Here is a 114238-nt window from a genome sequence, read left to right as displayed (position 1 = left end):
CACCGCGGCGTCCAGGATCGCCCAGTCGCTCATGCCGGACGAGCAGAGGATCGGCTTGCCGGTGTCCGCCATCGCCTTCAGCAGCGGCAGATCCGTGAGCGTCGCGGAGGCGACCTTGTAGGTGAGCGCATCGAACTCGCTCTCCAGGAACTCGACGGAGTCGATGTCCCAAGGGGAGGCGAACCACTGGAGACCCAGCTGCTGCGCGTACGCGTCGATCTCCCGGTACTGCTCCCGCTCGAACTCGACCCGGTACTTGTACTCGAGGTACGTCATGGTGCCCCACGGCGTCTCGCGCATCTTCGACTTCTGGGCCTCGGGCACCGCGACGTCCGGGTTGCGCTTCTGGAACTTCACGGCCTGGGCCCCGGCCTCCACCGCGACGTCCATGAGTCGCTTGGCGATCTCGACGTCGCCGTTGTGGTTGATCCCGATCTCGCCGATCATGTAGACCGGCAGGCCGGGGCCGACGGAGTGAGCACCGAAGGCGACGGGGGCGATCGTCGGGGCGTTGGTGGTGACGTCACTCATGGGATTCCTCTTCTGCTGATGTGACCGGTGATGCGGGAGTGGTGGTGCGGGCGGAACGGGCGAGGGCGGAGTCGGGGATGAGATCGCAGACCTCGCGGACGGCGCCCTGGCCTCCGCCGCGCGTGAGGACGAACCGGGCGGCGGCCAGCACCCGGGGGTGCGCGTCCGCGACCGCGATGGGCCAGCCCACGACGCTGAACGCGGCGAGGTCGTTGACGTCGTTGCCCACGTAGGCGACGCGGTCCGGGTCCAGTCCGCGGTCCGCGATCCAGGCCGTGAGCGCGGCGGCCTTCTCGTCGATGCCCTGGAGGACGTCGACGCGCAGCTTCTCCGCCCGGCGGGTGACGACGGGGTTGCGCTCCTTCGACAGGATGAGGAAGGGGAAGCCCGCGTCCGCGAGCCTGCCCACGCCCATCCCGTCGCTGCGGTGGACGCGGACGAACTCGCGGCCGTCCTGGTCGACGAAGGCGGAGTCGTCCGTGTGGACGCCGTCGAAGTCCGTCACGAGCGCGTCGACGTCGAGGACGTGCGTGTCCTCCTGGCCGGCCGCGATCGCGCGGACCAGCGTGAGGTCGGACATCGAGTCGATCTCGCGCGCCTGCTCGAGCGGCACCTCCTCGATCTCGACCCGGCCGAAGAAGCGGTGGCCGGCGGCGCGGAAGCCGTCCGTGCGCATGACGTAGAAGGCGCCGGTCTCGTTGTACTGGGGTGCGCGGTCCTGCCGGCGGGGGCGGTGGGCCGCGTCGTGCCCCACCGCCTCTGCGTGGGCGGACTCGTCCAGTCGCCAGAGGAACGAGTGGTCCTCGACGGCGGAGAACACGACGTCCGCGCGGTCGTCCCGGACGCGGGCGATCGCGCTGTCCAGTGCCGTGGAGTCGATGAAGGGGGAGGTGCACTGGAGGAAGACGGTGATGCCGTCCTCCGCACCGATCTGCTGGAGCGCGTGCAGCAGGGCGGATTCGCTGCTGGCCGTGTCGCCGGAGATGTCGCCCGGACGGCGCACGACCTGCGCGCCGGCGCGCAGCGCCTCCTGGGCGATGCCGTCGTGGTCCGTCGAGACGACGACGGTGTCGATGTGCTGCGCGTCCAGCGCGGCGTCGATCGCGCGTGCCAGCAGGCTGCGGCCGGCCACCTTCTGGAGGTTCTTCAGGGGGATGCCCTTCGAGCCTCCCCGGGCGGGGATAATGGCGACGACGGGCGGTCGGGTACTGGTCATAGGGGACGACTATGGCAGTGCTGGGTGTCCGGAAGGTGAACGGTCCGGTCACCGGACCTGCGGGTTGGCCCCGTTGTTCCCGTGAGGGACCTGAGTGTCTCGGAACGCGTCTGCGAACCGTTCGCGGATGGATGCGACCCGCTCGCGGATAGGACTGATCGGCGTCTGCGACGGACGGGCATCAGATCCACGGGCATCAGATCCAGGTGGGGTTCCACATCCGCAGCTGCCACGCGTCGCGCGGGATGTAGGTGGCCGTCCAGACCGGCCAGAAGAAGGCGAACGCGAGGACGGCGAGCGCCAGCACGACACCCACACCCACGCGCCGGGCGCGCAGGGCGGGGCCCTGTCCCGCCCGTCCCCACACGAGGCCCAGCCCGTAGGTGAGCGCCAGGACGACGAAGGGGACCATGACGATCGTGTAGAAGGTGAAGATCGTCCGCTCCTGGTACGTGAACCACGGACCCCACGTCGCGATCAGCGCGGCCAGCAGGGCGCCCGCCCGCCAGTCGCGGCGCAGCAGCCACGCGAACACGAGCAGCAGGACGGCGACTGGCGCCAGGCCCCAGATGACGGGGTTGCCCACGGACGTGATCGCGGCGGAGCACTGCTCGACCGCGCAGCCGTGCTGGCCCTGCTCCGCGGTCTGGTAGTAGAAGCTGGTGGGTCGCCACTGGACGATCCAGCCCCACGGGTTCGACATGTACGTGTGCTCGGAGGCCAGTCCCACGTGGAAGTCGTAGGCCGCCCGGTGGTACTTCGCCAGGCTGGGGATCCAGTCCGGCAGGAAGTCCCACCAGCCGGAGTTCGTCTCCGCCCAGTCGCGGTAGTAGCCGCCGCGGGTGACGATCCAGCCGGTCCACGAGGCCACGTAGACGACGAGCGCGACGGGGACCAGGGACACGAATGCGGGTGGGGCGTCCTTGAGCAGGGCGGCCAGCCACGGCTTCCGGACGCCCATGCGGCGCCGGTGGCCCCAGTCCCACGCGACCGTCAGCAGACCGAACACGGCCAGCGCGTAGAGGCCGGACCACTTGACGCCCATCGCGCAGCCCAGCGCCAGGCCGGCGGCCAGGCGGTAGGGACGCGTCCCCAGGGACGGTCCCCACGCGGCCGGGAGGAACCAGGCGGGGCGTGCGCCCATGACAGCACCCAGCCGCCCGGGCGGGGCGCCGAGTCCCGCGGCGTCCAGGCCCGCTTCGATGCGGCTGCGGGTGCGCACCCGGTCCTCGATGAGCAGCCAGAACGCCAGGAGCACGAAGAACATGAGGAAGACGTCCAGCAGCGACGTGCGCGAGTGGACGAGGTGCTCGCCGTCGACGGCCAGCAGCAGCGAGGCGATCGCCGCGAGCCACGCGGAGCGGAACATCCGCCACGCGATGAGGCCCACGATGAGGATCGAGAGGGTGCCCACGACGGCGGCGGCGAAGCGCCAGCCCATGCTGCTGTCCTGGCCGAACAGCTGGATGCCCGCGCCGATCATCCACTTGCCCAGCGGCGGGTGGACGATGAAGTCGCCGGTCTCCAGCACGCCCCAGGGGTCGCCGGCCTCGAACGCGGGGTTGGGCTCCTCCGGCCATTCGCGCTCGTAGCCGAACTGCGTGAGCGACCAGCCCTCCTTGACGTAGTACGTCTCGTCGAAGATGAGGGTGCCGGGCTCGCCCAGGCGGATGAAGCGCAGGATGCCGCCCACCGCGGCGATGAGGGCCGGCAGCAGCCAGCCCAGGACCGAGGGCGGGAACCGGACGGCCAGCGCCTGCAGAGCGGGCTGCTGCGCGGAGGCGGAGGGCTCGCGGCGGTCGGTGGGCGTGGCTGTCACAGGCGCCAGTGTAACGGGACCGATACACCGGCTCGTTGTCCGGCGCGCAGCCCGCGGAGTAGCGTGGTGATGCGCGACAGGCGGGCCCGCCACGGCTCGTGCGGCAGGCAGGCGGAGAGCGGGCGGAGGAGGCACCGATGAGCGACAGCGGCCACGACCAGTGGGGACCTGGCACCGGGTCGTCCGCGGATTACGGCTACGGCGAGCCGACCGCACCCCGGTACTCCAGCAGCCCCTTCACCTCCGCCCCGCACACCACGAGCCCGTTCGGCGAGGTCGCCCCCGGTGCCGCCGGAGCCCCCGCTCCCTACGCTGCGACCCCGCCGCCCTACGGAGCCGTCACCGCCCCCTACGGTGCCGCCCCGGTGCCCCATGATCCGTATGCGGGCGGCTACCCGGACCCCCGGTACGTCCGCCGCACCAACGGACTCGCGACCGTCTCGCTCATCCTGTCCCTGGCCGGACTCGTGACGTATGGGTTGACCTCGGTCGTGGGCGTCATCCTGGGGCACATCGCCCGCTCCCAGATCAAGCACTCCGGCGAGGCCGGCGCCGGTCTGGCGCTGGGTGGCCTCATCTCCGGCTACTGCATCATCGGACTCATGGGGGTCCTGATGGTCGTCTCCGTCCTCATTTCCTTCGCGACGGGGAGCTCCTGACCCCATGGACCAGACTCCCGCCGGCCGGCTCATCCTCGTGGGCACGCCCATCGGCAACCTGTCGGATGCGAGCCCCCGCATGCGCGAGGCGATCGCCTCCGCGGACCTCGTCGCCGCGGAGGACACACGCCGCTTCCGCGCCCTCTGCGACCGCCTCGACCTCACGCCGCCCGCGCAGGTGCTGAGCGTCCACGACCACAACGAGGAGGCGCGCGCCGGCGACCTGGCCGACGCGGTGGCCGCCGGCCGCACCGTCGTCCTCGTCTCCGATGCCGGGATGCCGGCCGTCTCCGACCCGGGCTACCGGGTCGTGAAGGAGGTGGCAGGCAGGGGGCTGGAGGTCACCTCGGTGCCCGGGGCCTCGGCGGCGGTGACGGCACTGGCCGTGTCCGGCCTGCCCAGCGACCGGTGGGCCTTCGAGGGGTTCCTGCCGCGCAAGCCCGGCGAGCGCCGCCGCCTGCTGGAGTCGCTGGCGGGCGAGCGCCGCACCCTCGTCTTCTACGAGAGCCCGCACCGGGTGGGCGACGCGCTGGTGGACATGGCGGCGGCCTGCGGCTCGGACCGCCGGGCGGTCGTCTGCCGCGAACTCACGAAGCTGCATGAGGAGGTCCTGCAGGGCACCCTGGGCGAGCTGGCCGCGGCAGCCGCGGACGGGCTGCGCGGCGAGATCTGCATCGTCCTGGCACCCGGTGAGGCACCGGAGGCCCCCGCGCCCGAGGCCGTGGTCCCGGAGGTCGCCCGCCTCACCGAGTCCGGGGTGCGGGCGAAGGAGGCGGCCGCCCGCGTCGCCGCCGCCCACGGCCTGCGCACCCGCGAGGTGTACGAGGCGTATCTCCACGCGGAGTGAGGCGATCGGCGTCGCGTGCGTGCCTAGTAAGCTGGCGCCACTATGACCTTCTACATCACCACCGCGATCGCGTACCCCAACGGAACCCCGCACATCGGCCACGCGTACGAGTACATCGCGGCGGACGTCCTCGCCCGCTTCCATCGTCTGGACGGCCGGGACGTCTTCTACATGACCGGCACGGACGAGCACGGTCTCAAGATGCAGCAGACGGCGGAGAAGGAGGGCATCACGGCCCGCGAACTGGCGGACCGCAACGCCGCCGCCTTCCAGCGCCTGCACGACTTCCTGGGCTCCTCCTACGACCGCTTCATCCGCACGACGGACGAGGACCACAGGGCGGCCTCGCAGGCGATCTGGCAGCGGATGGTCGACGCCGGCGACATCTACCTGGACACGTACAGCGGCTGGTACTCCGTGCGCGACGAGGCGTACTACCAGGAGGACGAGACGGAGGTGGTCGACGGCGAGCGTCGCTCGATCACGACCGGCACCCCCGTCACGTGGACGGAGGAGGAGTCCTACTTCTTCCGCCTGTCCGCGTACCAGGAGAGGCTCCTGGCGCTCTACCGCGAGCACCCGGAGTTCGTGGGCCCGGACGTGCGCCGCAACGAGGTCGCGTCCTTCGTGGGCGGCGGACTCAACGACCTGTCCGTCTCGCGCACCACCTTCGACTGGGGCATCCCGGTCCCCGGCGACGAGCGCCACGTCATGTACGTGTGGGTCGACGCGCTCACGAACTACCTGACGGGCGCGGGCTTCCCGGACGTGGACTCGCAGGTCTTCCGCGACCGCTGGCCGGCGGACGTCCACATCATCGGCAAGGACATCTCCCGCTTCCACGCCGTCTATTGGCCGGCGTTCCTCATGAGCGCCGGCATCGAGGTGCCGAAGCGGGTGCACGCGCACGGCTTCCTCTTCAACAAGGGCGAGAAGATGTCGAAGTCCGTGGGCAACGTCGTCGACCCGTACGACCTGGTCCAGTCGTTCGGCCTCGACACCCTGCGCTTCTTCGTGCTGCGCGAGATCTCCTACGGCCAGGACGGCTCCTACTCCGCGGACGGCATCATCACCCGCAAGAACACGGACCTGGCCAACGAGTACGGCAACCTGGCGCAGCGGTCCCTGTCGATGGTCGCGAAGAACCTGGACGGGCGGATGCCGGCGCTCACGGACCTGACGGCGGACGACGAGGAGCTGCTGGCCTCCGCTCGCGCCCTGCTGCCCACCGCACGTGAGCAGGTGCTGCAGCAGAACCTCCACCTGTACGTGGGGGACGCGTGGAAGGTGCTGGCCGCCGCGAACCGCTACATCAGCGCGCAGGAGCCGTGGAAGCTCAAGAAGACGGACGCGGAGCGCATGTCCGTGGTGCTGGCGGTCGTGCTGGAGGTCGTCCGGATCGTGACCCTGCTGGTGCAGCCGGTCATGCCGGAGTCCACGTCCCGCATCCTCGACCTGCTGGGCGTGGACGCGGGCTCCCGCACGTTCGCGGACCTCGACACCCCGGTCGCCGCGGGCACGCAGCTGCCTGCGCCGGCGCCCGTCTTCCCCAAGCACGTCGAGCCCGCGGAGGAGTCGGCCTGATGGCGGGCTCCCGCGCGGCCGGCGAGTACCCGCCCGTCCCGGAGCCGCTGCCGCACCCCGTCGTCGACACCCACACCCACCTCGACATCTGCACGGGCGCCCGCGGTCCGCTGCGCGACGGAGAGCCGCGGCCGGAGGTGGAGCCCGGCGAGGACGAGTCGTTCCCGCCGCTGTCCTTCTTCCACGAGAACGCGCAGGCGGCCGGTGTCACCCGGATCGTGCAGATCGGCTGCGACATGGCCTCGGCCCGCTGGACGGCCCAGGTCGTCGACGCCGAGGCCGCGGCCGGCCGGGACTGGATGCTGGGCGGGGCTGCGATCCACCCCAACGAGGCACCCCGCCTGGGTGCCGCGGGACTCCTGGACGAGTCGCTCACGGAGATCGAGCGGCTGTGCCGCGGCGACCGCATGCGCGTCGTGGGGGAGACGGGGCTCGACTGGTTCCGCCTCGACGAGGCGAGTGTGAACGGGGTCGCCGTGCCGGTGGACCGGGCCCGGCGGTTCCAGGAGGAGTCCTTCCGCGCGCACATCGAGATCGCGAAGCGGCTGGACCTGGCGCTCGAGATCCACGATCGCGAGGCCCACGCGGACGTCCTGCGGGTGCTGCGCGAGGCGGGTGCGCCGGAGCGCACCGTGTTCCACTGCTTCAGCGGCGATGCGGCCCTGGCCCGGGAGTGCGCCGACCGCGGGTACTACATGTCCTTCGCGGGGAACGTGACCTTCAAGAACGCGCGCGATCTGCGCGAGGCCGCGGCCCTGGTGCCGCGTCAGCTGCTGCTGACGGAGACGGACGCCCCGTTCCTCACCCCGCACCCACACCGCGGCAGACCCGGCGGTCCCTACCTCACGGCCGTGACGGCCCGGGCGCTCGCCCAGGTGCGCGGGGAGGACCTGGCGCAGCTGTGCGCGGACGTCGTGTCGAACGCGCAGGACGTCTTCGGAGACTGGGAGCTGTGAGACGGGAGGCTCCGGGCGTGAGCCTGCGTCTGCAGGTCAGCACGCGTGTCGAGAATGGGACCTGTGATCGCGCTGTGACCGACGCTCCGTGACCTCGCGCACGGGAACATCACGATCGTTGCCGCCCAGATAACGAATCGGTTACACTCGATCCGTTGTACTCCTCGACCCGATTGGATCCTCCGTGCTCACTGCTCTGCGCAACCGCAAGGTGCAGATCGCCGGCCAGGCTGTCGTCATCACGGCGCTGGTGGGCGGCACCGCCGCCTTCGTCGGCCTCAACAAGCAGGTCGATCTGACCGTGGACGGTGAGACGCAGCAGGTCCGCACCTTCGCGGACTCCGTCTCCGACGTCCTCGACGCCAACGAGGTCCAGGTCGCGGACGGCGACCAGGTCCAGCCCGGCGCGGACGCGGACGTGACCCGCGGGATGGACATCATCGTCAACACCGCCAAGGACGTCGACCTGACCCTGGACGGCGTCACGTCGGAGGAGACGACGACCGGCAACACGGTCGCAGAGGCACTCGCGGATCTGGGCATCGACCCGGAGGGCGCTGAGGTCTCCGCGGACCTGGACGCGTCGCTGGCCGACGGGCAGAACTCCCAGCTCACCGTCGTGACCCCCAAGACCGTCACGGTCGTGGCGGACGGGGAGCGCACCGCCGTCGATGTGACCGCGGCGTCCGCCGGCGAGGCCGTCGACGAGGCGGGCATCGAGCTGGGCGAGGACGACACGCTCTCCCTGCCGCTGGCCGCTCCGATCGCCGACGGCGGCGTCGTCGAGGTCCTCCGCACCAAGACGGAGGAGAAGACGGAGACGGAGACCATCGAGAAGAAGGTCACCACCAAGAACGACGACTCCCTGCCGCGCGGCGAGCGCAAGGTGCAGACGGAGGGCAAGGACGGCGAGCGCGAGATCGTCTACGACGTCACCACCGTCAACGGCAAGCAGGTCGCGAAGAAGAAGAAGTCGGAGGAGGTCGTCGCAGAGGCGAAGGACGAGGTCGTGCTGCTGGGCACGAAGGAGCCCGAGCCCGCACCTGCTCCCGAGGACAACGGCGGCGACGATTCCGGTGACTCCGGTGATTCGGGCGAATCCGGCGGTTCCGGTGACTCCGGTCAGGAGGACAACGGCGATCGCAGCCCCATGACGACGGCGGAGATCAAGGAGATGCTGGGCGGACCCGGCTCCCGCTGGTACAACCTCGTCAAGTGCGAGTCGAACTTCGACCCCAAGGCCGTCAACCAGCAGAACCGCGCGCACTTCGGCCTCTTCCAGTTCAAGATCGCCACCTGGCAGTCCGTGGGCGGTTCCGGCAACCCGGCCGATGCCCACCCGCGTGAGCAGTTCAAGCGGGCGAAGATCCTGCAGCAGCAGGCCGGTTGGGGCCAGTGGGCCTGCGCATGAGGCAGGGGGAGTCCGCACCCGATGCGGTCCTGCCCACCCACGGGATCGTGACCGCGACTCCCGTGGAGGCGCCCCCGCTCACCCGCCGCGAGGCGCTGGCCCGGGAGCGTGCCGCGCAGGCCGCTTCCACGGCCATCCCCGATCCCGAGGCCCCGGTCGGGTCCGTCGACGAGCCGACCACTGCCTCGGAGGACCAGGCTGACCCGATCCAGCCGGACGGGCAGACCCAGCCAGTTGCGGCCTCGATGGCACAGACCCAGCCGACCACGGCCTCGGCGACGGCTCCCGTCACCTCGCTGGCGCCAGCGGTCGCAGCACGGGGGCGCAAGCGCCGGTCCCGGGTGCGCACGGCGCAGATCGTGGGCCAGGCCGTCGTCATCACGGCGCTGGTCGCGGGCACGGGCGCGTTCGTGGGCCTCAGCACGCCGGTCGACCTGACGGTCGACGGTGAGGGCAGCTCGACACGGACCTTCGGCAGCACCGTCGCGGACGTGCTGGCGGCCGAGGGCATCGAGGTCGAGCGCGGGGACGAGGTGAGCCCCGCGCTGGACGCGGACCTGACCCGCGGCATGGACATCAGCGTCAGCACGTCGAAGGACGTGGAGCTGCGCGTCGACGGCATCGCGTCCCAGGAGACGACGACCGCGCACACCGTGGGCCAGGCGCTCGCGGACATGGGCATCGACGCGCGCGGCGCACAGGTGTCGATGGACCTCGAGGCGCCGCTGGCCGACGGTGCGTCCACGCCGCTGTCCGTCGTCACCCCCAAGACCGTCACCGTCCGCGCGGACGGGGAGACGATCCCGGTGGAGGCGACGGCGGCCTCGGTGTCGGACGTCCTGGCGCACGCCGGCGTCGAGGTCGCGGACACGGACTTCGTGACCGCACCGCTGGGTGCACCGGTCGTCTCCGGCCAGAACATCGACGTCATGCGCACGGAGACCACGACCGAAGAGGTCGAGGAGACGATCGAGCATGAGGTCGAGAAGAAGGAGACCGACGGGCTCGTCGAGGGCGAGACGAAGGTCGAGAAGAAGGGCGAGGACGGCAAGCGGACCGTCGTCTACGAAGTGGGCACCCTGGACGGTGAGGAGCTCACCCGTGTCGAGAAGTCCGAGGAGATCCTCGAGGAGCCCGTGACCGAGGTCGTCCTCGTGGGCACCGGCGACCCGAACGATCCGGACAGCTACGAGGTCCCGGCCGACGGCGGCTCGACGATGACGACGGAGCAGATTAAGGAGATGCTGGGCGGCCCCGGCAGCCCTTGGTACAAGATCGTGCAGTGCGAGTCGGAGTTCAATCCCAAGGCCGTCAACCGTCAGAACAACAAGTACTTCGGTCTCTTCCAGTTCGGCATCCTCACCTGGCAGGGCGTGGGCGGCAGCGGTAACCCCGCGGACGCCAGCCCGCAGGAGCAGTTCCAGCGCGCCAAGGTGCTGCAGGAGCGCTACGGCTGGAGCCAGTGGGAGTGCGCCGGCATGGTGGGCGTGGGCTGAGCGGACCGCGCCGTGCGCTGAAGCCGCAGAGGTGCGGAGGCGCAGCGATGCGAGGTCGCGCAGGCGTGACCACCGTGAGATCGCTGAGAGCGGACAGGAGGGGCTGGCACTCGGGTTGACCGAGTGCCAGCCCCTCACTAGAGTCGGAGTTAGCACACGCACACCGTGAGTGCTAAGAGTGCGCCAGCGGCATCGCAGCCCGGCACCCGCGACGACGGGCCGCGATCAGGACCCCTTCCAGGGTCAGCCGGTGCACGCGTTCACGCCATTTCTACTAAGGAGAGTGTCCGCATGTCGGTCTCCATCAAGCCGCTCGAGGATCGCATCGTCGTCCGTCAGGTCGAAGCAGAGCAGACCACCGCTTCCGGTCTGGTCATCCCTGACACCGCCAAGGAGAAGCCGCAGGAGGGCGAGGTCGTGGCCGTGGGCCCCGGCCGCGTCGCAGACAACGGGACCCGCATCCCGCTGGACGTCCAGGTGGGCGACAAGGTCGTCTACTCGAAGTACGGCGGCACGGAGCTCAAGTACAGCGGCGAGGAGTACCTCGTCCTGTCGGCTCGCGACGTCCTCGCAGTCATCTCCTGACTCCCTCGCGCGCATCTGATGCGCGCGTCGCAGCACAACAGCTGACTTTCAGACTTCAGAGGGAAGAAGAGACACACCATGGCAAAGACCCTTCAGTTCGACGACGATGCGCGCAAGGCGCTGGAGCGCGGCGTGAATGTCCTGGCCGACACGGTCAAGGTCACGCTGGGCCCGCGCGGCCGCAACGTCGTCCTCGACAAAGCGTGGGGCGCACCGACCATCACGAACGACGGCGTGACCATCGCCCGTGAGGTCGAGCTCGACGACCCGTACGAGAACCTGGGCGCACAGCTCGCCAAGGAAGTCGCCACGAAGACGAACGACGTCGCGGGCGACGGCACCACGACCGCCACCGTCCTGGCGCAGGCGCTGGTCCACGAGGGCCTGCGCAACGTGGCTGCGGGGGCTGCCCCCAGCCAGCTCAAGGCCGGCATCGAGGCCGCTGTCGAGGCCGTCGAGGCCCGCCTGCGCGAGAACGCTCGCGAGGTCGACGGCTCCTCGGACATCGCGCACGTCGCCGCCCTGTCCGCCCAGTCGAAGGAGATCGGCGAGATGATCGCCGAGGCCTTCGACAAGGTCGGCAAGGACGGCGTCATCACGATCGACGAGTCGCAGGCCTCCTCGGTCGAGCTCGAGTTCACCGAGGGCATGCAGTTCGACAAGGGCTACCTGTCCCCGTACTTCGTGACCGATGCGGACCGCCAGGAAGCAGTCCTGTCGGACGCCTACATCCTCATCAACCAGGGCAAGATCTCGAACATCCAGGATCTGCTCCCGGTGCTGGAGAAGGTGCAGCAGGCCGGCAAGCCGCTGTTCATCGTCGCCGAGGACATCGAGGGCGAGGCCCTGTCGACGCTGGTCGTCAACAAGATCCGCGGCATCCTGAATGTCGCCGCGGTCAAGGCGCCCGGCTTCGGCGACCGCCGCAAGGCGATCCTCGAGGACCTGGCCGTCCTCACCGGCGGCGAGGTCATCACCGCGGACATGGGCATGAAGCTGGACCAGGTCAACCTGGAGCAGCTGGGCTCCGCCCGCACCGTCACCATCACGAAGGACGCCACGACCATCGTCGAGGGCGCCGGCGCTGAGGACGCGGTCGCAGGCCGGGTCGCGCAGATCCGCGCCGAGGTCGAGAACACGGACTCCGACTGGGATCGCGAGAAGCTCCAGGAGCGCCTCGCGAAGCTGGCCGGCGGCGTGGCCGTCATCAAGGTGGGTGCGGCGACGGAGGTCGAGCTCAAGGAGCGCAAGCACCGTGTCGAGGACGCCGTGTCCGCGACCCGTGCGGCCATCGAGGAGGGCATCGTCCCCGGCGGCGGCTCCGCGCTCATCCACGCGGCGAAGGCCATCGAGGGCACGGACCTGGGCCTGACCGGCGACGCGGCGACGGGCGTGAACATCGTCCGCCGCGGCATCGTCCAGCCGCTGCGCTGGATCGCGGAGAACGCGGGCCAGGACGGCTTCGTCGTCGCCTCCAAGGTCGCAGAGCTGTCGCCCGGCCAGGGCTACAACGCGGCGACCGGCGAGTACGGCGACCTCATCGGCGCCGGCATCATCGACCCGGTCAAGGTGACGCGCTCCGCTTTGCGGAACGCCGCCTCGATCGCGGCGCTGGTCCTCACGACGGAGACCCTCGTCGTGGAGAAGAAGGAGGAGGACGAGGACGCCTGATCCTCTGAACCCTCCCCAGCGCTCACCCCGGTGAGAGCGAAGCTGCGGATGCGGGCCCGGGACCTCTGTTCCGGGCCCGCATCCCATTCACGGGAATATCCGCGGCGCTCATGCGTTGAGTTGAGCGTACGTCACTCAATCTTCTAGGAGCAGACATGGCAACCTTCTTCGGCTCGGCCGGTGCGGGCGGCGACTCCTTCGAGGACTTCCTCGCCCGTCTCCTGCAGAACCAGGGTCCTGCCCGCAGGCCCATCGACATCACGCGCCTGCTCACGCGCCGCACGCACGAGCTGCTGGGCGCGGCCGGGACCTTCGCAGCCGAACACGGCCATGCGGAGGTCGACATCCTCCACCTGCTGCGCGTCATGATGGACCACCAGCAGATCCGCGCCCAGGTCGCGGCGACCGGGGCGGACCCGGACGCGATCGCGAAGGACGCGGAATCGCGTCTGCCGGAGCGCGCGGAGTCCCGCGTGCCGGGCCAGGTGGCGCTCACCCAGTCGACCCAGAAGTCGATGCTGGACGCCTACCAGGTGGCGCGCGGCTTCGGGTCGACCTACATCGACCCGGAGCACGTCTTCATCGCGTTCGTCCTCAACCAGGATTCGTACGCGGGACAGCTCCTGGCGCGCGCGGGTGTCACCCCGCAGTCGCTCCAACAGGCGGCTGCCGAGGCCGCGGAGTCCGGTGAGACGCTGGGCGAGTCCCAGGCGGAGGCCGGCGAGGAGTCGGCGACCCCCATGCTCGACCAGTACGGCCACGACCTCACGGCCGAGGCCGCCGAGGGCCGACTGGACCCGGTCATCGGCCGGGATCAGGAGATCGCGGAGACGATCGAGATCCTGGCTCGCCGCACGAAGAACAATCCCGTGCTCATCGGTGAGGCCGGTGTGGGCAAGACCGCGGTCGCGGAGGGCCTGGCGCAGGCCATCGCCGACGACGACGTGCCCGCGCAGCTGCACGGTCGCCGCGTCATCTCCCTGGACCTGCCGGCCATGGTCGCGGGCACGAAGTACCGGGGCGACTTCGAGGAGCGCTTCACGACCCTCCTGACGGAGATCAGCGACGGCGAGGGCGAGTTCATCGTCTTCATCGACGAGGTGCACATGGTGCTGGGCGCCGGCGGCGGAGGGGACTCCGGCGGCATGGACGCCGGCAACATCCTCAAGCCGCGGCTGGCCCGCGGTGAGCTGCGCCTCATCGGCGCGACGACGCTGGACGAGTTCCGCCGGGTGGAGAAGGATCCCGCGTTCGCGCGCCGGTTCCAGCCGGTCACGGTGAACGAGCCCTCGCGGGACGACGCGATCACGATCCTCACGGGCCTCAAGGGCCGCTACGAGGAGCACCACCACGTCGAGTACACGGAGGACGCGGTCCGGGCGGCGGTCGACATGTCCAGCCGCTACATCACGGACCGGTTCCTGCCGGACAAGGCGATCGACCTGGTCGACCAGGCGGGTGCGCGCGTGAGCCTCACGCGCGGCCCGCGTATCGATGTGGCCGCCCTGCGGGAGCAGGAGACCGCGCTCGAAGAGGAGAAGAAGAACGCGATCACCCAGGAGGACTACGAGGAGGCCGCACGCGTGCGCGACCGGATCGTGTCCCTCCAGGAGGAGATCGCGGCGGCGGAGCAGAAGGTGACGGCGGCCTCGGCGGGGGGTGTCCTCACCGTCGGTGAGGACCAGATCGCAGACGTCGTCTCCCGGGCGACCGGTGTGCCCGTCGCCCGCCTCACGCAGGACGACCGGCAGCGGCTGGCAGGCCTGGAGGAGGAGCTGCACCGGCAGGTCATCGGGCAGGACGACGCGGTGAAGGCCGTCGCGCAGGCGGTCCGCCGCAGCCGCGCGGGCATGAGCGACGCTGGGCGACCGGTGGGCTCGTTCCTGTTCCTGGGACCCACGGGCGTGGGCAAGACGGAGCTGGCCCGGGCGCTGGCGACGTCGCTGTTCGGCGACGAGGACGCGATGATCCGCTTCGACATGAGCGAGTTCGGGGAGCGGCACACCGCCAGCCGGCTGGTGGGCGCACCTCCCGGATACGTGGGCTACGACGAGGCCGGGCAGCTGACCGAGCGGGTGCGCCGTCGGCCGTACTCCGTCGTCCTGCTGGACGAGGTGGAGAAGGCCCACCCGGACATCTTCAACCTGCTGCTGCAGGTGCTGGACGACGGTCGGCTCACCGACGGTCAGGGGCGGACGGTCGACTTCCGGAACACCGTCATCATCATGACGTCCAACTTGGGGTCCGAGTTCCTCACCAGCTCGATCGGGACGATCGGGTTCAGCGCGGAGGAGGGGACGGCCTCGGCGACGTCGCCCGAAGTGCGCAGCCGCGTCATGAGCCGTCTCAAGGAGACGATGCGGCCGGAGTTCCTCAACCGGATCGACGACATCGTGCTCTTCGGGAAGCTGGAGAAGGAGCAGCTGCGTGAGATCGTGCAGCTCCAGCTGCGGGATTCCGCGGAGAGGCTGGCGCTGCAGGACATCGGCCTGTCCGTCACCGCGGAGGCGATCGAGCTCATCGCGGACCTGGGCTACGAGCCCGAGTACGGTGCGCGTCCGCTGCGCCGGGTCATCCAGCGGCAGCTGGACGACAAGATCGCGGATCTGCTGGTGGCCGGGGGCATGCAGGCGGGCGACCGCATCCGCGCGACCGCGGTGGGCGGCAGGCTCCAGGTCGCGAAAGCAGTGCCGGAGCTGGCGGCGGCTGCCGTGCGGCCCCGCGGCCTGGGCGACGCCGGCGACGACGGGCTCATCGTGATCTGAGGGGTGGGTGGCCGGGCTAAGCCCCTGTTGGATTTGAGGTTGCGTTCTGCAGACCTGCGAGGTCTGCAGAACGCAACCTCAAATCCTTGCGAGCGACTCAGGAGCGGGCCCTGTGCGGGACGCGCACGGCTGAGATCGGGATCTGACGATTGAGTAGCGGATCCACACCACTCCGACCGGTGTGGATCCGCCGCTCAATCTGAAAAGCCGCCACTCGATCGGACGATGGGTCGCCGGCTCCGCAGTGCCGGATGGCTGGCCCACCCGATCCACTTCGAGGTGGCACGCAGTGACGCACGGAGGGCGCGCCCGATCCACTTCGAGGTGGCTTCGCGATGACGAACGGATGGGCCACCACCCCACTAAGATCGGGGACCATGGCACTGGTCTCCCCGCTCCCTCCCCGCGAGGGCATCTCCGCCACCCGCCTGCGCGCGCCCGGCGGCCCCGGTCAGCACGCGCGGATGCACCAGCCGGTCCCGCCGAACGTGGGCGCGTGGTTGCGTGGTGACTTCCCGGAGGCCACCGAGGACGAGATCCTCGCCCTCACCACGGAGCAGGACTTCACCGACGAACACGGCAGCCGCGTCACCCTCGACGACCCGGTCATCCCCGGCGGCTTCTACTGGTTCCACCGCGTCGTCCCGCACGAGGACCGCGTGCCCGTCGAGATGGGCGTCGTCCACGAGGACGAGGACCTGCTCGTCATCGACAAGCCCCACTTCCTGGCGAGCACCCCCAACGGCCGCTTCGTCCGCGAGTGCGTCGTCACCCGCCTGCGCGTCGAGCGCGACGACCCCCACCTCGTCGCGATCCACCGCCTGGATCGCGTGACCGCAGGCCTCCTGCTGGTCTCCAAGCGCCCGCAGACGCGCGGCGCCTACCAGTCCCTGTTCCAGGCCCGCCGGATCCGCAAGACGTACCGCGCCCTGGCCGCCCTCACCCCCGCCACCGAGGTCCCGGCCGGCTGGGCCGCCTGCCGCACCACCCTGCTCCACAAGGAGTCCGGTGAACGGCAGGTGCGGGAGGTCGCCGGGCCGCCCAACTCGCGCACGGAGGCGAGGTGGGTGCGGGATCTGGGTGACGACGACCTCGGCGGCGTGCTGGCGCAGGGGACGGTGCCTGACGGCTGGGAGGCGCCCCGGATCGGGGAGTTCGAGCTCAAGCCGCACACCGGGCGGACGCACCAGCTGCGCGTGCACATGCACGGGTGGGGGATGCCGATCCTGGGCGACCCGGTCTATCCGGTGGACATCGGATTCCATCCGTACGACCTGTCGTCGCCGCTGCAGCTGCTGGCGAGCAGGCTGGAGTTCAGGGATCCGCTCTTGGGGGTGGGGAGGGTGTTCGACAGTCAGCTGACGCTCACGCCCACACCGGCGCAGCTGGGGCTGGACCCGCGGGACTGAGGGGGCGCGTCCGCGAGGGCGCCGCGTCGGCCCGTGTTTACGTCAGTCGTAATTACGACTAGCATAAAGCGCGGGCCGTTCGTCGGTCCTCCCCACTCCTCCGACGCAAGGTGTGCCCTCATGACCGCGAACTCCGACCTGGTCGACGAGCCGACTCACGCGGACGTGCCGCGCCCGCCCCGGTTCCTGCGGATCGCGATCCTGGTCTTCGAGGTGGGGTGCTGGGTGACGGCCGGGCTGCTGGCGATCATCGCCGTCTTCGGCATGGCGCTCATGGCCCTCTGGCGTGAGGTCCCCGTCACCGCGCGTCTCATCGACGGGGCCTCGCTCATCGAGAACGGCGGTGGCGCGGTGGACGGCGGTGCCATAGACGTCACCCTGCAGGACGTGCCGCTCGCGGTGTCGTGGCCGTACCTGCTGGTGCTGGCGACCGGCTCCCGCATGTGGTCCGAGCATCGGACGCTCGTGTGAGTCGCGTGGCCGATGCGAAGGGTGCTGCCGGCGGGAAGGGTGCGGGCGGCTCGAAAGAGGCGGGCCGGAGGAAGGCGTCGCGCGCGAAGGGCGCACAGCTCGAGCCCACACGCATCCGCAGCGACCTGACCCGACTGCTGGAGGAGCGTCAGATGACCCTGACCCGACTGAGCGAGGAGGTGGGCGTGTCCGTCACGAACCTGTCCCTGCTGAAGAACAACCACGTCCGAGCGATCCGCTACAGCACCCTCGAGGCCATCTGCGAGGCGCTCGACTGCCAGCCCGGCGATCTCCTGCGCTTCGAGGCGGACCTGTGATGGCGGAGCGTCCGGCTGTGCCCCCGCATGACCCGCCGGCCCCGCGCCTGCGCCACGCGGCACTCGCGGGTGGACTCGTCGTGGTCTGCGGGGCCGTGACGATCGGTCTCGTCCTCCTGGCGCACAAGCTCTTCGGGTGGAGGCCGGACACCGGCGCTCTCATCCTCATCGTGCTGGGGACGCTGACGCTCGCGTCCGCCGCCGCGGTCGGCCTGGTCGTGCGGCGCACCCCGGAGCTGACCCCGCAGGTGCTGGGGTTCCGCCGGCCCACGCTCCGGACCCTCCATCTCCTGTGGCAGATCCCGGTCACCTTCATCGTCGCGGTCGCGGTCAGCGGGCTGGTCCTCACGACGCTGTTCGACGGGAGCGGGACCGGTGACGGTTCCAGCACGGCCCAGGACATCGGCGCCATGGGCGGCGGGCTGCTTCCCATCCTCGTCCTCTGGCTGCTCGCCGCGGTCCTCACCCCGCTGTGGGAGGAGGTCCTGTTCCGCGGCCTCATCTTCCAGGCGCTCGCCCACCGCATGCCGTGGTTCCTCGCGGCCCTGCTGGCTGCGGCGATCTTCGCGGCGATCCACATCGCCCCGCCGGCGCTCGCCTACGTGTTCGTCCTCGGACTGTCGGCCTGCCTGCTGCTGCGGTTCCACGGGAATCTGTGGGCGCCGATCATCCTCCACGCCGTCAACAACACGATCGTCGTGCTGGTGGGTGCCGCGGCGGTCCTGTGAGCTGACGGATCGACAGTGAGGGCGCACGCGGAGTGGACGGCCCGCGCCGGGGCCTGCGGTCCCCGACCAGCGGTGCAGGTCACGTGCGTCCTCGCAGCTCCCGCTCCGGTTCGGGCGGTAGCGTGGACCCGGCGCTTCCGAGCCCTGCTCCGGTTTGTGCCTCCGGTCTGAACCGCTCCTGCCCGCTGACCAGGTTCCGACCGTCCCCGCTGTTCCCCCGCCTCTGGAGGTGTGCCCGCCCATGCGACCCGCCCGCGTGTTCGCCACCGTCATCGCCAGCCTCCTGGTCGTGGCGATGGGGGTGGGACTGTGGGCGCTCATGTCCTACCTGTCACTGGCACCGTCGCCGATGAAGACCCCCTCCATCGCCGAGGCCGACCACGGTTCCGCCGCCGGCGCACCCGACCGTCCCACCCCTCCCCTGGTCGCCGGCGGTGCCCGCCCGGCGGACCGGATCGTGGGAGACGACGGCCTCGAAGAGGTGCGGCCGGCAGCGGAGGGTTCCCCGGCCTCGGCGTATGCGGTCGACCCGGACTGGGCGGGCGAGACGGCGGAGCGCACCGGCATTCCCCAGCGCGTCATGGAGTCGTATGCGGCCGCGGCGCTGTGGGCGCAGGACGAGCACCCGCGCTGCGGCGTCGAGTGGAACACCCTCGCCGGTGTCGGCTGGGTGGAGAGCCACCACGGGTGGTTGCACGGGGCCTCGGTCCGGGCGGACGGGGACGTGCGGCCGAAGATCATCGGCGTGCCGCTGGACGGGACCGGCGGGACCGCGCTGGTGCGCGACACGGACGGCGGCCGGCTGGACGGCGACACGGAGTTCGACCGGGCCGTGGGCCCCATGCAGTTCATCCCGGAGACCTGGGAGATGTTCGCCGTCGACGCGCGGGGGACCGGGGAGGCGGACCCGCACCACATCGACGACGCCGTCTTCAGTGCCGCGAACTACTTCTGCAGCATGGGGGTCGACTTCGCCTCGGACGAGGGATGGAACCGCGGCATCCTCCGGTACAACGCGTCGCAGGAGTACGCGGACGACGTGTACGCGGCGGCCCAGTACTACGCGGAGGCGTGAGGAAGGCGCGAGCCTGCACGGTGACGCGGGCGCTCATCTGTCCCGCAGGCGCTGCTCCAGGCCGAAGCGGACAGTGGGCCATTCTGCTGCGATGATCGAGTAGACGACGGTGTCGCGCAGCACTCCGCGATGGAGCATGTGATTGCGCAGGATGCCGTCCTGCTTGGCTCCCAGCTTCTCGATCGCGCGCCGGGAGTGGTGGTTGTGGAAGTGCGTGCGGAACTCGACGGCGATGCAGTCCAGCTCGTCGAACGCGCGGGTGAGCATCATGAGCTTCATCTCCGGGTTCGTCCGCCCACCGTGCACCCGCGGGCTCAGCCACGTCGACCCGATCTCCACGCGTCGATTGGGCGCATCGATGTTCATGAAGGTCGTCATGCCCACCGGGTCGCCCGATTGCAGGTCGACGACGGTGAACGGCGCCATCGACCCGGCCTCCTGGAGTCCCAGGCGGCGGTCGATCTCCGCCTCCATCCCGTCCGACGACGGGATTGCCGTGACCCACAGGTCGCCCAGATCCTCCGCGGCCTGCGCCAGACCGGGTGAGTGTGCGTGGTCCAGCTGCTCGAGGCGGACGGTGGGACCGATGAGTGTGGGTGCGGCCGCGAAGTCCTGCGGCGCGGGGCCGTCGGTGGAGTGCGCTCCGCGGCGACGCCGGCGCAACCCCGCAGTGGGCGCGGACGAGGACTGCGCAGTCGGGTCTCCCGGCGATCCGGACATGGAGGTCATGCGTGCACGATATTCCAGCCCGCGGCGAGAATCACCTGGAGAATCGAAGGATCGCGCGCTTCCCGGCCGCCGTGAGCAACCTCATGCGCGGCGCGCACGCGCGCGGAGTAGCATTGCCCCCAGGCTCCAGACGCGTCCCGGACGGCCTGATCGCGCAGTGCGACCGCCGTCCGGGAATGCACCTGGATGGCAATCGCACGACGGTGACGGGGGACTCATGGCGGACGAGCAGACAGACTTCACAGTGGCAGGGGATCCCTTCGGGCTGACGGGACTCACGTACGACGACGTGCTCCTGCTGCCGGGCGACACGGACGTCATCCCGTCCGAGGCCACGACGCAGACGAAGCTCACGCGCGAGCTCGACATCAACATCCCGCTCATCTCCGCCGCGATGGACACCGTGACGGAGTCGCGCATGGCGATCGCGATGGCCCGGATCGGCGGCATCGGCATCATCCACCGGAACCTCTCGAAGGAGGACCAGGCGGAGCAGGTCGACTACGTCAAGCGGTCGGAGTCCGGGATGATCGACAATCCCGTGACGATCACGCCGGATCGCACACTCGCGGAGCTGGACGAGATCTGCGGCCAGTACCGGATCTCCGGTCTGCCGGTCGTCGACGAGGCGGGCGTCCTCGTGGGCATCATCACCAACCGCGACCTGCGCTTCATCCCGCACCAGAAGTTCGCCTCCGCGACGGTGGGCGAGTTCATGACGAAGGCGCCGCTGCACACCGCGAAGGTGGGCGTCGACAAGGACGAGGCGTACGCGATCCTCCGCGAGCACAAGATCGAGAAGCTGCCCCTGGTCGATGACGACTACGTCCTGCAGGGCCTCATCACCGTCAAGGACTTCGTCAAGCGCGAGGAGTACCCGCTCGCCGCGAAGGATGGCTCCGGCCGGCTCCTCGTGGGTGCCGCGGTGGGCTTCTACGGCGATGCGCTGGAGCGCGCGGGCCTTCTGGCGGAGGCCGGTGCGGACGTGCTCGTCGTCGACACCGCCAACGGCCACGCCCGCGGTGTCACGGAGATGATCGCCCACCTCAAGAAGGACCCCGCGTTCCGCGACGTCCAGGTGATCGGCGGCAACGTCGCGACGACGGAGGGCGCGCAGGCGCTCATCGACGCCGGCGCGGACGCGATCAAGGTGGGCGTGGGCCCGGGCTCCATCTGCACGACCCGCGTCGTCGCCGGTGTGGGCGTGCCGCAGGTGACCGCGATCCACCTCGCCGCGCAGGCGGCCAGGAAGGCGGGCGTCCCGCTGATCGGCGATGGCGGCCTCCAGTACTCCGGCGACATCGGCAAGGCGCTGGTCGCCGGTGCGGACTCCGTCATGCTGGGCTCCCTCTTCGCCGGCACCGCGGAGAGCCCCGGCGACCTGCTCCTCATCAACGGCAAGCAGTACAAGGGCTACCGCGGCATGGGCTCGCTGGGCGCGATGGCTCCCCGCAAGGGCCAGTCCTACTCGAAGGACCGCTACTTCCAGGCGGACGTCGCCACGGACACGGACCTCATCCCGGAGGGCATCGAGGGCCGCGTCGCCTACCGCGGCCCCCTGCGCCAGGTCGCCAACCAGCTGACCGGCGGCCTGCGCCAGACGATGTTCTACGTGGGCGCGCGCACGATCCCGGAGCTCAAGCATCGCGGCCGCTTCGTCCGCCTCACGACGGCGGGCCTCAAAGAGAGCCACCCGCACGACATCCAGATGACCGTCGAAGCACCCAACTACCACTCGAAGTGACGCGCCGTCGGCGCACACACTGATCGACACCGCGTGACCGGTGCGGCCCTGCTTGGGGGTCGCACCGGTCACGCGTTCTCCGGAGAGGACCACCTCATGACAGCAGCGCCAGCAGGACGCGATGGAGCCCTGCGCGGCGTGCCGGTGCTGCTGGCCTTCATCGCGGTCTTCATCGCGGCGGTCAACCTGCGCGCGGGCATCGCCTCCCTGGGGCCGGTCCTCTCCGACGTGCTCGCGGCCTTCGGCGCCGGTGGGGAGATGGCCGGGGCCGTCACCGCGCTGCCCGGACTCTTCTTCGCTGTCATGGGTCTCCTGGCCGTGCCGCTGGCCTCCCGCTTCGGGCTCAGCACGATGCTGACCGCGGGCATGGTCCTCACGCTCATCGGCCTGGCTGTGCGCCCGTGGATGGGCGACATCTGGATCTTCCTCGTCCTGACCGCGTCCGTCGTCGCCGGCATCGCCCTGGCGAACGTGCTGCTGCCGGCGTGGATCAAGAGCCACGGCGGCCGCCACATCGTCGCGCTCATGACGATCTACACCTCCGTTCTGGGTCTGTCCGGCGCGGTCGGTCCCCTGAGCGCGCTGCTCTTCGAGTGGCGCGGCGCGCTCTTCGTGTGGTCCTTCCTCGCCGCCGCCCAGGTCGTCGTCTGGCTCGTCGTCGCCGCCCGGACCGGCTACGACTTCCCGTCGGGAGCCCGGACGACGGTCGTGCCGGACGAGGCCGCCCCTGTCGACACCGCTCCCGAGGCCGGGGTCACTCCGACCGCCCCCGCCGGCTGGCGGCGCGAGTCCCTCTGGCGGGCTCCCACCGCCGTGTTCCTCATGCTGTTCTTCGGTCTGCAGTCGACGAACGCGTACATCCAGATGGGGTGGCTGCCGCAGATCTACCGGGACGCGGGCGTGAGCCCGGCCGTCGGCTCGGTGGGACTCGCGCTCGTGGGTGCGCTCAACGTGATCGGCGGCCTCGTCATGCCCACCGTCCTCGCGCGGGTCCGCAGTGCGGTGCTGCTCCCCGTCCTCTTCTCCATCCTCACGGCAGTGGGTTACGCGGGGCTCCTCGTCGTGCCGGACGTCCTGCCGCTGCTGTGGGCGATCATCCTGGGCGTGGGCGGCTTCTGCTTCCCCACGGCGCTCGCACTCATCCCGGCCAGCAGCCGCGATCCGCTCGTGACCGCCCGCCTGTCCGGCTTCGTGCAGCCCTTCGGTTACTGCCTGGCCGCAGTGGGGCCGTTCCTCGTGGGCGTCGCCTACGGGCGCAGCGGGGACTGGACGCTCATCCTCGCCGTCCTCATCCTCGCGACCGTGCTCATGGCGGTCTTCGGCAGCCGCGCCGCACGGCGCGGCTTCATCGACGACGAACTCATCGAGGCCGCCCGCCGCCGGCCGGTCTGACGGCCCGCCGACCGCGCACTCATGCGCCCGGTCGGGTGCTCCCGGTGATCCGCCGCAGATCGTCCTCCGTGTCGAAGTCCTCGAGACTGGCGGTGCTCACCGCGACCTGCACCGGGTCGACGCCCTCCCACAGCAGCCGGACCGGCAGATCGGTGGGATCGCCGACGTCCTCGAGCCGGGCCCTCAGCAGCGCATCCGGCCACGCCGCGCACAGGTGCTGACGCCTGCCGGTCGCGTCCGCGGACGCGACCGCTCGTCCTGTCTGCGCGCATGTGTGTGCCAGATGCGTCAGATCCGCGGGATCCGTGTACGGCACGTCGCCGGCCAGCACCAGCACGACCGCGTCCGGCGCCGGGGGCATGTCCGCGACCGCGGCGGCGATCCCTGCCAGCGGGCCGCCGAAGCGGGGCTCCTCCTGCACCTCGTGGACGCCGGCCCGCAGGTCGTCCGGGATCCCGTCCGCGGGCCCCGCGACCCAGATCCCGTCGACCGGCACCGCCGTGAGCGCAGCATGGACGCGAGCCAGGACGGGCACTCCGCCCACCCGCACCCCCGGCTTGTGGACTCCGCCGAACCGCGAGGACCGTCCCCCCGTCAGGACCAGACCGCGCACGCGGCCACAGGCTGTCATGAGTGTGTCACCCCTGCGCGGTGGGACGGAACAGCGTCTCCTGCGCGATCGTCGCGACGTGGACGCCGTCCTGGGTGCCCAGACGGCCTCGGTACAGGCCGCGGCCGTGGGAGACGGCCTCGGGATGGAGGTCCATGAGCGTCCACGCGTTGAGGTCGACGTCCTGGTGGAACCAGACCGCGTGGTCCAGGCTCGAATCCGACTTGTAGTCCGCAGAGTTGTACGCCCCCACCCCGGAGGAGATGTCCGACAGGTACGTGAGTGCGCACTGGTGCAGCAGCTGGTCGTCGCCCAGGTCCTCGACGCAGCGGGCCCAGAAGCGCAGCGGGTAGTCGGGTGCGTCGTAGACCTGCTCGGTGGTCCGGGACTCGAAGCTGAACATCCGCGGCAGCGTCGTGGGTGTGCCCAGCGGAGCCTCGGCGACCGGCAGCGGCTCGCCGTGCTCAGGGCTCTCGACGGCGCGGGCGAACGAGGCGGACATGTTGAAGATGACCTTGCCCTCCTGCAGGGCGACGACGCGCCGGGCGGAGAACGAGCGGCCGTCGCGGTCGCGGAACACCTGGAACACGGTGGGCTTCGCCGCATTGCCCGGACGCAGGAAGTACCCGTGCAGCGAATGGGGATGCCGGTCGTCCTCGACCGTCAGCCCCGCGGCCCGCAGCGACTGCGCCGCGACCTGACCGCCGTAGAGCGCGTAGGGCTCCTCGAAGACGTAGCCGCCGCGGTAGATGTTCGTATCGATCTCCTCGAGCGCCATCATCTGGGTGAAGGAGCCCTCGATCTCCGCGGGATGCGAGAACTGGACTTCGGGCATGAGGCCTCCGATCGACGGATGAGGGAGAGGGCCTGGCGCGTGCAGGCGGGTGAGGGACGTCACCCGATCCTATGCGGTCGCTGTCCGGTCCCGCAGTCGCCCCGGCGCGCTCCTGCGTCCGTGACCTCCGATACACTGCCGGGCAGTGACAGGGGGTGCTCCGCACGGCGGGGCTGAGATCACACCCATCGAACCTGATCTAGTCAGCACTAGCGAAGGGATCGTCATGACGACGCTCGACCTCTCCGCACCGCATCGCCGCCTGCGCGAGCGGGTGCCGCTCGTCCAGTGCATCACCAACACGGTGGTCCAGCAGTTCAGCGCGAACGTGCTCCTGGCCGCGGGCGCCTCGCCCGCGATGCTCGACCACGAGGCGGATGCCGCGCAGTTCGCCCGTCTAGCAGACGGGATCCTCGTGAACCTGGGCACCGCGACCAACCATCAGCTGCTCGCGGCGGAAGCGGCCACCACCGCCGCGTCAGGCGCGCGCACGCCGTGGGTGCTGGATCCCGTCTCCTACGGCGGCGTCGACTTCCGGTCGCAGCACATCGCCCGGCTGGCCCGGTCCGGCCCCGCTTGCATCCGCGGCAACGCATCGGAGATCGCCGCACTCGCGGGTCAGGGTGCGGGCGGTCGCGGCATCGAGTCGAGGGACGAGGTCGATGCGGTCCTGGACGCCGCCGGTGTCCTGGCCCGCCGGTCCGGCTCCGTCGTCGCCGTCTCCGGGCCCACCGATGCCATCGTCGCGGTCGATCCGGACGATGCGCAGAGCCTGCGGGTCGCGCGCGTGGGAGGCGGATCCCCGCTCATGCCGCTGGTCGTGGGCACCGGATGCTCGCTGGGAGCGCTGACCGCGGCCTATCTGGGGGCCTCGGCGGACGACCCGTTCGCGGCCGTCGTCGCCGCGCACGCCCACTTCGCGGCGGCGGGCGAGGACGCCGGCCGCGACAGCGCGGGGCCGGGCTCCTTCGCCGTCGCGTTCGTCGATGCCCTGCACGCCGTCACCGCGGACCGGATCGCGGCTGTGGACGTGACGGTGCCAGCCGGTGCGGGCGGTGACCGATGAACGCTCTGCCGGCACGTCTCGCGCCCTACGACTGGAGCCTCTACCTCGTGACGGACACCGCGATGTGCGCCGCCGCCGGCCGCACGGTGGCGGACACCGTCGCCCAGGCCGTGGCCGGGGGAGCGGGCATCGTCCAGATCCGTGACAAGGACGCCTCGGACGCGGAGGTCGCGCGGATGACGCGGGAGACCGTCGCCGCGCTCCGGCAGGCGGGACGGTCGATCACGCCCGCCGGTCCGGGGACCGGGGAGGCCCGCGTCGACGGACCCGCCGGGGACCACGCCGTCAGCCCGGACCCCGACCAGCGGCCGGTCGCCGTCTTCATCGACGATCGGCTGGAGGTTGTCCGCGCACTGCGTGCGGAGGGTCTCGACATCCACCTCCACGTGGGCCAGACGGACACCCCGGTCCCACAGGTGCGCGAGGTGCTGGGTCCGGACCCGCTCGTGGGACTCTCCGCGCAGACGCCGGACGAGTTCTCCGCGGCCGCGGTGCTGCGCGACGGGACGACGGGTGCGGCGCTCGTCGACCTCGTGGGTGTGGGGCCCGTCCACGACACCCTCACGAAGGCGGGCGCCCCCGCGGGCATCGGACCCCAACGGCTCGCCTCGCTGGCGGAGATCGCGGCGCAGATGGGCCTGGCCTCCGTTGCGATCGGGGGCATCACCGCAGAGCGCGCACCCGCCCTGCGGGACGCGCCGGTGCTGGGCGTCTGCGTCGTGTCCGCGATCTGCGCCAGCCCCGACCCCCGCGCGGCAGCCGCCGCGATCCGCGCCTCCTACCGGGGCGACTGACACCGCACCGGCGGACCCGCGCGATCCGACCGTCCCACACACTCCAGCGACGACCGCGCTCAGACCGACCCCGCGCCAGAGACGACCGCGCTCCCACCGCAGACGACCGGGGCGGCCCCGCCGCCCCTCGAAAGGCAGTTCGTCCCCATGCCCCTTCACACCGCACATCGCCCACCGGTCGCCCTCTCGATCGCGGGCACCGACCCGTCCGGCGGCGCCGGCATCCATGCTGACCTCAAGACCTTCACGGCCCGCGGTACCTACGGCACGACCGTCATCACCGGACTCGTCGCGCAGAACACGCACGGCGTCAGCCGCGTCCTCCCTATCGACACGGATTTCGTGGCGGGCCAGTTCGACTCGGTGCTCGACGACATCCCGGTCGACGCGACGAAGACGGGGATGCTGGGCACCCGCGCCCTCGTACGGATGACCGTCGACCGCGCCGCCGGCGGCCTGCTGGGCTTCCTCACCGTCGACCCCGTCATGGTCGCGACCTCCGGCCACCGCCTGCTGGAGGCGGACGCGGTCAGCGCGGTCCGCGACCTGCTGGCACCGGTCGCGGATGTCCTCACCCCCAATCTGCCGGAGGGTGCCCTGCTCCTGGGCGACGACGTGCCCCCGGCCGCTGATCTCGCCCAGCAGCGTGACCAGGCCCGCGAACTGGTCCACCGCGGCAGCCGAGCAGTCCTCCTCAAAGGCGGCCACGGCCTCGGCGACGTCGTCGTCGATGTCCTGGCCGTGCGCGCGGGCGACGACATCGAGGTGCGCGAGTTCGCGCACCCGCGCATCGACACACCGCACACGCACGGGACCGGCTGCACGCTGTCCGCGGCGATCACCGCGGAGGCTGCGAAGGCCGTCCGCGCCGGCCGCGACCCGCGGCACGGGGACACCCTCGCCGAGGCCGTCGTCACCTCCCTCGACTACCTCGCCCGGGCCATCGCCTCGGGTGCCGGCTGGGAGCTGTCGCGCGATCCGGCCGGAGCCCACGGGCCCGTCGACCATCTGGTCGACCTGACGGGAGACGCACGCTGACGCGCGCATGACTCCCCGTCGCAGCACTGCGCGATGCGGGAACAGGACCGCCCACCCGACTGTTGGGGGAGGTGAGGGTCGCACCGCGGCCCGTTCGAAGCGTCTACCGATGAGGAGTTCCGATGGCCGTCGACCAGTTCCTGCCGAGCGCCGGCGAGGTGACCATGTTCACGACGTCGTGGTGCGGCTACTGCAAGCGCCTCAAGCCGCAGCTGGATCAGGCGGGGATCGCCTACGCGGAGGTCAACATCGAGGAGATCGAGAACGGCGCGGCCGTCGTCGAGGAGGCGAACGGCGGGAACCAGACGGTCCCCACCCTGCTCTTCGCGGACGGCACGACGCAGACGAACCCCTCGCGCGCGCAGGTCGCCCAGAAGCTCGAGGAGCTCGCGGCCGCGCAGTGACGGATCAGGGCGACGATCCCGCATCCCGGATCGCGGCGTCTCTCGCTGACCGACTCCTCGGAGTCCGCGTCCGGGCCGAACGGTAGGCTGGGGGCGTGAGCCAAGAGATTGAGATCGGCAGGGGGAAGCGGGGTCGTCGCGCCTACGGGCTGGACGACATCGCCGTGGTCCCCGCACGCCGCACACGGGACCCCCGGGACGTCGACCTGTCCTGGCAGATCGACGCCTACCGCTTCGACCTGCCGTTCATCGCCGCCCCCATGGATTCGGTCATGTCGCCGGACACGGCGATCGCCCTGGGCCGGCTGGGCGGGCTGGGAGTCCTCGATCTCGAGGGCCTGTGGACGCGCTACGACGATCCGCAGCCGCTGCTGGACGAGATCGCTGGCCTGGAGCAGGACGCGGCGACCGCCCGCATGCAGGAGATCTACGCGGAGCCCATCAAGCCGGAACTCATCACCGCGCGCATCGAGCAGATCCGCGACGCGGGCGTGACCGTCGCCGCCGCGCTGTCGCCGGCGCGCACACTCGAGCACTGGAGCACGGTCGTCGAGGCCGGCGTGGAGCTGTTCGTCATCCGCGGCACCACCGTGTCCGCAGAGCACGTCTCCAGCGCAGAGGAGACCCTCAACCTCAAGCAGTTCATCTACGAGCTGGACGTCCCTGTCATCGTGGGCGGCGCCGCGACCTACACGACCGCGCTGCACCTCATGCGCACCGGCGCCGCCGGCGTGCTCGTGGGCTTCGGCGGCGGCGCGTCCTCGACGACGCACCGCGCGCTGGGCATCCGCGTCCCCATGGCGACCGCGCTGGCGGACATCCATGCCGCACGCCGCGACTACATGGACGAGTCCGGCGGACGCTACGTCCACGTCATCGCGGACGGCGGTCTGGGCCGCTCCGGCGACATCGTCAAGGCCTTCGCGATGGGTGCGGACGCCGTCATGCTGGGCACCGCCCTGGCCCGCTCGGACGAGGCGCCCGGCCGCGGCTCCCACTGGGGTGCGGAGGCGCACCACCAGCAGATGCCGCGCGGCCACAAGGTCGAACTGGGCACTGTGGGCCCGCTCGAGCAGGTACTGCTGGGCCCCGGCCACACCGCCACCGGCGAACTCAACATCGCCGGTGCGCTGCGCCGCGCGATGGCGACCTCCGGATACCTGGACCTCAAGGAGTTCCAGCGCGTCGACGTGGTCGTCTCACCGGAATCGGACCAGCGGAAGCGCGCCTGAGTGCTCCGTCTCGCCCTCACCCCCCGCTGGCTGGGATTCCTGGCCCTCGTGCTGGTGCTCGCCTCGATCTTCGTGGGCTTGTCCATGTGGCAGGTCGACCGCGCGCAGCACAAGAACGATGCGATCGAAGCGCAGGACATCGACCAGGTGAAACCCCTCAACGATGTGCTGGACGCGCAGGTCACCATGCCCGGCATCCTCTCCGACCAGCGGGTCAGCCTCTCCGGCCGCTACCTGCCTGACATGCAGGTGCTCGTCACCGAACGCCTGCATGAGGGGGAGTCCGGCTACTGGGTCGTCACGATGTTCGAGGTCGACGGCGCAGAGGTGGGCGAGGAAGCGCGGCTGGCCGGTGCGGACACGGCCGGTGCGGAGCCCATCGCGATCCCGGTCGTGCGGGGCTGGGTGCTGGACACGGCCTCGGCGACGGCGGACCCGGCACCCACGGGAGACGTGCAGCTCACGGCCCGTCTGGGGCCCGTCGAGGGACCGCTGCCGGCGTCGGACCTGCCGGACGGCCAGGTGCGCAGCGTCTCCACCTCGCAGCTGGTCAACTTCTTCGAGGTCTACTCGTACTCCGGGATCCTCTTCCCGGAGGACGGGGAGATGACCGGGGCGGGCGCCCAGATGGCGCACGTCGACCTGCAGAAGCAGGAGGACGGCGGATTCGACTGGCAGTCGGCCGTCTACGCCGTCGAATGGATCTTCTTCGCCGGCTTCGCGTTCTACATCTGGTTCACCCTGCTGCGCGACTCTTACGCGCGCCAGCAGGAGCTGGAGTCGGACGCTCCCGTCGAATACGTCGTCGTCAAGCAGGCCGGGGAGACGGACCTGCACGCAGGAGGAGTGCGCTCATGACTCAGAACCCGGACGCCGCCCCGTCGTTCGACCCGGACGAGGTCTGGACCGTCAAGCAGTTCACGTCCGCCCGGAACGCCCTGCGGTTCTACCGCGTGATGGCACTCATCACGGGCACGATGCTCATGATCCTGACCGTGGAGATGCTCTACAAGTACCTCTACGTGCCGCTGGTGCTGGGCGGATCGCCCAGTGAGGCGCTCAACTTCGGCGGCTTCGACCTGGCCGCGGCGATCGCGATCAGCCACGGCTGGTGCTACGTCGTCTACCTCATCGCCTGCTTCTGGCTCAACCAGGCGATGCGGTGGAAGCTGGGTCGCCTGCTCATCCTCGCGCTGGCCGGCGTCGTGCCCGTCATGTCGTTCATCCTCGAGCGCCGGATCCACCGCCAGGTGGAGGCCGAGCTCGAGGCGGCCGTCGTCGTCGCACCCAAGGAGTGAGCCGCTCGCTCGCAGAGGACCGGGCGGACCCGTACGAGCGGCAGAGCGTCCGGCGGACGCTCACCCGCTTCGGCTGGCTGCGGACGGAGGTCCTCGCCGGGCTGGTCGTCGCCCTCGCCCTCATCCCGGAGGCCATCGCCTTCTCGATCATCGCGGGCGTCGACCCCCGCGTGGGGCTGTTCGCCTCCTTCACGATGGCCGTCACGACGGCAGTCCTGGGCGGCCGACCCGCGATGATCTCCGCGGCGACCGGCGCGGTGGCCCTCGTCATCGCGCCCCTGTCCGCCTCGCACGGCGTCGACCACCTCATCGCCGCCGTCATCCTCGCCGGCGTCTTCCAAGTGGTCCTCGCCGTCGTGGGGGCGGCCCGCCTCATGCGCTTCATCCCCCGCCAGGTGATGGTGGGATTCGTCAACGCGCTGGCGATCCTCGTGTTCCTGGCCCAGCTGCCGGAACTCATCGGGGTGCCGTGGCTCGTCTACGTCGTGTGCGCGGCGGGACTGCTCATCGTCTTCGTGCTGCCCCGCTTCACGACCGCGGTGCCCGCCCCGCTCGTCGCGATCCTGGTCCTCACCCCGCTCGTCGTCCTCCTGGGCTGGGACATCCCCACGGTGGGGGATCGGGGCGAGCTGCCGGAGTCCGTCCCGTTCCTCTTCGTCCCAGACGTGCCGCTCACGTGGGAGACATTCACGACGATCGCGCCCTTCTCGCTGGCGATGGCGGTCGTGGGACTGCTGGAGTCGCTGCTGACGGCGAAGCTGGTCGACGACATCACGGACACCCGGTCGAACAAGACGCGGGAGTCGTGGGCACAGGGTGCCGCGAACATCACCTCCGGCTTCCTGGGCGGGATGGGCGGCTGCGCCGTCGTGGGCCAGACCATGATGAACGTGCGGGCCTCCGGGGCCCGGACGCGGATCTCCACCTTCTGCGCGGGCGTCCTGCTGCTGGTCCTCGTCGTCCTCCTGGGCGACGTCGTCGCGGTCGTGCCCATGGCGGTGCTGGTCGCGATCATGGTGTTCGTGTCGTGGGCGACGTTCGACTGGCACTCGATCCGCCCGTCGACGCTCACCCGCATGCCCCTGTCGGAGACGATCGTCATGCTCGTGACCGTCGTCGCGACCGTGTGGACGCACAACCTGGCGATCGGGGTCGGGCTGGGCGTGCTCGTCGCGATGGTCGCGTTCGCCCGCCGCGTCGCGCACTTCGTGACCGTCACCCGCGAGGTGATCGAGGAGGCCGGCGACGGCGAGGCGGCGCCTGCCGGGCCATGTGCGCGCTACACCGTCGTGGGCGAACTGTTCTTCGCCTCCTCGAACGACCTCTTCACGCAGTTCCGCTACGCGGAGGACCCCGCCCGCGTCATCATCGACATGCACCGCTCGCACGTGTGGGACGCCTCGACGGTCGCGGCGCTGGACTCGGTCACGGAGAAGTACGCCGCGCGCGGCACCGTCGTCGAGGTCCGCGGCCTCAACGAGGCCAGCCGCAGGATGCGCGAACGGCTCTCCGGCACGCTGGGCGGCTGACCCGCTACGCTGGCCGGACATCCCCGCCGTCGGTACTGGAGGGCCCGCATGACCACGATCGAGCTCGACCCCGCAGACGACGCACCGCCGTACGAGCAGGTGAAGCGGGGCATCATCGCCCGCATCGCCGCCGGTTCCCTGCTGCCGGACGACCGGCTGCCGGCGATCCGCGCACTGGCGGATGAGCTGGGACTCGCCGCCAACACGGTCGCGCGCGCCTACAAGGAGCTCGAGGCAGCGGGACTCGTGGTGACCAGGGGCAGGGCCGGCACCCGCATCGCAGAGGGGATCGATCCCGCGGACCTGCCCACGGCCTCGGGCCTCGCTTCCGCCGTCGTCGCGTTCGCGACGGACACGGTGGCGCGCGCTGCGCGTGCGGGGCTGCCCCTCGACCAGCTGGCCGCAGCCGTCCGCGATGAGGTCGCCCGCGTGACCGACGCGGGCTGAACCCCCGGCCGGCGGATCCGGTCCCGGTCGCCCGTCGCGGTCCGCCGCAACGGATCGTCGCGCCGGACCGTAAGATGGCGCCATGAGTGAGTCCCCCTCCGCACGCGGTGTCCCGCACCCGCAGTCCCATCCCGTCCTCGTCGTCGACTTCGGCGCGCAGTACGCCCAGCTGATCGCGCGTCGCGTGCGCGAGGCGGGTGTCTACTCCGAAGTCGTGCCTCACACCGCCAGTGCCCAGGAGATCGCGGCCCGCGAGCCCCGCGCGATCGTCCTGTCCGGCGGACCGTCGTCCGTGAATGAGGCCGGCGCCCCCGCGCTGCCGGAGGGCCTCCTGGACCTGGGCGCGCCCGTGTTCGGCATCTGCTACGGCTTCCAGACGATCGCCCACGCCCTGGGCGGCACCGTCGCGAAGACCGGCCGGCGCGAGTACGGGTCGACCGCCGCGACGGTCGCACAGCCCGGCCTGCTGCTGGACGGCGTCACCGGCGAGCAGACCGTGTGGATGTCGCACGGCGACTCCGTGACCGAGGCCCCGGCCGGCTTCACCGTGCTGGCCGCCACCGCGTCCACCCCCATCGCCGCGTTCGAGGACGCCGACCGCCGCATCGCCGGCGTGCAGTGGCACCCGGAGGTGCTCCACTCCGTCAACGGCCAGCGGGTGCTGGAGAACTTCCTCTTCCGCGTCGCCGGTCTCACGGCTGACTGGACGAACCAGTCGATCATCGACGACCAGGTCGCCCGCATCCGCGCGCAGGTGGGGGACAAGAAGGTCATCTGCGGCCTGTCCGGCGGTGTCGACTCCGCCGTCGCGGCGGCGCTGGTCCACCGCGCGGTGGGCGACCAGCTCACGTGCGTGTTCGTCGACCACGGCCTGCTGCGCGAGGGTGAGCGCGAACAGGTCGAGCAGGACTTCGTGAAGGCGATCGGCGTGCGACTCGTGACGGTCGACGCGGTCGACACGTTCCTCACGGAGCTGGACGGCGTGACGGACCCGGAGACGAAGCGGAAGATCATCGGCCGCGAGTTCATCCGCAGCTTCGAGCAGACCGCCGCCCAGCTGGTCGCGGAATCCCGCGAGGGCGCCGGCGAGGAGATCGAGTTCCTGGTCCAGGGCACCCTCTACCCGGACGTCGTCGAATCCGGCGGCGGCTCCGGCACCGCGAACATCAAGAGCCACCACAACGTGGGTGGCCTGCCGGACGACCTGCAGTTCCAGCTGGTCGAGCCGCTGCGCGAGCTCTTCAAGGACGAGGTCCGGGCGATCGGCCGCCAGCTGGGCCTGCCCGAGGTCATCGTCGCCCGCCAGCCCTTCCCCGGCCCCGGCCTGGGCATCCGCATCGTGGGCGCGGTGTCCGCGGAGCGACTGGCGATCCTGCGCCGCGCAGACGCGATCGCCCGCGAGGAGCTCACGAAGGCCGGCCTGGATGACGAGATCTGGCAGTGCCCCGTCGTCCTCCTGGCGGATGTCCGCTCCGTGGGCGTCCAGGGTGACGGCCGCACGTACGGCCACCCGATCGTGCTGCGTCCCGTCAGCAGCGAGGACGCGATGACGGCGGACTGGACCCGTGTCCCCTTCGACGTGCTCGCGACGATCTCCAACCGCATCACGAACGAGGTCGACGAGGTCAACCGCGTGGTCCTCGACGTCACCTCGAAGCCGCCGGGCACCATCGAGTGGGAGTGAGGCGGCTGGGCGGATGACGCCTGCCGCATCCGTGTGGGGGGGGAGTCGCATCGGCTCCCCCTCGCGCGTCTCCGCACCTGGTCCGGCCGGTCCAGTCTGGATGGTCCGCCGAGTACGTTCGGCCCGCACCGCTGCACCGCGTCCGACCCCCGGGCTCGCGCCCTGAACACTGTTCACGTACTCTGGCACACATGTCCTGAACGCCGTTCAGTGCCCGGTGCGGTCCCACGCGATCGCCATCTTCGAAGGAGACCACCTTGTCCCACCCCGCTCACGCTGACGGCGCGGCCTCGGCGTCGCTGACCGCGCACGCCCCATCGCAGGCGGCCGCAACCACATCCGCATCGCCCGCCGCCCGCAGCCGCTGGGGCGCCCGCGACCTGGCGCTCGTCGCCGTCTTCACTGCGCTCGTCGCGGTGCTCGCCGCGATGCCCGCGATCCCCGTGGGCGGCGCAGGCGTGCCGATCACCCTGCAGACGCTGGGCGTCGGGCTGTGCGGGATGGTCCTGGGACCGGCGCGCGGCTTCCTGTCCCTGGCCCTCTACCTGGCTCTGGGCCTCATCGGCCTGCCGATCTTCTCGAACTTCAGCGGCGGCCTGGGCGTCCTCGCCGGCCCCAGCGTGGGCTACCTCATCGCGTTCCCGCTCTACGCGCTCCTGGTGGGCGTCGTCGCCGGATGGCTCGTCCGCCGGTTCCGCGGCTGGAAGCTCTGGGCGCTGCTCCTGGTGGGCGGGGTCATCACCAGCTTCATCACCGTCCACCCGCTGGGCATCGCCGGCATGGCGGTGAACCTGGGCCTGACCACCCCGCAGGCGATCGTCGCGGACATGCCGTTCTGGCCCGGCGACATCCTCAAGAACGCGGGTGCCGCGGCCCTGGCCGTCGTCGTGCACCGCGCGTTCCCCGGAGTCCTCGTCCGCCGATGACACACCCGCACGACGAGCAGCACGCCCGCGGCGTGGTCTTCGAGGCGGCCTCCGTCCATGTCGACGACCCGGCCGCGGGGGAGCGTCCGGGGACCACCGCCCGCCGCGCGATCCTCACGGATGTCACGTGCACGCTCACGGAGCCGACCCTCAGCGTCGTGGGCGCCAACGGGTCCGGGAAGTCGACGCTGCTGCAGCTCATCAACGGCCTCGTCCCCGTGGATGCCGGCCGCGTCCTGGTCGACGGTCTCGACGTCGCGGCGCATGGCCGGGAGGTCCGCCGCCGCGTGGGCTTCGTCTTCACGGACCCGGGCGCACAGCTCGTCATGCCCACCCCGCTCGAGGACGTCGAACTCTCGCTCAAGCGCACGGTGCGCAACAGGCAGGAGCGCCGCGAGCGCGCGCTGGCTGTCCTCGACGAGCTGGGAGTCGCGGATCTGGCAGAGCGCAGCGTCTACGAGCTGTCCGGCGGCCAGCGCCAGCTCGTCGCGCTCGCGGCGGTGCTCGCCGTCGACCCGGCCGTCCTCGTGCTGGACGAGCCCACGACCCTGCTGGACCTGGCCAACCGCGAGCGCCTGCGCGAAGTTCTCGCGGACCTCGTGGCCCGCCGCGGCGTCCGCACGATCGTCTCGACCCACGACCTCGAGGTCGCGACGGACGCCCAGCGCACCCTCCTCATCCACGACGGTCGCCTGCACGCGGACGGTGCACCCGCCGAGGTCGTCGCCGCCTACCGCTCCCTCGTCGCCCACGATGCGGGGCGGGGGAGCGGGCGCGCGTGAAGGTCCGTCAGCGCTTCCTGGGCCGGCGGGTGCCGGGGGACTCGTGGCTGCACCGGACACCCGCGTGGGCCAAGCTCGCCGGGGTGGCGGCCCTGAGCGTGCTCGTCCTCCTCACGCGCGACCCGGTCGTGAACGCGGGGCTCATCGCGGTCATCGTCGTGCTGGCTCTCACCGCGCGCCTGCCCCTGCGGGAACTGCTCGCCCCGATCCTGCGCATCTGGCTCATCGTGGCAGGAGTCCTCGTCGTCCACCTGTGGCTGACGGACTGGCTGACGGGAGCGCGGATCGCGTCGACGATCGTCGCGTGCGTGCTGGCGGCCGCGCTCCTCATGCTCACGACGACGATCGGTGAGCTCATCGCGGTCTTCGAGGTCCTCGCCCGACCCCTCGCCCTCGTGGGCCTCCCGGCGGAGTCGGTGGGACTGGCGGCCGGACTCGTCGTGCGCAGCCTGCCGGTCATCGCGGACCTGGCGCGTGTGAGCGGAGATGCGGCCCGCGCCCGCGGCCTCGAAGCATCGCCTGCGGCCCGCACCGTCCCACTGGTCCTGGGCGCGGTCAAGTACGCCCAGGACACGGGACGGGCCCTGGAAGCCCGCGGCCTGGGATAGCGGCCGCGGCCCTCCAGGGCCCGGTGGGTGTCAGCGGTGCGTCAGCGCCGCATGCGGGACCTCAGCCCCGGTGCGTGCGCGCCGCCGTGAACTCCGGCGCCGGCAGCCGCTCGAGGCGGCTCAGCTGCGTCACGTGCTTGGGCTCAAGCTCGGCCACGTTGCTGACCTGCAGGAGCTTCATGGTCCGCTCGATCTGGTCCGTGAGGATCTCGATCATCCGGTCGACACCCTCGCGGCCGCCGGCCATGAGGCCGTAGAGGTATGCGCGGCCCACGAGTGTGAAGTCCGCACCCAGCGCCAGCGATGCGACGATGTCCGCACCGTTCCGGATGCCGGTGTCCAGGATGATCTCCATGTCCTGGCCCACCTCCTGCGCGACCTGCGGCAGCAGGTGGAAGGGGACGGGTGCGCGGTCCAGCTGGCGACCGCCGTGGTTCGACAGGACGACGCCGTCGACACCCAGGTCCGCCATCTTCTTCGCGTCCTCGAGCGTCTGCACGCCCTTGACGACGAACTTGCCGGGCCACAGCGCGCGGATCTCTGCGAGGTCGTCGAAGTCGATCGACGGGTCCATCGCGGCGTTGAGCAGCTCGCCCACGGTGCCGCCGGTCTCCGACAGCGACGCGAACTCCAGGGGAGGAGTCGTGAGGAAGTCGATCCACCACCAGGGACGGGGCAGCGCGTTGAGCACCACGGAGGGGCTCAGCTGCGGCGGGATCGAGAAGCCGTTGCGGGTGTCCCGCAGACGGGCACCGGCGACCGGGGTGTCGACCGTGAACATGAGGGTGTCGAAGCCCGCCTGGGCCGCGCGCTCGACGAGGCCGTAGGAGATCTCCTTCTGGCGCATGACGTAGAGCTGGAACCAGTTGCGGCCGTGCGGGTTCGCGGCCTTGACGTCCTCGATCGAGGTGGTGCCCAGCGTCGACAGGGTGAAGGGGATGCCCGCGGCTCCGGCCGCACCCGCACCGGCGGTCTCGCCCTCCGTCTGCATGAGGCGGGTGAAGCCGGTGGGGGCGATGCCGAAGGGGTAGGCGCTGCTGCCGCCCAGGATCTGCGTCGTCGTGTCGACGTGGGACACATCGGTGAGGATCGACGGGTGGAACTCGATGTCCTCGAAGGCCTGGACGGAGCGGGCCATCGAGATCTCGCCCTCGGCCGCGCCGTCCGTGTAGTCGAAGGCGGCCGCCGGCGTGCGTCGCTTGGCGATCTTCCGCAGGTCCTCGATCGTCAGCGCGGAGGAGAGCCTGCGCCGCTTGCCGTTCGGATCGAACTTCCGGAACTTCATGAGCTCCAGGATCTCTGCGGGATGGGGCACCTGCCGCTTGACCATCGTGGTCTCCTTCAACGTCTCGAGGCTCGTGTGAGCTGACCCCACCCATGATAGGGAGTCGACGCCCGCGGTGAGGACGGCACCGTGCCAGGTGTGGCTTGAGACACTGGAGGCATGGAACCAGCACGGAACCGACCGGAGGGAGTCATCACCGTCGACGACGTCCGCCGCCTGGCCACCGCCCTGCCGGAGGTCACTGAGCGGACGTCGTACGGCACGCCCGCGTTCTGCGTCGCAGGAAAGATCTTCGCCCGCATTCACGAGGAACCCCACGTGCTGGTGTGCTGGCGCGACAGCCTTGAGGATCGCGACGTCCTTCTGGCCGCCGACCCGGCGACGTTCTTCACCACCGACCACTACACCGGGCATGCCAGCGTTCTGGTTCGACTCGACCGCGTCGAGCTCGATGAACTCTCCGAGCTGCTCATCGAGGCGTGGGACGCCCGCGCCCCGAAGCGCGTGCGCGCAGCCCGAGAGTGAGCACTGCTCGATACCCCAGGCGTTGGAGGACGCGACCGTCGTCGTGTGCACGGCCGGTCCGTGACCGGCCGTCGACACTCAGACGTCCAGCCTCAGACGCGGTCCTGCGCCCACCGGGCCGCACCCGTGTACGACCTCCCGATCACCTGCGGTGCAGGCTGCGCGATCGCGGACGAGTAGTGCCCGATCAGCTGCGAGCACACGCTCTTCCACGACCGTCCCAGCACCGCCTGCCGTGCAGTGCGGCCGAACGCGCGGCGCTTCGCCGCATCACCGGCCAGGTCCGCGACGTGGGCGCGCAGACCCGCGAGGTCGCCGGGGCTGTAGAGCCAGCCGGTCCGCGAGGAGTCGACGAGGTCCAGCGGGCCGCCGCGGGCCGGTGCGACGACGGGGATCTCCGAGGCCATGGCCTCCTGGATCGTCTGGCAGAACGTCTCGAACTCGCCCGGGGACGCCATGATGTCGAAGCTCGCGACCGCCTGCGCCAGCGCATCGCCGCCCAGGAAACCGGTGAAGTGCGCCTGCGGCAGCACGCGGCGCAGGCGCTCCTTCTGCGGTCCCTCGCCCACGATGACCAGACGGACGCCGGGGATGTCCGCAACCACCCGCAGGTCCTCGACCTGCTTCTCCACGGCGAGCCGACCCACGAAGCCCACGACGACCTCGGGCCCGTGGCCGTCATCGCTGACGCCCACCTTGGCGCGGAACGCGGCCGACCGGTGGGTGGGATCGAACCGGGTCGAATCGACGCCCCGCGCCCACAGCTTCACGTCCTTGACCCCTACGCCGGTCAGCTGGTCGATCGTGTAGGAGGAGGGGGCCAGGGTGAGGGAGGCGCGCTGGTGGATGTTGCGGACGTGGTTCCACAGCAGGTGCTCCAGCCCGCGCATGCCGTAGCGGGCGGCGTAGGCGGGGACCTCCGTCTGGTAGACCGCGACGGACGGCAGGCCCAGGTCCTGCGCGGCCAGCACGCCGCGCCAGCCCAGCACGAACGGGGAGGCCACGTGCACGACGTCCGGCTCGAAATCGCGCAGCAGGCGACGGATCGGGGCGACGCCGCCGGGGGCCACGCGCACCTTCCGGTAGCGGGGCATCGCGAAGCTGGGGACCCGGAGGATGCGGGTGCCCGCCACCTCGCGGGGGCGGTCGCGGCGCGAGCCGGGCGCGATGACGATCGCCTCGTCCCCGCGCTCCGCCAGGTGGTCCAGCACCCGCAGCAGGCTGTGGGTGACACCGTTCATCTGCGGGAGGAATGACTCCGCGATCACTGCGACTCTCACATCATCCATCCCACCCCTCGAAGGTGACGCTTAGGCGACCCTGCGGGTGACAGGCGGGGGAACTCGCGACGAACCGAAGGTGGTACTGCACGCGATTCGCATCAACAGAGGGAACGCGCGCTGAACCGCTCATGAACGTGTGTATCCTGCCCGTGAGGACCGTCGGGGAGCGGTCCGGATGCGGAACCGACGCGGAAGGGTGCAGCCGGCATGGTGTGGGGCGTGCTCGTCGTCGTGGTCGCGATCGTCCTCCTCGTCTGCGCGGTGCCGTTCGTCGTCATCCGCTTCAACCAGCTCTCACTGGGCCGTTCGCTGTGCGAGGAGGCCCGCCGGCAGTTCGACGCCGCCCGGTCCACCCGGAGGGGTGTCATGTCCGTCTTCCTCAGCGAGGTCGCCCGCACGCTGGGGGCCTCGCATCCGGCCGTCACCGCGCTCGAGGCCGCCGTCGCCTCCGGTGCCGCCGCCGGTGGTCGCGTGGAGGCCGGTGCCGCCGAGCGCGCGGTCACGGACGCCACCCGCGCCGTCGCCGTCGCACTGCACGAGGCGGGTTCCGGGGCGTCGGACGGGCCGACGGTGACGGACGGGTCGGACGGCCTCGCCGGTCGCGGCGGATCGTGGGCCTCGGACCTCTACGCCCAGCTCGAGGGTCACGAAACCCACATCAGCGCGGCGGTCCGCCACCACAATGCGAGCGTCCGCTCCTACATGCGCCGTCGCCGAGGCCCCCTGTCCCTGCCGCTGCGGGGCACCTACCGGCCCCTGCCGCTCATCGACTACGAACCCTCGACCGTCGTCCCCGCCCCGGTCGACGGCACACCCTTCCCGGACGCCGAGGAGTATCGGCCCGGTCGCGTCGCGGAGGACCTGTGACGGACACCGCCGGCTCCGCTCCGCCGTCCACCGTCCGTTTCCGCATCGACCTGGGTTACGACGGGACGGACTTCCACGGCTGGGCCGTCCAGCCGGAGCTGCGGACCGTGCAGGGGGTCCTCGAGGAGGGTCTCGCGCTCATCTGCGCAACGCCGGTGCGCACGGTCGTCGCCGGTCGGACGGATGCGGGTGTGCACGCACGCCGGCAGGTCGTCCACTGCGATCTGCCGGTGGACCTGCTGCCGCGTCTGGCCGGGCGCGGTGCGCGCACGCGCGAGCCGGCTGACGGTCTGGTCAGCCGCCTGCGCGGGGTGCTGGGACACCGCGGCGCTCCGGACATCGTCATCCATGCTGCACAGCAGGTGCCGCGGGCCTTCGACGCACGGTTCGCCGCCGTGTGGCGCCGCTACTCCTACCGGCTCGCGGATGCGGACGCGCTGCGCGATCCGCTGACGGTGCGGCAGACCCCGTCCCTGCGCGGCACGCTCGACGTCGGCGCGATGCAACGGTCCGCACAGGAGGTCGTGGGACTCCACGACTTCCTGCCGTTCTGCAAACCCCGCCCGGAGTCCACGACGATCCGCACGCTGCTGGATCTGCAAGTGGAGCGCGAAGGCGACGGCGTCATCCGGTTCGACCTGCGCGCGGACGCCTTCTGTCACCACATGGTCCGTGCGCTGGTGGGGGGACTGGTCCGCGTGGGGTCGGGCGCCTGGTCCGTGACGGAACCGGCGGTGCTGCTGGCCCGGGCCGGACAGGGCGCGATCCGCGAGGAGCTGCCGCCGCTGCACCTCATGCCCGCTCACGGCCTCGTGCTCGAAGAGGTGGGCTACCCGGAGGGGGAGCGCGCCTGGGCGCAGCAGGCGGCGACCGCGCGGAACCGCCGCCGCGTCGAGGAACTGGGCGGCTCCGCCCGTCCCACGATCTGAGAAGTCCAGCTCCGCAGCGAATTCATGCTGCGTTCATGCCGTAGCGTCTTTGTCGTCTAGTCGATTCTCAAGAATCTCAGATGCAACGCACACTTTCTGCAGTGAGGACAACCATGAAGAAGACCGTTCTGCGCGGCGCACTGGCCGGCGTGGCGGCCACCGGGATGGTGCTGCCGCTGGCCGCGCTGCCCGCCTTCGGCGAGGCACCGGCGGGCACGCAGGTGCAGCTGCTCAACATCACCGACTTCCACGGGCGCATCTCCGAGACCGCCCACCAGGTCGCCTCGGTCGTCGAGGAGGAGCGTGCCGGTTTCGACGGCGAGACCGCGTTCCTCTCCACCGGCGACGTCATCGGCGCCTCCACCTACGTGTCGTCCTCCCAGCAGGACACGCCCACCCTCGACGTCCTCAACGCGATGGGACTCGACGTCGCGGCGACCGGCAACCACGAGTTCGACCGGGGCTACGAGGACCTGCGCGATCGTGTCGGCAGTGAGGCGGACTTCCCCCACGTGGCGGCGAACGTCTACAAGAAGGGCACGACGGAGGTCGCGGACGGCGTCGAGCCGTACTCGATCGTCGAGCAGGGCGACGTGCGCATCGCGGTCATCGGCGCCGTCACCCAGGACACCGCCTCGCTCGTGAGCCCGGACGGCATCGCGGACGTCGAGTTCGGCGATCCCGTCTCCGCGATCAACGACGCGGCTGAGGCGATCGAGGCGCTGCCGGAGGCGGAGAAGCCGGACATGACCGTGCTCTCCGCACACCTGGGCCCGGCCACGACCTCTGACCTGGACTCCGCGCTCCAGTCCAACCAGGAGTTCAACTCCGTCGTGACCGGTTCGCACGCATCCATCGATGCGATGTTCTTCGGCCACTCGCACCTGCAGGCCAACTTCGAGGCTCCTGTCCCCGGCGAGGACGGCCGCACCCGCCCGGTCATCCAGTCCGGCAACTACGGCGACACGGTCGGCCAGGTGACGTTCACCAGCGAGGGCGAGGGCGACTGGACGGTCGACTCGCAGGAGCTCATCAGCACCGACGACAAGTCCTTCGACTCGCCGGTCGTGGCGGAGGTCGACGGGATCGTCGCGGACGCGGAGGCCGTCGCCAACGAGATCGGCTCCGAGGTCGTCGGCACCATCGACGAGGACATCACCCGTGCGTTCAATGAGGAGGGCGCGGAGGACCGAGGTGCCGAGTCGACGCTGGGCAACCTCGTCGCGGACGCTCTCCAGGAGGGCGTGGGCATGTCGCAGCTGGAGGAGGCCGACTTCGGCATCACCAACCCCGGCGGCCTGCGCACCGACCTCAAGGTCGACGACATCTTCGCGGACGAGGCGCCCGGCGAGGTGACGGTCGCGGAGCTCAATGCGGTCCTGCCCTTCGCGAACGACCACGGTGTCGTCACGATGACCGGCGCGGACGTCATCGGCCTGTTCGAGGAGCAGTGGCAGCCGGAGGGCGCCTCCCGCGCGTTCCTGCACCTGGGCATCTCCGATGAGCTGGACGTCGTCTACGACTCGGAGGCGGCCCGCGGTGAGCGCGTCGTGTCCGTGACGGTCGACGGCGAAGAGATCGATCCTGCCGCGGAGTACCGCGTCGCGACCCTCAGCTTCCTGGCCGCCGGCGGCGACAACTTCGCGTCCTTCGCCAACGGCGAGTTCGAGCAGTCCGGCATCACGGACTTCGAGATCTGGGAGGCGTACTTCGCGTCCCGCGATTCGGTCGCCCCGGACAAGAAGGAGCGCCAGGCGGATCTGGCCCTCGACGTCCTGCGTACCGGCGACCTGACCGCTCAGCTGGGCTACGAGGGAGGTGACTCGGTCGAGGTCGGCCAGGGCTCGTCCGCGGACCTCACGTTCACCGCGGAGGCGACGCGTCAGATCGACGGTCCCATCGAGTTCGGCCTGGAGCTGCCCGAGGGCTTCACCGCTGAGGTCGGCGACGTGGAGGACGCCTTCGCGGCGACCGCGGCGACGACCGAGACGGCGGTCCTCGAGTCCATCGCGGAGGGTTCCACCGAGGCGCCCTTCACGATCACCGCGGGTGACGATGTGGAGCCGGGCGAGTACACCGTGACGGCGACTCTCGTGGCCGGTTCCGACGCCCAGTGGTGGGACGACAACCCGATGCCGCTCGAGAACTCGCTCGAGCTGGACGTCACCGTGACCGCCGGTCAGGACGATGACGGCAACGGCGACGATGACGGCAACGGCGGCGACGACGGTCGTGACGATGACGGCAGCGGCGATGACGACGGTGGCAACGGGGGCGATGATGACGGCCGCGGTGGCGACGACGACGGTCGTGACGACGACAACGCGGACGATGGCGACAACGGCGGCGACCTGCCGCGCACGGGTGCGGAGATGGGCGGCATCCTGGGCCTCGCAGCGGCACTCGTCGCAGCGGGCGGAGCGGCGCTGGCCGCGACGCGCCGCCGTGGCAAGGGCCTCTGAGGTCCCGGCGACGCGCTCGGGGAACAGAGTGTGAGCACTGACGCCTGAGCGGAAGAGGGGCTCGGACGGATCACGGATCCGTCCGAGCCCCTCGCGTTGTCACCGGGCGGTGTCCGCCCCCTCAGTCCGCGGGCCGGGTGCGCGCTCGTTCGCCTACGAGGTGTGCGAGCGCGGGCACCAGGAAGAGGATGCCCACGGCGGGGACGACGATGCCGGAGTCGTTGATGATCGTCCCCACCGCCAGGAGCACGGTCAGGGAGATGATCGAAGTCCGCAGCAGCGGCATCTCCGCGTACCAGTCCGCCAGCAGGGGGATGCGGAAGCGGGCGGGCGAGATCGCCGCCCAGAGGACCAGAGCGACCGCGATCGGCAGCAGCAGCGTCATCCAGCTCTGGGTGAGGATGTCGATGTTCATCCCGATCTTCCGCAGCAGGACCGCGCCGGCCTCGCCGCTGAGGATCGAGTCGAAGAAGTTGCCGAAGTGGGTGCGCTGGTCCGCCGGGCGCAGCCAGTCGAGGAAGAGCACCAGGAGCATGAGAGCGGCCGCGCCTCCGCCGAACAGGAGCAGTCGCTGCCACGACAGCCGCACGCCGCTGGCGGCCAGCGCGAACACCGCGGTGCCCAGGACGAGCGTCGGCACGGATCCGAACTTCGTCCCCAGCCCGGGCGTGGCCAGCAGGACGCACGAGGCCGCGACGGCCACGACCGTCAGGGTCGTGATCGCCCACGGACGGCGCATCCATGAGCTGATGACGCCCAGCCCCACGAGCAGCGCCGTGCAGTAGAGGGCCAGTGCGGAGTTGCCGATGCCGTAGAACCGCGAAGCGATGAGCAGCGGCTCGCCCAGCAGCGTCGACATCTGCAGCGACGACCCCGTCGCCACGTCGACCGCCAGGACCGCGACGGTCGTGACGGCGATGAACCCCAGAGCTCCGGCCGGCCGTCTGCGCCACGGCCCGCGCAGCGCCAGTGCGGTGAGCAGCAGCGCCCAGCCGGCGACGCCGCCCAGCATCGCGACGTCCGCGGACGGCGACCGCTCCCACGGCAGCACATTCACGAGGAAGGTCGAGACGGGGACGGCGGCGGCGAACAGTCCGCCGGTCGTCATGGCGGTCGCGATCCGACGGATCCCGCGCCGGCGCGCGACGATCGTGCAGACCACCAGCAGTCCGATGAGGAGGATGCCCCAGACCGCGTAGAACCACGCGGAGACCGACTCCTGGGTCAGCACCGCGGTCTGCCGGTCGAGCATCAGCCGCACCTTGCCCGCGGCATCGGTGGGTCCGGTCTCGAAGCGCAGGGTCGACCCGGCGAAGCCACCGGCCCCGGTGACACCCGCCGTCGTCAGCAGTGTGGGAGCGAGGTCCGTGACCTGCAGCAGGCCCGGTTGCCGGGTCGAGGAGGACGTGAGCAGCTGCGCGGATCCCGAACCGCCCGCGGCGGCACCCTGGCCCGTCGTCCCGCTCACCGGCCCGCGGACGGCGGCGAACTGCATCCGGGAGTCGTCCGTGCGCGCATCCGCGATCGACGCGGCGACGAGGGTGGGAGCCTCCTCTTCGGGCATCTCGTCGAGGGCGGCCAGGACCTCGCCCACGGCCTCGTCGATGTCCGCGACGGACCGGCCGGGCGCGTAGACGCTGCCCAGGTCGACCAGCACGATGTCCGCGGCGCTCGAGACCGCCGCGACCTGGTCGCCCAACTCCCCGCGGGATTCGAGGGGCAGCCAATCGTCGGCGCGTCCCTCGGGCCTCGCCGCACCGATCGCGGCGCCGGGTCCGATCCCGGTGACCCGGACGCCGGCCTGGTCCGCGGCATCGCGCAGCGCTCCGACCGCAGGAGTGTAGTTGTCCTCGCCGGCCTGACCCAGGTACACGTCCCAGTCCGGCACCCAGCCGCCCACGGGCTCGTGGAGGACCCGGCAGGTGGGTCGCGGCTCGTCCGCCGCGCGTCGGCCGGAGCTGAGCGCCAACCACCCGTCCGCCGCACAGCTGGTGGACCGGACCGATCGAGGAGTCAGCGACCCGACCGCACCGGAGTCGACCAGTCGCCACAGGTGGGGCGTGCGGTCCGGATCGATGTCCTCGAAGGTGAGGCCCGCGAAGCCCAGGAAGACGACCGGCTGCGCCTCCGCCTCGTCCTGGACCGGCGCGGGGGAGGAGGGGCTGGGCTGCGCGGTGCCGGCAGCGGCGGGTCCGGTGATCCCGGCGACGGACGACACGAGCACGAGGACGGCCAGGAGCGCTGTGCACAGCCAGGTGAGGGAGCGGGTCATGAGCGGGCGACCTCGCGGGATTCCGGGGCGGCCTCGCGCTCGTCCGGGGTCTCATCCGTGCACAGGACCAGCAGCAGCGGCACCAGCATCATCGCGCCGCTGGCCGGCACCGCGATGCCCGAGTCCGTGATGACGAGTCCCACGCCCAGCGCGATGACGGCGGAGAGGAAGCCCGCGTGCACGGTGGGGTGCGCCAGCGCCCGGGGCAGGGTGCCGGCCCACGGGCGGACCAGTCGGGCGGTCGCGGCGTACCGCCGCAGGTAGGCCAGGCTGAAGAGGATCGTGAAGGCGGACAGCGGGACGACGATCGCCAGGGCCGGATTGATGACCATGATCCGCAGGTTCGCCTCGAGCTTGCGGGCGATCACGTCGATGAGCTGCCCGTCCAGTGCCTGCGCGAAGAAGTTGCCGAAGTGCGATCGCTGGGCCGGCGGCCGCAGGTAGTCCAGGCCGGACACGCCCACGATGACGGCCAGCGCGCACCCGCCGATGAGGACGAGGCGCACGAGGCTCACCCGGATCCGGAAGAGCGCCAGCAGGAGCACGGTGAAGCCCACGAGCGCCGCGACGGTCCCGCCGAACTTGGCGCCCCACGCCGGGTTGCCCAGCACGAACACGGACCCGAGGCCGAAGAGACCCACGAGGACGCGTGCACTCACCGATCGGCCGGCGTCCTGCAACTGGGCCGCGACGATGCCCAGCCCCAGCAGGGCGGCCACGAGGAACAGGGCGGCGCCCTGGTTGCCCAGGCCGTAGAAGCGGCCGGCGACGATCGGGTTGTACCCCATGAGCGCGTTGAACTGCAGCCGGGATCCGATGGCGACGTCGACGACCAGGACGATCGCGGTCACGAGGGACACGGCGGCCACGCGTCCGGGCCACGTCCGGCGCCACGGTCCCGCGACGCCCACGACCACGAGCATGGCGGTGCCCGCGACGACGGCGCCCGCCAGGCCCCACGCGGGGTCCGGCACCCGGCCCCACGGCAGCAGTCCGGCCAGGAAGCCGCCCATGGGGACGAGCCCGATCACGAAGGCGACCCACGCGCCGATCCGCCGCAGTCGGGTCGCCGCACGCGGTGCCCGCGACCGCAGCCTGCGGACGACGGGCACCAGCAGGACGATCGCGAGGACGATCGTGAGCACGTAGTGGAGGACGTCCAGGAAGACGCTGAAGGTCTGCGCGTGCGTGTGCACGGTGCCGGCCTTGCGGGAGTCCGCGACCAGCCGGTCCATGCGCGTCTGCGCGGCCTCCTCCGCATCCGCGGCGTCCTCCCGGTCCGCGGGATCGACCTCGAACGCGGCGGGCGAGGTGCCCTCCGTCTGCAGCCCCACCGCGCCCAGCGCGGCCGGCAGCACGTCCGTCAGCTGCACGAGGCCGGGCTGCCGGGTCGAGGAGCCCCGCAGGTCGCCGGGCTCGTAGGAGGGGCCCAGCGCGATGAGCGCGCGCAGGCGTGAGGGGTAGTCCGCATCGCCCACACCCGCGATGATGATGTCGCTGGAAGCGGGGACCTGCTCGAGGATGTGACCCACCCGGTCGTCCAGGGCCGCGATCTGGCCGGTCCGGGTGCGGCCCAGCGCTTCGTCGTTCCACGCGTGCCACGCGTTGGGCTCCCACGTCTGGTCCGCCGCGGTGCCCGCGTCGATGAGGGTGAGGTCGCACGTGCCGATCGTCGCGCTGTGCGCATCGTCGCCCGTGCCCGTCAGCGCGGTCGCCGGAGCCCAGTTCGCGATGCGGCCCTCCGCGTCCGCGGCCGCATAGGCCGCTCCGCGGCCGTAGGCGGCGGTGCACCACTCGTCGTCGGTGCCAGCCCCGTCCGCGGTTTCCTGTCCGTCCGCCCCACCCGCCTCGTCGGACGTCTCCGCCGGTCGTGTGAAGGCGCCGGGCACCGCGCTGTAGCCCGCGCCCTCGTTCACGAGGCCCACACGCTCGAAGTCCGGCAGCACGGCCGGTCCGGACTCCAGCGGGGTGCCCGCGGTGCCGGGCGCGTCCGCGGAGCCGGCCGCGGCCTCGGCGTCGTCCGCGGACGCCTCCGGGACCGGGTCGACCATGCGGGGGCACGAGGTGTCCGCCAGGAGGGGACTGAACCAGTCCGGGGTCAGGTCGACGCTGTGCATGCGGGCGCCGGCACCCAGGCTCAGCCAGCCGGCGGCCGCGCACGTGGCGGGTGTGAGGGTCCGCACGCTCATGTTCGCCGCCGCTCCCCGGGCGAACGCGTCCCACAGGTGGGGTGTGCGGTCGGGGGACAGGTCGGACAGTGTGAGTCCCGCGGCGCCGATGACGACGACGGCGTCCGCCGGCGAGTCCCGGGGGTCCACGGCCTGGGCGGCCTGCCGCTGTTCCGCCTGCTGAGAGGTCTGCTGCGCCGTCTGGCCGGCCGCGGCCGGCAACGGGGTCGCCCGGGCGACCGCACCGGGGACCAGGAGTCCCAGGGTGCAGGCGATCGCGGCGAGGAGGCGCAGGGCGAGCATCGTGCCAGCCTACCGGCGGAGTGTGGGGGAGCGCTGAACCGTGTTTGCGGCGAACGCGCGCCATGCGGTAGATTTGAACGTCGTTGCGTACGTCAGCACACGTTCCTCGCTCAGACCTCTAGTCGCGTTGCAGGTTTCAGGTGGGTTCCCGTGTCGGAAGCGTAGCGCGCACAGGACAGACCCGTCCGCGAACCTGGACTCACGACCCGGGGGCTGCGGGTGTGCACGGGTCCACCGATCACTGACGAATGTAAGAAGGCAGCATTGCGTACGTACACCCCGAAGCCCGGCGACGTCCAGCGCCAGTGGCACGTCATCGACGCCACTGATGTCGTTCTGGGCCGCCTCGCGTCGCAGACGGCTCGTCTGCTCCGCGGCAAGCACAAGACGACTTTCGCTCCCCACGTCGACACCGGTGACTTCGTCATCATCGTCAACGCGGACAAGGTCGCGCTGACCGGCGCCAAGCTGGAGCAGAAGCGCGCCTACCGTCACTCGAACTACCCGGGTGGCCTCAAGAGCGTCAACTACGCGGAACTCCTCGCCACGCGCCCCGAGCGTGCGGTGGAGAAGGCCATCGCGGGCATGATCCCCAAGAACCGCCTCGGTCGGGCGCAGATGCGCAAGCTCAAGGTCTACGCAGGCTCCGAGCACCCGCACTCCGCCCAGAACCCCCAGCCGTACGAGATCACCCAGGTCGCGCAGTAAGCGCGCGGGTCGAACAGCTTTCACCGAGGAGAATCGTGACAGAGAACACCGTGGACGAGGTCGAACTGACCGAGTACAGCACCGAGACCCCGGCTGATGCAGGCCTGGGCGAGGCCGTGGCCGGTGGCCGCGGCCAGTCGATCACCGCACCCGGAGCCGCCGTGGGCCGCCGCAAGCAGGCCATCGCGCGCGTCCGCCTGGTGCCGGGCTCCGGCGAGTGGACCATCAACGGCCGCGACCTGGAGACCTACTTCCCCAACAAGCTGCACCAGCAGAGCGTGAACGAGCCGTTCCGCCTTCTCGATCTGGAGGGTCGCTTCGATGTGATCATCCGCATCAAGGGCGGCGGGCCGTCCGGCCAGGCCGGCGCTGTGCGCCTGGGCATCGCCCGCGCGCTCAACGAGATCGACCGCGACAACAACCGCGCGGAGCTCAAGAAGGCCGGCTACCTGACCCGTGACGCTCGCGTCCCGGAGCGGAAGAAGGCTGGACTGAAGAAGGCGCGCAAGGCGCCGCAGTTCTCCAAGCGCTGATTATCCCACCTGCGGGTTCGCAGGTGCTGGAGATCCCCGGAGGGCCCTCGACCCATGCGGTCGGGGGCCCTTCGGCCGTGTGCGGCGGGTGCCGGCGTGTTCCCGGACGGGCCCGGTTCCGGCCCTGTCCACTATCCTGACCTGAACGAAGCCCCGCCCACGGCAGGCTGACCCTCCCGCGGCACGAATCGGCCGCAACCGCCGGTGCGTGCCGCGTCGCGCGCCCTGCACTGCGGACGCGGGACATCGCACGCACCCCTGCACCCCACCGTGGACCAGGGTCCACAACATCCCGGAAGGATCCCTCACACATGTCACGACTCTTCGGCACCGACGGCGTCAGAGGACTGGCGAACCGCGACGTCACCGCGCGACTGGCACTGCAGCTGGCCGTCGCCGGCAGCAGGGTGCTGGCGCGCCCGGAGGACGCCGCCGCGGGGAAGCGCCCGGTCGCGATCGTGGGTCGCGACACGCGGGTGAGCGGCGAGTTCCTGGCGGCGTCGATGTCTGCGGGCATCGCCTCGACCGGTGTCGACGTCGACGACGTGGGCGTCCTGCCCACCCCGGGGATCGCGTACGCGGTGAAGGCGACGGGCGCGGCGTTCGGCGTCGTCATCTCCGCCTCGCACAATCCGATGCCGGACAACGGCATCAAGTTCTTCGGTCCGGGCGGCACGAAGCTCACGGATGCGCAGGAGGATGAGATCCTCGCGCTGCTGGACGAGGAGTGGGAGCGCCCCACGGGCGCGGACGTGGGACGGATCAGCCGGTACCCCGCCGCAGCGGATGAGTTCACGGAGCACCTGGTGCGCGGACTGGGCGAGCCCGGCACGGTCCGCCCCCTGTCCGGGCTGACGGTCGTCGTCGACTGCGCGCACGGTGCGGCCTCGGTCGTGGGCCCCGCAGCCCTGCGGCAGGCCGGTGCAGAGGTCGTCGTCATCGCCGCGGAGCCGGACGGCTACAACATCAACGACGGGGTGGGCTCCACCCACATCGACAACCTGCGCGAGGCCGTGGTCCAGCACCAGGCGGATCTGGGCGTGGCCTTCGACGGGGACGCGGATCGCTGCCTGGCCGTGGACTCCCTGGGCCGTGAGGTCGACGGCGACCAGGTCATGGGCGTCCTGGCGCTGGGCATGAAGGAGGAGGGGACGCTGGCGGACGACACCCTCGTCGTGACCGTCATGTCGAACCTGGGACTGCGCCTGGCGATGGAGAAGCAGGGCATCCGCATCGAGGAGACCGCGGTGGGCGACCGCTACGTCCTGGAGCGCATGCTCAAGGGGTCGTACTCGCTGGGCGGCGAGCAGTCCGGTCACGTGCTCCTCCTGGAGCACGGGACGACGGGCGACGGCGTCCAGACGGCGCTGCACCTCATGCACCGGATGGCGCGCACCGGCCGGACACTGGCGGACCTCGCCGCGGAGGTGCCCAAGCTGCCGCAGGTGCTCATCAACGTGAAGGGCGTCGACAAGGCGCGCGTGGGCAGCGACGAGAGTCTCCAGCAGGACATCGCCTCGGTCGAGGCGGAGCTGGGCGAGACGGGTCGGGTCCTGCTGCGAGCCTCCGGCACCGAGCCGGTCATCCGCGTCATGGTCGAGGCGGCCACGGAGGACGAGGCGCAGGCGCAGGCCCAGCGTCTGGCCGACTCCGTGCAGGAGCGCCTGGCGCTCTGAGCCGCACGTCGAGAGACGACTGAGGGGTCCGCATGCGCGGACCCCTCAGTCGTTCCCGGTGGTTCAGTCGTCGTGCCGGAACTGCGTGCGGTGGAACTGCGCGTACCGCCCGTCGCGGGCCAGCAGACCCGCATGGGTGCCGCGCTCCACGATGCGGCCGCGCTCCACGACCAGGATCTCGTCCGCCGCCTCGATCGTGGACAGGCGGTGGGCGATGACGAGCGCGGTGCGGCCCTCCATCGCCTCGTCCAGGGCCTGCTGGATCGCCGCCTCGTTCGTCGAGTCCAGTGCGCTCGTCGCCTCGTCCAGGATGACGACGGGCGGAGCGGCCAGCAGGAGCCGCGCGATCGTGAGGCGCTGACGCTCACCGCCGGACAGCCGGTAGCCGCGCTCGCCGATGACCGTGTCCAGCCCGTCCGGCAGGCGGTCGAGCACGTCGGACAGCCGCGCCCGGCGGATCGCATCGTGCAGCTCGTCGTCCGTGGCGTCCGGCTTCGCGATGAGCAGGTTGTCGCGGATCGAGTCGTGGAACAGGTGGCCGTCCTGCGTCACCATGCCCACCGCGCGCTGCAGGTCCGGGAACGACAGGTCGCGCACGTCGACGCCGCCCAGCTCCACGGCGCCCTGCGTCACGTCGTAGAGGCGCGGCACCAGGGAGGCGATCGTCGACTTGCCGGCACCGGACGACCCCACGAGGGCGACGGTCCGACCGGCCGGCACGAGGAGGTCGATGTCGTGGAGGACCTCGCCGTCCTCCCGGGCGTCCAGGGTGGTGACCTCCTCGAGGGAGGCGAGCGAGACCTCGGACGCGGTGGGGTAGGAGAAGGCGACGTCGCGCAGTCGGACGGACAGCGGGCCCTCCGGCAGCGACACGGGTGCCTCCGGTTCGCGGATCGCGGGCAGCAGATCGAGGACCTCGAAGACGCGCATGAAGCTCACGACCGCGCTCATGACGTCCATGCGGGCGTTCGCCAGCATCGTGAGCGGACCGTAGAGGCGCGTGAGCAGCATCGCGAGGGTGACGACCTGGCCGGCGTCCAGGGTGCCCACGACGGCCTGCCAGCCGCCCAGGCCGTAGACGAGTGCCAGCGCCAGGGCGCTCACGAGGGTGAGTGCGGTGACGAAGGTGGCCTGCAGCATCGCGACCCGCACGCCGATGTCGCGGACGCGACCGGCGCGCACGGAGAACTCCTCCGACTCGTGCGCGGGATTCCCGAACAGGCGGATGAGGGTCGCGCCGCCGGCGGAGAACCGCTCCGTCATCCGCGTCGACATCGCCGCGTTGTGGTCCGCCGCCTCGAACTGGAGCGCGGCGAGCCTCCCGCCCAGCAGGCGGGCGGGGATGAGGAAGATCGGCAGCAGCAGGATCGACAGGAGCGTGACCTGCCACGAGATCGTCACCATGACGCCCACGGTCAGGGCGAGCGACACCGCGTTCGCCACGACGCCGGAGAGCGTGTTGGAGAAGGCGCGCTGCGCCCCGATCACGTCCGTGTTGAGACGGGACACCAGCGCGCCGGTGCGCGTGCGGTTGAAGAAAGCGATGGGCATCGTCTGGACGTGGTCGTACACGGCGGTGCGCAGGTCGAAGATGAGGCCCTCACCCACGCGGGAGGACAGCCAGCGGCTGGCGATCGAGATGACGGCCTCGGCGATGGCCAGGCCGGCGATCGCGGCGGCCAGCCACATGATCGTGGAGACGGGACCGCCGGCGGTGATCGCGTTGACGACGCTGCCGGACAGGACCGGGGTGATGACGCCGGCGACGCTCGTGAGGACCGACAGGAGGATGAAGCCGATGAGCAGGTGCTTCTGCCGTGCGGCGAAGCCCAGGATGCGGCGGAGGGTGGGGCGATCGACAGTCACATCGTTCGTCGAACCGCCGTCGCGGTGGCTGCGCACCTGACGGCGCATCATCATGTGGGGACTGATCGTGCTCATGGGGCTCCCGCGGGTGAGGCGACGAGGAATGTGAGAGGGGTGGGAGCGCCGCGTCGCGCGCGCGTCGACCACCACATCTCAACCCGCGGACGGCCTCGCGCATTCCCACGCACGTTCGTTCGAAGCGTACTCGCAGTGGGCAGACGCGGGGGACCCGCTCAGACGCGCGGAATCAGAGAGTGCGGAATCAGAGCTTGCGCAGCTGGATCCGTGCGACGGAGTGGTCGGAGGCCTTGCGCAGCAGCAGGTCCGCCCGTCCCCGCGACGGCATGACGTTCTCGTGGAGATTGGGGGAGTTGATCGAGTCCCAGATCTCCGAGGCCAGCACGCGGGCCTCCGCGTCCGTCAGCTCCGAGTACCGGTGGAAGAACGAGTCGGGGTCCTGGAACGCTCCGTGCTTGAGCCGGAGGAAGCGGCGGATGTACCAGGACCGGACATCGGTCGCACTCGCATCCACGTAGATGGAGAAGTCGAAGTAGTCGCTCACGGAGACGCCCACCTTCCCGTCCGCGCGCGGGCGGGGCGGCTGGAGGACGTTGAGGCCCTCGACGATGAGGATGTCCGGGCGGCGGACGGTGATGCTGGCGCCGGGGACGATGTCGTACGTGTGGTGCGAGTAGACGGGGGCGCGGACCTCCGGTGCCCCGGACTTCACGGCGGCCAGGAAGCGCAGCAGGCTGCGCCGGTCGTAGGATTCCGGGAAGCCCTTGCGGCCGCTGAGGCCGCGGCGGGCCAGCTCTGCGTTGGGGAACAGGAAGCCGTCGGTCGTGAGCAACTCGACGCGGGGGGTGTCCGACCAGCGCGCCAGCATCTCGCGCAGCAGGCGTGCGGTCGTCGACTTGCCCACCGCGACGGACCCGGCCACGCCGATGACGAAGGGCGTGCGCTTGGACGCGGGTTCGAATCCCTCGTCCGCCAGGGGGGAGAGGAACTCCCGGGTGACTTCGTGCTTCTGCCCGCGGGCGGCGGAGTACAGGTTGAGCAGGCGGGACAGCGGGAGGTAGATGGTCTCCACCTCCTCGATGTCGATGCGCTCGCCCAGGCCGCGCAGCCGGGCGACATCCGACGCGGTCAGGGGCAGCGGGGTCGAGTCGGCCAGGCGGGACCACTGCTCGCGCGTGAAGTGCCAGTACGGCGACTGTGCGTCCGTGTCCGTGCGCCTGCGGGGACGGAGTCCGGCCAGCCTGCGGGCTGCATCGGAGAGGGGCGTCGACGTCTCCGTGTCGTGCTCAACCATGCCGCCGATTGTTCCATGTCCGGAGGTGAGCCACGTCTCGCGGGTGTGGCGTGAGACGCTCCGAACGGGGACGCGACCGCCGGGAACGCGCTGATAGATTCGCCGCATGCCCTCCTCGTCGGTCCCCGCCGTGCGCGGAGTCGGCCGATGAACCCGCGTCTGCGCGGATGGCTCCTGCTGCTGGCGGCGGTCCTCGCAGAGGTGACGGGGTCGATCTCCATGAAGGCGGCCCTCGACGATCCGCGTCTCTACACGATCACCGGCATCGCCTACGCCGGTGCCTTCGTCCTGCTCAGCGGTGTCCTGCGCCTGGGGGTGCCCCTGGGCGTCGCGTACGGGACGTGGGCGGCGGCGGGCGTCGCGCTCACCGCGATCGGCTCCGCCGTGCTGTTCGGTGAGCCCTTCACCCTGCTCATGGGTATGGGCATCGTGCTCATCGCCGCGGGCGTCCTCCTCGTGGAGCTGGGCAGCTCCCACACCCGCCGGGCCCGGGACACGGTGGAGCTGTGACGGCCGCGCTCCTGCTGTCCGGCGCGATCGTGCTGGAGGTGAGCGGCACCCTGTCGCTGCGGATGGGGGCCGTGGGCTCCCGCTGGTGGTACGCGGCGGTCGCCGTCCTCTACGCGGGCGCGTTCGGGCTGCTCGCCCTCGTGCTGGCCGCCGGGATGCCGCTGGGCATCGCCTATGGGGTGTGGTCCGCCTTGGGTGTCGTCCTCACCGCGATCCTGGGCCGCCTCCTGTTCCAGGAGCCCTTCACGTGGGCGAGCGCACTGGGCGTCGCCCTCATCACCGGTGGCGTCCTGCTCGTCCTCCTCTGACACAATCGACACCTGTGACCCCTCGCCCTCCCCGCCGCGCCCGTCTGCGCGCCCTCTTCGCGGACACCCGTCCGCTCACGCATCCGCATTTCCGCCGACTGTGGCAGGCGAACATCATCACCTCGATCGGCGCGCAGCTCACCGTCGTCGCGGTGCCCGCGCAGATCTACTCGATCACCGAGTCGTCCGCGATGGTGGGCCTCACCGGAATCTTCGGCCTGGTCCCGCTCGTCGTGTTCGGTCTGTGGGGAGGGGCGCTGGCGGATGCCATGGACCGGCGCACCCTGCTGCTCATCACGACGGCCGGTCTCATCGGCACGGCGGTGCTCTTCTGGGTGCAGGCCGCACTGGCGCTGGACAGCGTCTGGCTGCTGCTGGCGATCTTCGCCCTCCAGCAGTCGTTCTTCGCCGTCAACCAGCCGGTCCGCACCGCGATCCTGCCCCGGATCGTGCCCATGCACCTGCTGCCCAGCGCCACGAGCCTCAACATGACGGTCGTCATGGCCGGAGCGATCGTGGGGCCGCTGATGGGCGGCGCGCTCATCCCGCTCGTGGGCTTCGCGTGGCTCTACCTCATCGACAGCGTCTTCCTCTTCGCGACCCTCTACGCGGTCGTGCGCCTGCCGTCGCTGGTGCCGGAGAACGCGATCGCCAGCCCCGGCCTGCGCAGCGTCCTGGACGGCTTCCGCTATCTGCGGCTCCACCACGTGCTGCTCATGAGCTTCGTCGTCGACATCATCGCGATGGTGTTCGGCATGCCGCGGATCCTGTTCCCGGAGATCGCCCACGAGAGCTTCGGTGGGCCCGTGGACGGCGGGATCGTGTACGCGCTGCTGTTCGCGGCGATGCCGGTGGGCACCGTCCTGGGCGGCGTCTTCAGCGGTTGGGTCTCCCGCGTCGAGCGCCAGGGGCTGGCCGTCGTCCATGCGATCATCGTGTGGGGCGCCGCCGTGGCCGTCCTGGGCCTGGCCGTGGGGCTCGCCGGGCGTGCCCGGCCCGCCGCCGAGGCCGCGGCCGGCTCCGCGACGTCCGGCGCCGACGGAGGCCTCGCCCTGGGCGGTGCCCTGCTGGTCCTGCTGATCGTGGGCCTGGGGATGCTGGTGGTGGGCGGTGCCGCGGACATGGCGTCCGCGGCGTTCCGCAGCACGATGCTGCAGGAGGCGGCGACGGACGACGTGCGGGGACGCCTGCAGGGCGTCTTCATCGTCGTGGTCGCGGGCGGCCCGCGCCTGGCCGACATCCTCCACGGCTGGGCGGCCTCGGGTGTGGGCGCGGCCTGGGCCACGGGAGGCGGCGGCCTCCTGGTCATCGGGGGCGTCCTCGTCGCGTGCGCCCTGGTGCCCGCCTTCCACCGGTACCGGGTCGAGCGGTAGCCGCGCGGCGGTGAGCGGGCGGAGCGGGCACCTCGACCCATCGGGGGAGGGGTGCCCGCTCACAGATCAGAGCAGGGAGCCGATCGAGGTGCGGATGTCGTCCGCCACCAGCTGCGGCTGCTCCCAGGCGGCGAAGTGCCCACCGCGCGGGGCGGCCGTCCAGTGGACGACGTCATCGGTGGCCTCGACCAGGCGGCGGACCGGGCGGCCGATGTCGTCCGGCATGGCGAGGATGGCCGTGGGGGTGTGCGAGACCTCCAGCGGCTGGTCCCAGTCAGGGAATCCGTACTTGTAGTAGCGGGCGGAGGAGCCGGCTGTGCGGAAGAACCAGTAGATGCTCACGACCGTCAGCATCTCGTCGCGGTCGAGTGCCTCCTCCGGAGCGCCGTCGACGCCCGACCAGTCGCGGAACCTCTCGACCAGCCACGACAGGAGGCCGGTGGGGGAATCGGTCAGTGCGTAGGCGAGTGACTGGGGGCGGGTCGCCTGCAGCATCGCGTACGCGCCCACGTCGTAGGCATAGCGCATGCCGGCGGCGACCGCCTGCGCTTCGTCGGGGTCGGACATGTCCGCGGTCTCCTCCGTGAGCTCCTCGCCGCCCAGCGTCCCGGTCGTGTGGACTCCGGCGACGCGGTCGGGGTGCCGCAGTCCCAGCTCCCGCGCGATCCCCGCCCCGGTGTCGTACCCGTGCACCAGGAACCGGTCGTAGCCCAATCGGTCCATCACCTGGGCGAACGCGTCAGCGGCGCGGACGAGGGTCCACCCCTCGACGGGACCGGAGACCCCGAATCCGGGGATGGTGGGGATGACGAGGTCGAACGGCTGTCCTCCGTCCTGCGGCTCCGTCAGCAGCGGGATCATCGCGAGGAAGTCCGTGGGACCGCTGGGCCACCCGTGGATGAGCAGCAGCGGCGCGGCGGCGGGGCGCGGGGAACGGACGTGGAAGAAGTGGAGGTCGTGGTCGTCGACGGCGGTGGTGAACTGCGGGACGGCGTTGATGCGGGCCTCCTGGCGCCGCCAGTCGAAGTCATCGCGCCAATGGTCCGCGAGCTCCCGGATGTAGGACAGCGGCAGACCGTCGGTCCATCCCGCGTCGCGGCGTTCGTCGGGCCAGCGGGTCCAGTGCAGGCGCTCACGCAGATCCTCGAGGTCGGTGTCGTCGATGTGGAGTGTGAAGGGCTCGATGGTGTTCATGGCTGTCACACTAGGAACTCTTGCGGTCAGGATACGACCGGAAGTCCGCCGCGATGCGACACCCGGATCGAACGTCCCGCGGCCAGCGACCCGCGGCCCGGAGGAGGAGGGGAGACATGTCGTCGATCAGTGCTCGGGTCCTCGAGCTGCTGGCGCTGCTGCAGAACCGTCGGCACTGGAGCGGCGACGAACTGGCGCGCCGTCTGGAGGTGAGCCCTCGGACGCTGCGCCGCGATGTCAGGAGCCTGCAGGATCTGGGCTACCCGATCTCCACGTCGCGGGGAACCGGCGGCGGTTACCACCTGGCTCCCGGCGGCACCCTGCCGCCGCTGGTGCTCAGCGAGGAGCAGGCGGCCGCCGTCGTCCTGGCGCTCAAGGACGCGGCGACCGGGGCGAATCCCACGGACCCGACTGCGGCCGTCACCGCGCTCGCCGCGATCGTGCAGGTGCTGCCCACCGCGATCCGTCGACGCATCGACTCACTGCAGCACGTCTCGACTCTGTCCGGCCCGTACGGGCACGCGGTCGCCGTCGACACCCAGGTCCTCACGACGCTCTCCCTCGCCGCGCGCGACCACGAAGCGGTCGCCCTCGAGTACACCGATGCCGCGGGCAGGGTCACGCAGCGCACGGTCCAGCCGCATCACATCGTCTCGCTCCACCAGCGGCTGTACCTGGTCGCATTCGACCCGGCGCCCGCGGACTGGCGGACCTTCCGCATCGACCGCGTCGCGAATCCCCAGCGGACAGGGCAGCGATTCGCTCCCCGTGCACTGCCGGTGGCCGACGCCGCGGAATACGTCCGCCAGCGCATCGAGTCGGCACCGCACGTCTACGAGGTGATTGCGACCGTCAGGTGCTCCGCCGCCGCTGCGCAGGAGAGACTGGGGCAGTGGGGTGATGCCAGCCCCCTCGATCCGCAGAGCTGCACCGTCCGCATACAGGTCCGTGATCTCGACTGGGCCGCCTTCGCCCTCGCGTCGCTCGCAGTGCCGTTCACGATCCACTCGCCGCAGGAGGCCATCGACCACGCGGTGGCCTGGGGTGACAGACTGAGCCGCGCGGCTCCACTGTGACGCGCACGACGCGCTCCCTGCGTATTCTCTTCGCATCAGCGGCCAGGCAGGTCCGCGCACCATGCGCGGGGCCGTCCGTCCGCGTAAACTTCGCGGCATGTGTGGAATCGTCGGATACGTGTCATCGGTCGCCCCCCGGGAAGCGGACCACGTCGCTCTGGACGTGCTGCTGCAGGGCCTCGGCCGCCTCGAATACCGCGGCTATGACTCCGCTGGCGTCGCAGTCGTGACCCCGGACGGTCAGCTGGGCGCGCGGAAGCGGGCCGGCAAGCTGCAGAACCTGCTGGACGAGGTGGAGGCGCAGCCGCTGCCGGTCGCGCAGACGGGGATCGGACACACCCGCTGGGCGACGCACGGCGGCCCCACGGACCAGAACGCGCACCCGCACCTGGCCGACGACGGGAAGCTGGCGGTCATCCACAACGGAATCATCGAGAACTTCGCGCAGCTGCGCCAGGGGCTCGCGGCGGACGGCGTGGAGTTCGAGTCGGAGACGGACACGGAGATCGCCGCGCACCAGCTGGCGAAGAACCACCGGGCCACCGGCGACCTGACGGAGGCCATGCGGGTGACCGTCGGACAGCTGGAGGGCGCATTCACGCTCCTGGCCGTCCACGCGGACGCGCCGGACACGGTCGTGGCGGCCCGCCTCAACTCCCCCCTGGTCATCGGGCTGGGCGAGGGCGAGAACTTCCTGGGCTCGGACGTCGCGGCGTTCATCGATCACACGCGTCGCGCGGTGGAGATCGGGCAGAACCAGATCGTCACGATCACCCCGGACTCCGTCAGCATCATCGACGCGGACGGACACGCGGTCGAGGGCGAGCCGTTCGACGTGGACTGGGATCCGGCGACGGCGGAGAAGGGCGGCTTCGAGTCGTTCATGGACAAGGAGATCCACGACCAGCCGCAGGCGGTCGCGGACACGCTGCTGGGCCGGTTCGGCCTGGACGGCAGGCTCCAGCTGTCGGAGATGAACATCGACGAGTCGCTGCTCAAGTCCGTCGACAAGATCGTCGTCATCGCGTGCGGCACCGCCGCCTACGCGGGACAGGTCGCGAAGTACGCGATCGAGCACTGGTGCCGCATCCCCACGGAGGTCGAGCTGGCCCACGAGTTCCGGTACCGTGACCCGGTCGTGAACGAGAAGACGCTCGTCGTCGCGGTGTCGCAGTCCGGCGAGACGATGGACACCCTCATGGCGGTGCGCCACGCCCGTCAGCAGGGGGCGAAGGTCATCGCGATCTGCAACACGTTCGGGTCCACGATCCCGCGCGAGTCCGACGGTGTCCTCTACACGCACGCGGGACCGGAGATCGCCGTCGCGTCCACGAAGGCGTTCCTGTCGCAGGTCGTCGCCTGCTACCTGCTGGGCCTCTACCTGGCGCAGCTGCGCGGCAACAAGTACAGCGACGAGATCCGGGTGATCCTCGACGAGCTGGAGGCGATCCCCGCAAAGATCCAGCGGATCCTCGACGAGACGAAGCCGCAGGTGACCCAGTTCGCGCAGGCGAACAAGGATGTCTCTTCCGTCCTGTTCCTGGGTCGCCACGTGGGCTACCCGGTCGCGATGGAGGGAGCGCTCAAGCTCAAGGAGCTGGCGTACATCCACGCAGAGGGCTTCGCCGCCGGCGAGCTCAAGCACGGCCCCATCGCGCTCATCGACGAGGGCCAGATGGTCATCATCGTCGTCCCGTCGAAGAAGGGCCGCGACTCGCTCCACGCGAAGGTCCTGTCGAACATCCAGGAGGTCCGCGCCCGCGGCGCGAACACGGTCGTCATCGCAGAGGAGGGGTCGACGGAGGTCGAGGAGTTCGCGTCCCAGGTCTTCTACGTCCCGGAGACCACGACGCTGCTGGCCCCGCTGCTGGCGACGGTCCCGCTGCAGGTCTTCGCAATGGACCTCGCCACGGCGAAGAACCTGGACGTCGACCAGCCCCGCAATCTGGCGAAGTCCGTCACCGTCGAGTGACGACGCCCGGTCGACGCGCAGACTGAATCCTCGAGCGCCCCCGTACCCCTGGCGGTGCGGGGGCGCTCACGTCTCCGCCCGCGGATCGGCTACGGTTCGAGGCATGGCGATCATCGGAACGGGCGTCGACATCGCGGATGTGCCGCGGTTCGCGGAACACATCGAGCGGGTCCCGGAGCTGCTGGACCGGCTGCTGACCCCGGCGGAGCAGCTCAAGAAGAACGGGAAGCGTCGCAGCGCGGAGTCGCTGGCCGCGCGGTTCTCCGCGAAGGAGGCGCTCGTCAAGGCGCTGCAGCTGCCGCAGATCATCCCGTGGCAGGAGGCCGAGGTCGTTTCCGCCTTCTCCGGCGCCCCCAGCTTCCGGCTGACCGGCTGGGTGCTGGAGCACTTCCGGCAGAAGGGCGGCGAGACGGTGCACTTGTCGATCACCCACGATGCGGGCCGCACGGTCACATTCGTCGTCGTGGAGGGGTCCGGTCCCGCATTGGCCCCGCCCGTCGACCAACCGGCGCCACTGCTGCCGGGGTCGCCCGAGGCCCTGGCCCAGTTGGAGGAGTTCCGCACCTGGGCGCGGGCGAAGCGCGAGGCCCGGCGGGCCGAGCGCGAGGCCGCCCGGCGGAGATCCGGAGACTGACCGCGGGGTCGGTGAGTACTCGGCCGGTGGCCGATCTGCAACACTCCCGTCGCACCTGCTCAGGCCGCCTGCCGGACGCCTGTGCGCCGCTATTACAGTGGAACCCATGAGTCTTCCCACCACCGCCGAGTCCGACGCACTCCTGCCCCAGCTCCAGCAGATCCGCCGCGCGCTGCACAGCGCGCCGGAGGTGGGTCTCGACCTGCCGCAGACGCAGCGGACGGTCCTGGATGCACTGGAGGGACTGGACGTCGAGATCACGACCGGCGAGGGGCTCAGCTCCGTCACCGTCGTGCTGCGCGGCGGCCGGCGCGAGGAGACGCACGCGGCGGTGCTGCTGCGCGGGGACATGGACGCCCTCCCCATCGAGGAGGAGACCGGATTCGACTTCGCGTCCACGAACGGCGCGATGCACGCGTGCGGCCACGACCTCCACACGACCGGCCTCATCGGGGCGGTGCACCTGCTCCACTCGCACCGGGCGGTTCTGCCCGGCGATGTCGTCTTCATGTTCCAGCCGGGGGAAGAGGGCTGGGACGGGGCCGGGAAGATGCTCGACGAGGGAGTCCTCGAGGCGGCGGGCGTCCCCCTCGTGGGCGCCTACGGCGTGCACGTCTCCGCGGACCAGCCGCAGGGTCACGCCTACTCGCGCCCCGGCTCCTACATGGCGGCGTTCTCCCGCTTCGACATTACGGTGCTGGGACGCGGCGGCCACGCCGCGCGCCCGGAGAACGCGCTGGACCCGATCGCCGGGGGCGCCGCCCTCATCGGCCAGCTGCAGGAGTACATCACCCGCCGCTTCAACGTCTTCGACTCCGTCGTCCTCACGACCGGCATGTTCCACGCGGGCACCGCCGTCAACGTCATCCCGGAGTCCGCGGAGCTGTCGATCAGCGTCCGCACCTTCACCCCGGAGGCCACCGCGCGGGCAGAGGCGGAGCTGCCCCGGGTCGCCCGCGAGTTCCTCGCCGCCCACGGCCTGGACTCCCGGATGTCCTTCGAGACGATCCTCCCGGCGACGATCAACGACGACACAGAGGCGCACTTCTTCCTCGACACGTTCGCGGACCTCTTCGGCCGCGACCGCACGCACCAGGTGCCGTTCCCGCGTGCCGGCTCCGAGGACTTCTCCCGCGTCCTCGCCCGCGTCCCCGGGTCGTACGGACACCTGGGCGCCGCACTGCTGGGCGTCGAGGCCTCCGAACAGGAGGTGAACCACTCCCCGCGCGCCCGCCACGGCGACGAGGCGCTGGGAGGTCAGGCCCTCTTCCTCGCGCATCTGGCGGCCCGTCGTCTGCACCGCGAACTCGATCGCGCTGCGGCTGAGCCCTCCGCCTGATCCGTGAGGCGCGACGCGTCCCACGGCACTACTGTGGGACGCATGTCCGTCCTCGCCTACAGCGCCGCCGCGGTCCGTGCAGCCGAGCAGCCGCACCTGGACGCCGGTCGTGGCGAGGCGCTCATGCGCCGCGCGGCCGCCGGCCTGGCGACGGAGTGCATCCGCGCACTGCGGGAGACCACCGGCCGGGTGGCCGGCTCCCGCGCCGTCGCGTTCGCGGGCCCGGGGAACAACGGGGGAGACGCCCTCTTCGCCGCGGCCCGTCTGGCCCGTCGCGGCGTGCACGTCACCGTCGTGGCCCCGCTGGGGCGTCTGCACCCGGCCGGTCTGGCCGCTGCCCGTCGCGCCGGTGTCCACGTCCTCGAGCCCCCGGCAGCGGCTCACGGCACTGCCGCGTCTGACGACACCGCCGCGGCTCACGGCACCACGACCACGCGTGCCGGATCGCCGGGCCCGGGCGCGCTCGATCCGTTCCTCACCCGCGCCGCGCAGCTGGCCGCGGACGCGGACCTGGTCCTGGACGGTCTGCTGGGCACGGGCGCCCGCCCCACCCTGGACCCGCCGCTCTCGACCCTCCTGACCACCTGGCAGGAGGCCGAGGCCGCCCGCCGCAGCTCTGCTGAGAGCACCACCGCGCACTCCGGTTCCGCCCGCACCACCCGTCCCCTCGTCGTCGCCGTCGACGTGCCCACCGGGGTCGACGCGACGACCGGACACTGCGGGCCCGTGCACGTGCGCGCGGACCTCACCGTCACCTTCGGCCTGCACAAGGCGGGCCTCCATCTGCCCGGCGGTGCCGAGGCCGCCGGCACCGTCCGCCTCCTCGACATCGGCCTCGACCCCCGGGACGCGGACGAACCGCCCCGAGCCCGGATCCTCACCGACGGCGACCTCGCCGACTGGCCCCGGCCACGACCTCGGGATCACAAGTACACCCGCGGAGTCCTGGGCGTCGTCGCCGGTTCCAGCCGGTACCCGGGTGCCGGCGTGCTCACGAGCCTCGCCGCCGCCGGCGCCGGGGTGGGCATGCTGCGGGTCCTGGGGACAGCCTCGGTGCAGGAGGCCGTGCTGTCACGGCTGCCCGAGGCCGTCACGGCTCCCGGCCGCGTGCAGGCCTGGGTGCTGGGGCCGGGTGCCCCGGACCCGCAGGACATGCTCGAGTTCCTCACCGAGGCCGTGGGCACCGGCACACCGCTCGTCCTGGACGCGGGGGCGCTCGCCCTCGTCCCCTCCCTGCTGACCGCGGTCGGGGGAGGGCCGGCGGCGGGCGCGCCGTCGCCCCTGCCGGCGGCCTGCGTCCTCACCCCGCACGCCGGTGAGCTCACGGACCTGCTCACCCGCATCGACGCAGACGCCCACGACCTCGCACGCGAGGACGTCGAGACCGACCCGGCCCGCTGGGCGCAGCGCGCGGCGCACCTGACCGGCGCGATCGTCCTCCTCAAGGGCCACCGCACGGTCATCGCGGCTCCCGACGGCAGGCTGTGGCTGCCCACCCCCGGTCCGGCATCGCTGGCGACCGCCGGCAGCGGCGACGTCCTCGCAGGTCTCGTGGGCGCGGCCCTCGCGACCGGGATGGGAGAGCCCGGGGACCGCGCGGACCCCGCCGACCCCGCTGGCTCCGCGGACCCAGCAGGCTCCGCCGCCCGTGCCGCCGGACTCGCGGCGCTGGCCGTCGTGCTGCACAATCGAGCGGGCCTGGATGCGGCCAGCGCCTCCGCGATCGCGCAGGCTGTCCCCGCCGTCCTCGCCGCCCCTCGTCCCACCGCCCCCGGAGGTCACCCCCATGCGAGCTGATGCTCCCTCGAGTCTGCGCGCCGTCATCGACGGGGAGGCGCTGCGGGACAACGTCGCGGCGATCGATCGGCGCATCGGCGATCGCACCCTCATGGCGATCGTCAAGGGCGACGCGTACGGGCACGGCGTCGACCTGGTCGTGCCCGCGCTGCTGGCCGCCGGCGTGCGGCACGTGGGTGTGGCCACCCTCGCCGAGGCCCTCCACGTCCACGACCTCCTCACCGATCTGCCCGGCGGTCCGGAGGTCCGGCTCCTGTTCTGGATCCACGACACGACCACCGATCTGTCGCCGGCCGTCGCGCGCGGGATCGAGGTGGGCGTCTCGACCGCCGCCGGATTCGAGCGCGCGCGTGCCGCGGCCACCGCTGCGGGTCGCACCGCCCGCGTGCATCTCAAGGTCGACACGGGGCTGGGTCGCGGCGGATTCTCCGCGGAACAGCTCACCGCGCTGCTGACGCAGCTGGCCGCTCCCGAGGCCGCCCTCACCTCGGCATCGACCGCCGCCTCCGCGGACGCCGGGTCACCCGTGCGGATCGTGGGTCTCATGAGTCACTTCGCGAACGCGGACGTGCCCGGCGACCCGGCCACCGCACGTCAGTCCGCGCAGTTCACCGAAGCCCGCGCGCAGGTGGAGGAGTTCCTCGCGGGTCCCGGTGCGCGCTTCGCCGCGACGGACGGCCTGCGCACGCACACCGCGAACTCGCCGGGTGCGCTGGGTCCGGACGGCGTGCCCGGCGACACGGTCCGCGTGGGACTGTCGCTGTACGGCCTCAGTCCGTTCGAGGAGATCACCGCCGGCCAGTTGGGGCTGCGCCCCGCGCTCACCCTCCGATCGCGGATCCTCACCGTCAAGGACGTGCCCGCAGGACACGGCGCCTCCTACGGACTCACCTTCACGACACCCCGGCCCACGCGCTTCGCGCTGGTGGCGGGCGGGTACGCGGACGGGATCCCGCGCAGCGCCTCCGGCAGTGCCGAGGTCTGCGTGGGCGGTCGCCGCTTCCCGGTCGTGGGTCGCATCGCGATGGACCAGATGATCATCGACGCCGGTGACGCCCGCATCGAGGAGGGCGACGAGGTCGTCGTCCTGGGCGACGGCACGACCGGCCCCAGCGCGGAGGAGTGGGCCGCCTGGGCGGGCACCATCAATTACGAGATCGTCACCCGGGTGGGTGCGCGCGTCGACCGTGAGCTGCGCGGGGAGACACCCGCCCCACCGGAGCCAGCACCGGAGGCACGGGAACGGCGCGCCCTGGGCGCCCTCACGGTGCGGCTGGCGGACCGGGCCGCGATGGCCGACTTCGCGCAGGCGCTGGGCCGGTGCGCACTGCCCGGCGACGTCGTGATCCTCACCGGCAACCTGGGCGCCGGCAAGACGACGTTCACCCAGTTCCTCGCCCGCTCGCTGGACGTGCGCGGCCGCGTCTCCTCGCCCACGTTCGTCCTGGCGCGCGAGCACCCGCCGCGCGGCAGCGGGCCCGGCCTCGTCCACGTCGACGCGTACCGCCTCGAGGACGCCGCGGAGTTCGACGACCTGGGCCTCGACGCGGCCCTGGACGAGTCCGTCACCGTCATCGAATGGGGGCGCGGTCTGGCCGAGTCCCTGGGCGACCACCTGGACATCGAGATCCTCCGCCCGGACGAGGTCGCCCGGTCCGCCGACGACCCGGACAACCTCGATACGGCCACGTTCTGCGCGGAGTCCGAGGACCCCGATGCGGCCGCGGACGACGAGCCTCGCATCATCACGATCACAGCGCACGGACGCCGGTGGGCGGGTAGACTCGACGGGCTCACCCGGAACTGATCCGCCCCACCCCTGGAAGAGGCCCCGTGCTCATTCTCGCGATCGACACCTCGGCGGCCGCGTCCGTCGCGCTGGTCGACGGGGAGACCGTCGTCGCCCAGCGCACGGAGTTCTCCGCGCGTCGGCACGTCGAGTACGTGGGACCCGCCCTCACCCACGTGCTGGAGGCGGGCGGACGTCCGGACGCCGTCGCGGTCGGCGTGGGCCCTGGCCCCTTCACCGGCCTGCGGGCCGGGATCGCCGCGGGCATCGGAGCGGCCGTGGGAGCGGACGTCCCCGTGCACGGCGTCGTGAGCCACGACGCGCTCGCCCTCCGCACCCTCGCGGGGCCGGACCCGGCCGCAGACGGACCGTCGGGTGCGAGCGGGAGCGACCGCGGCCTCGGCGGCCCGTCCTCCCCGGTCCTCGTCGCGACGGATGCCCGCCGTCGCGAGGTGTATACGTCGCTCTATTCGGGTCTGGACGACGACGGTCTGCCCGTCGTCCAGGCAGGACCCGCGGTCCTCGCCCCCGCCGCGGTCGAGGACTGGCTGCAGGAGACCGCCCCCGGCCCGTCGCCGCGGCGAGTGGGCCGCGGCTTCGTCCTGCACCGCGAGGCCCTGGGCGCACCCCTCGACGAGGAGCCCGAGGCGCTCGACCCCACCGCCGCCTGGGTCGCGCGGGTCGCGCACCGCGCGCTGGCCGCGGGCCGCACCCTCCCGGGCACCGAGCCGCTCTATCTGCGCGAACCCGATGCCGCGCCCACCCCGCGCCGCTCGACACCGCTGACCTGAGACACACGGAAGACCCCAGTGAACGACGCACGCCCCTCGGCCACCAGCGACCCCTCCGACCCCTCCGACCCGGTGGGGCCCGACCGTCCCGCCGCCCCCTCCGACCCCGCGCATCCGCAGGATCCCGCCGCGCCTCGCCTGCGCCGGATGCGGTGGTGGGACATCGACCGTGTCGCAGAGTTGGACTCCGTCCTCTTTGGCGCGGACACGTGGACGCCGGAGTTCTTCTGGTCGCAGCTGGCCTCGCCGGTCGCCCGCATGACGATCGCGGTGGAGCCCGGCGACGTCCTCTGCGGCTACGTGGGCGTGAGCGTGACCGGGCCGCAGGCGGACATCCTCACGATCGGAACCGCCCCGCAGGCGCAGGGCAGGGGACTGGGCCGCCGCCTGCTGGAGCACGCGACGGACTGCGCGCGTGCGGCCGGTGCGGAGGTCCTCCACCTCGAGGTCGCCGCGGACAACGAACCCGCCCTGGGCCTCTACCGCAGTCGGGGCTTCGAGGAGCTGGGCCGCCGGCCGGGCTACTACGCGGGGGCGGACGCCGTCGTCATGCGCGCCTTCCTCTGACCACCCCGGCGCACGGGCCGCTCTCGCCTCTCCCGCGCGTCCCCTGCCGCGTCCGTTCCTCGATCCGTCCGGTGCGCGCTCAGCCGGCGCGCTTAGGATAGAGGCATGACGGATCGACTGGTAGACGTGTCCCTCACGGAGTGGGAGGACGGCATCGACCTGATCCTCGACACCCGCGTCGCGCTCCCGCCCACGCAGGTCTGGCCGTACGTGACCCGCTCGGAACTGGTGGAGTCGTGGTTCGTGGCCTACTCCGCCGGAGAGGGCGACGATGAGATCGTCCTCGAGCTGGACGACCAGCCGGCGGCCGCGCACATCCTCTCGATCGAGGCTCCGGAGACGGACGCGGATCCCGCGCACCTGCTCCTAGACATCACGGGCATCGGTCGGTTGGGTCTCACCCTCACTCCCGTCGACGGCGACGAGGACGACGCGGATCTGCCCGCCCCGCCCGCGATCGCCGCGACCACTGCGGCCGGCGCGCCCGTCGGTGCGGCCGAACCGGGCGCCCCGATCATCGCCACCCGCATCACGCTGGCCCACACGCTCGCGGATCCGGGGATCGACCACGCGGTCCTCTCCCAGGTGATCTCGCAGGTGGGCCCGGTGTGGGAGACGCACCTGCGGCTCTTGGCCGGCGCGCTGACGAACAGTCCCGGCGAGTACGACGTGCTGGAGGAGGAGCTCACCCTCCGCTACGAGCAGATCGCGCAGGAGATCGAGTGACCCGTGCCGAGCCCCTGGTCCTGGGCATCGAGACCTCCTGCGATGAGACCGGGGTGGGCATCGTCCGCGGGCGCACGCTGCTGACGAACACCGTCGCCTCCTCGATGGAGGAGCACGTCCGCTTCGGCGGAGTCGTCCCGGAGGTCGCCTCCCGAGCCCACGTGCAGGCGATCGGGCCCATGATCCGCGCCGCGCTCGCGGACGCGGACGTCCGGCTCGACGACCTCGACGCGATCGCGGTGACGGCGGGACCGGGACTGTCCGGCGCCCTCATGGTGGGTGCCGCCGCCGCGAAGGGGCTGGCCGCGGCGACGGGCCTGCCGCTCTACGGGATCAACCACCTGGCCGCGCACGTCGCGGTCGACCTGGTCGCCCCGGACTCCCCGGGACTGCACACGCCCACGATCGCGCTGCTGGTGTCCGGCGGGCACACGGAGATCCTGCGGATCGGCGACATCGTCGACGACATCGAGCTGCTGGGCGCCACGATCGACGACGCCGCCGGCGAGGCCTTCGACAAGACCGCCCGCCTGCTGGGCCTCGACTACCCGGGTGGTCCCAGCATCTCGAAGGCCGCGGCCGGACTGCTGGACGGCACCGGCGTCCCCGGCGACCCCACCGCCGTCCGCTTCCCGCGCGGCCTGGCTACGAAGAAGGACCTGCGCGACCCGGAGCGCCGCCACTCGTTCTCCTTCTCCGGCCTCAAGACGGCCGCGCTGCGGACCGTCACCGCCGCCGAGGCCGCACTCGCCTCCCCGCCCCAGCAGACGGACGCGGGGGTGGGCGCCCCGGTGACCGGGACCTCGGGACCGGGGGCGACGACCGGTGCACTGCGGCTGGCGGACATCGCGGCCTCGTTCGAGGAGGCCGTCGTCGATGTGCTCGTGACGAAGACATTGCTGGCCTGCGCGGACACGGGCATCGACCACGTGCTGCTGGGCGGGGGAGTGGCCGCGAACGCGCGCCTGCGCGAACGACTGGCGGCCCGCTGCGCGGACGCGGGCGTGACCCTGCGAGTGCCGCCCCTGCGCCTGTGCACGGACAACGGGGCGATGGTCGCGGCGCTGGGCGCGGAGATCGTGGGCCGGGGAACGCAGCCGTCGGACCCGGGATTCGGAGTCCTGTCGTCTTTGGAGGTGGAGGATGTCCTCGTCTGAGCAGTCCGACCCGCAGCGACCGCAGCCCGCGCCGGGCGCCACCGGCGAGCTGACGCATGAGATGCGGGAGCACCTGCGCGCCCGGCGCCGCAAGGGGGACCGCTGGGTCGAGACACCCAAGGGCCGGTTCTGGGGACTCTACGGAGCTGCCGGTCTGCTGCTGCACGATCCGGACCGCGGCGTGCTGCTGCAGCACCGGGTCTCGTGGTCCGCGCACGGCGGCACGTGGGGGATCCCGGGCGGCGCCATCGACGAGGGCGAGACCCCGCTGACCGGCGCGATCCGCGAGTGCCACGAGGAGGCGGGCGTCCCGCGACTGGACGGCGAGGACATCCGGATCCTCCACACGCACGTCGTCGACATGGAGGGCTGGTCGTACACGACCGCCGTCGCCCGCACGCTCACCCGCATGGAGGCGTACGTCGCGGACATCGAGAGCGTCGAGCTGCGATGGGTGCCGCTGAACGAGGTGGCGGACTATCCCCTGCACCCCGGATTCGCGGCGGCCTGGCCGCAGCTGCGTGCGGTCCTCGAAGGCGAGCCGTGACGCACCCGCCCGTCAGGCGGAGAAGCGGGACGGCTCCCCGTCGCGGCCGCGCGAGGCATCCGCACTGAGCGGGAACTCGGCCCTGAACTCGTCGACCAGCAGCCGCGCGACGGACCCCAGCGACCCCGAGCACTCCAGCTGCGCCCGCTGCCGCTGATACCCGGCGCCGGTCGTCGCGAACCGGTTCATGAGCGCCAGCTCGTTCGCGCAGCCCAACCGCCGGGCGACGGGCATGAGCCGTTCGACCTCGTCCGCGATGACCTCTGTGACGAGGCGCTCGCGGGCGTCCGCGTCCTCGATGATGATCGCGTCCATCCCGTAGCGGGCGGCACGCCACTTGTTCTCCACGTGGAACCAGTCCGGCATCGTCGGCAGGGTCTCGCCCGCGTCGAGGCGGGCGGAGAAGTCGTCGACCAGGCACTGGACGAACGCGGTGACCGCCAGCACCTCCGACAGGGTGGACAGCCCGTCGCACACGCGCACCTCGACGGTGCCCCAGTGGGGCGCGGGCCGCAGGTCCCAGCGGATCTCCGTGATCTCGTCGATGACGCCGGTCTTCTTCATGTCCGCGATGTACGACTCGTAGCCCGCCCAGTCGTCGAACAGGTAGGGCAGCCCCGCGGTGGGCAGCTGCTGGAACATCATCGCCCGGTTCGAGGCGTAGTGCGTGTCCGTCGCCTCCCAGAACGGTGAGGTCGCCCCCACCGCCTGCAGGTGCGGCACGTAGCAGGTCAGCGCCGCGAGGATGGGCAGGACCTTGTCGCGGGAGTCGATGCCCACGTGCGTGTGGACCCCGTAGATGAGCATGTGGCGGCCCCACCACTGGGTGCGGTTGATGAGCTCCGCATACCGCGCGTGGCCCGTCACCTCCTGGTTCTGCCAGAGGGCGAACGGGTGGGTGCCCGCGCACAGGACCTCGAGCCCCAGCTGCGCGAGGACCGGCCGCAGCTGCCGCATGATGTCCCGCAGGTCCTCCGCGATGCCGGCCACGGTCGTCTGCACACCGGAGACGATCTCGATCGTGTTCGTGAGCATCTCGCCCACGACGCGGTCGGCCAGCGGGGTGCCGGCGATCGCGTCGAGCACCTCACCGGCGCGCGGGACCAGGTCGAGCGTCTCGGGGTCGACGAGAGCGAGCTCCCATTCGACTCCCAGCGTCGACCGTTCCGACTGAGCGAAAGCAACCATGCGACGAATACTAGGTCACCGAGGCGCGCAGGAGGATCTGCTTCGCCGCGATGTCCGCCCCCGCCAGCAGCGGGGAGGGCAGACCGGGGGTCGCCCCGATCGCACTGCCCGGCTGGGTGGTGGAGGCGGGGATGCCCAGGACGACGACGGACTCGTCGATCTCACCGGAGGAGGCGACGAGGTTGTGCCCGGTCCGTGCGGCCTCGGCGACGGTGGCCCGGGTCGCCTCGATGAAGTCCGTCTGCACGCCGTCGACCCGGTGGATGCGGGCGGCGCCGGAGGCCAGCAGCGACTGCAGGAGCGGATCGTCCGTGTGGGGTACCTTCCCCTTCGACATGCGGGTCTCCACGAGGACGGAGGCCTCGACGCTGCGGCCGGTCACCAGCGACTGGGCGCGGAAGGCGCCCGCCTGCGGGTCCGTGTCCACGACGGTCTCCGGGCCCAGCAGGTCGATGACGCCGGCGTCGATGAGGGCCAGCACGCGGCGCACCCGCACCGCCGGTGGTCCCGAGGCCAGGAACAAGCCGTCCGCATCGAACCATCCCTGCAGGTCGCGGACGAGGGATTCCCCGGACACCGCGCCCACGGCACCCAGCCGGTGGGCGGAGCCCCGCAGCACGCTCATGACGCGGTTGACGGCGGCGCGCGGGTGGCGGGCCGGTTCGCTCATGGAGGCCAGTTCGTCCTCGACGAGGCGGTCGACGGCCTCCCGCCACTGCTCCGGCGTGATGCTGCGACCGCGGGTGGGCCGGCGCAGGTCCGCGATGAGCCAGGACCAGCGGGGGTCCGTGACGGTGTCGGCGAGGATGCGCTCGACGTCGTCCGCCGTCGTCGCGGCCTCCAGCTGCCCGAGCCAGTCCGTGGTCGTCACGGCGTTCGGGGCCCAGTCGGAGAGAGCCTCCAGGTACTGGTGGGCGATCTCCTTCGCGATCGTGGGCCAGACCTGCACGCCGAAGTCCAGGCTGGTGCGCTCCTGCAGCTGCGCGAACCAGTCAGGGGTCGCCCAGCGGGGCGTGAAGTCCCGCTGCGGCAGGTAGGGGATCGGCTTCGACCGGTAGGGCATGCCGCGGCGCGACCCCACGACCAGGTGGGGTTCACGGCCGGAGGGCACGTAGCGGAGGCGACCGTGCGGGTCGTCCGCGACGGGTTCGAAGTCCCCGCCCCATTCGTCGATGAGGCCGCCGATCACGTCGAAGAAGTTCGCGCCCAGCCCGCGGACCAGGACGGTCTGCCCGGCGGGCAGATCGGTGAAGTCGCGCTCCGCGGGCATGCCCGGCGGGACGTAGCGCAGCGCGTGCTCCTGCGCGAAGCGGGTGAGGTGCGTGACCTCGTCGTCCGGGCGGGACTGGACCATCCCCTGGGCCAGCACGACGGTGGGGGCGGCCAGGCGCGTGCCGTCGGCCAGGACCGCGGCGGTGAGCCCGTCGCCGGAGAACGGTTCGACCTCGACGGATTCGAGCCCGACGACGGTCGCGACGTGCTCGTCGACCTCGAAGCCGCCTGCGGCGATCGCCGCCTCGAGCTGGTCGCGGTAGTAGACGCCCTGCAGGCGGCGGGACGTGAAGTCCTGCGCGCGCAGCGCCTGGGCCTCCTCGACAACCCAGTCGCCCGCGGGGTGCGTCCCGGCGTCTGCGACCTGGCGCATCCAGTCGACGAGGTCCGGACCCGGTGCGGCGGGGCCGCTCATGGGTGTCGAATCGTCCGGGTGGAGGGTCGTCGCGGACGCCGTCGTGTTGTTGAGGTACGCGGCCGGCTGGGTCGTCAGCCACGTGGCGCCCGATCCCACCTCCAGCGCATCGATGATCGCCAGGCGCAGAGGACGGGTCCGACGGGCGGGTGCGTCCTGCGCGGAGGCGTCCTGCGGCGCGGCATCCTGCTGGGGTGCGTCCCGGTCGGCTGCTGCGTTCTGCCGGGCGGCCAACCGGATGATCGTCGCGACGGTGCGGGGGCCGCCGCCCACGAACACCGCGTCGTACCGGTGCGTCGCGGCTGTCATGCGGCGTCCTGGGTGTCCGGCCAGTGGGGCTCACCCAGGGTGAGCATGAGGCGGTTGGCCCACCCGAAGAACGCGGTCGAGGCGACGAGGTCGACGATCTCCAGCTCCTCGAGACCCAGGGCGCGCAGACGTGCGGCGTCCGCCTCGTCGAACTGCGGGACCAGCGCGGCCAGACGGGCGGCGGTCTCGATGAGGACGGTCCAGCGCTCGTCCTGGCCGGCGGCCAGCGCCTCGACGTCGGAGGCGACCCAGTCGGCGTCGCGGGTCAGGTCGATCGCGAGCATGCGGTCGACGTCCTCCGCGCGATGCGTGCGCTGCTCGGCCTTGCGCGCGTGGACGGATGCGCAGTACACGCAGTCGTTCACCTTGCTGGAGACGGCGGCGGCCAGCTCGCGCTCGCCCTTGTCCAGGCCCTCCTTCGAGGTGAACACCGCGTTGTCCAGCGTCGAGCGGGCCAGCGTCACGCCGGGGGTGCGGGAGATGAGGCGGAAGTAGACGCTGCCCGTCGAGGCCTTCGACGCGAACGACTGGATCTGCTCCGGGGTGAGCTCGTCCTCCGTGGGTGCCGGCACCCACGGCTCCCAGTCGAGGAACTCGCGGGTGAACGCGGTCGGACGCGACCGGCCCGTGACGGTGAGGGCGGAGCGTTCGCCCTCGCGGCCTCGGGAGCGGGGCGTGCGCGCCAGCGCCGGCAGCGGGAGGAGGTCGCGGTCTGCGACTGCGGCGGGGTCGAGCGCGGTGAGACCGGCGACGAGGCGGATGAGGTAGGACTCGAAGGAGACGAGCTGTCCGATGAGGACGACGAGGTCCGGGTCCGCGCCGGCGGCGGCGAGGGCGTCCTGGTCCGGGGCCTGGGCGAGGGCCGGCGTGACGGAGACGGTGTCGACGAAGTCGACGAGTGCCGCCAGCAGCGGATCCGCAGGCGTCGTGCCCGCGACGAGGTCGTCGAAGAGTGCGCGGTCGTCGACCTGGGCCAGGTGCCAGGTGAGGAGGGCGCGGGAGCCGTGCTGGACGGCGACGACGGCGGCCAGAGTGTGGAGGAGGCCGGCCGGCAGCGGGTGGGACGCGGTGTAGAGCGCGTCGTAGGTGGCCTGCGTCTGCTGGGTGACAGTGGGCTTCCGGTCCTGGAGGACCGCGAGTGCCGTGTTCTCGCCCAGCAGCGCGCTGAGGAGGGTAGTCGAGGGCTGCTCGGCGGGCTGGGCGGCCGATGAGGCGGACGACTGCGCGGCCGACGGATCCGATGCAGAGCTGTTGGTTGTCATAGCAAGTGACTCTTCCACTTCACGCTCACGCGCGCGAGGGCGGGGTCACGGTTGTTAAGAAACTCACGGGTAGGGCATTGTGTGGTGCTCAGATGGAGAGGGGGCCCATGTGGGCGTGGGCGGTCGCCCGGTCCCGCTCCGCCTCGAGTGCGCGCTGCTGGTGGTGGCGTCGGATCCGCTGCGCGTGGGACAGGCCGGCGGTCTGCGTCGCGGTCGTGTGCGCGGCGGGGGAGGCATGATCCGCGGACCACTCGAGCAGTTGCAGGGCGATCGACTGTGCGAGGCGCCGCAGGAGTCGGGTCGGACGCGTGGAGGAGGGGTTCGCATCTGTTCCGGTGGACGCGCACGGATGAGCGGCGGACATCGGGAGGGACGTCGTGGGCGAGTCGGTGACGATCATGGCCGTTCCTTCGTAGACTCGTGGAGAGAGATGTTTGCAGATAAATGTCTGCAACGGGATATATGCAAAGGTATCTGGGTGATATGAGCGAGCGCAAGGGTTCGGACGGATCGGAGTCGTCGGCGTACGCGGCGATGCCCGGTGAGGCGCCCCACAACGTGGGTGCGAGTGCGATGAAGGCCTTCGCGCACCCGCTGCGCATGGCGATGTACACGTATCTGAACGACCACGGGGCGGCGACGTCGACGACGCTGGCGCAGCACCTGGGCGAGAGCACGGGCCAGACCAGCTATCACCTGCGGCAACTGGAGAAGCACGGGTTCGTGGAGGAGGACTCCGCCCGGGGCACCGGGCGCGAACGCTGGTGGAAGCCCGTGGGCTTCACGGTGCGGGAGGCCTTCGTGACGCCCACGGCGGCGACCTCGGCGCAGCTGGACGCGCTGCTCGCCCATCAGCTGTCCGACCGGTTCGAGAAGCTCCAGAGATGGCTGGGGCGAGTGGGGGATGAGGAGACGGTCTGGCGGGAGGCGTCGCTCGACTCGACGTCGACGGCGGCACTGACGGCACCCCAGACGCGAGCACTGGCGGAGGAGTTGCTGGAGGTCGTCGAGCGGCACACCGAGGCCGCGCAGGCCGGCGACGACGAGGCGGCGGTCGCGGGAGAGTCCGATGCAGAGGCCGAGGAGACGCGTCGCATCCGCGTCTACCTGTCGGTGTTCCCGTTGGGGGATGACTGACCGCACCTCGCGCGCACATCGGGCCCACGGACGCCGCCGTTACGATGGGCCGCATGCGCATTCCCTCCCGCGTCCTGCACACCGGTGCCGCAGTCTCCGCGCTGGCGCTCCTCGTGACCGGCTGCTCGGCCGGGGCGGACGGAGGTGACGAGGAGGCGACGGCGGCCGCGGCCTCGGCGGCGGTTCCGGCGGGCGACCCCGGCGGCCACGCGACGGCGGAGGCGGACGCGCCTGCCGGTGACGGCGTCACGGATGACGACGTCGAGGCGGCCCGGAAGATCGTCGCGGACATGAGCGACGAGGAGCTGACCGGCAGCGTCGTCATGCTCACCTACAACGGCACGGACGTGGACGCGGCGGCGCAGGTGATCGAGGAGCGGCACCTGGCCGGCGCGATCGTCATGGGCTACAACCTGGACGAGGGCGCGGACGCGGACGCGGTGGGGGACGTGACGACGACGCTGGCCGCGGCGGCGGGGGAGCGCGGCTGGCCCGTCGCGATCGGAGTCGATCAGGAGGGTGGGCCGGTGGCGCGGCTCGATCAGGCCGCCCTGGACTTCCCGCCGCTCATGGCCGCGGGAGCCGCGGAGGACGAGGATGTCACGCGCGACGCGATCCGCGCGCAGGCGCAGGACCTGCGGGACATGGGCTTCACGCTGAACTTCTCACCGGTCGCGGACCTGACGATCGGGGCGGACGACCCGGTCATCAACGTGCGCTCGCCCGGTGACGACCCGGAGCGGGTGTCCGCAGTGGTCGACGCGGCGGTGGACGGCTTCACGTCGACCGGGCTGGCGTCCTCGGCGAAGCACTTCCCCGGGCACGGGCATCTGACGACCGACTCGCACGAGGAGCTGCCGGTCTCCGATGAGTCCCTGGACGACCTGTCCGGCGACAGCTACGAACCGTTCCGCACGGCGACCGAGGCCGGGGTGCCGATGATGCTCGTGGGCCACATCGGTCTGCCGGGGGCGGAGGACGTGCCCGCGACGCTCAACGCGGACGTGTACGAGTCGCTGCGCGAAGACGTGGGCTTCGAAGGCGTCGCGGTCACGGACGCGCTCAACATGGGAGCGGTGTCCGAGGAGCCGGGCCAGGAGACGGTCAAGGCGATCCAGGCCGGGGCGGATCTGGCCCTCATGCCGCCGGACTCCGGCGACGCCGTCGCCGCGCTGGGCGAGGCGCTGGATTCCGGCGACCTGGAGCGCGAGCGGCTCGAGGAGGCCGCGACCCGCGTCGTCGCGATGCAGCTGTGGCAGGCGCGCGTGGGCGTCGTGGGCGGTGAGAGTGCCGACGGTGCGGACGCGGACACGCGCGAGGCGGGCGTCGATGCGGATGAGGCCCTGACCGCACTGGCGGACGACTCCCTGACGGTGCTGGCCGGTGAGTGCGCCTTCGAGGATCCGACGGACTCCATCGCGGTGAGCGGCGGATCGGATGACGCGCGGGCCGCCTTCACCGAAGCCGCCGAGGCCGCAGGACTGACCGTGGAGGAGGGCGCCGACGTGACCGTGGGCCTGGGCGCGGGTGCCGGGGTGGATGTCGTCGTCGGGACCTCGGGCCCCTGGAACGTCGAGGATTCCGGAGCGGACACGATCGTCGAGGTGTACGACGGCAACCCCGCCTCGTTCACTGCTGTCGCGAAGTACCTGTCAGGTGACCTGGACGCGACCGGTCGTGCACCCGTCGAGGTGTCCTCGGACGCCCCGGACTGCGCGGGAGGCTGAGGGAAGGCTCGACCGGCTGGGCGAGAGGCTCGATCGGATGCAGCGCGATGAGGAGACGACATGAGCACCACCGACCCGCAGATCCGACAGGACGGGCCGCGCCCGGAGGTGATCGTCCGTCGTCTGTACCCCCCACCCCCTGGACCGGGTCTGGCGTGCCGTCACAGCGGCCGAGCACCTCGCCGCCTGGTTCCCCGGCGCCCCGGAGTTCGAGCTGCGCGCCCAGCGGGCTCCTGAGGTCGTCCTGGGCACGGTCACGCGTGGAGTCGCTCCGGCTCCTCGCGTTCGACACGGGCCCCGGAGAACCCGGTGATCACGTCCGCTTCGAACTGGTCGAAGGCACGGGCCACGGCGCACGCATGGTGCTGACGGTGATGGGCGCCGACCCGGCCCAGCAGGACGCCGTGCTCCAGCACGTCCCCTGACGCGGCCTCGTCAGCCCCGGGGCGGGTGGACCTGTTCCGCCTCTGCGGTGCCGGTCGCGACGGGCCTCGCCGGGTCGTTCGACCACGCGGACCAGCTGCCGGGGAACAGCGCGGCGTCGATGCCCAGGCTGGCGAGCGTCAGCACCGTGTGCGACGCACTCACCCCGGACCCGCAATAGGCGCCCACCGTCGGTGCCGCTGCAATCGTCGTTTCCGCCGAGGCCGGTGCACCCGCCGTGGCATCCTCGCCGTCCGCCGTGGGCACGGCTCCCACGCCGCGGTAGTACTCGCGCATCTCGTCGGCGCTGCGGAAGCGGACTCCGTCCGTCGTGCCGCCGGCCGGCGCATTGCGCGCGCCCGGGATGTGACCGGCGACGGGGTCCAGCGGCTCGGTGCTGCCGTTGTAGCGCTCGGGAGCGCGCGCATCCAGCAGGACGCCGGACTGCGCCAGCTGCGCGGCGTCATCAGCGCTGAGCGCGGGCATGCCGCCCGGCCGGGCGGTGAACGGCTGAGCAGAGATGGCCACGGCCTCGGCGTCGTCGCCCGAGGCCGCACCGGCCCCCGCTCCCGTCTCCACTGCGAGTCCCGCGCCCTTCCACGCGGTCCAACCTCCGTCCAGGACGCGGACGTCCTCGTGCCCCACCCAGCGCAGCATCCACCAGGCGCGGGCGGCACCCTGGCCCGCCACATCGTCGTAGACGACGACGGGCGTCTGAGCCGTCACGCCCCACTCGCGCACGGTCTGTTCGAACTGGTCCACGGTGGGCAGCGGATGACGACCGCGGGTGGGGTCGGTGTTCGCATGATCGGCCAGCTCGGTGTCGAGGGCGACGTAGCGGGCACCGGGGATGTGCCCGGCCTCGAAGTCGTCGCGACCGTCCGGTTTGGGGAGCGTCCACCGGACGTCCAGGACGACGGGTGCGAGTGGGGAGGACGCCGGAGCACTGCCGCCTGCACCGCCCAGCAGCCCGTGGGTCTCCAGCAGAGCGCGCAGCTCCTCGACCGTGAGGATGACGCGCGACCGTGCATCGCGAGCGCCCGCCGCTCCCTGCTCCGTCATGACTGCTCTCCTGTCTCCGGCTGCGTCAGCAGCACGACGTGGTCCTCGCCCAGCCGGGTGAAGACGAGGGTGGCGGTGTCGCCGGCGGGCAGCTTGAGCTGGCGCCGCACCTGGTCCGGCACGATGTCCGCCCCGCGCTTCTTGATGATGACGCGCCCGATCCCGCGCTCCACGAGTGCCCGGCGCAGCGGCTTGATGCCCGCCGGCAGAACGTCGACGATGCGGTAACTCGACACCGCCGCGGCCGCCGCGCCCTGCGGCAGTCGGTCACCCGTCAGATACGCGATGGGTCCGCTCACCCGCCGCATGTCCAGCGGCCCGCACAGTGCGGTCACGAGGCCCGCGCGCACGATCGCGCCGTCCGGCTCGAACAGGTACTCGCCCAGTTCGCCGATCCCGTCCTCGTCATCGTCCGGCACCTCCGACTCGTGGACCCGCAGCGTTCCGCGCGGCCCGGTCACCAGGGCGCTGCGCCCCGGACGGTCGCGGACCTCCCCGTGGTAGAGCGCGACCTCGACGACGTCGCCGGACTCGGACACCCACTGGGCTTCCCACCCGTCCGGGATGAGGTCGTGGTTCAGCGCCGGCCCCAGTTTGATGCCCACGCTCGCCACCCGGTCCGCGGTCCCGAACGCCCACGACAGCGACGGGGAGAACGCCTCCGGATCGTTCAGCCTGCGCACCGCGGTCGTCCGTCCGTCGCCGGTGCGGCGGGCGGGGTCCAGCCAGATCGCGTCGAACCGGTCCAGATCCGCCTCCTCCGCCCTGCCCTGCGCCACCGTCACGGTGTCGAGGGACCGGAGGTTGTACGCCGCCAGCGCCGCGGTCACGGGGTCCGCGTCGATCGCCTCGACCCGGGTCGCTCCGCCCATCCCGGCCAGTGCCATCGAGTCCGCGCCCAGGCCGCAGCCCAGATCGCCCACGATGTCCGGCTCGCCCACCAGCATGCGACGGGCGTGGTGCGCGGCGACGGACAGTCGCGTCGCCTGCGCCAGGCCGTCGCGGGTGAAGAGCATCCGCTCTGCGAAGGGGCCGAACTTCGCGACCGCCTCCTGCCGCAGCTGCGCCTGGAGGAGCAGTTCCGCCGCCAGCGCCGGCTCGATCCCGTCCTTCCGCAGCCGCGTCGCAATCGCCAGCTCCTGCGAGGGCTTGTGGTCGATCCCGTCCAGCCGTTCCAGCACGGCGGGGTCCAGCAGTTGTGCGAGCACGGCCTCTTCCATGCGGTTCAGCCTAGTGGAGCGTGCGCCTCACCACCCGCGCCCTCCTGGTGTTCGCCGCCCGTTCCACTAGTGTGATTGCCATGACCCACCTGCTGAGTGCCCGCGACGTCCGCGAGCTGGCCGATGCCCTGGGGCTCAAGCCCACGAAGCAGCGCGGCCAGAACTTCGTCATCGACCCCAACACGGTGCGGATGATCGTGGGGGCTGCGCAGTTGCAGCGTCCGCAGACGGTCGTGGAGATCGGCCCGGGCCTGGGCTCGCTCACGCTGGGGCTACTCGACGAGGGGCACCGCGTCATCGCCGTGGAGATCGACGCGCTGCTGGCCTCCCGTCTCCCGGACACGGTCCACCGGTTCGCCGCGGAGACCTTCGCGCAGGCGGAGGAGATCGGCGCGCCGGAGCCCTTCGCTCTCGTCCACGCGGACGCGATGAAGGTGACGGAGCTGCCCGCTCACCTGGGCGAACCCACCGCACTCGTCGCGAACCTCCCGTACAACGTCGCCGTCCCCGTGCTGCTGCACTTCCTCGCGACGTTCCCCACGATCCGGCAGGTGCTCGTCATGGTGCAGGCGGAGGTCGCGGACCGCCTGGCCGCACCCCCCGGCTCCCGCACCTACGGCGTCCCCAGCGTCAAGGGCCAGTGGTACGGCGAGGTCACGCGCGCCGCGGACATCGGCAAGAACGTCTTCTGGCCGGCCCCCAACGTGGGCTCCGGGCTGGTGCGCATCACCCGGCGCGACACCCCGCGCACCGGCGACCGGCAGGCCGTGTTCGCCGCCGTGGACGCCGCCTTCGCCCAGCGCCGCAAGACCCTGCGGTCCGCCCTGGCGGGCTGGGCCGGCTCCGCCACCGCCGCCGAGGCCGCCCTCACCCGCGCGGGCCTCGACCCCCGTGCGCGCGGGGAGACGCTCACGGTGGACGACTTCGCAGCGCTCGTCGCCGCCCACGCGGCGAACCTCGCGGAGGGGACCACGGCCTCGGGCCCGGCCGGTCACGATGATCCCGAGGCCGCCGTGGGTCCCAGCACCGGCCCGGAGGCCGCACCATGACCGGGCTGCGTGCCCTGCCCACTCCGGTGACCGCGCGGGCGCACGGGAAGATCAACCTGCACCTGGGTGTGGACGACGCGGGTGCAGACGGCTATCACGAGCTCGTGACCGTGTTCGAGGCCCTGGGCACCCCGGAGACCGTCACGCTCACCCCGGCGGAGACGGACTCCGTCGAGGTGGTGGGGAAGTACGCCGCCGCCGGCATCCCGCTCGACGAACGGAACCTGGCGCTGGCAGCCGTGGTCGCCTTCCGCGAGCGCACCGGGTGGAACGGCCGCGTCGCGATCACGATCGACAAGAACGTGCCGGTGGCCGGCGGCATGGGCGGCGGCTCCGCGGATGCGGCCGCGGCACTCGTGGCCGTCGCAGCGCTCGCGGACTTCGAGGACCGCGCGGTCCTCGCGGAGATCGCGGCCGGCCTGGGCGCGGACGTCCCGTTCGCACTGCTGGGCGGGATCGCCCTGGGCCGAGGCCGGGGGGACCACCTCAGTCGCGTCCTGTCCCGGGGGACGCACCACTGGGTGCTGGCGACGTCGACAGGCGAGCTGTCGACGGCCTCGGTCTACGCGCGCGTGGACGAGCTGCGGCAGGCGGGGCACGGTGCGGACGCCGCCCGCCTGGCCGAGCCCCAGGGGGTGCTGACCGCACTGGCCGCGGGCGACGTGGAGAAGCTCGCCGCGCACGTGCACAACGATATGACGGAGGCTGCGGTCTCGCTCATGCCGGACATCGCCCGGGTCATGGAGGAGGGTCGGCGGGCCGGCGCGCACGCGGTGCTGCTGTCCGGATCCGGACCCACCGTGGGCTTCCTAGCGCAGAATGCGAAGCACGCGCTGGAGTTGGCGGTGCTGCTGGAGGCCTCGCGCGGGGTGCGCGAAGTGGTCCGCACAACGGGACCCGCACCCGGCGCCCACATCGTCGAGTGATCTGATCGACGACTGATCCGGCTCTGGGTCATCGAGGCCGGGTTCGTCCTGGTGCTGCCTCGATCCGTTGCAGGCCCGTCTGTTCCTTTCGGGTCGTTCCCGGTGCCGTGCGCACCGAATCCGAAACCGGGGAATCTTGACTGTTTCCGCCCCCTCGCGCAGAATTGAGACTGATGTCACATTATGGCGCGGATGCGCGGCCGCTGCTGTCCCGGCGGTGCGAAGGCGCACGGGCGATGCCGCCGGTGCGTGCGAGTCTCGAGGAGGAGACCCCAATGAGCTGGAATTTCTCGACCGACCCGGAGTTCGAGGCGAAGCTGGAGTGGATGCGGGCCTTCGTCCGCGATGAGATCCTGCCGCTGGAGGTCGCGGGCCTCTCGCCGGAGGCCTACGCCCAGCACACGGCCGGTCTCAAGCAGCAGGTCAGGGACCAGGGGCTGTGGGCCGCGCACCTGGAGCCGGAGCTGGGCGGGGGCGGCTTCGGTCAGCTCAAGCTGGGCCTCATGCACGAGATCCTGGGTCGTTCCGCGCTGGCCCCGTCCATCTTCGGCAACAACGCGCCGGACTCCGGCAATGCGGAGCTGCTGGCGATCGGCGGCGACGACTTCCAGAAGCAGCGGTGGATGAAGCCGCTGCTGGCCGGTGATATCCGCTCGTGCTTCTCGATGACCGAGCCCGGTGCGGGCGCAGACCCCACGAAGCTGACGACGCGTGCGGTGCGCGAGGGTGACGAGTACGTCATCAACGGCCACAAGTGGTTCTCGTCCAACGGCTCGCACGCGGACTTCTTCATCGTCATGGTCGTGACGGACCCGGATGCGGAGCCCCATCGCCGCGCATCGATGATCCTCGTCGATCGCGACACCCCGGGCGTCAACGTCCTGCGCGACATCCCCGTCATGGGCCACACCGCCGCCGCGGGTGACAAAGGGCATGCGGAGATCCGGTACGAGAACGTCCGCGTGCCGGCCTCCCACCTGGTCGGCGAGGAGGGCGACGGGTTCATGCTCGCCCAGAAGCGTCTGGGACCCGGACGCATCCACCACGCGATGCGCTGGCTGGGGCAGGGGCAGCGGGCGTTCGACATGCTGTGCGAGCGCGTCGTGTCCCGCGAGGTCTCCGGCGGCCTGCTCAAGGACAAGCAGATGATCCAGGACATGGTCGCGACCTCGAAGGCGGAGCTGGAGGCCGCGCGCCTGCTCACACTGCAGGCGGCGTGGAAGATGGACCAGGGTGGCACGAAGGCCGCTCTCACGGACATCGCGATCATCAAGTTCTGGGGTGCGCAGGTGCTCTACAACGTCATCGACCGGGCGATGCAGGTGCACGGTTCGCTGGGTCTCACCGGGGACCTGCCACTGGAGGAGATGTACCGCAACGCCCGTGCCGCGCGGATCTACGACGGGCCGGACGAGGTCCACAAGGTGACGGTCTCCCGGCGGGTGCTGCGCGACTACGAGCCCGCCGCAGTGCCCACCGAGCACATCCCCTCCCGCACGGAGGCGGCGAAGAAGAAGTTCGCCGCCCTCCTCGAAGCGGCCTCCTGATGGTCGCGGACGCGAACCCCGACCGGACACCCGGTGCGGACTCCGATTCGGCCTCGGCCGCGGAGCACGCACGGCAGGCGGGCTTGGCCCTCCCCACGCTCCAGGAATGGCTGCGCGGACAGCTGGGGCCGGGCGAGATCGTGGAGCCGGACTTCCTCACCGGCGGCACCCAGAACGTGCTGCTGGGCTTCACCTGGAACGGCGAGCGTCTCATCTACCGCGGGCCGCCGGTCAACAAGCGGAAGAACTCGGACACGATCATGCTGCGCGAGGCCCGGGTGCTCGCCGCACTCGCGGGCAGCCCGGTCCCGCACCCGGAGTTCATCGCGGTCTGCGAGGACCTCGACGTCCTGGGCAATGCGTTCTTCATCATGCGCGCGGTCGACGGGTTCAACGGGGTCGCGGAGGTCCCGCCGCACGTGCAGAGCGATGAGTCCTGGCAGCACGCGATGGGTCTGTCGCATGCGCGGTCAGTCGCGCAGCTGGGCAATGTCGACCACGAGGCGGCGGGGCTGACCGGCTTCGGCCGTCCGGACGGCTGGCTGGAGCGCCAGCCGGGTCGGTGGGTCGGTCAGCTGGAGAGCTACCGGGAGTTCGAGACGTGGGAGGGGCTCGACCATCCGGGAGTCACGCAGATCCCCGCCTGGCTGGAGGAGCGGATGCCCGCCCGGCAGCACAGCGGGATCCTCCACGGGGACTGCCACGCGGGCAACGTCCTGTTCCGGCACGATGCGCCGGAGGTGGCGGCCCTCGTCGACTGGGAGCTCAGCACATTGGGGGATCCGCTGCTGGACCTGGGCCATCTGCTGGCGTCCGGGCACGGGCATCAGCTTCCCGGTGCGCCGGACAAGGCGGAGACGGTCGAGGCCTACGCGGAGGTGAGCCGCTGGGACGTCACGGACGTCGACTTCTACCACGTGCTCGCCTGCTTCCGGTTCGGCTCGATCCTCGAGGGGTCGCAGGCCCGCGCGTCCGCCGGGCTGGCACCGGAGTCGGTGGGCGAGCGGCTGCACGCGCGCACCCTGTCACTGTTCGACCAGGCGATGGAGGTCATGGGATGACGCAGGAATGGGCATTCGACTTCACCGACCGGACCGTGGTCATCACGGGCGGGTCGCGGGGTCTGGGATACGAGATGGCGCGCGCCTTCTCCTCCCTGGGAGCGCATGTCGTCATCGCCTCCCGGAAGCTGGACGCGTGCGAGGCCGCGGCCGCGCGGATCACGGAGGAGACGGGCGGACGGGTGAGTCCGTACGCTCTCCAGGTGACGGACTGGGACCAGTGCACCGCGTTCGCCCAGACGGTGTGGGACGACCGGGGCGGAGTGGACGTGTTGGTCAACAACGCCGGCTCATCCCCGCTGTACGACTCGCTGACGGACATCAGCGAGACGCTGTTCGACAAGGTCATCGGCCTCAACCTCAAGGGGCCGTTCCGCCTGTCCGCGCTGCTGGGGGAGAGGATGGTGGACGCCGGGGGAGGGGCGATCGTGAATATCTCCTCGATCGCCTCGCAGAGCCCCCGGCCGGAGACCCTGCCCTATGCGGCGGCGAAGGCGGGTCTGAACGCGGCGACGACAGCGCTGGCCCAGGCGTACGGCCCGTCCGTCCGCGTCAACGCGGTCGTCCCCGGCACGTTCCTCACGGACGTGTCGAAGCACTGGGATCAGGACGACTTCCAGGAGCGCGCCCGGACGTTCGCCGCGCAGCGCGGCGGTGAGCCGGACGAGATCGTGGGCGCGGTGCTGTACCTGTCCTCGCCGCTGGCTTCCTACACGACTGGGGCGCAGCTCACTGTCGACGGCGGCGCCTGAGTCAGTCCAGCGACAGGAACCGGCTGAGCTCTGCGAACGTCTCGCGCACCACGGTGTAGTGGGCCCATCTCCCGCGCTGTTCGCGGGTCAGGAGGCCTGCGTCGACGAGCTTCTTGAGATGGTGGCTGATCGTGGGTTGGCTGATGTCGAGGACGTCGATCAGGTCGCAGGCGCAGACTGAGTCGCACCCCTGGGCCACGACGTGCGAGAGGACGCGCAGCCGTGTGGGGTCGGACAGGGCCTTGAGCTTCGTCGCCATGCGGTCGGCGTCCGCGATCCCCAACGGCGTCGCGTTCATCGCGCAGCATTCTGCCGCTGCTCCGAGGTGCGATTCTCCGCTCTGCACTGGGCTGTCCACTGATGTGCTCATCACGCCAGCATACATTGACGGTCATCGATGTGTGCGTCTAGCCTGTCGCATAGACATTCATCGATACGAGGAGCTGCGCAGCGATGAGCACCAGTGCGACGACGGCCGCGCAGAGGGCCACGCCGGTGGCGAAGGAGATGTCCTTCCTGGACCGGTGGCTGCCGGTCTGGATCCTGGCGGCCATGGCCGTCGGCCTGCTGCTGGGGCGGTTCGTGCCCGGACTCGACACGGCATTGGATGCGGTGAAGATCGGCGGGATCTCGGTGCCGATCGCCCTCGGACTGCTGGTCATGATGTATCCGGTGCTGGCGAAGGTGCGCTACGACGAGATGGACCGGGTGACCGGGGACCGGAAGCTGTTGACCCTGTCGCTGTTCCTCAACTGGATCGTCGGCCCGGCCTTCATGTTCGCGCTCGCCTGGGTCTTCCTGCCTGATCTGCCGGAGTTCCGCACCGGCCTCATCATCGTGGGGCTCGCCCGCTGCATCGCGATGGTCTTCATCTGGAACGACCTGGCCTGCGGTGACCGGGAAGCGGCTGCGGTGCTCGTCGCGATCAATTCCGTCTTCCAGGTCGTGGCCTTCGGGGCGCTGGGGTGGTTCTACCTGCAGGTGCTGCCGTCGTGGCTGGGGCTGGAGACCACCTCTGCGCAGTTCTCCGTGTGGGCGATTGTGGCCTCCGTGCTGGTCTTCCTCGGGATTCCCCTCGTGGCCGGCTTCCTCACCCGCGTGCTGGGGGAGAAGACCAAGGGTCGGCACTGGTATGAGGAGACGTTCCTGCCGAGGATCGGTCCGTGGGCGCTCTACGGACTGCTGTTCACCATCGTCCTGCTGTTCGCGATGCAGGGGGAAGCGATCACATCGCAACCGCTGGACGTGGCGCGGATGGCCGTGCCGCTGCTCCTGTACTTCGTGCTCATGTTCGCCCTCAGCCTGTTCGCCTCGAAGGCGGTGGGACTGAACTACGCGAAGTCGACCAGCGTGGCCTTCACCGCGTCGGGCAACAACTTCGAGCTGGCCATCGCGGTGGCGATCGGCACCTTCGGCATCACGTCCGGCCAAGCACTGGCGGGCGTCGTCGGCCCGTTGATCGAAGTCCCCGTCCTCGTCGGCCTCGTCTACCTCGCGCTCTGGCTGGGCCCCAGGCTCTTCCGCAACGACCCGACCGTCCCGAACCGATCCGTCCCAGGAGACCACTCATGACCGGCAAGCCCAGCGTCTTGTTCGTCTGCGTCAAGAACGGGGGCAAGTCACAGATGGCCGCTGCTCTCCTGCGCCACCGCGCCGGCGGCGCGGTCGAGGTGCATTCGGCCGGGACCCACCCCGGCGACTCGCTCAACCAGCAGTCGGTCCAGGTGCTCGCCGAGTCGGTCGCCGAGGTGGCGGGGGAACGACCCAAGCCGATCGATCCGGAGCTGCTGCGCCGGGCCAACCGGGTCATCGTGCTCGGACAGGAGGCACACGTCGAGGCGGTCGAGGGAATGACGGCCACGATCGAGACGTGGGCGACCGACGAGCCCTCCGAGCGCGGGATCGACGGACTCGAGCGGATGCGCCTCGTGCGTGACGACATCGACGCCCGCGTCCGGGCCCTGCACGACGAACTCCGCACCCGCTGACCACCACCTGATCGGAAGACATCCCATGGCCTCTTCACCGAAGCCCAGTGTCCTGTTCGTCTGCGTCCACAACGCCGGCCGCTCCCAGATGGCAGCCGGATTCCTCACCGCACTGGCCGGGGACCGGATCGAGGTCCGCTCGGCCGGCTCCGAACCCGCCGACCAGATCAATCCGGTCGCTGTCGAAGCGATGGCAGAGGAGGACATCGACATCACCGCAATGTCCCCGAAGGTGCTGACCACCGAGGCCGTGAGGGCCTCCGATGTCGTGATCACCATGGGCTGCGGAGACGCCTGCCCGATCTTCCCCGGCAAGCGCTACGAGGATTGGGAACTGGCCGACCCGGCCGGCAAGGGCATCGACGACGTCCGCGAGGTCCGCGACGACATCAAAGCCCGCATCCAGCAGCTCATCTCCGAACTGATCCCGGCTCCCTCGAACTGAGGCGACGACCTCATCGCCATCAGACCGCCGGCCACACCCCCCTACTCCAGGAGTCCCTCCATGCGTGACATCACTCGTGACCACCAGGACCTGCCCGTCGTCATCATCGGCGCCGGCCCCGTCGGGCTGGCCGCCGCGGCCCATGTCCGTGAATGGGGACTCACCGCCCTGGTCCTCGAAGCCGGAGACACTGTCGCGGCAGCGATCCGCGAGTGGGGTCACACGCGGCTGTTCTCGCCGTGGCGCTACAACATCGACGCAGCAGCCAGGCGCCTGCTGGAGGCCACCGGGTGGCAGGAGCCGGACCTCGAGGAGCTGCCCACCGGCCACGAACTCGTCGATGAATATCTGGCTCCGCTGGCGGCCGCACTGGGCGACGTCGTCCGCACCGGCGTCCGGGTCGTCGCGGTCTCCCGCCAGGACATGGACAAGACACGGGGTCATAACCGCGCTACCACTCCCTTCCTCGTTCGCGTCGCCCGGACGGACGGGTCATTCGACGACCTGCCGGCCCGCAGCGTCATCGACGCGTCCGGCACCTGGGCACAGCACAACCCGCTGGGCCGGTCAGGTCTGCCGGCCCCCGGAGAGACCGAGGCCGCGGCGAGCGGCCTCATCACGCAGCCGCTGCCGGCCGTCACCGGTGCTGATCGCGAGCGATTCGCCGGCCGTCACATCCTCGTGGTCGGTGCCGGACATTCCGCGGCGAACACCCTGCTCGATCTGGCGGATCTGGCGCGGGAGGTTCCGCAGACCCGGATCAGCTGGGCGGTCCGCTCCGCAGACGTCTCACGTGTCTACGGTGGAGAGGATCGCGACGAGCTCGCCGCACGCGGAGCGCTGGGGTCCCGCCTGCGGGCACTCGTTGAATCCGAAGTCGTCGATGTCCACACATCGTTCACGATCACAGGCTTCGAAGCAGCCGGGGGCCGCCTGCGAGTCCTCGCAAACGGGACCACCGGGTCCGAAGAGTTGACCGTCGACCTGTTGGTGCCCGCCACCGGCTTCCGACCCGACCTGTCGATGCTGACCGAGTTGCGCCTCGAACTCGATCCTGCCGTTGAGGCTCCCCGTCGGCTGGGACCGCTCATCGACCCGGAGTTCCATTCCTGCGGCAGCGTCGAGCCTCACGGCGAAAGCGTCCTGTCCCACCCTGATGCGGGCTTCTACATCGTGGGGATGAAGAGCTACGGTCGGGCGCCCACGTTCCTCATGGCCACCGGCTATGAGCAGGTCCGCTCCATCGCCGCAGCACTGGCCGGCGACCGTGCCGCCGCGGACGAGGTGCATCTCGACCTGCCGGAGACCGGTGTGTGCAGCACCGACCTGGGCGGATCGTGTGACGCGCCGGTGGAGCCCCAGCTGGTGACAGTCGGCGCACCTGCGCCCACCTCGTGCTGCTGAGACTGGCGGTCATGGCCATGACCACCCAGACTCCACCCCTGGACGCCCGGGTCCTCCAGGGCTCGACGTGGACTCGTCCATGACCGACCGGCCCCGTGGTGGTCTCGTCGCGCTCTGCATCGCCGAGACCACCAGCTGGGGACTGCTGTACTACTCACTGCCCGTCGCGGTGGCGCCCATCTCCCAGGACACGGGGTGGAGCCACACCGCGATCACAGCCGCTCTGTCCGTGGGGCTGCTCGTCTCCGCGGTCGCCGGAGTGAGAGTCGGCAGGATCCTGGACACGCAAGGTCCGCGCACGGTCATGACCCTGGGAGCAGTGGTCGGGGTGCTCTCCCTGGTGCTCGTCGCGTGGTCCCCGAACCTGCCGATGTTCTACGCCGCCTGGCTGGTGGCCGGGTTCGCCCAATCCGCAGTCCTCTATCCTCCTGCGTTCGCGGTCATCACCCGCTGGTACGGCGCGCGACGGGTCGTCCCCCTGACGACGCTGACCCTCGTCGCGGGGTTGGCCTCCACGATCTTCGCTCCCATCGTCGCCTCCCTCATCGATCAGGTGGGGTGGCGGACCGGCTACCTCATCATGGCCGGCATCCTCGCAGTCGTGACCGTGCCGCTGCACGCCTTCTTCCTCAACCGGTCGTGGTCGGACGCAGTGGAGCGCTCCGTCCGCAGATCGAAGTCCCAGGTCCGCTCCATCACCCGCAGTCCGCGCTTCGTCATCCTGCAGATCACCATGGCGCTGGCGACCTTCACTCTCTTCGCGGTCACGATCAACATCATCCCCGTCCTCCTCGAACGAGGGATCTCGTACAGCGTCGCCGCCGTCTCGCTGGGTCTCATCGGTGCCGGACAGGTGATCGGCCGCATCGGCTACTCGAGGCTGGTCTCCCTCACCGCCGTGCACACCCGCACTGCACTCCTCTTCGGCCTTGGTGCGATCGGGATCTGGCTGCTGGCGTACGTCCCGGGTCCCGCCGCCGTCCTCATCGCCATCGCCGTCGTGCTGGGCGCAGTCCGCGGTTGCCACACGCTGCTGCAGGCCACGGCGGTGTCGGACCGGTGGGGCACGCAGGACTTCGGGACGATCAACGGAGTCTTCACCGCGCCGATGACCGCTGTCGGTGCCTTGGCCCCCGTCTCCGGACCCGCGCTCGCCGGCGTGCTCGGCAGCTACTCCGCGATGGCGGTCGTCATGGCCGTGATGCTGACTGCTGCGGCCTTCGCCGCGACGCGTTCCTGAGCAATGCTCGGGAGCGCGACGACCAGGAAGGTGAAGAGGCGGCTGCGCCAACAGGGGTGCAGGGCCCGGCGGCGCGACTCCTGCCTCACTCGAACGCCCCCTGCACCGCGTGCGCGAAGGCGAGCAGGCTCGGGTACTCCGCGTCCGGCGTGACGGAGGTCCCGGGATCCGGGGTCGCGCCCCAGCCGGGTCGGTCGTGCCGACGGTTGATCCAGACTCCCGGCAGACCGGCGTCGCGCGCAGGCACGTGGTCGTGGAAGAGGGACTGGGCGACGTGCAACAGACGTCCGGTGTGACCGCGCTGCTCGGCCAGCTGAGCCAGTGCCCGGAAGTTCGCGGGATTCGGCTTGTACGAGCCGATGTCCTCCGCGGTGAGGATGTCGTCGAACTCGATCTGCAACCGCCGGTTCGAGGCAGCGAATCCGGCGCGGTCCACGTTCGACAGGATGATGAGCCGGTAGTGCCGCTTGAGGATCGCCAGCGCCTCCACGGAGTCCTCGAAGGCTGGCCACGCCGGGACGGAACCGCCCAGGTCAGCCGCCTCGGCCTCGGTGACGGGGTGTCCCAGCACCGTCCCGGTGCGGCGGAACGCCTCGCGGAGGGCATCCGGGTAGGGGAGCGAGGGGTACTCGCGCAGGACGGCCGCCTCGTTCGCCGCGTACGCGACGAGGACGTCCTCATCCGTGAGCGAGGGATCATGGCGGCGGGCCCACGGTCCGATGACGGCGGCGATCCCCGCCTCCCAGTCGATGAGGGTGCCATAGCAGTCGAAGCTCAGGGCATCGTAGGCGGTGAGATCCAGGGTGCCGGTGTCCGGTGCGGCGTGGTCCGGGTGCATGTCACCACACTAGGTGACGCGCGCCACGTCCGTCCCGGCGAGTAGGCTGGGGGACGCCCTCACGCCCATTCCCGGAAGGACCCCTGTGCACCTGCTCGGCGCAGAGACGATCAGCCTCAGCTACCCCAACCGCACCATCCTCGACGGGGTGACGATCGGGATCGACGCGGGTGACCGGATCGGGATCGTGGGCCGCAACGGCGACGGCAAGTCGACGCTGCTGACGATCCTCGCGGGCATCCGCGAACCGGACTCCGGCCGCGTGACTCGCCGCCGTGACGTGACGACCGGCTATCTGCACCAGACGGATGACTTCGCGCCCGGCTCCACGATCCGCGCCGCCGTCGTCGGCGATGCCGCGGACCACGAGTGGGCCGCCGTCCCGCGCATCCGCGATGTCATGTCCGGCCTCCTGGGCGACCTCGATCTTGACCAGACCGTCGACGGGCTGTCCGGTGGACAGCGCCGCCGCGTCGCGCTTGCCGCGCTGCTGGCCGGCGACCACGACGTCCTCTTCCTCGATGAGCCCACGAACCACCTGGACGTCGAGGGCATCGCGTGGCTCGCCCGCCACCTGAAGAACCGGTGGCCCGCCGGGCAGGGCGCGTTCCTCGTCGTCACCCACGACCGGTGGTTCCTCGATGAGGTGACGACGCAGACGTGGGAGGTCCACGACGGCACCGTCGACCAGTACGAGGGCGGCTACGCGGCCTACGTTCTCCAGCGCGTCGAGCGCCGCCGGCTGGCGGACCAGGCGGAGGCGAAGCGGCAGAACCTCATGCGCAAGGAGCTCGCGTGGCTGCGCCGCGGCGCACCGGCGCGCACCTCGAAGCCCAAGTTCCGCATCGACGCGGCGAACGCACTCATCGCAGACGTCCCGCCGGTCCGCAACACGACCGAGCTCGTGGGCATGGCCACCACGCGCCTGGGCAAGGACGTCTTCGAGCTCACCGGCGTGGGCGTCGACTACCCGGGCACGACCGTCCTCGACGACGTCGACTGGATCCTGGGCCCGGGCGACCGCGTGGGCATCCTGGGCCGCAACGGCGCGGGCAAGTCGACGCTCGCGGGACTGCTGACCGGCGATGTCGAGCCCACCCGCGGCCGCGTCAAGCGGGGCAAGACCGTCGTCGTCGCGGTGCTCGACCAGCAGCTGCGCGACTTGGAGCCCGTCATGGGCGAGTTCGTCCGCGAGCTGCTGGGTCGGAAGAAGACGGAGTACCGCACCGCCGGGGGAGACCTCACGCCCGGACAGCTCGCGGAGAAGCTGGGCCTGGGCGACGTGCTGGCGAACCGCGTCCAGGACCTGTCCGGCGGTCAGCGCCGGCGCCTCCAGTTCCTCCTCACCCTCCTCGACGAGCCCAACGTCCTCATCCTCGACGAGCCCACGAACGACATGGATACGGACATGCTCGCCGCGATGGAGGACCTCCTCGACACGTGGGCCGGCACCCTCCTCGTCATCTCCCACGACCGCTACTTCATGGAGCGCGTCACCGATGACCAGTTCGCCGTCCGGAACGCCGGCCTGCGGCACCTGCCCGGCGGCATCGACGAGTACCTGCGCCTGTCGGCACAGCAGGACACGGATGACGCCGCGCGTGCGGCTGCCGGTCCCGCTGGGAGCAGGAACGCCGCCGCCGAGGACGCGGCGGGCTCCGCAGGATCCGGCACCTCGGGTGCGGGAGGCCCCACGGCCTCGGCGGGTGGTCCGACCGGTGCGGAGCGCCGGGCCGCGCAGAAGGAACTGTCCGCCGTCGAGCGGCGAATGGGGAAGCTGCAGTCCTCGATCGAGAAGGTCCACGCGCGGATGGCCGACCACGACCAGAGCGATTTCGAGGGGCTGGCCGCGCTCACCCAGGAGCAGCAGGGGCACGAGGCGGAGCTTGCGGAGCTCGAGGAGCGTTGGCTGGAGCTCTCCGACACCCTCGAATGACGGCAGCGGCTGGACCGCGATCCGCCCCTGAACCCCGTGTCAGACCAGGCGCATCGCGGTCAGGCATGTCTGCGCATCGTCACCGACGGTCGAGAGTGCCGACGTGGCGGTCCGACCGTCGTGGGTGATCGAGATCGACGTCTCGGTGCCGCGGGGCAGCCAGATCCCGACGAAGCCGTTGTCCAGGGTCCTCGTGTCCTCGTCGACGATCACCTCACCGGTTGCCGTGTCCGTCACCGTGATGGCCACGTCTGCGTTGCGCAGCTCGCCCAGGCATCCGGTGGGGCTGTGGTAGTAGCAGTCGTGGGTCTGCGACTGGTACGGGGCTGCGGAGACGTAGATCTCGTCGCTGGGCATCGGCACCTCGGCCGTGCGCCCGTGCTGATCGGTGAGCGTAAGCGTCTGTGCGGTGATCGACGTGGTCACCGTCTCTGTGCGCTTGGACAACGGCATCGCATCGAGCGTCTCGACCAGCTCACGCACGTCGAGGCCGTCAAGGCCGTGCTCGGCGAGGATCGCGGTGTCGCCGGCCGGGGCTGTTGAGAGTGAGTCGTCGGCGGTCATGCATCCGGCGAGCAGGAGAGCACCCATCACGACGGTGATCGTGACGGTCCTCTTCGCACCGCGACCTAGCAATGACCTGACGCTTCTCATAGGATTCCCTGCCGTGGCTGCCCGATATGACCATCGGCCACGGTACCCCATCGGGGTCGTGCCCTGCCCGGACGGCCCGTCGCACCGGTGGGCGCCACGGACGCAGCTGCGAGTCTCAGGGCTGCCCCCGGAGCGGGGCATCAGCACCGCGCTGCCAGATGCGTCCCCGCGGGGACGCAACGGTCACGACGGGCGGGACTCGGAGCGGCGGGCGAGGGCGGCCAGGTCGACGCCGCGGGACTCGCAGAAATCTCGAAGGCGGCCGCGGACGATGAGGTCCGTCGTGCGCAGATCGTCGCGAGTCTGCGCACCCAGGAGAGCAGCGATCCCGCGGTAGCGGGCCTTCCACGTCCCGACCAGCTCGATGAGGCGAGCCGCGCCCGCATCGGTGCGGGCGGCCTCGGCGGCGGTGCCCGTGGGCAGATCAGCGGAACTGTCCGCGCCCAGCACGGACACGAACGACCCGGCCACGCCCACCGCGTGGGCGCCGGCGGCCAGAGCCTTGACGACGTCGTAGGGGTTGCGGACTCCGCCGGAGGCCAGCAGCGCGGGCCGCTTGGCGGGCGCGTCCAGCAGGCATGCGAGTGCCGACTGCCCGAACCCGGCCAGCATGCCGTAACCGCCGTCCGCGGTGCGGGCGTTCTCGATCTGCAGGAAATCCGTGCCGCCGCGGCCGCTCACGTCTGCCAGCGCGACGCCCATCTCGTGCAGGCGGGTGAGGGTGCGGCGGCTGAGGCCGAACCCCACCTCCTTGACGAGGACGGGGACGGGGGAGGCCTCGACGAGCTCCTCGACGGAGGCGAGCCAGGACGAGAAGTCGCGCGATCCCTCCGGCATCGCCGTCTCCTGCACCGCATTCACGTGGACCTGCAGCGCGTCCGCGCCCAGCAGTTCGACGGCGCGCGGTGCATCGTCCGCGGGCCTGCCCACACCCAGGTTCGCCAGGACGAAGCCGTCCGGATTCTCCTCGCGGATCACCGTGAAGCCCGGTGCCGTCGCAGGCTCGTCCAGCGCGACGGACACGGACCCGCAAGCCATGGGCATGCCGGTCTCCCGCGCCGCGATCGCCAGCTGCCGGTTGACGCGCGCCGTGCGCTCCGTCCCCCCGGTCATGCCATTGACGTAGAACGGCGTCTCCCAGTCCCAGTGCCCCGCCGCGTGCTGAGGACCGGCGGCGAACGGCACCCGCACCCGCAGGTCGACGAGGTCCGCGTCGATCCCGTCCAGCGCGTGGTGGACGAGGTCGAGGTCGTCGAACTCGTTCTGCCTGCGCAGATCGCCGTGCTGGGTCAGCGCCAGGTCGAGGTGCTCGTCCTTGCGTGCCGCGCGCGAGGGGTCCGGTGTCGCGGGGTCGGGCGTCGTGGGACCCGCGGCGTCGACGGGGCGCTCAGAAGTCATCGGCGTCTCCCGCGACCGGATGCACGCGGAGGTCCAGCGGGAGGATGCCCGCCTCCTGCCAGCCGTGCAGGATGGGATCCGTCGGACGGTCCCTGCGGGCCAGCACGATGCCGCAGTCGCCGCCGCCGGCACCGGAGGGCTTGCCCGCCGCTCCGTGCTCCTCCGCGACGTCGCACAGCGTGCGCAGCTGGTCGGTCTCGATGAGGACGCCGGAGGAGGCACTGAGGCGCTGGAGGTGACCGCGCGCCCGGGTGATGACGGGCAGTGCGTCCGCGCCCCCGCGGGCGAACGCCGCCACGAGCTCGTCCACGCACGCCCGGCTGTCCGCGGCGAATGTGCTGTAGGGGACCAGCGCGCGGCGCTGGTCCGGGGTGCGGCTCTCGCCGGTCGCGCGCACCTGCTCGACGAGGCGCTCCGTGGACGCGGGCGACCCGGTCCAGCCCACCAGGAGCAGCAGGTCGTCCGGGTGGGGCACGTGCGAGACACCGCTGCCGGCCCACTGGGCGGAGTCGTCCATCGTCGCGACAACGCCGTGCTGCGCGCGATGAGCGCGCAGCCGTGCTCGATCGGGGGAGCAGTAGAGGACCCAGCCGCCGAAGGTGCTGGCCGCCAGATCACCGCCGGACGCGTTGGGCGCGACCTCGATCGTCGCGAGCAGCGCCAGCTTGAACCGCTCCGTCGTCGTGAGGCCCAGGTCGTAGAACCGGTCGAGCGCCTCGATGACCGCGACCGTCACGGCGGCGGACGAGCCGAGGCCGAACTTCCGGCCGCTCGCATCGTTGAGCTCCGACCCGATGTCGAGGTCGAAGTAGCGCGGGGCCAGCCCGCGCGCGGACCGCAGCTCCTCGACCGCGGTGATCGCGGCGAAGACGTAGTCGTACGGCTGGTGCTCCAGCACGATCTGGTCGCTGGCGGTGTCGCGGACCCACTCGAGCGGCGTCTGTCCGTACGCGCTCGACCGGACGCGGCCCACGGAGGACCCCTCGCTCAGGCGCACCGTGATGTACCGGTCGACCGCCGCCAGCACGGCGGCTCCGCCGGGCTCCACGACGGCGTACTCGCCGGTGATGTAGAGCTTGCCGGGTGCGCGCGTCTCGATCACGCGGGAGCCTCCGACAGTCCGGCCCGGGCGGCCTCGGCGTCCGTCAGCAGGGCTGCGCCCGCACCGGGGCCCACGAGGCGGGCGGGACCGAACTCGGCGAGTGCGTCGCGCAGGTCCTCCGCCTGCTCGGGGCGGACGATGACGGCGATGTTGGGGCCGGCGTCCGCCGTCGCGTACGCCTCGAGACCCTCGCCGCGCAGCGCCTGCACGGCGTCGAAGATCGCAATCGACTGCGGCGCCAGATAGCGGATGGGCGGCTCGCACGACTGGATGAGCGCGTGCATGCGCAGCGCGTGCGACTCCGTGATCTCACCGATCCGAGTGAAGTCGCTGGCCGCGCAGGCGTCGACCATCTGCGCGAGCGACTCCTCCGTCGAGGAGATCCACGCGGGGTAGTACGGGGACGTCGCGGCGGTCCGGCGCATCGCCTCCCGGCTGGAGACGGCCTTCTGCGCGGTCGACACGGTCACGATGACCATCCGCATGTCCGGCGCGTCGACGGCTTCCGCGAATGAGGACGCGTCGTCGTGACCGGCGTGCCACTGGGCGATGCCGGGGATGATGCTGCGGGCGGCGGAGCCGGACCCGCGCCGGGCCAGCCGGCTGAGCGACGGGGCATCCAGCTTCAGGCCGTAGGCGCGCGAGGCCGCCAGCGCCAGAGCCGCGAACCCGGCCGCGGAGGAGGCGAGGCCGGCCCCCGTGGGCGCCTCGTTCGTCGAGTCGACGACCGCATGCGCCGAGGCCCCGGCCAGGTCCCGCACGTGGTCCAGGAACCGTGTGACCCGGTGCGCGGCCTCGCCTGCGACCTCGTCCCCGCCCAGGCGGAAGGAGTCCTGACCCTCATCCGTCAGTGTCACGGTCGTCGTCGTGGCGAACGCGTCGAGGGTGAGGGATAGGCTGCCCGCGACGGGGAGGATCAGGTCCTCGTCCCTCTTGCCCCAGTACTTCACGAGGGCGATGTTGGGGAACGCGCGCGCTGCGGCGGTGGTCATGCTGAGGGAACCTCCACGGTCCAGGTGTGCTGGGCCCCCGCGCGGCGCATGGCGTCGCCCAGGGCGTCGGCGTGGGCGGTGTCCCGGGCGACCGCGATGACGCAGCCGCCCAGACCGCCGCCGGTCAGTTTGGCGCCGGGCGAACCGGCGCGGTGGGCCGCATCGACGATCGCGTCGAGCTGATCGGAGCTCACACCCACCCGATGCAGGATATCGTGCGCCTCCCGCATGCGGGAGCCCACGGCCTCGACGGCGCCGGACTCCAGATCCGCGATCGCACCCTCCGCGATCTGCGCCAGGCGGTTCAGCAGGGCGTCGGTCTCCTGCGGCGCCTGTTCGCGCCGGCGGCTGACCCCGCCCACGGCCTGGGTCGTGGAGCCGGACGAACCGGAGTCCGCGACGGTCAGGAGCAGGGGTGCGCCCAGCGCGATCGGCTGTGCGTCGCCGCGGTCGAAGCGGATGGGGACGGGGGAGGTGACGGTCCGCGCGTCGATGCCGCTGGGGTTGCCGTGCGCGGCGCGCTCCGAGGTCTGGACGAGCGAGAACAGAGCGTCCGGGTCCAGCGTGCGCTCCGCCGCGTCGTGGACCGCGCGCGCGATGGCCGCCGCGACCGCCGCGCTGGAGCCCAGCCCGCGCTCGTGCGGGATCGTGCTGCGGATCCGCAGGTTGAGGGAGGGGATCAGACGCGGGTCGATCGGGGTGGCACGGTCGTCCGGCTCCAGTCCGCGGATCCGTGCGTTCGCCGCCAGCAGCGCGGTCAGCACCGGGCGCAGGCGTTCGGGAGCGGTGTCCAGAGGTCCGGTGAACAGGTCGCTGTCGAGCATCCCCGGGCCCGAGGACGGGGTGACGGTCGCGAGCGTCTCCAGCTCGTGGATCGGGATCGCGATCGCGGGAGCGCCGTAGACGACGGCGTGCTCGCCCAGCAGGATCGACTTCGCGTGGGCGGCCCCGCGTCCGGTGCGACTGAGCACGGGACCGGAGGCGGCCTCGGGAGTACCGGCAGCGGAGGCGGACGGTGCGTCCGGACGGCTGCGTGGATTCATGGGGATCGATTCGGTCGGTGCGGCACCGCAGTGCGATGCCGACGGCGGGCGGTCGAGTCTGGTGGACGGATTCGCGCCGGCCGAACCCGAGACGGGGTCACGGCAGGAGAACCGGGTCGCTTCGCAAGTGTAATCCGACGGGACGGTTGAGGACCGGGCCAGGCGGTGTGACATCGACAGCGTGCGCGGAGACGATGGGATGTCGTGCCGTGTGCGGAGGCATCGGCGCGACGGCGCAGGGGATGAGTGGTGCCGGAGACGGAGAGGGCGCCGGTCAACGCGGATGCGGCGACCGGCGCCCGGGTGCCGCGGGGCGGCACAGGCGACTCAGACGGCCGCGTTGGCCTGCTGGGTGAGTGCGGCGCGACCCTGAGTGGCGCTGCGCAGGTTCTCGCCGGACTTCTCGAAGTCCGCGACCGTCCGGTCCGCGGCGTCCGTGAGGGACTGCACGAGCGAGATGTGGGCGGTGAGGGACGCGTCGTCGGCGGTGCCGAACTGGGCCTCGACCTGGCCGGAGAGGTGGACGTAGAAGTCCGCGATCAGCTGAGCGGACTTGTCCGTGTGGTAGATCGAGATGCGGCGGCGGTCCGCGGAATCGCGCTCGCGGACCAGGTAGCCGGAGCGCACCAGGCGCTCGAGGATCGAGGTGAGGGTCGAGGCGGACAGCGACAGCTGGCGGGCGATGTAGCCGGGTGTCGCCGTCTCGTCGTCCTCGCCCAGCGAGACGACCGACTGCACCACGTTGAAGTCGATGAGGTTGAGCCCGTGGGTGTGGGCGAACTGGGCGGCCGCGGTGCGGGCCGCCATCATCTGCACCTGGGACGCGTGGATCAGCTCTGCGATCTTGGCGCGGGGGCTGACGGTGGGCGTGCGCGTCTGCACGGACGAGAGGTGGGCGGTGAGGTGTTCAGGAAGCATGGGTGCGAGTGTAGAACACAACGATTGTGTTTCAATTCGTATTCTCTTGGAGTTCGTGAGATGAATGTGCGATGAACCTGTGAAGATGGTCCGCGACAAGACGGAATCGCCGGCGGTGGTGTCGACTCGGGCGCGCGCACGCGTGCGCGGGAGGGCATGACGGATGCGGCGGGCGTCGCGGGACTCCTGGAAAGAGAGTAGGCAAGTGAAGCGGAAGAATCTCGCATCGGCGACTGCGCTGGTGGCGGCGAGCGTCCTGGCGCTCAGTGCATGTGGCGAAGCACCGGAGGAGTCGGGCTCCGGCGGCGGCGAGGCTGAGGGTGCGGACTACAAGGCCTGCATCGTCTCCGACGCCGGTGGCTGGGAGGACAAGTCCTTCAACGAGTCCGCCGCGCGCGGTCTCGAGCAGGCGGTCGAGGACCTGGGCATCGAGGAGGCGCGTGCGGAATCGCAGAGCGACTCCGACTTCGCGCCCAACGTCGACAGCATGGTCGCGCAGGGCTGCAACATCACGATGGGTGTGGGCTTCCTGCTGGAGAGCGCCCTGCACGAGGCGGCGGAGGCCAACCCGGACCTGCACTTCGGCATCGTCGACTCGACCTTCTCCGATGCGGACGGCAACGTCGCAGAGCTGGAGAACGGCAAGCCGATCATCTTCAACACCGCAGAGGCCTCGTTCCTGGCCGGTTACCTGGCGGCGGGCATGACGGAGACGGGCACGGTCGCCACGTTCGGCGGCATCCAGATCCCGTCCGTCACGATCTTCATGGACGGCTTCGTCGACGGCGTCGAGCAGTACAACGAGGACAACGACGAGGACGTCACGGCGCTGGGCTGGAACAAGGACGACCAGGAGGGCTCGTTCTCCGGCGACTTCGACAACCAGAGCCAGGGCCAGGCGCTCACGGAGCAGTTCATCTCGCAGGACGCGGACATCATCATGCCGGTCGCGGGCCCCGTGGGACTGGGTGCGGCCTCGGCCGCGCAGGAGGCCGAGGGCACGAAGATCATCTGGGTCGACTCCGACGGCTACGAGTCCACGGACTACGGCGACATCGTGCTCACCTCCGTCATGAAGCAGATCGCCAACGCGGTCGAGGACACCATCGCCGAGGACGTGAACGGCAACTTCTCCGCAGAGCCCTACGTGGGCACCCTGGAGAACGAGGGCGTGGGCCTGGCCCCGTACCACGACTTCGAGGGCGACGTCCCCGCGGAGCTGGACGAGCGCATCCAGGAGCTGCGCGAGCAGATCATCTCCGGCGAGCTGACGGTCGAGAGCCCCAGCACGCCCTGATCGTCTGATCGGACTCCGGACGGGTCCCGGCGACCTCCCGCTCCGCGCGTCAGTCTTCGTCTAGGCTGAGTGCGCGGTCGCGCGGCAGGAGCCGGGACCCGTCCGCGTCCCTCGACGCGGCGGACCTGCCCCACCGGGCGGGCCGCTGTCCCATCCGCACGGAGGAGAACCCCCACGTGAAACTCGAGCTCCGAGGGATCACCAAGCGCTTCGGCACCTTCACCGCCAACGACTCGATCGACCTGGTCGTCGAGCCGGGAGAGATCCACGCCCTGCTGGGCGAGAACGGCGCGGGCAAGTCGACGCTCATGAACACCCTGTACGGCCTGTACGCGCCGGACGAGGGCGAGATCCTCATCGACGACCGGCCCACCACGTTCAGCGGTCCCGGCGACGCGGTCGCAGCCGGAATCGGCATGGTCCACCAGCACTTCATGCTGGTGCCCGTCTTCACGGTCGCGGAATCGGTGGCACTGGGGTACGAGCCCACGAAGGGCGGCTCGCTCCTGGACTTGGGCCAGGCCCGGCAGAAGGTGCGCGACATCTCCGCGCGCTTCGGCTTCCACATCGACCCGGACGCGGTCATCGAGGACCTCCCGGTGGGCGCGCAGCAGCGCGTCGAGATCATCAAGGCGCTGTCCCGCGACGCGAAGATCCTCATCCTGGACGAGCCCACCGCCGTGCTCACCCCCCAGGAGACGGACGAGCTCATCGAGATCATGCGCCAGCTCAAGTCCGAGGGCACCTCGATCGTCTTCATCACGCACAAGCTGCGCGAGGTCCGTGCGATCGCGGACGGCATCACCGTCATCCGCCGCGGCAAGGTCGTGGGTGAGGCCTCACCGGAGTCCAGCGAATCGGAGCTGGCGGGCCTCATGGTGGGCCGCGATGTCCACCTCACGACGGACAAGAAGCCGGCCGACCCGGGCGACGCGACCCTCCTCATCAAAGACCTCACCGTCGTCGACCGCGTCGAGCAGGTCGTCGTCGACGATGTGAACCTGGAGGTGCGCCGCGGCGAGATCCTGGCGATCGCCGGTGTCGACGGCAACGGCCAGTCCGAGCTCGCGGAAGCGATCATCGGCCTCGTGGAGCCGCGCGCCGGTTCGATCAGCCTCGACGGTACGGACCTGGCCGGCCTGACGGTCAAGCAGCGCCTGCTCCGGGGCATCGGATTCGTGCCGGAGGACCGGTCGACCGACGGCGTCATCGCGTCCTTCACGATCCAGGAGAACATGATCCTGGACCTCTACGACCAGGAGCCCTACGCGAAGGGACTCCAGCTGCAGCCCGCGGTCATCCGTGAGGAAGCGGGCAAGAGGGTGGCCGAGTACGACATCCGCCTCACCTCGATCGACGACCCGATCTCCACCCTGTCCGGAGGCAACCAGCAGAAGGTGGTGCTGTCCCGCGAGCTGGGGCGCCCGCTGCGGCTGCTGGTCGCCAGCCAGCCCACGCGCGGACTGGACGTGGGCTCGATCGAGTTCGTGCACAAGCGGATCATCGCGGAGCGCGACTCCGGCACACCGTGCGTCATCGTGTCAACGGAGCTGGATGAGGCGCTCAACCTGGCCGACCGCATCGCCGTCATGTACCGCGGTCGTGTCGTGGGCATCGTGCCCGCGGACACGCCGCGCGACGTGCTGGGCCTCATGATGGCGGGTGTGCCTCAGGACGAGGCACTGGCCCGCGTCGAGGACGGCTCCGCCGCCACGGAGATCTCAGCCGCAGAGGAGGACCCGGCATGACAGAGACGAGCCCCACGGGGCAGACCGTCCCCGCGGCACCCGTCGCCGCGAGCGGAGAGGGGATCGGGTCGGGGACGCCGCAAGCCCCCCGGCCCACGCTCCTGCGCGACATCATGTCCGGCTCGTGGCTGGTCTCGGTCCTGTCCATCGCGGTGGGCCTGCTGGCCGGAGCGGTGCTCATCGCGGCCGCGGACCCGGACGTGCAGGCCACCCTGTCGTACTTCTTCTCCCGGCCGGCGGACTTCTTCGTCGCCATCTGGCAGACGGTGTCGGAGGCCTACCTGGCGCTGTTCCGCGGTGCGGTCTTCGACTGGCAGGCGCAGTCGGTGCAGCGGGCGATCCGTCCGCTCACGGAATCACTGGTCGCCTCCACCCCGCTGATCCTCGCGGGTCTGGGCATCGCCCTGGGCTTCCGCTCCGGCCTCTTCAACATCGGTGGTCAGGGTCAGGTCATCCTGGGCGCGATCTTCGCCGGATTCTTCGGCTACTTCCTCACCCTGCCGGCGGGGGTCCACATGATCATCGCCGTGCTGGCGGGCATCGTGGGCGGTGCGATCTGGGGCGGCATCGCCGGTTACCTCAAGGCGCGCACCGGTGCGAACGAGGTGATCGTCACGATCATGCTCAACTCGATCGCCGGCTACCTCATCGCTTACCTGCTCAAGCAGGCGTGGTTCCGGCAGACGGATTCCGGCAACCCGCAGTCGCGGAACGTCGATGACGCCGCCTCGCTGTTCCCGCTGCTGCCGGATCCGTTCCGCCTCAACGCCGGGTTCCTCCTCGCCGTGCTCGCGACGATCTTCGTGTGGTGGCTGCTGGAGCGGTCGACCCTGGGCTTCGAGTTCCGCGCGGTGGGGGAGAACCCGCACGCCGCACGGACCGCGGGCATCTCCGTGGGTCGCGTGACGCTCATCGTCATGATGATCGCCGGTGCGCTCGCGGGTCTCGCGGGTGCCGCGCAGGTCCTGGGCACGGAGCAGCGCCTCACGATGGGGATCGGCGGCTCCCTGGGCTTCGACGCGATCACCGTGGCCCTGCTGGGCCGCTCCCGGCCCGTGGGCACGTTCCTGGCCGGCCTGCTGTTCGGAGCCTTCAAGGCCGGCGGCTACACGATGCAGGCGCAGACGGGCACACCCATCGACATCATCCTCGTCGTCCAGTCCGTCATCGTCCTCCTCATCGCGGCGCCGCCCCTGGTCCGCGCGATCTTCAGACTGCCCGCACCGGTTGGGAAGGGAGCCCGATGAGCACCTCGACGCAGACCCCAGCACCAGGCACCAGGCTGGACGGCGCGGCCCTGCGCTCGCCGATCGACTGGAAGTACCCCATCGTCTACGGCGTGCTCGCGCTGCTGACGCTCGTCTTCATGGGCCTCCTGGGCGGCTCGTCCGGCAAGAGCACCACGTTCTCCTTCGCCGCGGGCACGGACCTCTTCAGCATCCCGCCGCTCACCGTCGCCTCGCAGCCCACTGTGATCGCGGCCGGCATCGTGCTGGTCGCGATGGCGGCGATCGCGACGTGGCTCGCGACGAAGCGGGAGAGCCCGGGGATCTGGTTCCCCGTCGTCTTCGGCGTCCTGTTCCTGGCGGCCTTCCTCACGTGGGCGGGCGCGGACACGGGGCGCATCCCCATCACGCCCCTGCTGGCGGGCGCACTCGCACTGTCCGTGCCCCTCATCTTCGGCGCGATGTGCGGTCTGGTGGGCGAGCGGTCCGGCATCATCAACATCGCGATCGAGGGGCAGCTGCTGGCCGGCGCGTTCCTGGCCGCGGTCGTCGCGTCCGCGCTCAAGAACCCGTACGCGGGACTGGTGGCGGCACCCATCGCGGGTGCGGTCGTCGCGGTCATCCTCACGTTCTTCGCGATCCGGTACTGGGTCGACCAGATCATCATCGGCGTGGTCCTCAACGTGCTGGTCGTGGGCTTCACGAACTTCATGTTCTCGACCGTCCTGACGCAGAACCCGGAGATGTGGAACGCGCGGCAGCAGCTGCCCGTCCTGCCCATCCCGCTGCTGGGGGACATCCCGGTGCTGGGACCGGTCCTGTTCCGGCAGTCGATCCTCGTCTACCTCATGTACATCGTCGTGGCGGTGCTCTACGTGGCGCTCTTCCACTCGAAGTGGGGCCTGCGCACCCGCGCGATCGGTGAGCACCCCAAGGCCGCGGACACGGTGGGCATCCCCGTCAACCGCAACCGCGTCATCAACACGCTCATCGCCGGTGGCATCGCGGGCCTGGGCGGCGCCTTCTTCACGGTGGGATCCGGACTGGCGTTCGGCAAGGAGATGTCCGCGGGACAGGGCTTCATCGCGCTGGCGGCGATGATCCTGGGCAAGTGGAACCCCGTGGGCGCGGTCTTCGCCGCCCTGCTGTTCGGGTTCGCCCGGAACCTGGGCAACACGCTGTCGACCATGGGCACGCCGGTGCCCAGCGACCTGCTGCTCATGCTCCCGTACATCGTGACGATCTTCGCCGTGGCCGGATTCGTCGGCACGGTGCGGGCGCCCGCCGCGAACGGCAAGGCCTATGCCAAGCAGTGAGGTGGACGCTCACGTGAGCGGCGACCACGGCCTCGGCGATGGTCCTGCCGTGCCCGGCCACACGGTGACGTGGCAGGATCTGCGCGATCTCGCCGCGGAGGCGATGCGGCACGCATACGCGCCGTACTCCACGTACCCGGTGGGGGTGGCGGCGCTCGTGGACGACGGGCGGACGGTGACCGGCTGCAATGTGGAGAACGCGTCGTACGGACTGGGCCTGTGCGCGGAGTGTGGGCTGGTCTCCGAGTTGGCACGCACCGGCGGCGGCAGGCTCGTCGCGTTCACGTGCGTCGACGGCGCCGGTGGGAAACTGGTCCCGTGCGGGCGCTGCCGGCAGCTGCTCTTCGAGTTCGGTGGACCGGACCTGCTGCTGGACATGCCCGGCGGGATCCAGCCGCTGTCGCAGGTGCTGCCGGACGCGTTCGGCCCGGACCACCTGCGGTGACGGGCCCCGACCTCGAGCGGTGACCCCCGAACTCCTGCGGAGGCACGGAGTCGCCACCTGCACGGACGCTTCCCGGGCGACTGCCGTCGGACACGATCCGGACACAGCCTGCGCTCACGCGTCCACAGCCTGGTGACGTGCTCGGAGAGGGCATACAGTGACGGACAAGCACGACTGGGAGGACGATCATGGCTGAGCGCTTCGATGCAGTGGACATCATCCGGGCCAAGCGCGACGGCGGGACGCTGTCGCTCGAGCAGATCACCTGGGTGATCGACGCCTACGCCCGCGGCGAGGTGGGCGACGAGCAGATGGCCGCGCTGGCCATGGCGATCTACCTGCGCGGCATGGACTCTGCGGAGATCCGCCAGTGGACGCGTGCGATGGTGAACTCGGGCGACCGGATGGACTTCAGCGGCCTGTCGCAGCCCACGGTCGACAAGCACTCCACCGGCGGTGTGGGCGACAAGATCACGCTGCCGCTGGTGCCGCTCGTCGCGGCCTTCGGCGTCGCGGTGCCGCAGCTGTCCGGGCGCGGACTGGGCCACACGGGCGGGACGCTCGACAAGCTCGAATCCATCCCCGGATGGAAGGCCGACCTCACGAACGACCAGGTCCTGGCGCAGTTGCGGGAGGTGGGCGGCGTCATCTGCGCCGCCGGCAGCGGCCTGGCACCGGCGGACAAGAAGCTCTACGCGCTGCGCGACGTGACCGGCACGGTCGATTCGATCCCGCTCATCGCGTCCTCGATCATGTCGAAGAAGATCGCGGAGGGCACCGGGTCGCTGGTGCTGGACGTCAAGGTGGGCTCCGGCGCGTTCATGCGCAGCATCCCGGATGCGCAGAAGCTCGCGAAGACGATGGTCGAGCTGGGCAACACCGCGGGCGTCAAGACCCGCGCGCTGCTGACGGACATGTCCGCACCGCTGGGGAAGACCGTGGGCAACGCGCTGGAGGTCCGCGAGTCCGTCGAGGTGCTGGCCGGCGGCGGTCCGCGCGACGTCGTGGAGCTGACGGTCGCGCTGGCCCGGGAGATGCTGGAGAGTGCGGGCGTGACCGGCGTGGACGTCGCCGCAGCGCTCAAGGACGGCCGCGCGATGGACAAGTGGCGCGCCATGATCCAGGCACAGGGCGGCGATCCGGACGCGACGCTGCCGGTGGCCAAGGAGAAGACCTACATCCGCGCCCAGCGGTCCGGCTTCATCACGGAGATGGACGCGCTGCGGGTGGGCTACGCCTCGTGGCGCCTGGGTGCGGGCCGTGCCTTCCAGGGAGCTCCCGTCATGCAGACGGCCGGCATCGAGATCAACAAGTGCGTGGGCGAGGCGATCGAGGAGGGGGAGCCGTTGTTCACCCTCCACACGGACGAGCCGGAGCGCTTCGAGCGCGCGGCCGACATGCTGGACGGTGCAGTCTCGATCGACGGGAACGCTGCGCAGAGCCGCGCGTCTGTCATCCTGGACCGCGTGCACTGAGTCGGTGGCGCGGGCCCCGCAGTCCGCAGTCCGATCCGCCGTCCGACGTGCCGCCGTCAGCCCGGCCCCAGCCCCACCGTCCCGAGGAGGACTCCCCATGACCGCTCTCACCGCTGAAACCCTGGTCGCCCACGTCGACCACACTCTGCTCAAGCCGGAGGCCGCGACCGCGGACTTCGACTCCCTCGTCGCGCACGCGCAGTCGATGGGTGTGCTGGCCGTGTGCGTGTCGCCGTCGGCCCTGCCGCTCACGGACACCGGGGACCTGGTCGTCGCGACGGTCTGCGGGTTCCCCTCCGGTGCGGTCAAGAGCGAGGTCAAGGCCGCCGAGGCCGCCCGCGCCGTCGCGGACGGCGCCCGCGAGGTCGACATGGTCGTGAACCTGGGCCTCATCAAGGACGGTGCCTGGGATGTCGTCGAGGACGACATCCGCGGCGTCGTGGGTGCCGTGGCCGGTGCCGCTCGTGACCTGGGTCTGCCGGAGGCGGACGGGCCCGAGGCCGCCGTCACCGGGGCCGCCATCGTCAAGGTGATCCTCGAGTCCGCTGCACTGACCGACGAGGAGATCGTCGAGGCCTGCCGCCGGGCGGAGGCCGCCGGGGCGCACTACGTCAAGACGTCGACGGGCTTCCACCCCGCCGGCGGTGCCAGCGCCCAGGCCGTCGCGCTCATGCGACAGACGGTGGGGGATCGGCTGGGGGTCAAGGCCTCCGGCGGGATCCGCTCGCTCGAGGCGGCGCAGCAGATGCTGGACGCGGGGGCGTCGCGGCTGGGTCTGTCGGGGACGCAGGCGATCCTCGACCAGATCGCCGGCTGAGGCCCGGCGGCGCGGGGCGGGGCTCCGGCGCCGGTCGACTCACCTGCGACGGTGGGTCGCCCGGCGCGCGGCATCACCGCATCGCGAGGCTGAAGCCCGCGGCGGCCAGCGCGCCGAAGACGATGCCCCAGAGGACGATCCCGATCGTCTGCCACACGAGGACGCTGCCGCGCGAGGCGCCGAAGCCCACCAGCGTCGGAGCGGTGATCTGGCTGGGCAGGGCCCACTGGCCCAGGAGGCTGACGCCGGGCACGCCGTAGCGGTCGAAGAGCCTGCGGATGCGGTCCTTGCCTCGTCCACTCGTCCGAGCCTCGTCGGGGTCCTGCGTCCAGCCGTCCGCGGTGCCCTCGCTCTGGGCCGCGCTGCGCGCCGTGGCCCTCTCCCGGATCGACGACGCGATCGAGACGGTCGCGGCCACGGTGAGCACGTTCCCGACGACGGCGGCCAGGATCGCGATGGGGACGGGGACGCCGATCGCCACGCCCAGGACCGAGCCGCCGTAGCCCTCGACGAAGGGGATCGCGCCCACGAGCATGATCGCGAGCCACTGGAGGGCGGCGGGGAAGGAGTCGGCGAAGGTCTGCAGGGATTCCATGAGAGGTCCTCGTTCCTGTGGAGCGGGTCGTGGTCCACGGTGTCGTCAGCGGGTGAGTCCAGTGGCGCCGTGACGTCCGTTCCGCCTGCATCCCGGGGGAGGCGACGGTGTCAAGTGTGCTTGACAGGACAAGCGTGCTTTACATGTCCGCGGCTTGTCAAGTACGCTTGACACATGGACAGTCGGATCCGTGAACTGCGGATGGAGGGCGGCCTGTCGCAGCAGGCACTCGCCACCCAGGTGGGGGTCTCCCGGCAGACGATCAACGCCCTGGAGAAGGGACGATACGATCCGTCGCTCAAGCTGGCCGTGCATCTGGCCCGCTTCTTCGGGACGACGGTGGAGGAGGTCTTCGATGTCGACTCGTGATCCCAGGCCCTCGGTCGATGCGTCCTCGGGCGGCGCGGGTCGCCGCAACGGAGGTCGCGGTGCGGGTCTGAGCGCGTTACGCGTCTCACCCACGAATGCCGTCTTCTCGCTGCTGTTCGCGGTGGCGGGCGTCCTGTTCTGGGTCTATGACACGTGGCTGACCGGACTCGTCTTCCTGGTGGCCGCGGTCGCGCAGTACGGCATGGCGCTCATGGCGCGGCGCGGCCGTGGAGTGTCCGACCTCTGGCGAGCCAGTGCGTTCGAGCCCGGAGACGAGCGGGACCGTGCGATCCTCCTGCGATCAGCAGCGCTGGTCGGCTACGTCGTAGGCGTCGGCAGCATGGTCCTGTTCCTGTTCGTCCTGCTGCTGTTCCAGGAGCAGAGGGTGCTGCTGTGGTACCTGGCCGGGCAGACGATCGTCGTGAACGCGTTCTGGGGCGCCGCGATCCTCGTCATGACTCGTCGCGGCTGACGTTCCGCTTCGCCCGCGTCAGAGGCGGAAGAACGCCCGCAGATCCGCGGTGATCGCCGCCAGGCGGGCACCGGCGGCATCCCACGCGGGGCCCACGAGCGCCTGCGGGTCCTGCGCGGCGTCCTCATCCGCCTGGGTCTCGTCGACCGTCTCGTCGGCCGTCTCGACGGCTTCGAGGTAGCACTTGAGCTTGGGCTCGGTGCCGGACGGGCGCACGATGACGCGGTCGCCCGCCTGCGTGAGGAGGACGATCCCGTCCGTGGGCGCCAGTCCCTCGTAGCCCTCCGCCATGTCCGCAACGCGAGTGACGGGCGAGCCGCCCAGCTCCTGCGGCGGGTGCGCCCGCAGCGCGGACATCGCGCGGGCGATGAGGGAGGTGTCCTCCAACCGGAACGTGAGTGGCTGCGTGCGGAACACGCCGTCGACCGCGCGGATGCGCGCCAGTTCATCGGGCAGGGTGCGACCGGCCGCACGCAGGCGCGACGCGAACGAGGCGAACAGCACCGCGGCACTGATCCCGTCCTTGTCGCGGACGCTCGCGGGTGCGACGCAGTAGCCCAGCGCCTCCTCGTAGCCGTAGACGATGCCCGGCACGCGGGAGATCCACTTGAACCCGGTGAGTGTGGGCGTGTGCGCGATCCCGTGCCGTGCGGCCAGCGCGCCCAGCGCCCGGGATGACACGATCGAGCTGGCGAACACCGGACCCGCCGAGGCCGCAGAGACTCCCGCGGTCGAGTCGCCCCCCTGCGACGGGACCTCGGTTCCGGCCTCGGCCGCATCCCCGGCCACGGCCTCGGCCGCGGTCCCGCCGTCGCTCAGCGCCTGCGCGACGGCCTCGCCCAGCAGCAGCCCCACCTCGTCGCCGGACAGCTGGTACCAGCCGGAGCCGTCGGGGGCGGGGACCGCGGCGGACATGCGGTCGGCGTCCGGGTCGTTCGCGAGGATGAGGTCGGCCTGCACGTCATCGGCAAGCGCGATGGCCTCGTCGAGCGCGCCGGCCTCCTCCGGGTTGGGGAACGCGACGGTGGGGAAGTCCGGGTCCGGGTCGCGCTGGGACTCGACGGGCCGGACGTCCGCGAAGCCGGCGGCCTCGAGCGCGCGGGCCAGGGTCGCCGCACCCACACCGTGCAGGGCGGTCGTGACGATGCGCAGGGTGCCGCGCGGATCGGCCAGTGCGCCCATTTGGGCGAGCGAGTCCAGATAGGCGGCCACGACCTCGGACCCCAGTGGCTCCCAGCCGGATTCCGCGCGGGTGACGGCGGCGACGGACTCGACGTCCGCGATCCGCTCTGCGATGAGCGCGTCCGCCGGCGGAACGATCTGGGCGCCGGCGCCGTGGGCGGCCGTCTGCGCGTCCAGGGCGGTGAGCGGGCGCAGTCCCAGGTAGACCTTGTAACCGTTGTCGCGCGGCGGGTTGTGGGAGGCGGTGACCATGACCCCGGCGTCCGCCTGCAGGTGCTGGACGGCGAAGGCCAGCACCGGGGTGGGCAGCTTGACCGGCAGCAGCAGTGCGCGACCGCCCGCGGCGGTGACGACGGCGGCGGTGTCGCGGGCGAAGTCTGCGGACCCGTACCGGGCGTCGCAGCCGATCACGACGGTGAACGGCTCGCCGTCCGGGGTGTGCTCCGTCAGGAACGCGGAAAGCCCGGCCGCCGCACGGATGACGACGGCGCGGTTCATGCGGTGGGGGCCGGCGGCGATCTCGCCGCGCAGACCCGCGGTGCCGAACTCCAGCAGGCCCTGGAAGCGGTCCGTCAGTTCCGCGAGCGCCTCCGAGGCCGCATCGCCGGACTCCGCGAGCGCCGTCTCCAGCAGTTCGCTCAGCTCTGCGCGGGTGGTGGGGTCCGGGTCGTCCTGGATCCACGCGCGGACGATGTCCGCGTCGAATCCGGCGGTGAAGGCGCTCGCGACACGGGTCATGTCAGTCCTCTGCGATCCGAGTGACGATCTGGGCCAGCAGCCGGGATATGCGGGGGCCCGCGGCCTGGCCCGCCTCGATGACCTCCTCGTGGCTGAGCGGCGTCTCCTGGATGCCCGCGGCCAGGTTCGTCACGAGGGACAGGCCCACGATCTCCAGTCCGGCGGCGCGGGCGGCGATCGCCTCGAGCGCCGTCGACATGCCCACGAGGTCGCCGCCCAGCGTCTTCGCCATCCGCACCTCTGCGGGCGTCTCGTACTGGGGGCCGCTGAACTGGACGTAGACGCCCTCCGGCAGCGAGGGGTCGATGTCGCGGGCGATGCCGCGCAGGCGCGAGGAGTACAGGTCCGTCAGGTCGACGAAATTCGCCCCCGTCAGCGGGGTGGAGCCGGTCAGGTTGATGTGATCCTCGATGAGGACGACGGAGCCGGGACCGTACTCCGGATTGAGGCCGCCGCAGCCGTTCGTGAGGACGAGGGTCGAGCAGCCGGCAGCCGCCGCGACGCGAACTCCGTGTGCAGTGGCCTGTGCGTCGCGGCCCTCGTAGAAGTGGCGCCGGGCGCCCAGTACCAGCGCGTGCGCGCCGCCGGGCAGGCGGACCGTGCGCAGGCGGCCGCCGTGACCGGGGACGGCGGGGGCGTGGAAGCCGGTCACGTCCTCTGCCGCGGTGTCCGCGATCGTCTCGCCCAGGAGGTCCGCCGCGCCGCCCCAGCCGGAGCCCAGGACCAGTGCGATGTCATGGCCGTCGATGCCGGCCGCGTCGTTGAGGACCTGGGCCGCCTGCTGGGCGAGATGCGTCGCCTGGTCGGAATCGTGTGCGCTCATATTCACGAACAGTACCGCCCACAGCGGACGCGGTCATCCGGGTCGCCGCCGCCCCTGGTCCGCCGCCGATAGGATCGGACCCAGTCGATCGCGGCGGTCCGATCCCGTCGGCCCGCCGCAGTCCCGTCAGCCCGCTTTGTCCCCGCCCGCGCAGGAGTCGCCATGTCGCCCAGCACCCCCGCACCGTCGTCCGTCACCATCCGCGCGTGGAAGGACGGCGACGACCGCGCGCTCGCCCAGGTGCTGCCGGATCCCACCAGCCCCGCGCAGCTGGCCGCCCGTGCGCTGCTGCGCGAGCCCGGTGCCTCGCCGCTGACCCGCACCGTCGTCGCGACGGTGGGCGGCGTCGTCGTGGGTGCTGCCGCGGTCGCGGAGTCCCCGGCCCACCCCACGCGTGCATGGGTCCACGTCGAGGTGGCGCCGGAGGAGCGCCGTGCAGGCGTCGGTTCCGCTCTGCTCACCGCCGCCGTCGCCGAGGCCGCGGGGACGTCGCTGGACGGCCTGGGTCTGCGCACGCGGCTGGCGGCGGGGGATGAAGCCGCGGGGGCGTTCGCCCGCGCGGTGGGTTTCACGTCCCTGTTCACGACCCGGATCGTGCGGATCGAGGCGGGTGCGCTGGGAGCCGCGGGGTTGGACCGGACGGCGGATCTGCAGGTCATCGACACGGGTTCCGTGGCGCTCACACAGGCGTTCGCCGGCTGGTACGAGCGGGTGAACGCGCAGGATCCGGCGGCGCAGATGAGCATCGGACAGGTGAACACCCGCTTTCCTGTCGGAGGCCGCGGGCGCCCACGGCGCCGCCCTCTGGCGTCCCCGCGGGGACGCTGCGGAGGAGAACATCAACAAGCGACCGGTGACCGCATTCGCGGTGTCCTACGCGCAGGAGCGCGGCGGGGATGAGGGCGCCGGCGCACCGGGTGCGAGCGGCTCCGATGCGGGGCAGCCGGCCGCAGGCGGACCGGGCGCGGACGGATCGGGTGCGGCGGCCTCGGCGGGGGGCGACCCGACCACTGCGGGCGGTGACCACGTCTTCGCCGTCGCCGGCGGTGAGGACGCCACGGAACTGACGATCGGCAGCGTCGACGGGAACGTCGAGGACCTGCAGGCACTGGTCGCTCGACTGTCCGTCGACACCCCGGTCGTTGTCGAGGTGACGGACGCGATGGAGACGGAGCGGGCGCTGGTCGATCAGCTGCTGGAGGCCGGGTCCGCGCGCGTGCTCGAGTCGTACACGACGCTCGTGCGGGACTGATGACGGTCCGCACACTGGGCCGGCGCACCTGACCCGGTCGTCGCGGTCAGTCGCAGTCGGAGCACACTCCGGTGGCGGACAGTTCGACGTAGTGGATCGGGCAGGTCGCGGGCCGCGCGGGCTCTGACGGTGGACGGCGGGATCGCGCCTGCGCGACCTGCGCGGTGAGGGTCGGAGCGCCGCCGTCCGCGGGCAGGTCCGTGGCGTATCGCTGGTAGCAGAGGAACCGGTGCTCGGCGGCGAGTTCCTCGACGTCCGCGTCCGGGGTGTCGGCGACTGCTCGAGGCGCCTGGAGGTACCCGTCGCCGATCGTTCCGTCCTGATGGACGCAGAGCGAGGTCAGCGGAGGTTCGCCCGCCACGTGGCCATGGCGTCGGCGAAGTCGACCTTGGTCCCATCGGAAACGGAATAAGTTCCATGTTCGGACGTCATGCTGATGAGTCTATGTCGCATCCGGTCGAACCAGGGCGAGTCGCACGGGCGTGGTTGTGGCATCGCTCAACCACCATGACGCGCGGGCTGCGGGCGGGAGCGGCGCCAGCCACCGA

The 114238-nt window shown here is 71.2% G+C and carries 108 protein-coding genes and 1 riboswitch (2 of these 109 cut by a window edge); of the genes, 76 read left to right on the top strand and 32 right to left on the bottom strand.

Annotated elements, in window-relative coordinates:
• From HGBR_RS03910 to HGBR_RS03900, 3 genes are all read right to left on the bottom strand, one after another.
• Positions 1-531, bottom strand: the 5' portion of a protein-coding gene (locus HGBR_RS03910) for an N-acetylneuraminate synthase family protein (protein WP_019158022.1). It extends 366 nt beyond the left edge of the window; only the first 531 of its 897 coding nucleotides appear in the window; its start codon is at positions 529-531; its stop codon lies beyond the left edge, outside the window.
• A complete protein-coding gene (locus HGBR_RS03905) occupies positions 524-1747 on the bottom strand; it encodes an acylneuraminate cytidylyltransferase (protein WP_019158021.1) in 1224 nt (407 codons plus the stop codon). The genes HGBR_RS03910 and HGBR_RS03905 overlap by 8 nt, the downstream gene beginning before the upstream one ends.
• Before the next feature lie 196 nt (positions 1748-1943).
• Positions 1944-3566, bottom strand: a complete 1623-nt coding sequence (locus HGBR_RS03900) for a dolichyl-phosphate-mannose--protein mannosyltransferase (RefSeq protein ID WP_019158020.1) — start codon at positions 3564-3566, stop codon at positions 1944-1946.
• A 137-nt stretch (positions 3567-3703) separates the two neighbouring features.
• Here HGBR_RS03900 and HGBR_RS16300 point away from each other — a divergent pair, with 137 nt between their 5' ends.
• The 14 genes from HGBR_RS16300 to HGBR_RS16295 all read left to right on the top strand — a co-directional run bounded on the left by HGBR_RS16300 (position 3704) and on the right by HGBR_RS16295 (position 19540).
• Positions 3704-4225 carry a DUF4190 domain-containing protein gene (locus tag HGBR_RS16300; protein WP_019158019.1) on the top strand — a complete coding sequence of 174 codons (522 nt, stop codon included), beginning with the start codon at positions 3704-3706 and terminating at the stop codon, positions 4223-4225.
• 4 nt (positions 4226-4229) lie between these two features.
• Entirely contained in the window at positions 4230-5072 is an 843-nt protein-coding gene (gene rsmI / locus HGBR_RS03890; RefSeq protein WP_019158018.1) for a 16S rRNA (cytidine(1402)-2'-O)-methyltransferase, read from the top strand.
• Positions 5073-5114: 42 nt separating this feature from the next.
• Positions 5115-6656, top strand: a complete 1542-nt coding sequence (gene metG / locus HGBR_RS03885; protein WP_019158017.1) for a methionine--tRNA ligase — start codon at positions 5115-5117, stop codon at positions 6654-6656.
• Positions 6656-7612 carry a TatD family hydrolase gene (locus HGBR_RS03880; protein ID WP_019158016.1) on the top strand — a complete coding sequence of 319 codons (957 nt, stop codon included), beginning with the start codon at positions 6656-6658 and terminating at the stop codon, positions 7610-7612. Before metG ends, HGBR_RS03880 begins: the two co-directional genes overlap by 1 nt.
• 184 nt (positions 7613-7796) lie before the next feature.
• Positions 7797-9023 carry a resuscitation-promoting factor gene (locus HGBR_RS03875; protein WP_019158015.1) on the top strand — a complete coding sequence of 409 codons (1227 nt, stop codon included), beginning with the start codon at positions 7797-7799 and terminating at the stop codon, positions 9021-9023.
• Positions 9020-10519 (top strand): resuscitation-promoting factor, encoded by a 1500-nt coding sequence (locus tag HGBR_RS03870; protein ID WP_245533257.1) that lies wholly within the window; start codon positions 9020-9022, stop codon positions 10517-10519. Before HGBR_RS03875 ends, HGBR_RS03870 begins: the two co-directional genes overlap by 4 nt.
• Before the next feature lie 291 nt (positions 10520-10810).
• Positions 10811-11104, top strand: a complete 294-nt coding sequence (gene groES, locus HGBR_RS03865) for a co-chaperone GroES (RefSeq protein WP_019158013.1) — start codon at positions 10811-10813, stop codon at positions 11102-11104.
• Positions 11105-11182: 78 nt separating this feature from the next.
• The gene (gene groL / locus HGBR_RS03860; protein ID WP_019158012.1) at positions 11183-12775 is read left to right on the top strand and encodes a chaperonin GroEL; all 1593 of its coding nucleotides are present in this window, start codon (positions 11183-11185) and stop codon (positions 12773-12775) included.
• 155 nt (positions 12776-12930) lie between these two features.
• Entirely contained in the window at positions 12931-15540 is a 2610-nt protein-coding gene (locus HGBR_RS03855) for an ATP-dependent Clp protease ATP-binding subunit (protein ID WP_019158011.1), read from the top strand.
• 377 nt (positions 15541-15917) lie between these two features.
• Positions 15918-16949, top strand: a complete 1032-nt coding sequence (locus HGBR_RS03850; RefSeq protein ID WP_019158010.1) for a pseudouridine synthase — start codon at positions 15918-15920, stop codon at positions 16947-16949.
• 120 nt (positions 16950-17069) lie between these two features.
• Positions 17070-17420, top strand: coding sequence for a hypothetical protein (locus HGBR_RS03845; protein ID WP_019158009.1), 351 nt, complete (start codon positions 17070-17072; stop codon positions 17418-17420).
• Positions 17421-17533: 113 nt separating this feature from the next.
• Positions 17534-17737, top strand: a complete 204-nt coding sequence (locus tag HGBR_RS03840) for a helix-turn-helix domain-containing protein (protein ID WP_026077314.1) — start codon at positions 17534-17536, stop codon at positions 17735-17737.
• On the top strand, positions 17737-18465 hold the full coding sequence (locus HGBR_RS03835; RefSeq protein ID WP_019158007.1) for a CPBP family intramembrane glutamic endopeptidase: 729 nt from the start codon (positions 17737-17739) through the stop codon (positions 18463-18465). The genes HGBR_RS03840 and HGBR_RS03835 overlap by 1 nt, the downstream gene beginning before the upstream one ends.
• Before the next feature lie 241 nt (positions 18466-18706).
• Positions 18707-19540 (top strand): lytic transglycosylase domain-containing protein, encoded by an 834-nt coding sequence (locus tag HGBR_RS16295; RefSeq protein ID WP_019158006.1) that lies wholly within the window; start codon positions 18707-18709, stop codon positions 19538-19540.
• 33 nt (positions 19541-19573) lie between these two features.
• On the opposite strand, the gene HGBR_RS03825 is transcribed toward HGBR_RS16295, so the two are convergent.
• A complete protein-coding gene (locus HGBR_RS03825) occupies positions 19574-20269 on the bottom strand; it encodes a GNAT family N-acetyltransferase (RefSeq protein WP_019158005.1) in 696 nt (231 codons plus the stop codon).
• Positions 20270-20486: 217 nt separating this feature from the next.
• Here HGBR_RS03825 and guaB point away from each other — a divergent pair, with 217 nt between their 5' ends.
• A complete protein-coding gene (gene guaB / locus HGBR_RS03820) occupies positions 20487-22013 on the top strand; it encodes an IMP dehydrogenase (RefSeq protein WP_019158004.1) in 1527 nt (508 codons plus the stop codon).
• A gap of 96 nt (positions 22014-22109) precedes the next feature.
• Positions 22110-23405, top strand: coding sequence for an MFS transporter (locus tag HGBR_RS03815; RefSeq protein ID WP_040364635.1), 1296 nt, complete (start codon positions 22110-22112; stop codon positions 23403-23405).
• Between the two features lie 19 nt (positions 23406-23424).
• Here the strand turns inward: HGBR_RS03815 and mobA are convergent, their stop codons facing one another.
• On the bottom strand, positions 23425-24036 hold the full coding sequence (gene mobA / locus HGBR_RS03810; protein ID WP_026077312.1) for a molybdenum cofactor guanylyltransferase: 612 nt from the start codon (positions 24034-24036) through the stop codon (positions 23425-23427).
• Positions 24037-24043: 7 nt separating this feature from the next.
• Positions 24044-24850, bottom strand: a complete 807-nt coding sequence (locus tag HGBR_RS03805) for an acyl-CoA thioesterase (protein WP_019158001.1) — start codon at positions 24848-24850, stop codon at positions 24044-24046.
• A gap of 141 nt (positions 24851-24991) precedes the next feature.
• Positions 24992-25089, top strand: a riboswitch (TPP riboswitch).
• Between HGBR_RS03805 and thiM the strand changes: the two genes are divergently transcribed.
• From thiM to HGBR_RS03740, 13 genes are all read left to right on the top strand, one after another.
• Entirely contained in the window at positions 25077-25916 is an 840-nt protein-coding gene (thiM, locus tag HGBR_RS03800) for a hydroxyethylthiazole kinase (RefSeq protein ID WP_019158000.1), read from the top strand. It overlaps the preceding riboswitch by 13 nt.
• Positions 25913-26710, top strand: a complete 798-nt coding sequence (locus HGBR_RS03795) for a thiamine phosphate synthase (protein WP_019157999.1) — start codon at positions 25913-25915, stop codon at positions 26708-26710. The genes thiM and HGBR_RS03795 overlap by 4 nt, the downstream gene beginning before the upstream one ends.
• 147 nt (positions 26711-26857) lie before the next feature.
• Positions 26858-27748, top strand: a complete 891-nt coding sequence (gene thiD / locus HGBR_RS03790; protein ID WP_019157998.1) for a bifunctional hydroxymethylpyrimidine kinase/phosphomethylpyrimidine kinase — start codon at positions 26858-26860, stop codon at positions 27746-27748.
• 122 nt (positions 27749-27870) lie between these two features.
• Positions 27871-28152 (top strand): mycoredoxin, encoded by a 282-nt coding sequence (locus HGBR_RS03785; protein ID WP_019157997.1) that lies wholly within the window; start codon positions 27871-27873, stop codon positions 28150-28152.
• A gap of 95 nt (positions 28153-28247) precedes the next feature.
• Complete coding sequence (locus HGBR_RS03780; protein ID WP_019157996.1) at positions 28248-29384, top strand: GuaB3 family IMP dehydrogenase-related protein; 1137 nt, start codon at positions 28248-28250, stop codon at positions 29382-29384.
• On the top strand, positions 29385-30242 hold the full coding sequence (locus HGBR_RS03775; RefSeq protein ID WP_019157995.1) for an SURF1 family protein: 858 nt from the start codon (positions 29385-29387) through the stop codon (positions 30240-30242).
• A complete protein-coding gene (locus tag HGBR_RS03770) occupies positions 30239-30682 on the top strand; it encodes a DUF3817 domain-containing protein (RefSeq protein WP_019157994.1) in 444 nt (147 codons plus the stop codon). Before HGBR_RS03775 ends, HGBR_RS03770 begins: the two co-directional genes overlap by 4 nt.
• Entirely contained in the window at positions 30679-32211 is a 1533-nt protein-coding gene (locus HGBR_RS03765; RefSeq protein ID WP_019157993.1) for a SulP family inorganic anion transporter, read from the top strand. The genes HGBR_RS03770 and HGBR_RS03765 overlap by 4 nt, the downstream gene beginning before the upstream one ends.
• 48 nt (positions 32212-32259) lie before the next feature.
• Positions 32260-32658 carry a GntR family transcriptional regulator gene (locus HGBR_RS03760; protein ID WP_019157992.1) on the top strand — a complete coding sequence of 133 codons (399 nt, stop codon included), beginning with the start codon at positions 32260-32262 and terminating at the stop codon, positions 32656-32658.
• Positions 32659-32740: 82 nt separating this feature from the next.
• On the top strand, positions 32741-34342 hold the full coding sequence (gene guaA, locus HGBR_RS03755) for a glutamine-hydrolyzing GMP synthase (RefSeq protein WP_019157991.1): 1602 nt from the start codon (positions 32741-32743) through the stop codon (positions 34340-34342).
• 257 nt (positions 34343-34599) lie between these two features.
• Positions 34600-35268, top strand: coding sequence for a biotin transporter BioY (locus HGBR_RS03750; RefSeq protein WP_019157990.1), 669 nt, complete (start codon positions 34600-34602; stop codon positions 35266-35268).
• Positions 35265-36050: an energy-coupling factor ABC transporter ATP-binding protein gene (locus HGBR_RS03745; RefSeq protein ID WP_019157989.1), complete on the top strand. Its 786-nt coding sequence runs from the start codon at positions 35265-35267 to the stop codon at positions 36048-36050. Before HGBR_RS03750 ends, HGBR_RS03745 begins: the two co-directional genes overlap by 4 nt.
• Positions 36047-36658 carry an energy-coupling factor transporter transmembrane component T family protein gene (locus tag HGBR_RS03740; RefSeq protein ID WP_019157988.1) on the top strand — a complete coding sequence of 204 codons (612 nt, stop codon included), beginning with the start codon at positions 36047-36049 and terminating at the stop codon, positions 36656-36658. The genes HGBR_RS03745 and HGBR_RS03740 overlap by 4 nt, the downstream gene beginning before the upstream one ends.
• A gap of 61 nt (positions 36659-36719) precedes the next feature.
• On the opposite strand, the gene HGBR_RS03735 is transcribed toward HGBR_RS03740, so the two are convergent.
• Positions 36720-37988: an alpha-hydroxy acid oxidase gene (locus HGBR_RS03735; protein WP_019157987.1), complete on the bottom strand. Its 1269-nt coding sequence runs from the start codon at positions 37986-37988 to the stop codon at positions 36720-36722.
• Between the two features lie 114 nt (positions 37989-38102).
• Between HGBR_RS03735 and HGBR_RS03730 the strand changes: the two genes are divergently transcribed.
• Positions 38103-38468, top strand: coding sequence for an MmcQ/YjbR family DNA-binding protein (locus HGBR_RS03730; RefSeq protein WP_019157986.1), 366 nt, complete (start codon positions 38103-38105; stop codon positions 38466-38468).
• 92 nt (positions 38469-38560) lie between these two features.
• Here the strand turns inward: HGBR_RS03730 and HGBR_RS03725 are convergent, their stop codons facing one another.
• Positions 38561-39748, bottom strand: coding sequence for a glycosyltransferase family 4 protein (locus HGBR_RS03725; RefSeq protein ID WP_026077309.1), 1188 nt, complete (start codon positions 39746-39748; stop codon positions 38561-38563).
• A 210-nt stretch (positions 39749-39958) separates the two neighbouring features.
• Here HGBR_RS03725 and HGBR_RS20685 point away from each other — a divergent pair, with 210 nt between their 5' ends.
• The 3 genes from HGBR_RS20685 (at position 39959) to HGBR_RS03710 (ending at position 44009) form a co-directional block, all read left to right on the top strand.
• Positions 39959-40618, top strand: coding sequence for a hypothetical protein (locus tag HGBR_RS20685; RefSeq protein ID WP_019157984.1), 660 nt, complete (start codon positions 39959-39961; stop codon positions 40616-40618).
• Positions 40615-41547 (top strand): tRNA pseudouridine(38-40) synthase TruA, encoded by a 933-nt coding sequence (gene truA, locus HGBR_RS20680; protein ID WP_019157983.1) that lies wholly within the window; start codon positions 40615-40617, stop codon positions 41545-41547. The genes HGBR_RS20685 and truA overlap by 4 nt, the downstream gene beginning before the upstream one ends.
• 113 nt (positions 41548-41660) lie before the next feature.
• Positions 41661-44009: a bifunctional metallophosphatase/5'-nucleotidase gene (locus HGBR_RS03710; protein ID WP_019157982.1), complete on the top strand. Its 2349-nt coding sequence runs from the start codon at positions 41661-41663 to the stop codon at positions 44007-44009.
• A 121-nt stretch (positions 44010-44130) separates the two neighbouring features.
• Here the strand turns inward: HGBR_RS03710 and HGBR_RS16290 are convergent, their stop codons facing one another.
• Together HGBR_RS16290 and HGBR_RS16285 are read right to left on the bottom strand one after the other, a co-directional pair.
• A complete protein-coding gene (locus tag HGBR_RS16290; RefSeq protein ID WP_019157981.1) occupies positions 44131-46281 on the bottom strand; it encodes a hypothetical protein in 2151 nt (716 codons plus the stop codon).
• Complete coding sequence (locus HGBR_RS16285) at positions 46278-48752, bottom strand: hypothetical protein (protein WP_019157980.1); 2475 nt, start codon at positions 48750-48752, stop codon at positions 46278-46280. Before HGBR_RS16285 ends, HGBR_RS16290 begins: the two co-directional genes overlap by 4 nt.
• A 264-nt stretch (positions 48753-49016) precedes the next feature.
• On the opposite strand from HGBR_RS16285, the gene rplM reads away from it, so the two are divergent.
• From rplM to glmM, 3 genes are all read left to right on the top strand, one after another.
• On the top strand, positions 49017-49460 hold the full coding sequence (gene rplM, locus HGBR_RS03695; RefSeq protein WP_019157979.1) for a 50S ribosomal protein L13: 444 nt from the start codon (positions 49017-49019) through the stop codon (positions 49458-49460).
• Between the two features lie 35 nt (positions 49461-49495).
• Positions 49496-49993: a 30S ribosomal protein S9 gene (gene rpsI, locus HGBR_RS03690; protein ID WP_019157978.1), complete on the top strand. Its 498-nt coding sequence runs from the start codon at positions 49496-49498 to the stop codon at positions 49991-49993.
• 311 nt (positions 49994-50304) lie between these two features.
• Positions 50305-51669 (top strand): phosphoglucosamine mutase, encoded by a 1365-nt coding sequence (gene glmM, locus HGBR_RS03685; protein WP_019157977.1) that lies wholly within the window; start codon positions 50305-50307, stop codon positions 51667-51669.
• Between the two features lie 63 nt (positions 51670-51732).
• On the opposite strand, the gene HGBR_RS03680 is transcribed toward glmM, so the two are convergent.
• Both HGBR_RS03680 and coaA read right to left on the bottom strand, forming a co-directional pair.
• Complete coding sequence (locus HGBR_RS03680; protein ID WP_019157976.1) at positions 51733-53610, bottom strand: ABC transporter ATP-binding protein; 1878 nt, start codon at positions 53608-53610, stop codon at positions 51733-51735.
• Between the two features lie 187 nt (positions 53611-53797).
• Positions 53798-54847: a type I pantothenate kinase gene (gene coaA, locus HGBR_RS03675; protein WP_019157975.1), complete on the bottom strand. Its 1050-nt coding sequence runs from the start codon at positions 54845-54847 to the stop codon at positions 53798-53800.
• A 147-nt stretch (positions 54848-54994) separates the two neighbouring features.
• Between coaA and HGBR_RS03670 the strand changes: the two genes are divergently transcribed.
• From HGBR_RS03670 to HGBR_RS03660, 3 genes are read left to right on the top strand one after another with little or no spacing between them, the layout of a single operon-like run.
• Positions 54995-55357: a DMT family transporter gene (locus HGBR_RS03670; protein WP_019157974.1), complete on the top strand. Its 363-nt coding sequence runs from the start codon at positions 54995-54997 to the stop codon at positions 55355-55357.
• A complete protein-coding gene (locus HGBR_RS03665; protein WP_019157973.1) occupies positions 55354-55665 on the top strand; it encodes a DMT family transporter in 312 nt (103 codons plus the stop codon). Before HGBR_RS03670 ends, HGBR_RS03665 begins: the two co-directional genes overlap by 4 nt.
• Before the next feature lie 14 nt (positions 55666-55679).
• A complete protein-coding gene (locus HGBR_RS03660) occupies positions 55680-57038 on the top strand; it encodes an MFS transporter (protein WP_019157972.1) in 1359 nt (452 codons plus the stop codon).
• Positions 57039-57104: 66 nt separating this feature from the next.
• Here HGBR_RS03660 and HGBR_RS03655 read toward each other — a convergent pair whose 3' ends face one another.
• Positions 57105-58232, bottom strand: coding sequence for an epoxide hydrolase family protein (locus tag HGBR_RS03655; protein WP_019157971.1), 1128 nt, complete (start codon positions 58230-58232; stop codon positions 57105-57107).
• Between the two features lie 116 nt (positions 58233-58348).
• Here HGBR_RS03655 and HGBR_RS03650 point away from each other — a divergent pair, with 116 nt between their 5' ends.
• From HGBR_RS03650 to HGBR_RS03600, 11 genes are all read left to right on the top strand, one after another.
• On the top strand, positions 58349-59308 hold the full coding sequence (locus tag HGBR_RS03650; RefSeq protein ID WP_019157970.1) for a helix-turn-helix transcriptional regulator: 960 nt from the start codon (positions 58349-58351) through the stop codon (positions 59306-59308).
• Positions 59309-59405: 97 nt separating this feature from the next.
• Positions 59406-61280 (top strand): glutamine--fructose-6-phosphate transaminase (isomerizing), encoded by a 1875-nt coding sequence (gene glmS / locus HGBR_RS03645; protein ID WP_026077306.1) that lies wholly within the window; start codon positions 59406-59408, stop codon positions 61278-61280.
• 103 nt (positions 61281-61383) lie between these two features.
• Positions 61384-61914, top strand: coding sequence for a holo-ACP synthase (locus HGBR_RS03640; protein ID WP_019157968.1), 531 nt, complete (start codon positions 61384-61386; stop codon positions 61912-61914).
• Positions 61915-62020: 106 nt separating this feature from the next.
• Entirely contained in the window at positions 62021-63253 is a 1233-nt protein-coding gene (locus HGBR_RS03635; protein ID WP_019157967.1) for a M20 metallopeptidase family protein, read from the top strand.
• A 42-nt stretch (positions 63254-63295) separates the two neighbouring features.
• Positions 63296-65050, top strand: coding sequence for a bifunctional ADP-dependent NAD(P)H-hydrate dehydratase/NAD(P)H-hydrate epimerase (locus tag HGBR_RS03630; protein ID WP_019157966.1), 1755 nt, complete (start codon positions 63296-63298; stop codon positions 65048-65050).
• On the top strand, positions 65040-66857 hold the full coding sequence (gene alr, locus HGBR_RS16280) for an alanine racemase (RefSeq protein WP_019157965.1): 1818 nt from the start codon (positions 65040-65042) through the stop codon (positions 66855-66857). Before HGBR_RS03630 ends, alr begins: the two co-directional genes overlap by 11 nt.
• A 26-nt stretch (positions 66858-66883) precedes the next feature.
• Positions 66884-67630, top strand: a complete 747-nt coding sequence (tsaB, locus tag HGBR_RS03620) for a tRNA (adenosine(37)-N6)-threonylcarbamoyltransferase complex dimerization subunit type 1 TsaB (protein ID WP_019157964.1) — start codon at positions 66884-66886, stop codon at positions 67628-67630.
• Between the two features lie 18 nt (positions 67631-67648).
• On the top strand, positions 67649-68197 hold the full coding sequence (gene rimI, locus HGBR_RS16275; RefSeq protein WP_019157963.1) for a ribosomal protein S18-alanine N-acetyltransferase: 549 nt from the start codon (positions 67649-67651) through the stop codon (positions 68195-68197).
• Positions 68198-68302: 105 nt separating this feature from the next.
• Positions 68303-68923 (top strand): hypothetical protein, encoded by a 621-nt coding sequence (locus HGBR_RS03610; protein ID WP_019157962.1) that lies wholly within the window; start codon positions 68303-68305, stop codon positions 68921-68923.
• Entirely contained in the window at positions 68920-70080 is a 1161-nt protein-coding gene (gene tsaD / locus HGBR_RS03605; RefSeq protein ID WP_019157961.1) for a tRNA (adenosine(37)-N6)-threonylcarbamoyltransferase complex transferase subunit TsaD, read from the top strand. Before HGBR_RS03610 ends, tsaD begins: the two co-directional genes overlap by 4 nt.
• Complete coding sequence (locus HGBR_RS03600) at positions 70067-70627, top strand: NUDIX domain-containing protein (RefSeq protein WP_019157960.1); 561 nt, start codon at positions 70067-70069, stop codon at positions 70625-70627. Before tsaD ends, HGBR_RS03600 begins: the two co-directional genes overlap by 14 nt.
• Before the next feature lie 12 nt (positions 70628-70639).
• Here HGBR_RS03600 and HGBR_RS16270 read toward each other — a convergent pair whose 3' ends face one another.
• The 4 genes from HGBR_RS16270 to HGBR_RS03580 form a co-directional block, all read right to left on the bottom strand.
• Complete coding sequence (locus HGBR_RS16270; protein WP_019157959.1) at positions 70640-71815, bottom strand: glutamate--cysteine ligase; 1176 nt, start codon at positions 71813-71815, stop codon at positions 70640-70642.
• A 10-nt stretch (positions 71816-71825) separates the two neighbouring features.
• On the bottom strand, positions 71826-73811 hold the full coding sequence (locus HGBR_RS03590; protein WP_019157958.1) for an FAD/NAD(P)-binding protein: 1986 nt from the start codon (positions 73809-73811) through the stop codon (positions 71826-71828).
• The gene (locus HGBR_RS16265) at positions 73808-75073 is read right to left on the bottom strand and encodes a peroxidase-related enzyme (RefSeq protein ID WP_019157957.1); all 1266 of its coding nucleotides are present in this window, start codon (positions 75071-75073) and stop codon (positions 73808-73810) included. Before HGBR_RS16265 ends, HGBR_RS03590 begins: the two co-directional genes overlap by 4 nt.
• Positions 75074-75161: 88 nt before the next feature.
• Positions 75162-75473 carry a hypothetical protein gene (locus HGBR_RS03580; RefSeq protein ID WP_019157956.1) on the bottom strand — a complete coding sequence of 104 codons (312 nt, stop codon included), beginning with the start codon at positions 75471-75473 and terminating at the stop codon, positions 75162-75164.
• 83 nt (positions 75474-75556) lie between these two features.
• Here HGBR_RS03580 and HGBR_RS03575 point away from each other — a divergent pair, with 83 nt between their 5' ends.
• The 4 genes from HGBR_RS03575 to HGBR_RS19780 all read left to right on the top strand — a co-directional run bounded on the left by HGBR_RS03575 (position 75557) and on the right by HGBR_RS19780 (position 78362).
• Positions 75557-76210, top strand: coding sequence for a winged helix-turn-helix domain-containing protein (locus tag HGBR_RS03575; protein WP_019157955.1), 654 nt, complete (start codon positions 75557-75559; stop codon positions 76208-76210).
• 53 nt (positions 76211-76263) lie between these two features.
• The gene (locus HGBR_RS03570) at positions 76264-77937 is read left to right on the top strand and encodes a glycoside hydrolase family 3 N-terminal domain-containing protein (protein WP_040364664.1); all 1674 of its coding nucleotides are present in this window, start codon (positions 76264-76266) and stop codon (positions 77935-77937) included.
• A 139-nt stretch (positions 77938-78076) separates the two neighbouring features.
• Positions 78077-78250 carry an SRPBCC family protein gene (locus tag HGBR_RS21130; protein ID WP_147522278.1) on the top strand — a complete coding sequence of 58 codons (174 nt, stop codon included), beginning with the start codon at positions 78077-78079 and terminating at the stop codon, positions 78248-78250.
• On the top strand, positions 78198-78362 hold the full coding sequence (locus HGBR_RS19780; RefSeq protein WP_019157953.1) for an SRPBCC family protein: 165 nt from the start codon (positions 78198-78200) through the stop codon (positions 78360-78362). The genes HGBR_RS21130 and HGBR_RS19780 overlap by 53 nt, the downstream gene beginning before the upstream one ends.
• Before the next feature lie 10 nt (positions 78363-78372).
• Here HGBR_RS19780 and HGBR_RS03560 read toward each other — a convergent pair whose 3' ends face one another.
• Both HGBR_RS03560 and HGBR_RS03555 read right to left on the bottom strand, forming a co-directional pair.
• Positions 78373-79422 (bottom strand): sulfurtransferase, encoded by a 1050-nt coding sequence (locus HGBR_RS03560; protein ID WP_019157952.1) that lies wholly within the window; start codon positions 79420-79422, stop codon positions 78373-78375.
• On the bottom strand, positions 79419-80642 hold the full coding sequence (locus HGBR_RS03555; RefSeq protein WP_019157951.1) for a class I SAM-dependent methyltransferase: 1224 nt from the start codon (positions 80640-80642) through the stop codon (positions 79419-79421). Before HGBR_RS03555 ends, HGBR_RS03560 begins: the two co-directional genes overlap by 4 nt.
• A gap of 80 nt (positions 80643-80722) precedes the next feature.
• Here HGBR_RS03555 and rsmA point away from each other — a divergent pair, with 80 nt between their 5' ends.
• The 5 genes from rsmA to HGBR_RS03530 all read left to right on the top strand — a co-directional run bounded on the left by rsmA (position 80723) and on the right by HGBR_RS03530 (position 85977).
• A complete protein-coding gene (rsmA, locus tag HGBR_RS03550) occupies positions 80723-81691 on the top strand; it encodes a 16S rRNA (adenine(1518)-N(6)/adenine(1519)-N(6))-dimethyltransferase RsmA (RefSeq protein WP_019157950.1) in 969 nt (322 codons plus the stop codon).
• The gene (locus HGBR_RS03545; protein ID WP_019157949.1) at positions 81688-82617 is read left to right on the top strand and encodes a 4-(cytidine 5'-diphospho)-2-C-methyl-D-erythritol kinase; all 930 of its coding nucleotides are present in this window, start codon (positions 81688-81690) and stop codon (positions 82615-82617) included. The genes rsmA and HGBR_RS03545 overlap by 4 nt, the downstream gene beginning before the upstream one ends.
• Before the next feature lie 275 nt (positions 82618-82892).
• Entirely contained in the window at positions 82893-84164 is a 1272-nt protein-coding gene (locus tag HGBR_RS03540) for an acyl-CoA dehydrogenase family protein (RefSeq protein ID WP_019157948.1), read from the top strand.
• Positions 84164-85225 (top strand): phosphotransferase family protein, encoded by a 1062-nt coding sequence (locus HGBR_RS03535; RefSeq protein WP_019157947.1) that lies wholly within the window; start codon positions 84164-84166, stop codon positions 85223-85225. Before HGBR_RS03540 ends, HGBR_RS03535 begins: the two co-directional genes overlap by 1 nt.
• The gene (locus tag HGBR_RS03530; RefSeq protein WP_019157946.1) at positions 85222-85977 is read left to right on the top strand and encodes an SDR family NAD(P)-dependent oxidoreductase; all 756 of its coding nucleotides are present in this window, start codon (positions 85222-85224) and stop codon (positions 85975-85977) included. Before HGBR_RS03535 ends, HGBR_RS03530 begins: the two co-directional genes overlap by 4 nt.
• Position 85978: 1 nt before the next feature.
• On the opposite strand, the gene HGBR_RS03525 is transcribed toward HGBR_RS03530, so the two are convergent.
• Positions 85979-86347, bottom strand: a complete 369-nt coding sequence (locus tag HGBR_RS03525) for an ArsR/SmtB family transcription factor (protein WP_026077302.1) — start codon at positions 86345-86347, stop codon at positions 85979-85981.
• Positions 86348-86430: 83 nt separating this feature from the next.
• Between HGBR_RS03525 and arsB the strand changes: the two genes are divergently transcribed.
• The 5 genes from arsB (at position 86431) to HGBR_RS03500 (ending at position 91054) form a co-directional block, all read left to right on the top strand.
• The gene (gene arsB / locus HGBR_RS03520; RefSeq protein ID WP_019157944.1) at positions 86431-87549 is read left to right on the top strand and encodes an ACR3 family arsenite efflux transporter; all 1119 of its coding nucleotides are present in this window, start codon (positions 86431-86433) and stop codon (positions 87547-87549) included.
• Positions 87546-87965, top strand: a complete 420-nt coding sequence (locus tag HGBR_RS03515) for an arsenate-mycothiol transferase ArsC (protein WP_019157943.1) — start codon at positions 87546-87548, stop codon at positions 87963-87965. The genes arsB and HGBR_RS03515 overlap by 4 nt, the downstream gene beginning before the upstream one ends.
• 25 nt (positions 87966-87990) lie before the next feature.
• On the top strand, positions 87991-88410 hold the full coding sequence (locus HGBR_RS03510) for an arsenate reductase ArsC (protein WP_019157942.1): 420 nt from the start codon (positions 87991-87993) through the stop codon (positions 88408-88410).
• 60 nt (positions 88411-88470) lie between these two features.
• A complete protein-coding gene (locus tag HGBR_RS03505; RefSeq protein ID WP_019157941.1) occupies positions 88471-89814 on the top strand; it encodes an NAD(P)-binding domain-containing protein in 1344 nt (447 codons plus the stop codon).
• A gap of 79 nt (positions 89815-89893) precedes the next feature.
• On the top strand, positions 89894-91054 hold the full coding sequence (locus HGBR_RS03500) for an MFS transporter (protein ID WP_019157940.1): 1161 nt from the start codon (positions 89894-89896) through the stop codon (positions 91052-91054).
• 85 nt (positions 91055-91139) lie between these two features.
• Here the strand turns inward: HGBR_RS03500 and HGBR_RS03495 are convergent, their stop codons facing one another.
• Positions 91140-91892, bottom strand: a complete 753-nt coding sequence (locus HGBR_RS03495) for an HAD-IA family hydrolase (RefSeq protein ID WP_019157939.1) — start codon at positions 91890-91892, stop codon at positions 91140-91142.
• Positions 91893-91977: 85 nt separating this feature from the next.
• Between HGBR_RS03495 and HGBR_RS03490 the strand changes: the two genes are divergently transcribed.
• On the top strand, positions 91978-93828 hold the full coding sequence (locus HGBR_RS03490; RefSeq protein ID WP_019157938.1) for an ABC-F family ATP-binding cassette domain-containing protein: 1851 nt from the start codon (positions 91978-91980) through the stop codon (positions 93826-93828).
• Positions 93829-93867: 39 nt separating this feature from the next.
• Here HGBR_RS03490 and HGBR_RS03485 read toward each other — a convergent pair whose 3' ends face one another.
• From HGBR_RS03485 to HGBR_RS03455, 6 genes are all read right to left on the bottom strand, one after another.
• On the bottom strand, positions 93868-94419 hold the full coding sequence (locus HGBR_RS03485; RefSeq protein ID WP_019157937.1) for a CueP family metal-binding protein: 552 nt from the start codon (positions 94417-94419) through the stop codon (positions 93868-93870).
• Between the two features lie 246 nt (positions 94420-94665).
• Complete coding sequence (fni, locus tag HGBR_RS03480) at positions 94666-95880, bottom strand: type 2 isopentenyl-diphosphate Delta-isomerase (RefSeq protein WP_019157936.1); 1215 nt, start codon at positions 95878-95880, stop codon at positions 94666-94668.
• Positions 95870-96982, bottom strand: a complete 1113-nt coding sequence (locus HGBR_RS03475) for a phosphomevalonate kinase (RefSeq protein ID WP_019157935.1) — start codon at positions 96980-96982, stop codon at positions 95870-95872. The genes fni and HGBR_RS03475 overlap by 11 nt, the downstream gene beginning before the upstream one ends.
• Positions 96979-97974, bottom strand: a complete 996-nt coding sequence (mvaD, locus tag HGBR_RS16260; protein ID WP_019157934.1) for a diphosphomevalonate decarboxylase — start codon at positions 97972-97974, stop codon at positions 96979-96981. The genes HGBR_RS03475 and mvaD overlap by 4 nt, the downstream gene beginning before the upstream one ends.
• Entirely contained in the window at positions 97971-99017 is a 1047-nt protein-coding gene (gene mvk / locus HGBR_RS03465) for a mevalonate kinase (RefSeq protein ID WP_161601834.1), read from the bottom strand. Before mvk ends, mvaD begins: the two co-directional genes overlap by 4 nt.
• A 327-nt stretch (positions 99018-99344) precedes the next feature.
• Positions 99345-99935: a MarR family winged helix-turn-helix transcriptional regulator gene (locus HGBR_RS03455; protein ID WP_019157931.1), complete on the bottom strand. Its 591-nt coding sequence runs from the start codon at positions 99933-99935 to the stop codon at positions 99345-99347.
• A gap of 205 nt (positions 99936-100140) precedes the next feature.
• Between HGBR_RS03455 and HGBR_RS03450 the strand changes: the two genes are divergently transcribed.
• The 7 genes from HGBR_RS03450 (at position 100141) to deoC (ending at position 108259) form a co-directional block, all read left to right on the top strand.
• Positions 100141-101232, top strand: a complete 1092-nt coding sequence (locus HGBR_RS03450; RefSeq protein ID WP_019157930.1) for a BMP family lipoprotein — start codon at positions 100141-100143, stop codon at positions 101230-101232.
• Positions 101233-101408: 176 nt separating this feature from the next.
• A complete protein-coding gene (locus HGBR_RS03445) occupies positions 101409-102980 on the top strand; it encodes an ABC transporter ATP-binding protein (protein ID WP_019157929.1) in 1572 nt (523 codons plus the stop codon).
• A complete protein-coding gene (locus HGBR_RS03440) occupies positions 102977-104227 on the top strand; it encodes an ABC transporter permease (RefSeq protein ID WP_019157928.1) in 1251 nt (416 codons plus the stop codon). The genes HGBR_RS03445 and HGBR_RS03440 overlap by 4 nt, the downstream gene beginning before the upstream one ends.
• Positions 104224-105522: an ABC transporter permease gene (locus tag HGBR_RS03435; RefSeq protein ID WP_019157927.1), complete on the top strand. Its 1299-nt coding sequence runs from the start codon at positions 104224-104226 to the stop codon at positions 105520-105522. The genes HGBR_RS03440 and HGBR_RS03435 overlap by 4 nt, the downstream gene beginning before the upstream one ends.
• Positions 105523-105535: 13 nt before the next feature.
• Complete coding sequence (locus HGBR_RS03430; protein ID WP_019157926.1) at positions 105536-105967, top strand: cytidine deaminase; 432 nt, start codon at positions 105536-105538, stop codon at positions 105965-105967.
• Between the two features lie 188 nt (positions 105968-106155).
• On the top strand, positions 106156-107442 hold the full coding sequence (locus HGBR_RS03425; RefSeq protein WP_019157925.1) for a thymidine phosphorylase: 1287 nt from the start codon (positions 106156-106158) through the stop codon (positions 107440-107442).
• A gap of 97 nt (positions 107443-107539) precedes the next feature.
• Positions 107540-108259, top strand: coding sequence for a 2-deoxyribose-5-phosphate aldolase (deoC, locus tag HGBR_RS03420; RefSeq protein ID WP_019157924.1), 720 nt, complete (start codon positions 107540-107542; stop codon positions 108257-108259).
• Positions 108260-108332: 73 nt separating this feature from the next.
• Here the strand turns inward: deoC and HGBR_RS03415 are convergent, their stop codons facing one another.
• The gene (locus tag HGBR_RS03415) at positions 108333-108854 is read right to left on the bottom strand and encodes a hypothetical protein (protein ID WP_019157923.1); all 522 of its coding nucleotides are present in this window, start codon (positions 108852-108854) and stop codon (positions 108333-108335) included.
• A gap of 174 nt (positions 108855-109028) precedes the next feature.
• Here HGBR_RS03415 and HGBR_RS03410 point away from each other — a divergent pair, with 174 nt between their 5' ends.
• Positions 109029-109223, top strand: coding sequence for a helix-turn-helix transcriptional regulator (locus tag HGBR_RS03410; RefSeq protein ID WP_019157922.1), 195 nt, complete (start codon positions 109029-109031; stop codon positions 109221-109223).
• The gene (locus HGBR_RS03405; RefSeq protein ID WP_019157921.1) at positions 109210-109695 is read left to right on the top strand and encodes a hypothetical protein; all 486 of its coding nucleotides are present in this window, start codon (positions 109210-109212) and stop codon (positions 109693-109695) included. Before HGBR_RS03410 ends, HGBR_RS03405 begins: the two co-directional genes overlap by 14 nt.
• Before the next feature lie 18 nt (positions 109696-109713).
• Here the strand turns inward: HGBR_RS03405 and HGBR_RS03400 are convergent, their stop codons facing one another.
• The gene (locus HGBR_RS03400; RefSeq protein WP_019157920.1) at positions 109714-111615 is read right to left on the bottom strand and encodes a phospho-sugar mutase; all 1902 of its coding nucleotides are present in this window, start codon (positions 111613-111615) and stop codon (positions 109714-109716) included.
• Position 111616: 1 nt separating this feature from the next.
• Positions 111617-112438: a purine-nucleoside phosphorylase gene (locus HGBR_RS03395; protein ID WP_019157919.1), complete on the bottom strand. Its 822-nt coding sequence runs from the start codon at positions 112436-112438 to the stop codon at positions 111617-111619.
• A 162-nt stretch (positions 112439-112600) separates the two neighbouring features.
• Here HGBR_RS03395 and HGBR_RS16255 point away from each other — a divergent pair, with 162 nt between their 5' ends.
• Together HGBR_RS16255 and HGBR_RS20675 are read left to right on the top strand one after the other, a co-directional pair.
• The gene (locus HGBR_RS16255; protein ID WP_026077297.1) at positions 112601-113338 is read left to right on the top strand and encodes a GNAT family N-acetyltransferase; all 738 of its coding nucleotides are present in this window, start codon (positions 112601-112603) and stop codon (positions 113336-113338) included.
• A complete protein-coding gene (locus HGBR_RS20675) occupies positions 113292-113690 on the top strand; it encodes a hypothetical protein (RefSeq protein WP_245533256.1) in 399 nt (132 codons plus the stop codon). The genes HGBR_RS16255 and HGBR_RS20675 overlap by 47 nt, the downstream gene beginning before the upstream one ends.
• 46 nt (positions 113691-113736) lie before the next feature.
• Here HGBR_RS20675 and HGBR_RS16250 read toward each other — a convergent pair whose 3' ends face one another.
• Positions 113737-114051, bottom strand: coding sequence for a hypothetical protein (locus tag HGBR_RS16250; RefSeq protein WP_019157917.1), 315 nt, complete (start codon positions 114049-114051; stop codon positions 113737-113739).
• 81 nt (positions 114052-114132) lie between these two features.
• A protein-coding gene (locus HGBR_RS03375) for an FtsK/SpoIIIE domain-containing protein (protein ID WP_026077296.1) crosses the window boundary here: on the bottom strand, positions 114133-114238 show its 3' portion. 3908 nt of this gene lie beyond the right edge of the window; 106 of the gene's 4014 nt are visible here — the last part of the coding sequence; its start codon lies off the right edge, out of view — the gene reads right to left on this strand; its stop codon occupies positions 114133-114135.

Source organism: Brevibacterium senegalense (assembly GCF_000285835.1).
Taxonomy (GTDB): domain Bacteria; phylum Actinomycetota; class Actinomycetes; order Actinomycetales; family Brevibacteriaceae; genus Brevibacterium; species Brevibacterium senegalense.
The sequence above is the reverse complement of the archived record's forward strand: the minus strand, read 5'-3'. Positions and strand labels throughout refer to the sequence as shown.

Coding starts and splice junctions, on each gene's coding strand:
- HGBR_RS03905 (WP_019158021.1), bottom strand. CDS start 1,747: ATGACCAGTACCCGACCGCCCGTCGTCGCCATTATCCCCGCCCGGGGA.
- HGBR_RS16300 (WP_019158019.1), top strand. CDS start 3,704: ATGAGCGACAGCGGCCACGACCAGTGGGGACCTGGCACCGGGTCGTCC.
- rsmI (WP_019158018.1), top strand. CDS start 4,230: ATGGACCAGACTCCCGCCGGCCGGCTCATCCTCGTGGGCACGCCCATC.
- metG (WP_019158017.1), top strand. CDS start 5,115: ATGACCTTCTACATCACCACCGCGATCGCGTACCCCAACGGAACCCCG.
- HGBR_RS03880 (WP_019158016.1), top strand. CDS start 6,656: ATGGCGGGCTCCCGCGCGGCCGGCGAGTACCCGCCCGTCCCGGAGCCG.
- HGBR_RS03870 (WP_245533257.1), top strand. CDS start 9,020: ATGAGGCAGGGGGAGTCCGCACCCGATGCGGTCCTGCCCACCCACGGG.
- groES (WP_019158013.1), top strand. CDS start 10,811: ATGTCGGTCTCCATCAAGCCGCTCGAGGATCGCATCGTCGTCCGTCAG.
- groL (WP_019158012.1), top strand. CDS start 11,183: ATGGCAAAGACCCTTCAGTTCGACGACGATGCGCGCAAGGCGCTGGAG.
- HGBR_RS03855 (WP_019158011.1), top strand. CDS start 12,931: ATGGCAACCTTCTTCGGCTCGGCCGGTGCGGGCGGCGACTCCTTCGAG.
- HGBR_RS03850 (WP_019158010.1), top strand. CDS start 15,918: ATGGCACTGGTCTCCCCGCTCCCTCCCCGCGAGGGCATCTCCGCCACC.
- HGBR_RS03845 (WP_019158009.1), top strand. CDS start 17,070: ATGACCGCGAACTCCGACCTGGTCGACGAGCCGACTCACGCGGACGTG.
- HGBR_RS03835 (WP_019158007.1), top strand. CDS start 17,737: ATGGCGGAGCGTCCGGCTGTGCCCCCGCATGACCCGCCGGCCCCGCGC.
- HGBR_RS16295 (WP_019158006.1), top strand. CDS start 18,707: ATGCGACCCGCCCGCGTGTTCGCCACCGTCATCGCCAGCCTCCTGGTC.
- HGBR_RS03825 (WP_019158005.1), bottom strand. CDS start 20,269: ATGACCTCCATGTCCGGATCGCCGGGAGACCCGACTGCGCAGTCCTCG.
- guaB (WP_019158004.1), top strand. CDS start 20,487: ATGGCGGACGAGCAGACAGACTTCACAGTGGCAGGGGATCCCTTCGGG.
- HGBR_RS03815 (WP_040364635.1), top strand. CDS start 22,110: ATGACAGCAGCGCCAGCAGGACGCGATGGAGCCCTGCGCGGCGTGCCG.
- mobA (WP_026077312.1), bottom strand. CDS start 24,036: ATGACAGCCTGTGGCCGCGTGCGCGGTCTGGTCCTGACGGGGGGACGG.
- HGBR_RS03805 (WP_019158001.1), bottom strand. CDS start 24,850: ATGCCCGAAGTCCAGTTCTCGCATCCCGCGGAGATCGAGGGCTCCTTC.
- thiM (WP_019158000.1), top strand. CDS start 25,077: ATGACGACGCTCGACCTCTCCGCACCGCATCGCCGCCTGCGCGAGCGG.
- HGBR_RS03795 (WP_019157999.1), top strand. CDS start 25,913: ATGAACGCTCTGCCGGCACGTCTCGCGCCCTACGACTGGAGCCTCTAC.
- thiD (WP_019157998.1), top strand. CDS start 26,858: ATGCCCCTTCACACCGCACATCGCCCACCGGTCGCCCTCTCGATCGCG.
- HGBR_RS03785 (WP_019157997.1), top strand. CDS start 27,871: ATGGCCGTCGACCAGTTCCTGCCGAGCGCCGGCGAGGTGACCATGTTC.
- HGBR_RS03770 (WP_019157994.1), top strand. CDS start 30,239: ATGACTCAGAACCCGGACGCCGCCCCGTCGTTCGACCCGGACGAGGTC.
- HGBR_RS03760 (WP_019157992.1), top strand. CDS start 32,260: ATGACCACGATCGAGCTCGACCCCGCAGACGACGCACCGCCGTACGAG.
- guaA (WP_019157991.1), top strand. CDS start 32,741: ATGAGTGAGTCCCCCTCCGCACGCGGTGTCCCGCACCCGCAGTCCCAT.
- HGBR_RS03745 (WP_019157989.1), top strand. CDS start 35,265: ATGACACACCCGCACGACGAGCAGCACGCCCGCGGCGTGGTCTTCGAG.
- HGBR_RS03735 (WP_019157987.1), bottom strand. CDS start 37,988: ATGGTCAAGCGGCAGGTGCCCCATCCCGCAGAGATCCTGGAGCTCATG.
- HGBR_RS03730 (WP_019157986.1), top strand. CDS start 38,103: ATGGAACCAGCACGGAACCGACCGGAGGGAGTCATCACCGTCGACGAC.
- HGBR_RS20685 (WP_019157984.1), top strand. CDS start 39,959: ATGGTGTGGGGCGTGCTCGTCGTCGTGGTCGCGATCGTCCTCCTCGTC.
- HGBR_RS03710 (WP_019157982.1), top strand. CDS start 41,661: ATGAAGAAGACCGTTCTGCGCGGCGCACTGGCCGGCGTGGCGGCCACC.
- HGBR_RS16290 (WP_019157981.1), bottom strand. CDS start 46,281: ATGACCCGCTCCCTCACCTGGCTGTGCACAGCGCTCCTGGCCGTCCTC.
- HGBR_RS16285 (WP_019157980.1), bottom strand. CDS start 48,752: ATGCTCGCCCTGCGCCTCCTCGCCGCGATCGCCTGCACCCTGGGACTC.
- glmM (WP_019157977.1), top strand. CDS start 50,305: ATGTCACGACTCTTCGGCACCGACGGCGTCAGAGGACTGGCGAACCGC.
- HGBR_RS03680 (WP_019157976.1), bottom strand. CDS start 53,610: ATGAGCACGATCAGTCCCCACATGATGATGCGCCGTCAGGTGCGCAGC.
- coaA (WP_019157975.1), bottom strand. CDS start 54,847: ATGGTTGAGCACGACACGGAGACGTCGACGCCCCTCTCCGATGCAGCC.
- HGBR_RS03670 (WP_019157974.1), top strand. CDS start 54,995: ATGAACCCGCGTCTGCGCGGATGGCTCCTGCTGCTGGCGGCGGTCCTC.
- HGBR_RS03655 (WP_019157971.1), bottom strand. CDS start 58,232: ATGAACACCATCGAGCCCTTCACACTCCACATCGACGACACCGACCTC.
- HGBR_RS03650 (WP_019157970.1), top strand. CDS start 58,349: ATGTCGTCGATCAGTGCTCGGGTCCTCGAGCTGCTGGCGCTGCTGCAG.
- glmS (WP_026077306.1), top strand. CDS start 59,406: ATGTGTGGAATCGTCGGATACGTGTCATCGGTCGCCCCCCGGGAAGCG.
- HGBR_RS03640 (WP_019157968.1), top strand. CDS start 61,384: ATGGCGATCATCGGAACGGGCGTCGACATCGCGGATGTGCCGCGGTTC.
- HGBR_RS03635 (WP_019157967.1), top strand. CDS start 62,021: ATGAGTCTTCCCACCACCGCCGAGTCCGACGCACTCCTGCCCCAGCTC.
- HGBR_RS03630 (WP_019157966.1), top strand. CDS start 63,296: ATGTCCGTCCTCGCCTACAGCGCCGCCGCGGTCCGTGCAGCCGAGCAG.
- alr (WP_019157965.1), top strand. CDS start 65,040: ATGCGAGCTGATGCTCCCTCGAGTCTGCGCGCCGTCATCGACGGGGAG.
- HGBR_RS03610 (WP_019157962.1), top strand. CDS start 68,303: ATGACGGATCGACTGGTAGACGTGTCCCTCACGGAGTGGGAGGACGGC.
- HGBR_RS03600 (WP_019157960.1), top strand. CDS start 70,067: ATGTCCTCGTCTGAGCAGTCCGACCCGCAGCGACCGCAGCCCGCGCCG.
- HGBR_RS16270 (WP_019157959.1), bottom strand. CDS start 71,815: ATGGTTGCTTTCGCTCAGTCGGAACGGTCGACGCTGGGAGTCGAATGG.
- HGBR_RS03590 (WP_019157958.1), bottom strand. CDS start 73,811: ATGACAGCCGCGACGCACCGGTACGACGCGGTGTTCGTGGGCGGCGGC.
- HGBR_RS16265 (WP_019157957.1), bottom strand. CDS start 75,073: ATGACAACCAACAGCTCTGCATCGGATCCGTCGGCCGCGCAGTCGTCC.
- HGBR_RS03580 (WP_019157956.1), bottom strand. CDS start 75,473: ATGATCGTCACCGACTCGCCCACGACGTCCCTCCCGATGTCCGCCGCT.
- HGBR_RS03575 (WP_019157955.1), top strand. CDS start 75,557: ATGAGCGAGCGCAAGGGTTCGGACGGATCGGAGTCGTCGGCGTACGCG.
- HGBR_RS03570 (WP_040364664.1), top strand. CDS start 76,264: ATGCGCATTCCCTCCCGCGTCCTGCACACCGGTGCCGCAGTCTCCGCG.
- HGBR_RS03560 (WP_019157952.1), bottom strand. CDS start 79,422: ATGACGGAGCAGGGAGCGGCGGGCGCTCGCGATGCACGGTCGCGCGTC.
- HGBR_RS03555 (WP_019157951.1), bottom strand. CDS start 80,642: ATGGAAGAGGCCGTGCTCGCACAACTGCTGGACCCCGCCGTGCTGGAA.
- rsmA (WP_019157950.1), top strand. CDS start 80,723: ATGACCCACCTGCTGAGTGCCCGCGACGTCCGCGAGCTGGCCGATGCC.
- HGBR_RS03545 (WP_019157949.1), top strand. CDS start 81,688: ATGACCGGGCTGCGTGCCCTGCCCACTCCGGTGACCGCGCGGGCGCAC.
- HGBR_RS03540 (WP_019157948.1), top strand. CDS start 82,893: ATGAGCTGGAATTTCTCGACCGACCCGGAGTTCGAGGCGAAGCTGGAG.
- HGBR_RS03535 (WP_019157947.1), top strand. CDS start 84,164: ATGGTCGCGGACGCGAACCCCGACCGGACACCCGGTGCGGACTCCGAT.
- HGBR_RS03530 (WP_019157946.1), top strand. CDS start 85,222: ATGACGCAGGAATGGGCATTCGACTTCACCGACCGGACCGTGGTCATC.
- HGBR_RS03525 (WP_026077302.1), bottom strand. CDS start 86,347: ATGAGCACATCAGTGGACAGCCCAGTGCAGAGCGGAGAATCGCACCTC.
- arsB (WP_019157944.1), top strand. CDS start 86,431: ATGAGCACCAGTGCGACGACGGCCGCGCAGAGGGCCACGCCGGTGGCG.
- HGBR_RS03515 (WP_019157943.1), top strand. CDS start 87,546: ATGACCGGCAAGCCCAGCGTCTTGTTCGTCTGCGTCAAGAACGGGGGC.
- HGBR_RS03510 (WP_019157942.1), top strand. CDS start 87,991: ATGGCCTCTTCACCGAAGCCCAGTGTCCTGTTCGTCTGCGTCCACAAC.
- HGBR_RS03505 (WP_019157941.1), top strand. CDS start 88,471: ATGCGTGACATCACTCGTGACCACCAGGACCTGCCCGTCGTCATCATC.
- HGBR_RS03500 (WP_019157940.1), top strand. CDS start 89,894: ATGACCGACCGGCCCCGTGGTGGTCTCGTCGCGCTCTGCATCGCCGAG.
- HGBR_RS03495 (WP_019157939.1), bottom strand. CDS start 91,892: ATGCACCCGGACCACGCCGCACCGGACACCGGCACCCTGGATCTCACC.
- HGBR_RS03485 (WP_019157937.1), bottom strand. CDS start 94,419: ATGGGTGCTCTCCTGCTCGCCGGATGCATGACCGCCGACGACTCACTC.
- fni (WP_019157936.1), bottom strand. CDS start 95,880: ATGACTTCTGAGCGCCCCGTCGACGCCGCGGGTCCCACGACGCCCGAC.
- mvaD (WP_019157934.1), bottom strand. CDS start 97,974: ATGACCACCGCCGCAGCGCGCGCGTTCCCCAACATCGCCCTCGTGAAG.
- mvk (WP_161601834.1), bottom strand. CDS start 99,017: ATGAATCCACGCAGCCGTCCGGACGCACCGTCCGCCTCCGCTGCCGGT.
- HGBR_RS03455 (WP_019157931.1), bottom strand. CDS start 99,935: ATGCTTCCTGAACACCTCACCGCCCACCTCTCGTCCGTGCAGACGCGC.
- HGBR_RS03440 (WP_019157928.1), top strand. CDS start 102,977: ATGACAGAGACGAGCCCCACGGGGCAGACCGTCCCCGCGGCACCCGTC.
- HGBR_RS03435 (WP_019157927.1), top strand. CDS start 104,224: ATGAGCACCTCGACGCAGACCCCAGCACCAGGCACCAGGCTGGACGGC.
- HGBR_RS03425 (WP_019157925.1), top strand. CDS start 106,156: ATGGCTGAGCGCTTCGATGCAGTGGACATCATCCGGGCCAAGCGCGAC.
- deoC (WP_019157924.1), top strand. CDS start 107,540: ATGACCGCTCTCACCGCTGAAACCCTGGTCGCCCACGTCGACCACACT.
- HGBR_RS03415 (WP_019157923.1), bottom strand. CDS start 108,854: ATGGAATCCCTGCAGACCTTCGCCGACTCCTTCCCCGCCGCCCTCCAG.
- HGBR_RS03410 (WP_019157922.1), top strand. CDS start 109,029: ATGGACAGTCGGATCCGTGAACTGCGGATGGAGGGCGGCCTGTCGCAG.
- HGBR_RS03405 (WP_019157921.1), top strand. CDS start 109,210: ATGTCGACTCGTGATCCCAGGCCCTCGGTCGATGCGTCCTCGGGCGGC.
- HGBR_RS03400 (WP_019157920.1), bottom strand. CDS start 111,615: ATGACCCGTGTCGCGAGCGCCTTCACCGCCGGATTCGACGCGGACATC.
- HGBR_RS03395 (WP_019157919.1), bottom strand. CDS start 112,438: ATGAGCGCACACGATTCCGACCAGGCGACGCATCTCGCCCAGCAGGCG.
- HGBR_RS16255 (WP_026077297.1), top strand. CDS start 112,601: ATGTCGCCCAGCACCCCCGCACCGTCGTCCGTCACCATCCGCGCGTGG.